This window comes from Gilvimarinus sp. F26214L (assembly GCF_054401055.1).
This window is the reverse complement of record NZ_JBTIYG010000002.1, coordinates 228,338-343,680: the sequence shown is the minus strand read 5'-3', so window position 1 is coordinate 343,680 and position 115,343 is coordinate 228,338. Positions and strand designations below refer to the sequence as shown.

The window sequence follows — 115,343 nt, the reverse complement described above, 5'->3', positions numbered from 1 at the left end:
CAGATCATCGACCACCAGCTCAAGCGGGCCGTGGTGAATCAGGCCGTTCCGCGCCATCGGGCCAGCGCCATCGAACCGGTCGTACAGCGCTTGCTGAACGCCCTGGACAAGGTCTACCGGGACAAGCAGGTGAGCGCGCGGCTCACTGCCAGTCAATGCACCAGCACCGTGGATGAACGGGACTTGTTCGAGTTGCTGGGAAACCTGCTGGAGAACGCGTTCAAATATTGTCGTGGCCAGGTGCTGGTTACCGCCGAGAGCAGCCGCAACGGGGTGACAATACGGATTGAAGACGATGGCCCCGGGGTACCGGCCGCGCAACGCCACACCATCCTGGAGCGGGGTGCCCGGGCGGATACCGCCAATTCCGGCCAGGGCATCGGCCTGGCGGTGGCGGTGGATATCATCAGCAGCTACGGCGGCAGCCTGGCGGTGGAGCGCAGCCCACTGGGCGGCGCCTGCTTCAGCCTGTTACTTCCGGCCTGAGCGGCCCGGGAGCGGACCTAAGCCCGGTCAGGGCATGCGATTGGGCCCGTAAAATCCGATCTCCCGCCCCACCTTGTAATCGGCATAGGGGTCGCCGCTCTCCTTTTCACTTTCCGCCCGATGGACAATGGCGAGCATTTTCTCCCGCAGCCACTGATGTACCGGCGACGCCTCCAGCCGCTTGTGCATCGCCAGCACATAATGGAAGTAATACTCCTCCCGCACGGGTAGACGCATACTGGTCACTCCCACCCCCAGGAGGGGGTGGCGGGTGATCAGCGGCGGCCCGAACAGCACACAGTTGGTCCGCTTGATCACCTCGATGGCCGAGAACATGTGCGAGGTCTCGAATACCACCTCCCCGGGCATGCGCGTGCGGCGGCCGCCGCCCTGCTGATCCAGACCGCGCTGCACGAAGTCCAGCTCTTCCATGTCAGGCACGTACCAACCCACCTGGGGGTAGTTGTCGACCACGTAACGCAGGTCATCGAGAGTTTTTAGTTCGCGCTTGGAGATGCGCAGCGGGTGGCCCTGACGGACCAGCAGCACCGGGGGCATGCTGGCCACAGGGTCAACAGTGAAGTCGGAGCCGTAACTGGCGTGCTTCACGTGGATGGCAAAGTCCAGATCCCCGTGGGCCATCTGTTCCAATTGTTGCTCGATACGGCTGATGGCGACAATCCGGATGTGAGGAGCCTCCTGCTGCAGCTCCTCCAACAACGACGGCAGAATCGCCATCCCGATATATTCCGGAATGGCCACCTTGAATTCGCCGCGGTAGGTCCATGGGTCAAATTGCTGGTCCGCCACCAGTTCCTGCACCCCGTGGAGAAGCACCGTGAGCTTTTTCTGTATGTCCAGCGCGCGGGGCGTGGGAACCATGCCGTGGGAACTGCGGGTGAACAGGGGATCGTCAAAAAGCTCCCGGAGCCGACCCAGAGTTTTGCTCATGGCTGACTGGGTAATGAACAAGCGATCAGCGGCTTTGGAGACGTTGCACTCCTCCACGAGCACCTGCAGGGCTACCAGGAGGTTAAGGTCAATGCGGGAAAGCTGCCGGGTATCCAAAAGTCACCCTCCTCAGAATGGCCTGGTATGAACTCCAATCATAATAGACGACTTTTTGACCTTTATGAAGACTATCAAACGGTTGATCGGCATGGCTGTGTCACCGTTTCCTTAAGCAGTTATCCCCTGCGCCAAGGGTTGCGACGGAGTTCGCAGGGTTTTTGCGCAGGGGCCCGCACACGAGCTGGGGGCAAGGCAATAGATATGAGCACAAATCATGAATTTGATGATTAAGCATCATTTGAAACATATCAGGGGAGTCGCTAAATTACACCTCAACAGCAGCGACATCAGCTGCCCGGAAACGCCAACGGAGACACAGGACATGTTAGTTGCATTCGGAATTTACTTTGCCCTGCTGGGGCTGGTTGCCTGGGAAGATTTCCGCCTGGACAGCCGTGGATATGGTTTCAAAGCTTAGTTTCACTACCGTTAGTTAAGGTCAACTCTCCTCTCTTTTGATCACTTCTAAGTGCTTATGCCCGTCGCCCTGACGGGCTTTTTTTTGTCTCGTGCTTTCTTGCCCCTCTCAGAATATCCAGGCCCGCAGAATATCCAGGCCCGATCGGTCCGTCGGAGTCCGGGTAGTCAGTGCGCTTCCCCATAGGCTGTGCCACGGGAACCGAACGCCAGCCCAGGGGTGGAGGAAGCGCCAGCGTGATATGACACAGGTTCATTCGCCCGATGATTTCTGACCATTTGAAACATATCAAGCCGAACCCTATAGTGAGCACAAGTTAGCAAGTCAGGCAGCAGCCCAAGGAGGTAACAGCCATGGTAGTAGCAACTTCATTCGGTATTTACTTCGCGCTTTTGGGCCTTATCGCATTTGAGGACCTGGTCCTGAACAAAGGCAAGTCCACACTCAAGGCCTGAAAGCCCGCAAACATTTTCATCACCTAGTTAGTCAGACACCTCTCTCTTCTAGCTCCTCGCCCGTCGCCCCCCGACGGGCTTTTTTTTGTCCGTAATTCGTGCCGGCGGGATGTGGAGGTCACGGTCATACCGCACCGCCCTCGGCAGGCGATGCTCCGGGGGTGCGGTATGAAGCCGGACAACGGCGAAGGGGAACTGCTCAGGCGAACGGATGGCGCAGAACGATGGTCTCGACCCGGTCCGGCCCGGTGGAGATGATGTCGATGGGCGTTTGTACCAGCTCTTCCAGGCGCTTGATGTAGGCGACCGCATTGGCCGGGAGCTCTTCGAGAGTCCTGGCGCCCACAGTGGACTCCTGCCAGCCGGGCATTTCCTCGTACACCGGCGTGACTTCCGCCCAGCCTTCCGCGTCGAAGGGAATCGTTAGCGGCCTGCCCTCAGTATCCTGGTAACCAGTACAGATCTTCACGCTATCCATGCCGTCCAGCACATCCAGCTTCGTCAGGCAGATGCCGGAGATGGAGTTGATCTGTGTGGCGTACTTCACCGCTACCGCGTCAAACCAGCCCGTGCGGCGCTCGCGTCCAGTGGTCGCCCCGAACTCGTGCCCTTTCACCCCCAGATGCTTGCCGATTTCGCAGCTCAGCTCAGTGGGAAAGGGGCCGGAGCCGACCCGGGTGGTATAGGCCTTGGTGATGCCGAGGACGTAGTCCAGATAAAGGGGACCGACACCGGAGCCGGTCGCGGTGCCGCCGGCCGTGGTGTTGGAAGAGGTCACAAAGGGATAGGTGCCGTGGTCGATGTCCAGCAGCGAGCCCTGGGCGCCTTCAAACATGATGTTCTCGCCGCGAAGCCGGGCGCTGTGCAACAGGTCCACCACATCGGCCACCATAGGACGCAACTGCTCGCCCCACTCCAGCGCACTGGCGAGGACCTGGTCGTAATCGATCGCGTCCACCTTGTAGAACTCGGTGAGCATGAAATTGTGGTAGCGGAGAATGTCCTTCAGCTTGGCCGCAAATCGATCGGCATTGAGCAGGTCGCCCAAGCGCAGACCGCGACGGGCCGCCTTGTCCTCGTAAGCGGGGCCGATACCGCGCCCGGTTGTGCCAATCTTGCTCGTGCCCAGTGCAGTTTCCCGCGCCTGGTCCAGCGCTACATGGTAAGGAAGGATCAGCGGGCAGGCCGGCGACAGGCGAAGGCGCTCGCGAACGGGCACGCCCTGGGCCTCCAGATCGGCCATCTCCTTGAGGAGCGCTTCGGGTGAAAGCACTACGCCATTGCCGATGAGACAGCTCACATTGTCCCGCAGAATGCCGGAGGGGATCAGGTGCAGAACGGTTTTTTTGCCGTCGATCACCAGCGTATGGCCGGCGTTGTGGCCGCCCTGGAACCGAACCACAGTGGATGCCTGTTCGGTCAGCAGGTCCACGACCTTGCCCTTGCCTTCGTCACCCCACTGGGTTCCGATTACAACAACGTTTCTGCCCATTGCCGCTTAACTCTCTGAATTCAATAGTGGTGGATGCCCGCTGCCAGGCAGGCGCGTGTTTCGATGTCGATCCCGCATCTAACGCCAGGTCTCGACCTGATATTCGCCATCCTTGAGGACCAGCCGGCGGTCGCAATTAAGCTCCTCGCGATCCGGGGTTTCGCCCGGGAATCCGCCGACCACGATCTGCCCCTTGGACCGCAGCTTCCTGACCGCCTCCCACTGGCGCGGGTCCTCGCTGTCGGGGGCGTAGATGCCGGGTGGGCGCGGGGAAGCGGCGTTCAGCAATCGGTTAAGTGCAGTGACGTCGATATGAAAACCGGTGGCCGGACGCGCCCTGCCGAACACCTGCCCCACGTGGTCGTAGCGCCCCCCGCTGGCCAGCGCCCGGCCATATCCCGGCGTGAAGGCCGCAAACCAGAGGCCGGTGTGATAACTGAAGCTGTGCAGCTCACTCAGATCGAAGTAGAGCTGAGCATCGGGATAGCGCTGCACAATGGTGTCCGCGAGGCTTTCCAGTTGATGGACGGCGTCCATGACCGCTGCCGGCGCTTTGGCCAACACGTCCCGCGCCTTGCGCAGGGATTCCCGCCCGCCTGCCAGGCGCGGAAGCTGGCGCAGGATTTCAGCTATGGCGGAATCCTGCACGTGCTCTTCCACCCAGGCTCGCATTTCGGCGGCGGCCTTGCGCTGCAGGAGGTCGAAGAGTGTTTCGCGCTGGTGGTCGTCGAGATCGAGCACCTTGATCAGTTCGCGGCAAATACCCACATGGCCGATCTCCACCGAGGCGCTGTGCAGCCCGACGGCCTGCAGGGATTCCAGCAGCAGGGAAATGACTTCCAGATCCGCCCCCTGCCCCGCTTCGCCATAGAGTTCCACCCCCGCCAGCATGGGCGAACGGGTGGCCAGCGGTGTGCGCGGTCGGGTGTGGAGAACGTGCCCTGCATAGCAGAGCCGATTGGCGCCCTGCCGTTTCAGGCTGTGGGCGTCCATGCGGGCTGTCTGGGGGGTGATGTCCGCCCGAACCCCGAGGGCCCGTCCGGAGAGTTGATCGGTCAATTTGAAGGTGAGCAGGTCCAGATCACGGCCGAGTCCGATCAGTAGCGAGTCCGTAAACTCCACCAGTGGCGGAATCACCAGGTCGTAGCCCCAGCAACGGTACAGGTCCAGAAGGCGGCGGCGAAGCGATTCCAGTTGCCGCGCCTGGTCGGGCAGGAGTTCCTCTACCCCGTCGGGCAGCAGCCAGCGATCTGCGTAAGTCATAGTCCCATCTTCTTCAGCGGCTCAAATACAGGAGGCCGACGCCAATGACCATGGATGCGAAGCCCAGCCAGCGCAGGCTGCCGTCATCGATGGATGCGAGCCTGGCGGCGAGCTGACGCCAGCGCCGGGGATAAAGGAAGGGCGTAATGCCTTCCAGGACCAAAACCAAGCACAGCGCTTGCAGCAGTTCTTTCCACATGGGTGCGATCTGAATCCGGCGACAGCGAACTGTCGGCACAAAAAAACCGGGATGGAAGCCTGTAGGATTCAGGACCCGACGGCCCCTGGACCATGCGCCCCAAATCCTGCAGGCTCCGAGAGCCCGGTTGCAGAATTCTACCATCTTGGGTCGGGGGGGAACAGGTGAAGATGGGGTGGGGAGATTGGTGGCAGGAGCAAAAAAGCGGACCGCTCGAGGCGGCCCGCAAAAGAGTTGAGCAACGAACGCCTGCAGTTACTCGGCAATCATGGAAAAGACTTGCTGGCGCAGGGCGGCATCCTGATCCATGCGCGCGACCAGTTCGTTGTATTGCTGGACGGAAACTCCCGCATCTTCCACGGCGCTGATCATTTTGGCCTGTGCCTCCTGCTGCAGGCTCTGTGCTTTTGCGCGGTCTTCCACTTCCTGCAGACGTACGGTGTATTCTTCCTGAATGGTCTGTACCGAGCCGTAGGCGACCGCAAAGCTTTTCACGGTTTCCTGTGCGACCGGCCGCTGGGGAGCGGCTCCGGACTCGGGGGCCGGCGGCTGCGCGTGGGCAGAGAAAGCGACCATGGACGTGACTGCGAGGGTAAGCATCAGTTTGGGTTTACCGATAAGCATGGATTCTCCTTTGAGTTCGGATTGAGGACACAAACTCGTGTTTGCGTGACCTCATCCTCGCAAGGGGCGTGCCGGCAGGTTGAAAGCCCCGCCAGCCGGGCCCCGGAGGCAAAAACATAGTGCAATTTCGGCTCGCGACCTCCTCGAACGCTGTGCCATCGGGGCACATGCGCCCCATCGAAGTGTGCCCCGATCAGCCCTCCAGGTAGCGGTACAGGGTGCGACGGCCGATACCCAGGAGTTCAGCGGTCCGGCGTTTATTGCCCTGCATGCGCTCGAGTACGTGGCGGACATAGCGGCGCTCCACTTCACGCAGCGGCAGAGGCTCCTGTTCATTCAGGGGATCTGGCGCGCCCTCCCCAACCCCTGAGGCCGTGCTGGCGTGATGCTTTCGAATGCGCTCCGGCAGATCCGCGACCTCGATCTCCTCACCGCGCGCAAACGCGACCGCTCTTTCCATGGCATTGGACAATTCGCGCACGTTCCCGGGGAAAGGGTAGACCCGCAACCGCGCAAGCGCAGCGGCGCTGATTCCCCGCACAGAGCGCCCGGACGCCAGACCAAAGCGGGCAATGAAGTTCGCCGTGAGCAGATCCACGTCGTCGGCCCGCTCCCGAAGCGGAGGCACCTCCAGGGTGAAAGTCTCGAGCCGATAGAACAAGTCCGCTCGGAAATTGCCCTGCTCTATTTCGTCCTCCAGGTTGCGGTTGGTTGCGGCAACCACGCGCACATCCACGCTGCGTTCGCGATCATCGCCTACAGGCCGCACGTGCCCATCTTCGAGTACCCGCAGCAGTTTGCTCTGCATGGCTGGTGGCATCTCGCCGATCTCGTCAAGGAGGATGGTGCCTCCATCTGCCTCGCCAAACAGCCCCTTGCGGGCGCGCTGGGCGCCCGTAAAGGCACCGGCGCGGTGCCCGAAAAGCTCACTCTCCAGCAGTTCAGGTGGAATGCCGGCGCAGTTGACCGCCAGGAACGGCTTTTCCCTGCGCGGACTCTCCGCATGGAGGGCGCGGGCCACCAGTTCCTTGCCCACGCCGCTTTCGCCCATCAGCAGAACAGGACCACTGGCCTGGGCTGCGAGGCGGACGCGTTCGAAGAGCAGGCGCATGGGCCGGCTCTTGCCGATCAAGCCGTGAAACTCCCCTTCCCGCAGCACCTGGCGGTAACGGTTGATTTCCGCCTCCATGGCGCGATGTTCAAGCGCCCGGGCCACGCTCAGGCGCAGGTGCTCCAGATTGAGGGGTTTGGTCAGGAAATTATCGGCTCCCCGCTTGAGGGCGGCGACCGCCTGCTCCACGGTGCCAAATGCCGTAATGGCGATGAAAGCGGGCCTGAATGCCCCCTGGCGGCTTCGATCGAGAAGCTCCATGCCGTTAGCTCCCGGGAGTCGGAGGTCGCTGACAATTACGTCCGGTGGATGGCGCTCCAGGAGCTTGGTGGCGTCCTCAACGTTGGCGGCTTCCTGCACCCGATAGCCGTCATCGGTCAGTTCCTCCCTGATCAGTTGTCTCAGGCCGTGGTCATCCTCCACCAGAAGAATAACAGCGGTTTTACTGCGTCTACTCATTTGCGATCTCGCTGTGTTCGCCACCTTGGGGGGCCGCGAGCGGGAGGCGCACCAGGAACAACGCGCCTCCCAGTTCGGACCTGCCCACTTCGATTTCACCGCCGTGGTCCCGCACCGCTGCGTGTGCCACGGCCAGGCCCAGCCCCGTACCGGACCCGGTTGGCTTGGTGGTAAAAAAGGGCTCGAAAAGATGATCTGCGGCTTCGGGATGGATCCCGGGGCCGTCGTCCTCGATGGTGTAACAGAGTTCCCCGTTCTCCACAGCGCAGCGGATTCGAACCTGACTGCGAGCGGCCTGCACCGCGTTGCGAAGGAGGTTGTTGAGCGCTTGCTCCAGGCGCACCAGATCGACGGCCACGGTTTGACGCTCTGCGGCGGGGTCCACCTGACAGATGAGCCGGGGCCCGTGCTCGCGTCCCAGAGTCTGCAGTGCGCTGCGGAGCGGATATTCCGCCGGAAGTTCGCGCAGGCTGAGAGGGTTGGCGCGCCCGAAATCCAGCAACTGGCGGATGATGCGCTCCATGCGGGACGCTTCCCGCTTGATCACGGCCAGGGCTCGCTGAACCCCTTCTGGGGCATCCTGATGGCGCAAAGCTCGTTGGGTGCTGCCGTCTACCGTGGCGAGAGGGCTGCCAAGCTCGTGAGCAACACCTGCCGCCAATTGGCCCAGGGCGGCGAGTTTTTCCGACTGATGAAGACGGGCGGTCAGCACTTCTTCGCGTGTTTTTTGCCGGGCCAGCTTCCGACGGGACGCCACGATGGCATCCAGCATCTGGTTGACGGCCGCTGACAACAGGGACAGTTCCCGCGGTCCGCGGCGCTCCAGTCGGTGCCCGATCTCGCCGGACCCAATCCGCGCCAGACTCTGCTCCATCCGCCGCAGATGCCGCCCCACCGCCCAGCGGTGCCCCAGCAGAACGATGAGGATCAGGGCCCCCGCGGCGACTGTTACGATGGTCAGGCTCTGGCGCCGCAGTTCTGCAATGTATCGGTCGAAGTCGCTGCCCCGGCGCGTAATTTGCAGCAGGCCGTTAATGCGCTCGCCGGCATCCACAAGCGGCACAAAGTAGGAAAACACCCGCTCTTTGCCGGCCCGCCCGAACTCGCCCTGGCGCTCTCCGCGGCTCGCCAGGCTGGCTGCGCGGTTGTGCGGCATGGAGGCCTCGACGGCGCCGTTGGAGTACACGGGTTGCCCCTCGCGATCATAGAGATAGATTCCATAGACGCGATCGATACTGAACGCGGATTCCAGGGCCCGCTCCACTGTTCGATCATAGCCCCGCTCCATGGCATGACTCAGTGGCAGGCGGATCGCCCGGGCAATAAGCTCTATGTCCTCCTCCATCCGTGCCTGCGTATGGCGCTCGAGCAATGTGATTCCGTACCAGCCAGTCAGGCCAACGGCTCCGAGGAAGGGCAGGAGCACCGCAAGAACGAGTAAGGTTCCGAGGGAGAGCGCGGCGGGTCGCCACAGGTAAGTGCGTGCTTTTTGGCTCATGGGTTAATACGATACACTCGCTTACAGGGCTTTTACAGGGCTGGCTCCCTCATTGCCCGGTACACAGCTTGCTTGCGCACGGAGTAGCACCGGCCTTGCCTGCCACCATTGGCCCCCCCCTCGCAGCAGGGGTCGGCTCTCGATCTCAGGGCGCAAGCAGGCACGAAATATCCCAAATATTCAGGAGTTCTACATGGTCCGTTTTACCGTAGGCGCTTTCTTGCTGGCCGGCGCCATGGGCCTTTCGGCCGCCGAATGCATCGAAGTCACCTCTCAGGATTATGAGCTGGAGAAAAACGACATTGGCAGCGCAATGGTGCATTGGAAAGCCGGCCTCAAGAACAAGTGCAGAACGACAATGGACGCGGACCTCACCATTCAGTTGGTGAACGCCCGAGGCGAGTCGGTCTACGAGTTGGTCGAGAAAACCACCCTTGGAGTGGAAGAAGCTTTGGATTTGGAAAAAGAGGTGTACGTGCCGAGCCGCATCACGGCGGAGGTTGAGGATCTGGAGATCCAGGTCCAGGAGCGACAGCGACAGCCCTGAGGACTGCAAAGGAGGGCACCGGCCTGTTGAAAACCGGGTGCCGAGTTGGCCGGCCGTGCCCAAGGGGCCGCGGCCGGCGCCGCCTCACTGCTGGTCGCTGGTGCCGGTGGGGCTGTTCAGATAACGGAAGAATTCGCTGCTCGGGTCCACCAACAGTACGTCGTTGCGCGAACTGAAAGTCTCCCGGTAGGCGTTCAGACTACGCACAAACTGATAGAACTCCGAATCCTTGTTGTAGGCTTCCGCGTAAATGGCTGCCGCCAGCGCGTCGCCTTCACCACGAATCTGCTCGGCGTCTCGATAGGCTTCCGCTTCGATAATGGTCTTTTGGCGGTCCGCGTCGGCCCGAATGACTTCCGCCTGCTCCTTACCTTTTGAGCGGTGCTCCTGTGCTTCCTGCTGGCGCTCTGCTGTCATGCGCTGAAAGACCGAGTCACTGACATCAGCCGGCAAATCGATGCGCTTCACGCGAACGTCAATGATCTCCACACCCAGTGATTCCTCGCTGAACTGGCTCAGCGTATCGATCAGCGCGCTCATCAACTCGTCGCGTTCCCCGCTGACCACTTCCTGCAAGGTGCGCTCCCCGAACTCGTTTCGCAGCCCGGCGTTTACGCGCTGGGCGATCAGTTGATCCGCCCGGCTTTCATCGCCATTGGTGGCCACGTAGTAGCGACCCACGTCGGCAATGCGCCATTTGGCGAAGTAGTCCACCATCATCCCCTTCTTCTCAACTGTGAGAAAGCGCTGCTCGGTGGTCGCGGAAGTGAGAATCCGGGCATCGAATTTCTGCACCCGGTTCATGATCGGCACCTTCACATGCAGCCCGGGCTTGATGTCCGCCTGGGCCATGCGGCCCCACTCCAGCAACACCGCTTTTTCGGTTTGCTGCACGATGTACAGGGAGTTCACGGCCAGCAGGGCCACGGCGCCCAGCAGGGCCAGCGCAATTACTGATTTGGTATTCATTTAGCGTACCTCCCTGCGCCGTGTGGGCGTGGTCTGTTCACGGCGCAACACGTTCAATACTCGCTGCTCCACTTCGGACGCTATGGCTTCCTGATCGGCCGCGCCGGCTGATTGAGGAGCCTGCTGCATCATTTTGTCCAGCGGCAGATAAAGAAGATTGTTGCCGTTTTCCACGTCCATCAGAATCTTCGAGCTGTTCGCCATGACCGACTGTACTGCATCGAGGTAGAGACGCTCTCGGGTCACCTCCGGCGCCTTGGTGTATTCGGTGAGGAGCTGCTCGAAGCGGCGGGCATCACCCTCCGCGCGAGATACCACCTGCTCGCGGTAGCCCTGGGCCTCTTCGATCATGCGCTGGGCGCGACCGCGGGCTTCGGGAATCACACGATTGACGTAGGCCTGGGCTTCGTTTTTTACCCGCTCCTCGTCTTCGCGAGCACGGTTCACGTCATCGAAGGCGCTTTGCACTTCCCGGGGTGGTGTGGTTTCTTCCACGTTGACCTTTTCCACCAGAATGCCGGTCTGGTAGGCATCCAGGTATTCCTGCAGACGCTCCTGCACCTCGACGGCCACCTCGCTGCGGCCTTCGGTCAGAACCTCGTGCATTTCGGTAGCACCGACCACATGGCGCAGGGCACTGTCCGTTGCTTCACGGAGACTGCTCTCCGGGGAACGCACACGGAGTACGAAATCCTCGGCATTGGATATGCTGTATTGAACTGAAAGGTCCACTTCAACAATATTCAGGTCGCCGGTCAGCATGGAGCTGCCGTTGATACGATGAAGGCGCACGTTGGTAACGTTCACCGGATAAACCCGGTCGATGATGGGCGGCGCCCAGTTGAAACCCGGGCCCAGGGTGCGATCGTAAACCCCGAAGCGCAGCACTACGGCGCGCTCACGTTCATTCACAATCTGGATCCCGGCAAAAAAGTAGACCAGCGCGAGCACCACCAGGACCAGGCCAATCACGGCACCGCTGGCACCGCCGCCGGATCGGCCACCACGTCCGCCGCCGGAACCGCCCCCGAAAATGCCGCTGAGCTTTTGCTGCAGCTTGCGCAGGGCTTCATCAAGATCCGGTGGGCCTCCGTCGTTCCCGCGGTTCCCGCCGCCACCCCAGGGATCGGGCTTGTTGCCACCCGGTTCATTCCAAGCCATAAGTATTCTCCACGACTGCTTTGTTCGTAACGCAGCACTAGTTGTCAGATTGATGTGCTATTAGAGAAGACCCACGGCATCCGTGAGTCGCAATTGTTCTTTTCGTGTCGACCATCCCGGGAGTGGTCACCTCCAGCGCGAACCCGCACGGCACGAGAGCCCAACAGGCCATGTTACCGGCTCGAACCCTCCTTTGCAGCCGAAGCGCCTCAAAACGCTTGTGGACCGCTCTGTCAGCTCGAGGTCCACCCGCCCACGCGATCGCCCGGTGACTGCTGCCAGTGCAGGTCGCGCCAGGCGAGGTTTTCGGCGCTCAGCAAACGCATGAGATCCGCTTTGGGAATCCGCAATTCCAACGCACTGGAACCATCGTCCAGGTGTTGCTCCGAAAGCACCGAGTTGTGCGCGTACAGTTTCGCGCGCAGTCTAGCCTGATCTGGCGCCAAATGCAGCGTCTGCTGGAGAATGTCACCGGCCACCAGTTCGGACATTGCCTGGAAGAGCAACTCCGTTCCACGGCCACTCTGGGCCGAGAGGTAAACAGCCACGGGATGGCCTTCGGCGCTTCTTTCGATGCGTGGACTCATCCCTGCGACCAGGTCAATCTTATTGAACACTTTGAGCTGCAATTGCTCCCCGGCGCCAATCTCTTCCAGCACCGCGTCCACCTGCTGAATCTGATCCGCGGCATTCTCGGCGGCGGTATCCACCACATGGAGAAGCAGATCAGCGCTGGCGACTTCTTCCAGGGTGGCCCGGAATGCTTCCACCAGACGGTGGGGCAGGTGGCTGATAAAGCCCACGGTGTCGGCGAGAATCACCGGGCCCACATCGTCCAGTTCCAGGCGGCGCATGGTGGGATCGAGCGTCGCAAAAAGCTGGTTCTCGGCGTAGACCCCGGCATCCGTAATTCGATTGAAGAGCGTGGACTTGCCCGCATTGGTGTACCCCACCAGGGATACGGTGGGAATGGAAGCGCGCTGCCGACCCCGCCGCCCCTGGGCACGCTGACGACGCACCTTCTCCAGACGCGCTTCAATGGAGCGAATCCGTTCACGCAGCAGCCGGCGGTCGGTCTCCAGCTGGGTTTCACCCGGGCCGCGCAAACCGATACCGCCCTTCTGGCGCTCCAGGTGAGTCCAGCCGCGTACCAGCCGCGTTGAGATGTGGCGCAATTGAGCCAGTTCCACCTGCAACTTGCCCTCGTGGGTACGGGCGCGCTGGGCGAAAATGTCGAGAATGAGACCGACCCGGTCGATCACGCGGCAACCCACCGCCTTTTCCAGGTTGCGTTCCTGACTCGGAGAGAGCACATGATTGAAGATAACCACCGCAGCCTGATGCTCCTGCACCAGCTGCCGCAGCTCTTCGAGTTTTCCTGTGCCGATGAAATATTTGGGGTGAGGAGCGGCCCGCTGCCCCATCAAAAAGGCAACGGGATCGCCATTCGCGGCTAGAACCAGCTCTTCGAGCTCCCGAGGGTCCTCGGGCTCGTCGTAGCGGTTGAAGTCGAAGTGCACCAGAACCGCGGTTTCACCCGAATCGGGGCGTTCAAAAAACAAACAAGCCTTCCTGATCAGTAGAGGATGCCATTAAAGGCCTTCACCCTCCCCACCTTGAGGACTTGTCATGGGGATGCGCACAGCGCGAGAGGGTACGACGGTAGAGATCGCATGCTTGTACACCATCTGGCTCACGGTATTCTTAAGCAATACCACGAACTGGTCGAACGACTCGACCTGTCCCTGCAGCTTGATGCCGTTGACGAGGTAGATGGAGACGGGAATACGTTCTTTTCTCAGCACATTCAGATAAGGGTCTTGTAAGCTGTGCCCTTTTGACATGATATTCTCCTTAGATAATAAAAAAGCGCAAAAACAGACTGATTGGGTCGGCCCAAAACGGGCCATTACTTATAAATCGGAGCTCCTACCGGGATACCTTCAGATCTCGCATTCTGCGGGAGTGGTCACTGTGGGGAATCCACCGCTGGACAGGTGTCGCGCCGTCAGGCCGACTCGGTACGGGGCATCGTCAGATATGACATCAAAATCCCGACGTCGTTTCCATTATATCGTTATCCCTTCGATATAATTCAAGGTCTCCGCGTGAATTTCGGCTATTTGCCTCGCTTTGCCCTCTGGTGTATCAATGTACAGGGTCTTTAACCCTGACCATTTCCGCAGCCAGGTGAGCTGACGCTTGGCCAACTGGCGGCTGGCGGCAATCCCCCGTTCCACCATCTCCTCCCGCGAGCATTCCCCGTTCAGGTAGTCCCAGATCTGTCGATAACCCACCGCACGGATGGCCGGCAAATGGGGGGTCAGGTCACCGCGGCGGTACAGTATGCGGACCTCATCCTCAAAGCCTTGGTTCAACATCGCGAGAAATCGACGCTCAATTCGCTGGTGAAGCATGCTTCGATCCCTCGGCACCAGGCCCAGCTGAATCAGCTCATAGCGCCCGGCAAAAGACTCGCGCGCATCGCCGGCCTGCCGCTCGCGCAGCGCGGTCATGGTCTCCCCGCTCTGGTAGTACACCTCAAGGGCCCGCAGAATGCGCTGGGAATGATTGGGATGCAGTCGCGCGGCTGTGTCCGGGTCAATGGCGGCAAGGCGCCGGTGCAGTTCCGGCCAACCGTGTTTGTCCGCCTCGGCCTCCAGCTCGGCGCGCAGTCGCGGGTTGGCCCCGGGCATTGACGCCATCCCATCGAGCAGTATTTTGAAATACAGCATTGTGCCGCCCACCAGCAGCGGAATGCGCCCTTGCTGATGGATTTCCCCGATCGCCACCAGCGCGTCCTGGCGAAAGTCGGCGGCGGAGTATGGCTCCGCCGGGTCGCGCAGGTTGATCAAACGGTGAGGGGCCCGAGCCAGTTCTTCAGCCGTCGGTTTGGCCGAGCCGATGTCCAGGCCCCGGTAAACCAGTGTGGCGTCCACGCTGATCAGCTCCACGGGCAGAGTTTGCCGAAGGGCGGTCGCCAGGGCGGTTTTGCCGCTGGCAGTGGGTCCCATCAGAAAGATGATCGGAGGTTTGGGAGACAGCGCGGGCATGGGGAATTCAGACAAGCGGCGATCGCCTGATTATCGTCCCCGCAGGAACAGCTTGTCCAACTCATCCAGACCGAGGGCGGTCCAGGTGGGACGGCCGTGGTTGCACTGGCCACTGCGTTCGGTGGCCTCCATGTCCCGCAACAGTGCATTCATCTCAGGGATGGTGAGCTTGCGGTTGGCGCGAACCGAACCGTGGCAGGCCATGGTGCTGAGGATTTCATGCAGGTGCTGGCGGATCCGTTCACTGCTGCCGTGCTCCACAATGTCCGCCAGCACGTCCCGCACTAATTGCTCCACGTTGCTGCGGTCCAGTAGCGCGGGAATCTGCCGCACCAGCAGAGTTTCCGGTCCCGCACGCTGCAGTTCAAAACCAAGCGACTGAAAGATGTTCGGGTGGGCCTCGGCGGCGTCAGCCTCTTTCTGACTGACCGCAATGGACTGGGGAACCAGCAGGGGCTGGGCCCGTATGCCCTCCTCGGAAAATGCGCATTTCATCCGTTCGTAGGTGATCCGCTCGTGGGCCGCGTGCATATCCACGACCACCAGGCCCTGGGCGTTTTCCGCAAGAATGTAGATGCCCTTCAATTGAGCGATCGCGTACCCGAGGGGAGGAATATGCGCGTCCTCTCCAGGGGTTTGCCGAGGCTCCACCTCGGCTGCGGCCACTTGCGGCTGGTGCAGCGCCTCATAGAGCCGCATACCTTCCCGCACCTGCTCCACTGCGGGGTTGGGGCGCGAGAAGAAATTCATGGGCTGCTGTTGGCGCGGGCCCTCCGCAACGCCGGAGGTCGGGGCGCGAACAGGCGCCTCCGTCACAAGCTGGGGAGCTTCGTGATTGCCGGGCCGCAGGTCCGCCAGGGCCCGGTGCAGGCTCCGGTACAGGAAGTCATGGACCAGGCGACCGTCCCGAAAGCGCACCTCGTGCTTGGTGGGATGAACATTCACGTCCACTGTTGCGGGTTCCAGGTCGAGGTTCAGCACATACGCGGGATGGCGCCCGTGATAAAGAACGTCCGCATAAGCCTGGCGCACCGCGTGGCTTACCACCTTGTCGCGGATCGCCCGCCCGTTCACATAGAAATATTGCAGATCCGCCTGGCTACGGGAAAAGGTTGGTTCCGCAACCCACCCCCACAGGCGCAGGCCGCTGTGCTCCACCTCGATCGCCACGGCCTTGTCCATAAAGGCCGGCCCGCAGACCTGGGCGACCCGCCGCTCCTGTTCAGCCTGAGTCCGGGCCGGACGAAACTGGTGAACCACGCGATTGTTGTGCTTGAGCTGAAACAGAACATCGAAATGGGCCAGGGCCAGCTTTTTGACCACATCTTCTATGCGCCCGAATTCCGTTTTCTCCGTACGCATGAACTTGCGACGGGCCGGGGTATTGAAGAACAGGTCCTTCACCTCGACGGTTGTGCCCCGCGGGTGGGCGGTGGGCGCCACTTCAGCCTCCATCTCGCGCCCGGCTGCGAAAACTTGCCAACCCTCGCCCTGGTCCGCCGTGTTGCTGGAGAGCAGCAGACGGGAAACAGAGCTGATGCTCGCCAGGGCCTCTCCGCGGAAACCGAGTGTGGCAACTGCTTCCAGGTCGTCCAGATCCAGAATCTTGCTGGTGGCATGGCGACTGAGGGCAAGAGAGAGATCGTCTCGCGCAATGCCGTGGCCGTTATCGCGAACCCGCATCAATTTCACGCCGCCCTGCTCCACATCGATTTCGATCTGCGTGGCCCCTGCGTCGAGGCTGTTTTCCAGCAGTTCCTTGATGACAGACGCGGGTCGCTCGACCACCTCACCGGCGGCAATCTGGTTGGATAAACGAGGGCTGAGTCGCTGGATTCGCCGGGAAGTAGTCACAAAAATCAGGGCTGCTGTCGATGGAGAATTTCAGGAAGTGGGTATTTTCAGGCGCTGACCCACGCGGATGACGGTATCGTTGAGCTCGTTGGCCGATAAGAGCTCGGACAGGGGCACATTATATTGCTCGGCGATACCGGACAAGGTTTCGCCGCGGGAAATAACATGTTCGCCAAAACCATTGCTCTGCCGCCACGCCAGATAAGTGCCGGGCGGTGGAGTCTGGTTGAAGTAGTTCTGAATGCCGGAGAAGATGGTCCGGGCCAGTTCGCGGCGGTAGGTGGGTGTGCTGAGGCGCTTCGCCTCCCCGGGGTTGGAGATAAATCCGGTCTCCACAAGCAGCGAAGGCATGTCGGGCGAACGGAGGACCGCAAAATCCGCCTGCTCCACATTCCGTTTGTGGAGCTTGGCAATACCGCCCATTGCGCGCAGGATCTGATCACCCACCTGCAAGCTGGAGCTGAGCGTTGCGGTCATCGAGAGGTCGAGCAGCATCCCGGCCAGCACTTCGTCCTTGTCGCTCAGGCTGACAGTGCCAACACCACCGATGAGGTCCGCTTCGTTCTCCCGCTGCGCCAGGTAGCGGGCGGTCTCACTGGTGGCGCGCCGACCGTGGGGGTTCAGCGCAAAAACGGACGCACCTCGGGCGCTTTTGTGCTTGAACGCGTCCGCGTGAATGGACACAAACAGGTCCGCGCGTTTTTTCCTCGCAATGTTGCGTCGCTCCTTGAGAGCGATTGCGTAATCGCCGTCGCGAATCAATTCCGCCCGATAACCGGGCGTAGCATCGACAATCTTTGCCAGCTGACGACTGATATCCAGCACCACGTCCTTTTCGTAAACCCGGTTGCTGCCGATGGCTCCCGGGTCTTCACCGCCGTGCCCCGCATCGATGGCAATCACGATGTCACGGCGCTCGCCGGAATTTGCATCCACCACCTCCATTGCGGGAATGGCGCCCGCATTCAGGTCGTCGAAATCGATAACCAGGCGATCGCTCTTGTCCGCGTGGCGGGCCAGCATAAAGCTATTGGTCTTTACCTTGTCCCCGAGATCGAAAACCACCCGCAAGTCGCCGCCGTTGCGAACGCCCGAACGGATCTTTCGGATGGGGGTTCCGGCGAGCGATACATCCTCGAGTGAGGTGCCGAGCGCGGTGGAACGAATATCCACCACAAGCCTGCGCGGGTTGTCGAGGGAAAACACCGAGTGTTCTACCGGGCCGCTCAGGTCAAAAACAACGCGGGTACTGTCGGGCGCGCGCCACAGGCGCACACTCTCCACCGTCTCGCCGGCAAAACTGATGGAACTCCATGCGGCGATCAGGCAGAGGAAAACCCAATGGCAGACGACCTGCAATCGATTCATCTCATACTCGCATCATGGGGTGATCTGAAAGTTCGGGCCGCAGCCGCGGGTTTGCGCCGAACGAGCCGGCCTGTTGTTGTCCGTATGCTTGAGTTTCTTTCAAGTGTTTTGTTCAATCGTTGTGATGACCACGTTCGAGTTTTGCCCGCAGTTTTCTCAGAATATCTTTGCCCCGGTCGGTGGTGGCCACCAGGTCGGACCGTCGATGCGGCTTGGTGGCCGGTCCGGCAACTGCAACTTTAACCTGTAAGTCGGGGTTGGGCAAAATGCCGGCGCCCCGTTCCGGCCACTCGATCAGACACAGATTTTGCGCAGCGAAGTAATCCCGGATTCCCACGTATTCCAGTTCCTCTGGATCACCCAATCGGTACAGGTCGAAATGATAGACGTGCCGGGGCTCCAGTTCGTACGCTTCCACCAGGGTATAGGTGGGGCTTTTTACCGCGCCCTGGTGCCCAAACGCTCTCAGAACCCCCCGGCACAAGGTTGTTTTACCGGCTCCAAGCGTGCCCTCCAGAAAGATGACACCGCCTTCCGTGACCGCCTCCCCGAGGCTGCGGCCGAGAGCGACAGTGGCGTCCTCGTCCGCCAGATCGATTGACAGCTGGTCGCCTTTTCGGGGCATCATGAGTTCACCAGTTTTCGTAAATGAGGGAGCAAGTCGGTTGCGAGCATGCCTCGCTCGCCGCCCTCCGCAGCCGCGAGGTCCGCGGCGCTGCCGTGCAGCAATACAGCCAGTTCTGCCGCCCGGTCCGGATCAAGGCCCTGGGCCAACAGGGCGCCGGTCACACCGCTGAGAATGTCACCCATCCCGCCACTGGCCATACCCGGATTACCCACATCCGCGACGGCCACGGGGCCATCCGGCTCGGCACTGGCTACCAGACTCCCCGCGCCCTTCAGGACAACAGTGGCCTTGAAGCGGCGACGAAGCCGGTCTACGGCCGCGAAGCGATCCACTTGTATTTGGCCGATGGTGCATTCCAGCAACCGGCCCGCCTCGCCCGGATGAGGCGTGAGCACCCAGCCGGAAGGTCGTCCGGAATACGCAGCGGGGTGTTCAGCAATGATGTTCAGGGCGTCCGCATCGACCACCAGGGGCAGGTTACTGTTCCAGGCCGCCCGCCACAGATCTCTGGACCAGTCCGACTGCCCCAGGCCGGGGCCCGCCACAATGACGCTGGCCCGGTCAAGGAGCGGCTCCAGTTCACCCGCGTTGTTGATTCCCCGAACCATCAGTTCCGGCCGGTGGGCGAGAAACACCGCGCAGTGCTGGGGGCGCGTAGCCACCGAGACCAGCCCGGCCCCGAGCCGGGCGGCAGCTTCCGCGGCCATGAGAGCGGCGCCGCCCATGCCCAGATCACCGCCCAGGACCAGCACGTGGCCGAATCGGCCCTTGTGGGCATCCTGCTCCCGCGGACGAAGCCAACGGCGAGCTTGTTCGAGCTCGGCCAGGTGGGTGCAGGCTGGCACCTGATCGTACACGGTTTGTGGCACCTCCAGCGTGGAGAACTCAAGACGGCCAACCAGTGCCGGCGCACGCCCGGTGAAGAGCCCACGCTTCATGCCGATAAAGGTGGTCGTAAGAGCGGCACGAATACAGGCGCCTGCCGACTGCCCCGTGTCCGGATTGAGTCCGGAGGGCAGATCCACCGCCAGCACCGGCAACCGGCTTGTGTTGATTGCTTCGATGGCCGCCGCGTAATCGCCACGAGGAGCGCCCTGGGCGCCGGTGCCCAGCAGCGCGTCGACAACAACACCACGGTCGAGCTGAAGTTCGCTTCGAAGACGCTCCATGGAAACGCCGGCCTCGTAAGCGAAATCCCGCGCCCGCGCCGCGTCGCCTTTGAGTGTATCGGGGTCGCCTACCTGAATCAGCCGAACCGGAACGTTTTGCTGCGCCGCCAAAGCTGCGACAATATAACCGTCTCCGGCATTGTTACCCGCGCCGCAAAAAACATGCACCTGATCCGGTACCGGCCAGCGTTCGCAGAGGGTCTGCCAGGCAAACCGGGCTGCGCGCTTCATCAGGACGATGCCGGGAATCCCGTGCTCTTCAATGGCAATACGGTCCAGCTCGCGGCATTGCGCTGCGCTGTAAACGGCATTGGATGGGTCGCGGAACGCGGCACGGGGCATGGGAGCGCAGCCTCACTGATTCTCTCGCCGGGCGGAGTGGAGAGCGGTCAGTATAAAGTGAAACTCGTCCGGAATTAACCACCCCGCCCGCATCTCCAGGCATCTGTCATGAAACACGACCTAGACTATGTAGAGCTTGCCGCCCAGATCAAAACCTGGGGGCAGGAACTGGGCTTCCAGCAAGTGGGCATCGCGGACGTTGATCTCACTGTTCACGAGGATCGCCTGAAACAGTGGCTCGCCAAGGGCTACCAGGGAGAAATGGAGTGGATGGGCGAACACGGCAACAAGCGATCCCGACCGCAGGAGCTGCTCCCCGGCACCATGCGGGTCATCTCGGCGCGGATGGATTACCTGCCCGGCGACGACAGGCCGCTGGAAACGCTCGGGGACGGCGGGAAAGCCTACATTTCCCGATACGCCCTGGGCCGCGACTACCACAAGCTGGTTCGCAAGCGTCTCGCCAAACTGGCCACCAGAATCGCGGACGCAGTGGAGGTGGAAACGCACCAGCGGCCGTTTGTGGACAGCGCGCCGGTTCTGGAACGGGCACTCGCCGAAAAGGCCGGACTCGGATGGATCGGCAAGAGCTGCATGCTGATCAACAACAAGGCCGGCACCTGGTTCTTTCTTGGAGAACTGTTCACCAACCTGCCACTACCGGTCGAAGAGGCGGCTGCCAGCAATCACTGCGGCACCTGCCGGGCCTGCCTTGATGTTTGCCCGACCCAGGCCTTTGTCGGTCCCTACGAGCTCGACGCGCGCAAATGCATTTCCTATCTCACGATTGAGCACAAAGGCAGTATCCCGGAGCCGCTCCGTGCCGCCATGGGCAATCGCGTATTCGGGTGCGACGACTGCCAGCTGGTTTGTCCCTGGAACAAATTCGCGCAGCCCACAGACGAGAACGATTTCAAACCGCGGCACAATCTGTCCGCGTCGCACTTGGTTGATTTATTCAATTGGAGCGAGGAGGAATTTCTGCAACGAACGGAAGGCTCTGCGATTCGCCGGATCGGATACGAGCGCTGGCTGAGGAATCTTGCCATCGCTCTCGGCAACGGCCCGTCGACGAAGGATGCGGTCCAGGCCTTACAGGCGCGCGTCGATCACCACTCTCCCGTGGTGCGGGAACACGTGGCGTGGGCCCTGGATCAGCATCGGCAACCGGTTCGGTGGGACGCGCGGTAAATCAGCGGGGGCCGCGCAGATAGCGGTCCATGTACTCCAGGGCGTCGCCCACAGTAGCTGCCCAAACCGACCACTCGTGATCACCGTCGACCACCCGATACTCCACCCGCGCAGGCTGATGCTCGCGCATTACCTGATAGAAGTGAGCCGCGTGGAAGGCAATATCGAAGGTGTCGTGGTCCCCGCTGTTTATGTACAGCGGAACGACCAGGTCCTGGGATTTGTAGGCATCGATGTAGCTGGTCCAGTTGAGCGCCGACCAGACCGCCGGGGAAAGCTTCCCGTCGCGCTGGAAGACTTTATGGCGGTAGGCGGATGAATGCTCAGGCGGGAGCGGCGTGTAGACCGCGGGGCTCAGTGCCGCGCCTGCTGCAAATCGTTCGGGGAACTGCAAAATGAGATTCACGGCACCGAAACCGCCGGCAGACAACCCGGCCACCGCGCGCCCGTCCCGGCGGTCGATGGTGCGGAATTTCTTTTCGATATGGGGGATCAGATCGTCCAGCAAAGCGGTTTGCGCCGCTTCATCTTCGCCATCGGCCCACCAGCTTTCATTGTGGCCCGGCATCACGATGATCAAGGGCTTGATTCGCCCCTGATCGATCAGGTGATCGACCGTAGGCTTGATCCTGCCGGAGTTTGCCCACGACATTTCATTGCCGGTGGATCCATGCAGAAGGTATAGAACCGGGTAGTGCAGGCCGGAGTTCTCGTAATCATCAGGCAGGTAAATGGTGAAAGGGTATTCGCGATCGAGCGTGCTGGAGTCAAACGTGTGTCGGCTTAGGCTCCCCGCAAAAACCATCTGAGATGCAAGGGCGAGAAACAAAATCAGCGAGGCTCGCCCAAGGAGTTTGCGGTTCATCATTGGCTCCGGTTTTTTATTTAGTACTCAGAGGTGAAGGGCGGGAGGTATGCTTCTGTATTCACCCGAATGCGTCCCGACCGTTTACTGCATCTTGAAGAAGTGTTCCCGATAGTGGCGCAGCTCCGCAACGGAATCGCGAATGTCATCCATGGCGAGATGGCTCGAAGACTTCTTTACACCGGAAGCAATGTCAGATCGCCAGTGCTGCGCGAGAATCTTGATGCTGCTTACGTCCAGATTGCGGTAGTGGAAATAGGCTTCGAGCTCCGGCATGTACCGGGCGAGAAACCTTCGATCCTGGCAGATCGTGTTGCCGCACATGGGGGACTTCCCCTTGGGCACCCACTTCTCCAAAAACTGCAGAGTTGAACGTTCAGCGCTGGCAGTGTCGAACTGGCTCTGACGAACTCTCTCGGTCAGCCCCGACTGACCGTGTTGTCGGGTGTTCCACTCATCCATTGCGTCGAGAACCTGATCCGACTGGTGAATGGCCATCACGGGACCTTCCGCGAGAATGTCGAGCTGGGGATTGGTGATCAGGGTCGCGATCTCGATGATGCAGTCGCGCTCGGGGCTCAGGCCCGTCATTTCCAGATCGATCCAGATCAGGTTGTTATCGTCTTGCATGCCGGTGACCTTTTTCTGCAGCCCGTCGTTGATGACTCGCGTTTGCAGGCGAGCGCGCCATATTAGCAATTCTCCAGAGGCCAGCCAAATTGACCCTGGATCTGCTATTCTAGCCGGGATATTGTGGCCCAAACGCTTGTGATCGGCGCGCACATCACAGGCGTAGCGGGCATTCGCTACATCCCCTATCCACGGAGATCGCCATGGCCGCGCTGGAACTTCCGCTGATCGTGGAAACGGAACAGTTGAAGCCCTTGCTGGACAGTGACGACCTGATCATCGTTGATCTGTGCAGCGAACAGAGCTACGAAGATGGACACTTGCCGGGGGCGATGCACGTTTCACCCCGGGAGCTGGTTGCGGGTACACCGCCGGTGCCGGGAAACCTTCCGGAACTGGCTCAGCTCAACCATCTCTTCTCCCGTCTGGGCCTGAGTGATGACAAGCACGTGGTGGCCTACGACGATGAAGGTGGCGGCTGGGCAGGGCGGCTGATCTGGACTCTGGACATGATCGGGCACCCGCACAGCTCCTATCTGAACGGCGGCATCCGGGCCTGGCGGGCCGCGGACGGAATGCTCAGCCGGGACCTTCCCGATCCGCAATCGCGACCGGTGGAGGTCACGGTTGACGGAGATGTGTCCGCGGGCAAGGAGGACATTCTCCGCCAGTTGCGGGAGCCGGAATTTCGTGTATGGGACGCCCGAACCGCGGCGGAATACACTGGCCAGAAGCTGACTGCCGCGAAAAACGGACACATCCCCGGCGCGATTCACTGCGAATGGACCGAACTCATGGATCGATCGGCGAACCTGAAGATTCGCAGCGATGCAGAGGATTACCTGCAGCGCAAGGGCCTGACGAAGGAGCAGACCATCGTCACCCATTGTCATTCCCACCATCGGTCAGGGTTTACCTACCTGGTGGGCAAATCACTGGGCTTTAATATCAAAGCCTACCCCGGCTCCTGGGCCGAATGGGGCAACGATCCGGATACGCCGGTGGAATAATTTAAGAGGTCGCATGGCGAAAGTCTTCAGAGTTCTTTTTGTAACGATTCAACACCTGGTTCCACAACACCTGCTCTCCCGCGCAGTCGGCTGGGCCGCCGAAACAGAGTTTGCGCCGGTTCGAAAACTGTTTATCGCCATATTTATTCGCGCGTTCAAAGTGGACGTGAGTGAAGCGCGGGAAACGGACACAGACAAGTATCCCTCCTTTAATGCGTTCTTCACCCGCGAACTGAAAGATGGGGCCCGCCCCCTGTGCCCGCAGGTGGATGCAATCGCCTGTCCTGCGGACGGGCACCTCAGCGAGTTGGGTGATATCCACGGCGGGCGGCTGATCCAGGCCAAGGGGAAGGACTTCCGTCTGAAGTCGCTGCTCGGCGGGGACGAGGCTATGAGCGCGCTGTTTGCCGGAGGGAAGTTCGCCACCATTTACCTGTCCCCCCAGGACTACCATCGTGTGCACATGCCCCTGGATGCAACACTGCGCAGCATGGTGCATGTGCCCGGTCGTCTTTTTTCCGTGAATGCGGCCACCACCGAACTGGTGGACGAACTTTTTGCCCGCAATGAGCGGGTGGTTTGCCTGTTCGAGACGGAAGCGGGCCCCATGGCCATGATCCTGGTGGGCGCCATGATCTGCGCCAGTGTCGAGACCACCTGGGCAGGGTTGGTGACGCCGATCAAGAGGCAGGTGAGAACCTCACATTACCCCGGCAGCAGCGCGGAAGTAACCCTGCGCAAAGGGGAAGAGATGGGCAGATTCAAATTGGGGTCTACGGTCGTCCTGTTATTTGGTCCCGAGATGGCCCAGTGGTGCGAACACTTCCAGGCCCAGTCCCGGGTTCGCATGGGGGAGCAACTGGGTGCCTTGATTGACAGGGCAGGGGCTGGTGATCAAGAGATGGGCGATTCAGAAGCAACCCATACACAATCAGAACGGGTCAGCGATTGAAGCCCAGGATGGACAACAGCCCCCGCTTGCCGGCCACCTCGGCCACCGCTACCGGAGCATTGCTGAACAGATACTCGTCCCTGATCTGCGCGATATTCACTTCATAGGTTCCGGGTTCCAGATCCTGGGCGATCTCGATGTTTTCCAGTTCGTCCGGTGATTTTTTGCCCCGGTCCACCAGTTCCTGTTTGCGACGTTCGTCTTCCGCCAGATCCAGGAGAAGCGGTTTACGCAGCGGGTTCTTGACCGCATCCAGCACCAGCATGACCTTGGGCTTCAGGCGCCGCTCGAAATTCTGCTCTACAACAACGCCCACTTCACCCGTGTTCAACTCCACCAGGGTGCCGGTTGGATACAGGCCAATGGCCCGGATGAATTCCACAACAAGCTCTTCCTGAAACTCCGTGTTGCGCAATTCGTAGAGCCTGGCCACGGCCTTCGAAGGGGCGATCGGGTGATGGTGCCCACGGGGATTTGTGGTTTCATCGTAGTAGGTGACGATGCCGGCAATCTTGCCGAGCAAGGGAATACGGTCGCCGCTCAGATGCTGAGGGAAACCGCTGCCGTTCAGGCGTTCGCGGTGGGTCTTCACCACCGAAATCACTCTTGGCTCGATGCCTGGGGTTTCCCGCAGGATCTGGGCTCCAAGCTCCACAAAGGTTTCGTATTCCTGCTCCTCCGCCGCGCTTCGCTGAGGCTTGCGCAGGAGTTCCTGGTCGAGCTTTGTCTTTCCCACATCCTTGAGCAGGACGCCCATGGCGAGAATATCAAGTTCGCTCTTGGGCAGACCCGCGTGACGCCCGAAAAGAATGGCCCAAACGGCGGAGCGAACCGCGTGGCTGTAAGTATATTCGTCCACATCGCGGACCCGGGACAGCCAACTGAAGGCGTCGGGATTTCGGAGGATGCTGTCCACCATCTCGCTGGCAAGCCGGCGGGTTTCGGCGACCGGCACGTGTCCGCCGTCGATCTGGGTCATCACCTCACCGATGGCGAGATAGACACGCTGGTGTAGCTGTTTGGCTCTTTTGATTTCCCGCTTCAACGGCTCTTTGTCCGTATAGACATCGCGGCGAATCTTGAGGGGGGCTACGGCGACCTTGGCTGCGGACTGGCGCGCGGTGCGGATGAAAGGCTTGGGCTTCTCCCCGAACGCAGTGGCGGTCGGCTTGGGGGGGGCAGTTACCGGAGGGCGCCCCTTGATCACGTCGATATAAACGTGCCGGCAATGGGACTTCAGCTGGCGGATTTCTTCCAGATCGCGGATGTAGAAGCCTTGCAGGGGGAAGGGTGTCTGGGACCAGGGACGGTCCAGGCCGGAGATGAACATCCCTATCGCCAGTTCATTGACATCCAGTTTGACTTGCTTGATGGCCACCCAAGTGCTCCGTTGCGCGCACCCTCGCGATCGCCTCCAGGGGCCGGCCGGTGCCTGCCGCCCTTGAGCCGGGGCCTTCTCGGCTCCCGGACCAACTAATATAGCCTATGTGCGCCGGCTGCCGCCATGTTCTGGCAGCAACCGGGCATGGGAAGGGTCAGGATTCAGGCCTGTGATAGGCCGGAGACAGCTCCACGACGGCATTGATAAACGCCCCGGCCGCTTCCGGCTCCACCTCCGGGGTGATGCCGTGCCCAAGGTTGAAGATGTGGCCTGGGCCCGAGCCGTAACTGGCCAGGATTGCGGCAACCTCTTCCCGGATTCGAGGGGCATCGCTGTAGAGCACGGCGGGGTCCATGTTGCCCTGCAGTGACACCCGGTCCCCCACGCGGCTGCGCGCCTGGCCGACGTCCGTGGTCCAGTCCAGGCCCAGGCAGTGGGCTCCGCTGTCAACCATGGATTCCAGCCACTGTCCACCGCCCTTGGTGAACAGAATCACGGGGATGGTACGCCCTTCATGCTCCGAGATGAGCCCCTGGATGATGCGCTTCATGGGCGCGAGCGAGAAGCGCTGGTAAGCGGCTGCTGACAGCGCACCGCCCCAGCTATCGAAGATCTGCACCGCCTGGGCCCCAGCGCGAATCTGGGCGTTGAGGTAGTCAATGACCGAGTCGGCCAGCTTGGCCAGCAGCAGATCCATCACCTCGGGCTGGTTGTAGAGCATCCGCTTGGCCTGCCGGAAATCCCGACTGGAGCCGCCTTCGATCATATAGGTCGCCAGGGTCCAGGGGCTGCCGGAGAACCCGATCAGGGGCACGCGCCCATTGAGCTCACGCCGAATGGTACTCACCGCGTCGGTCACATAGCTGAGCTGGCTGGCGGTATCCACCACGTCCAGGGCCTCCACCTCGGCGGCACTGCGGACGGTTTTGCGGAATCGGGGGCCTTCGCCGGTTTCGAAGTAGAGCCCCAGACCCATGGCGTCCGGGATGGTGAGAATATCGGAAAACAGGATTGCCGCATCCAGCGGGTAGCGTTCCAGCGGCTGCAAGGTCACCTCGCAGGCGAGCTGAGGGTTACTGCACAGCGCCATGAAGTCGCCGGCTTTCTCGCGAGTGGCCCGGTATTCCGGGAGGTAGCGCCCGGCCTGGCGCATCATCCAGACCGGTGTGCGGTCCACGGGTTGGCGCAACAATGCGCGGAGAAAACGGTCGTTTTTCAGTTCAGTCATGGCAGCAAACTCTGGTTTATACCTTCAAATAGTCAAGTATACCCTCTGCGGCCTGACGACCCTCCCAAATTGCCGTTACCACCAGATCCGAGCCGCGCACCATGTCCCCACCGGCGAACACTTTGGGGTTGGCGGTCTGAAAGGCATAACGTTGCTGTTCCTCCGCGATGACCCCACCCCATTCGTTGATGGCGATCTGGTGATCGGGGAACCACTCCGCCGGGCTGGGACGGAAGCCGAAGGCAATCAGAACCACATCCGCGTCGAGCACCTGCTCGCTGCCGGGGACGGGTTCGGGGCGGCGCCGGCCGTTGTCATCAGGCTCGCCCAGCTCCGTGGTCACCATCTTCACGCCGCTGACCCCCGCGTCCCCCATGATGGCGATGGGCTGGCGGTTGAAGAGAAACTTGACCCCCTCCTCCCTGGCGTTGGCAACCTCCCGGCGGGACCCGGGCATGTTGTCTTCGTCCCGCCGGTAGGCGCAGGTCACACTGCTCGCTCCCTGGCGAATGGCGGTGCGAACACAGTCCATCGCGGTGTCACCACCGCCGAGAACCACAACCTTCTTGCCGGCGGTGTCGATGAAATCGGCCGGATCTTCTTCAAAGCCCAGATGCCGGTTCACGTTGGCAATCAGGAAGGGCAGCGCGTCGTGAACGCCCGCCAGATCTTCTCCGGGAAAGCCACCCTTCATGTAGGTGTAGGTGCCCATCCCCATGAACACCGCCTCGTATTCTTCAAGCAGTTCGGACATGGCAATGTCCCTGCCGACTTCAACGCCCAACCGGAACTCGATTCCCATTTCGGTGAAGATTTCGCGGCGCTTGCGCATTACCCGTTTCTCGAGCTTGAACTCGGGAATCCCGAAGGTGAGCAGCCCGCCGATTTCCGGGTAGCGGTCGAAGACCACCGGCTTGACGCCGTTACGCACCAGGACGTCCGCGCAGCCCAGGCCCGCCGGACCGGCGCCTATGACCGCCACCTTCTTGTCGGTCCAGACGCGACTGGACAAATCGGGCTTCCAGCCCATGGCGAATGCAGTGTCAGTGATGTACTTTTCCGCGTTGCCGATGGTCACCGCGCCGAAACCGTCGTTGAGCGTACAGGCGCCCTCGCAGAGGCGATCCTGGGGACACACGCGACCACACACTTCGGGCAGCGTGTTGGTCTGGTGGCAGAGCTCCACCGCCTCCATCACGTGACCCTCGGCGATCAGCTTCAACCAGTTGGGAATGTAGTTGTGCACCGGGCACTTCCACTCGCAGTAGGGATTGCCGCACTCCAGGCAACGGTGTGACTGGTCGGAAACCTCCGCGTCGGAGAACGGCTCATAAATTTCGGCGAACCGGGTTGTCCGGAGCTCCATGTCCTTTTTGGGGGGATCTTGCCGCCCCACATCCAGAAACTGAAAATCGTTATTCCGTTGTTTGCTCATAGTCGTCTCGAAATTTGCTGAGGCCCGGAGTTACTCGGCCCGGAACTTGATGGCGGCGATCAGGGTTTCCAGTTCCGCAGCCTTGGGTTTGACCAGCCAGAATTTGCCGATCCAGCCGCCGAAATTGTCCAACAGTTCGCGCCCCCATTCGCTTTCGGTTTCCCGCACGTAGTCGGCGAGAATGTCGCGCAGATGATTCTGATAGTCGGCCAGGGGGGGCGTATCAATGCGGCGGATCTCCACCGACTCACGATTGAGCTTGTCGCCGAAGCTGTTGTCTTCGTCGAGTACAAAGGCGAAACCGCCGGTCATGCCCGCACCGAAGTTGACCCCGGATGCGCCCAAAACGGTGACAATGCCGCCGGTCATGTATTCACAGCAGTGGTCACCGGCGCCTTCCACCACGGCAATGGCCCCGGAGTTGCGCACGGCGAACCGCTCGCCGGCCTGCCCGGCAGCATAGAGGCGCCCGCCCGTGGCACCGTACAGGCAGGTATTGCCCACGATGCTGGTTTTGCGGGTTTCAAACCCGGAGCCCGCAGGGGGGCGAATCATGATCTTGCCGCCGGCCATGCCCTTGCCCACGTAATCATTGGCGTCGCCTTCCAGGTAAATCTCCAGACCGCCGGCATTCCAGACCCCGAGGCTCTGGCCCGCCACCCCACTCAGGTCCAGGCGGATCGGAGCGCCGGCCATTCCCTGGTTGCCGTGCCGACGGGCGATTTCGCCGCTCAGTCGGGCACCGATGGAACGGTCACAGTTGGTGACCGTATAAGCGAAACGCCCACCGGATTTCTGATCGATGGCGGGCAGAATATCGGCCACCATACGTTCAGCCAGCAGACCTTTATCGAAAGGCTCGTTGCCTGGCTGCTTGCAGGTCTGGGGCTTGGAGCGAATCAGCTCATCGGTGTAGATGATCGGGCTCAGATCCAGGCGGTGCTGCTTGGCGGTTTCCCCTTCCAGACGTTCCAGAAGATCCACGCGACCCACCAGATCCTCCAGTTTCGCAACACCCAGGGCCGCCATGATCTCCCGGGTTTCCTCCGCCACGAAGCGAAAGAAATTAATCGCCATCTGCACAGTGCCTCGGTAGTGATCTTCCCGGAGCTTGTCGTTCTGGGTGGCCACCCCGGTCGCACAGTTGTTGAGGTGACAGATACGCAAGTACTTACACCCCAGGGCCACCATGGGAGCCGTGCCGAAACCGAAGCTCTCCGCCCCGAGGCACGCCGCTTTTACTACGTCCAGGCCGGTTTTCAGGCCACCATCGGTCTGCACCAGCACTTTGTCCCGCAGGTCGTTGGCACAGAGGGTCTGGTGGGTTTCGCTCAGACCCAGTTCCCAGGGCGAACCGGCGTAGCGGATGGAGGTCAGCGGGCTGGCTGCGGTGCCGCCGTCATAGCCGGAGATGGTGATCAGGTCCGCGTAGGCCTTGGCCACACCTGCGGCGATGGTGCCCACACCCGGACGCGACACCAGCTTTACGGAGACCAGGGCCTGGGGATTCACCTGCTTCAGGTCGTAGATGAGCTGGGCCAGATCTTCGATGGAGTAAATGTCGTGGTGCGGCGGGGGCGATATCAGAGTGACGCCCGGCACCGAGTAGCGCAGCCGGGCAATCAGTGCATTGACCTTGCCCCCCGGGAGCTGGCCACCTTCGCCCGGCTTGGCGCCCTGGGCGATCTTGATCTGCATGACTTCAGCGTTGATCAGGTATTCGGGGGTAACACCGAAGCGGCCGGACGCCACCTGCTTGATCTTGGAGCTCTTGATAGTGCCGTAGCGAGCCGGATCTTCACCGCCTTCGCCGCTGTTGGAGCGGCCACCGATGGTGTTCATGGCTTCCGCCAGGGCCTCGTGGGCTTCCGGAGACAGTGCCCCGAGGGACATGCCCGCGGAATCGAAGCGCTTGAGGATGCTCTCCACCGGTTCCACTTGTTCCAGTGGGATCGGCTCCGCGTCCGAGCGCAGCACCATCAGATCCCGCAGAGTGGCCACGGGTCGCTCGTTGATCAGGGCCGCGCAGTCTCGCCAGGCGCTGTAGTCGCCCGTGGTGACGGCCTTGTGCAGCGCCTGGACCACATCCGGGTTAAAGGCGTGATACTCCTGACCATGGACAAACTTGAGCAGGCCGCCGGGGCTGATGGGGCGCCGCGCAATCCAGGCCTGCTCCGCAAGGATTTTCTGGTCTTCCTCGAGGGCCGCAAAATCGGCGCCGTGGATACGGCTGGCAGTACCGGAAAAGCACAGGTCGATCACCTCCGGGTCGAGCCCCACGGCTTCGAAAAGCTGAGCACCGCGGTAGGAGGCAACGGTGGAGATCCCCATTTTCGAGAGGATCTTCATGAGCCCCTTGTTCAGGCCCTTGCGGTAGTTCTTGTAGGCGGTCTCCCGATCCAGGATCACCTCATCGCGGGCGATCAGATCGTCGATCATCGCGTAACTCAGATAGGGATAAACGGCGGTCGCACCATAGCCGACCAGCGCTGCAATCTGGTGAGGGTCCCGCGCGGTGGCTGTTTCCACCAGCAGGTTGGATTCGCAGCGCAGGCCCTCGTGAATCAGGCGGTGGTGGGCCGCGCCGGTGGCCAGCAGGGCGTGAACGGGCAGACTCCCCTGCACCAGGTCGCGATCCGAGAGAATGACCGTTACCGCTCCACCGCGAACCGCGGCGACCACTGCGTCGGTCAATTGCTCGATGGTCTCCCGCAGGGTCTGCTGCTGCGGGTCGTAATGCAGGGAGAAACGGGCCGATGTGTAGTCAGGCCGATCCAGGGCTTCAATCGCGGCGAATTTGGCTGGCGTCAGCACCGGCGAGCCGATGATGAGCCGGTTGGCATGGCTCTCCGTTTGCTCGAAGACCGACTCTTCGCGTCCCAGACAGGTTTCCAAAGACATCACGATCGCTTCCCGCAGGGGGTCGATGGGCGGGTTGGTCACCTGTGCAAACTGCTGACGGAAGTAGTCGTAGAGCGGGCGCTGGGTCTGGGAAAGCACGGCCATCGGGGTGTCGTCCCCCATGGAGCCGGTGGCCTCCTGGCCTGCGGACGCGAGCGGTCGCATCACCTGATCGCGCTCCTCGAAAGTGGCCTGGTACATTTTCATGTAGGTGCTGAGCTGAGCAGGTTCCAGAGGGAGCTCGGCCGCCTCCTGGTTGACGGTGTTTTCCAGCCGCAGAGAATTTTTGTCGAGCCACGCCCGGTAGGGGTTTCCGGCGATCAGCAGCTCGTCCACATCCGGTGTGTGCAGCAATTGCCCGGTGGCAGTGTCCACCGACAGGATCTGACCCGGGCCAACGCGACCCTTCGCCACCACGTCTTCCGGCTTGTAGTCGTACACGCCGATCTCGGAAGCGACGGTAATCAGGTCGTCCTTGGTGATGACCCAACGGGAGGGCCGCAGACCGTTTCGGTCCAGAGTACACACGGCGTAACGACCGTCGGTGATCACCAGCCCGGCGGGACCGTCCCAGGGTTCAATATGCTTTGAGTTGAATTCGTAGAACGCGCGCAACTCGGGGTCCATGTGCTCCACGTTCTGCCACGCTGGAGGCACCAGCATTCGGATTGCACGGTACAGCTCCATACCGCCAGTGAGCAGCACCTCGAGCATGTTGTCGAGGCTGGACGAGTCCGACCCGCTGCGATTGACCAGCGGTGCAACCTCGTCCAGATCGGGCAGCAGGTCGGTCACAAACTTGGACCTGCGCGCCTGGGACCAGTTGCGGTTGCCCATGATGGTATTGATTTCGCCATTGTGGGCCAGCATGCGGAAAGGCTGGGCCAGTGGCCACCTGGGCATGGTGTTGGTGGAAAAACGCTGATGGAAAACGCAAATGCCTGTTTCCAGCCGAGGATCGGCAAGATCAGGGAAGAATTTGGGAAGATCCACCGGCATGGTGAGACCTTTGTAGGAGACAACCTTGGCGCTCAGGCTGGACACGTAAAAGTCCGGGTCGTCGGTCAACCGGAGCTCCGCCTTGCGGCGCGCCATGAAAAGTCTGGCGGCCAGCCGCCCCTCGCTGATATCACCGGCATTCACGAATACCTGCACGAATTCCGGCATGGTCGACAAGGCGATGGTGCCGAGGCAGTCGGGATTTGTGGGGACCTTCCGCCAACAGGCGACGCTCAAGTCCTGAGCCTCCAACTCCTCTGTCAGAACGGCCCTGGCCTGCTCGGCTTGCGCACTGTCGCGACTGAGCATGAGGCTGCCCACACCGTAGCGCGGACTGAGTTCTACGCCGCACTCCTGCGCCGCAACAGCGCGGAAGAATCCGTCGGGCTTCTGCAACAGCAAGCCGCAGCCATCTCCGGTTTTCTGATCCGCACCGATCGCGCCGCGGTGCGTCATGCAGGTGAGAGCCTCGATGGCGGTCTTCAACAAGCGGTGGCTGGGTTCGCCTCGAAGGTGGGCAATCAACCCGAAGCCGCAGTTGTCTTTGAATTCGTCGAGATTATAGAGGCCGGTAGTCATGGGCGTGTCTTCCAAGAGTGTGTTGCGTCAGAGGCTGCTCAGCACGACCGAAGCTGGCACGGCGTGGTGCCGGGGCGCGGCCTTCTCTCGGGGTTGAAGTGCCCCTCGAAATGCAAAGAAGAGAGGATGCGGGTTGCATTGCATTGGGATGCGATCACAACCGTCGTGGGCAGCTGTGTCGGGTCGATCGCCGGTCCTTGGAACCGATCGAACCCGGCCCCAGACAAAAAAGCCCCTGAAAGAGGGGCTTGGTTTTAAATGGGCGGGAGATATTACCTGCCGATCCGGACCTTGACAAGAAAAAAATAAAGCTAGGTAAATCAGTAGGTTAGGATGTTTCTTGGTGCACTAAAACAGGGCACGAACCCACAAGTCATTGCATTTTGGGGTGAGTCGTGCGCACGAATCGGGACAGCCCGGACCACAGGAGACGGGCAAATTTACCACCCGGAACGGGCCGGTTTTTCGCTCAATCGCTCCATGCCCGCAGGGTGTTTCTGAGCGCTTCGTCGGGCACATCGGATGTGATGACCGCCTCTCCCAGACCCTTGAGAAGGACCAGGCGAATGGTGCCGTCCAACACTTTTTTGTCACCGGCCATCAAAGCCAGAAATTGCTCCTCGCCAATTCGTGGAGCCCTGATCGGCAATTTCGCGCGTTCCAGGAGGCGAGAGAGCCTGTCCAGTACCGCGGCATCCAGCCAGCCCAGTCGAACCGAAAGGTCGGCCGCCATCACCATTCCGGCGGCAACCGCTTCGCCGTGCAGCCACTGCCCATATCCTTGAGCCGCCTCAATCGCGTGGCCGAAGGTGTGGCCGAGGTTCAGCCAGGCTCGCACCCCCGACTCCCGCTCATCCTGCGCCACCACCTGGGCCTTGATCGTGCAGGAGCGCTCAACCGCATAGCTGATTGCACCCGGGTCACGCTCCAGCAGATTGTCCAGGTTGGCTTCCAGCCAGGCGAAAAAGTCCCGGTCGGCGATCAGGCCGTATTTGATCACTTCCGCCAGCCCCGCAGCGTACTCCCGGGAGGGGAGGGTCCGCAGTACAGCGGTGTCCGCGAGCACTGCCTGGGGTTGGTGGAATGCGCCGATCATGTTCTTGCCCAGCGGGTGATTGACGCCGGTTTTGCCGCCGACGGACGAATCCACCTGGGCCAGCAGGGTGGTGGGGATCTGGATGAAGTTAACGCCTCGCTGGTAGCTCGCGGCCGCGAATCCACACATGTCGCCCACGACTCCGCCGCCCAGCGCCACCAGGGTGGTTGTGCGGTGGTGCTTTGCGCCAAGCAGGACGTCGTAGATCTGGTTCAGCGTGTCGAGGTTCTTGTACTGCTCCCCATCGGGCAGCAGGACCACGTCTACCTGGCGGCCTGCGAGAGCTTCCTTCACCGCGTCGAGATACAGCGGTGCGACGGTGGTGTTGCTGACCACACACACCTGGTTCCCGTGGATGTGGCGGGTCAGGAGAGTGGCGTCCTGGAGAAGGTCAGTACCAATGTAGATGGGATAGCGTCGCTCGCCGAGGTCGACTTCAACTGTGCGCATGAGGAAACTCAGTGGGGGAAACGGCCGCTGATTCTAGCACAGAGAACGGCGACACCCGCCCGGGCCACTCAGAGCTCCCGCAGCTTGCGTGCGATCTCTTCGGCCACCAGCTTGGGCGCGCGTCTGTCGGTACGGACCGTGATGGTAGCGACTTCCCGGTAGAGAGGATCGCGCTGATTGAACAGCTCCACGATCTTTTCCCGCGGATTGTCCACCTGAAGGAGCGGACGCTTCTTGTCTTTCGCCGTCCGCTCCACCAGTTGTTCGATGTCGGCGGTCAGGTAGACCACCGGGCCGTGCTTTTTGAGCATGGCCCGGTTCTCGTCCCGCGTCACCACCCCACCGCCGGTCGCCAGCACCAACTGGTCCTGCTCAAGGGCTTCGCGCAGCACCGCCGCTTCACGAACGCGAAAGCCTTCCTCGCCCTCCACATCGAAGATCCAGGAAATGTCCGCACCGGTGCGTTTTTCGATCGTTTGGTCCGTATCCTGGAAGCGGAAGGCGAGGAGGTGGGCGAGTAAACGGCCAATCGTGGACTTGCCGGCCCCCATGGGGCCGACCAGCACCACTGTGTGAAAGTTTGCGTCGGACACGGTCTATTGTACGAGCGTCTCTGCCATGATCTTCGGCGTAATGAAGATCAACAGTTCACGTTTGTTGGTTCGGTTTACCGTTTGCTTGAAAAGGCGGCCCAGGTAGGGAATGTCCCCGAAAAACGGCACCTTGGTTACGCCATTTTGCTGCTCGGTCTGATAGATACCGCCCAGCACCACGGTTTCACCATCCTTTACCAGCACCTGGGTTTCGATCTGGGTTACATCAATGGTTGGAATACCACTGTCAAGATCGATCTCGCCCACGGAGTCCTGGTTGATGATCAGGTCCATGATGATGTTGTTGTCTGGCGTAATCTGTGGAGTCACGTCCAGTTTCAGTACCGCCTCTTTGAAGGAGGTGGATGTGGCGCCACTGGCGGAGGCCTCCTGGTAGGGAATTTCCGTACCACTCTCGATCGTGGCCTGCTGCTTGTCCCCGGTAATCACCTTGGGCTGGGATACGATCTCAGCCTGGCCGGAATCTTCCAGCGCGGACAGCTCCAGATCCAGCAGCAGATTGTCGGTGATGATGTCGAAGGCGATGGTTGCGGCATTGCTAGCGCCCACACCGAGATCCACCACCATATCCTCTTCCAGATCAGTCTCGCCACCATTGAAGAACTCCGCCGGAGAGCCGGGGTCACCGTCGAGGCTTTCGGTGCTGCCACCGACCTCGACCAGGTTGCCGTTCACCATGCGGGCGCCGATACCGCCCCAGCGAACGCCAAGGTCCTTGCGGAAGTCGGTGTTGGCAATCACGATGCGCGCCTCAATCATGACCTGGCGGATGGGAATGTCGATCTGATCCACCAGGCGGCGGAACTGGGCGATCTTTTCTTCCGTATCGGTCAGGATGATGGAGTTGGTGCGCTCGTCCACAATGGCCTGACCGCGTTCGGAGAGAATGGTCCCGGTGGTGTTGCCGCCGCTGCCGCCGGCGCCGCCACCGCCCTGTCCACCTGAACTATTACCTCCGAACAGGTTGAACAGCTCCCGGGCGTTGGCGTAGCGAACCCGAATATACTCGGTGCGCAGAGGAGCCAGCTCCTCCAGTTGCTTTTCGGTTTCCAGTTCCTGGCGTTCCCGTTCGGCAATTTCGGCTGCGGGAGCCACCATGAGCACGTTACCCACCTGCCGCTTGTCCAGGCCCTTGGTTTTCAGCACCAGATCCAGGGCCTGATCCCAGGGCACATTGTCCAGACGCAGGGCTACATTGCCGCTTACCGAGTCACTGGTCACCAGGTTCAGTCCGGTGAACTCCGCGATGATCTGCAGCACCGCGCGCACTTCGATGTCCTGGAAGTTCAGGGAGATGCGGTCGCCAGTGTAATTGAAGCGACTTTCGCGCTCTTCGATCTCACGCTCGGTGAGGGGCTTGATGCTGATGATGTATTCACCACCGCTCTGGTAGGCGAGGTAGTCGTATTCGCCGCTGGCTTCCACCCGCACCTGGGCGCCTGAAGCCTGGTTGTCGGCGTCGATGTAAGTTACGGGCGTGGCAAAATCCACCACGTCGTAGCGGTTGGCCAGATCTGCCGGGACCCGCGCACCCTCGAAGTTCAACTCGATGGCGCCACCGGATTCCTGCATGTCGATATTGACCTGGGGGCTGGAGAGGCTGACAACCACCCGCCCCTCGCCTGCATCGCCGCGACGGAAATCAATGTTGGTGATTTCGGCTCGTCCGGACGACGCGCGGCGCTGTTGCTGCTCACTGGCGGCGTCCGCATCGGTCACGATGGCCGTGGAAACAGGCGGCGTCGAAGTGGCCTGGTTGTCGGCCACGGCCACTCCCGTATTGCCCACCTGGATAATGTAGGTGTTGTCCCCTTCGGTTCGGGAGCTGTAGCTGGCCAGTTCCGCCAGATTCAGGATCAGCCGGGTGCGGCCTTCGCCTTCCAGTACCATGGCGCTCTTGGCATTACTCATGGACAGCGGGAAGCGATTTTCCTCCAGGCCGTTGTTGACGCCGGGGAAGTCGAGAACGATTCGTGCCGGCTGCTCGATGGTATAGCCGGTCGGCTGGGGTGGAGTGTCGGTGAACTCCATCCGCACTTCGAAGCGGTCCCCAGGCAAGGCGGAAAATTTCAGGTCATCCAGGGTGTTTGCGACTGCATGACCCGTACTCAACCCCAGACATACCAGCCCCAACAAAACTTTTTTCAGAGACGATGCGTTCAGGGAAGAGGCCAATTTGATCTGTTTTTTTGTAATGAACATGACCTGCTTATTCCTTCTCTCTCAACTTCAGTGTCCGGGGCCGTTCAATCCAGCCGTCAAGACCATCAGTCACTATTTCAACAACGTTTAAATGCGTTCGCCCGGCTTCGACTATTTTGCCGTGGTTCTTGCCGAGGAAATTACCTTCCTTGACCGGATGCACCTGCCCCGCTCCATCGTCGATCAGTGCCCAAAGGGTGCCATTCTGCTCGAAGGTGCCCACCATCGTCAGTGACGCAAATGCAAATTCTTCCAACAGCTCCCGCGGTCGGTCGAAATCCGGCTTCACGTCGCTGCCGCCGTTCACGAGAATGCGTTGCTGTTCGGGAACCGGTCGCTCGAAGGGATTACGCAGACGCGACGCGCTGTACTCATAAGCCTGGTAAGCCGCAAATGTCGGCATGGGTTCAATCTGGCCTGCGGGACGGCGTTTGGTCTCGTTGATGAAGTCGACCAGATCCTGCTGGCTCTTGCCTGAAGAGCAAGCCGTAAGAAGCGCCAGCGCAACAGCCGGAAAAAGGGAAACGACTTTCATGGTTATTTTTCCTGCCCCTTGTACCGATAGGTCTTGGCCAAAATGGTCATGTTCAGGCCCCGGGATCCGCCGACGGGGCTGATCTGAAAGTTGTGCAGGGTCACGATACGGGGCATGCCGGCGATGCCGCTGACAAAGCCCCCGAGGTCGTGGTAGCTGTTGCCCTGCACCTTGATTTCGATAGGGAGTTCCACATAGAACTCCGCCGCGCGCTCCTGCTGGAAGGTCGTGCTGTAGATATTGAGCCCGGCGGCCGCGCCCTTCTCCTCGATGTCTTCGATCAGGCCCGGCACTTCGGTATCGCTGGGCAACTGGGACACAAGGCCTTCAAACGTTTCTTCCATGGCGACCATCTGGGCTTTCAGTTCCTCCAGATTGGCGGCCTCAAGGGCTTTCGACTCGAAGTTCTTGCGCAGCTGCTGTTCTTTTTTCTCCGCCGACAGCAGGCGGACATTCATGTCCTTGATGAACAGGAAGTAGGTTCCGGCGAAGATTACTGCAATGGCCGCCAGCCATATGCCCGCGCGTACTGCGATCGGCCAGACGCCGATGCGCTCCACGTCCGATAAATCGACGCTCTGAATTTGCTCGAGGGTATCTGCCAGGGCCATGTTATTTTCCTCCCTCGGCATCGTCTTGTTTGGGTATGGTGGCGCCCACAGTCATGGTGAAGCGCTGGGCCTGCTCACCCGCTCCAGGTGCAGCGGTGATCGTCGCCATGTTCGGGTCGGCAAACCAATCCGACTCATCCAGGTTGCGCATCAAAGCCGAGATGCGGCTGTGAGAATCTGCAATTCCGTCCAGGCTGATCTGGTCACCGTTGCGGACCAACTTGGTCAGATAGACACCATCGGGAACCGCTCTCACGATGCCGTCGAAGTAGCGCACGATAACGGGCCGGGTGCCCTGCAAGTCCTGAATGACTTTCATGCGCTCCAGAAGCTGGGCTCGTCGCTCCTTCAGCTCCTTGATCTCGGCGACCTGTTGCTGCAGTGCGTTGATTTCCTTCTGCAGAAGGTTGTTTCGGCTGTTCTGGTTGTCGATGGCCGCCTGAACGGTGCTGACCCACACGTATCCGCAGAGCACACCCAGGATGCAGAAGCCGCCCAGTACTGTGAAAAACTCTTTCTTCTTCTCCTGGCGCTCTTCGTCGCGCCAGGGCAGCAGGTTAATTCTGGCCATCAGTCAAAGCTCCTCAAGGCCAAGCCCGTCGCAATCATCAGGGAGGGGGCATCGTTGGCAAGTGATGCCGCGTTCACCCTGGGCGAAACCGACATATTCGCAAATGGATTGGCAACGCTGGTCTGAGTCCCCAGTTTTTCTTCAATCAATTGCGGCAGCCCCTCCATGGAGGCCACGCCACCGGCGAGCACGATGTGATCCACGTCGTTGTACTGGCTGGAAGAGAAGAAGAACTGCAGGGAGCGGGTCACCTGCTGCACAACTGCGTCCTTGAACGGCTCCAGCACCTCGCTCTCATAATCGTCCGGGAGCCCGCCCTGTTTTTTCGCCAGGCCGGCTTCTTCGGTGGAGAGCCCGTAGCGACGCTGGATCTCCTCGGTAAGCTGCTTGCCGCCGAAGAGTTGCTCGCGGGTGTAGATGGTTTTGCCATCCACCAGGACGCTGAGGGTGGTCATGGTCGCGCCGATGTCCACCACCGCCACCACCTGATCTTCCTGGTCTTCGAACTGTTCGGCGATCAGAGAGAAGGCCCGCTCCATCGTGTAGGCTTCCACATCCACGATCTTCGCGGTAAGCCCCGCCTGGGCAAGGGCCTCGACTCGCAGGTCCACGTTTTCCCGGCGGCAGGCCGCCAGCAGAACGTCCACCTGGTCCGGGTTGCGCTCGGATACGCCCTGGACCTCGAAATCGATGGCCACCTCTTCCAGCGGGTAGGGGATGTACTGATCGGCTTCCAGGGTAATCTGGGTCTCCATTGCGTCATCGGTGAGACCGGAGGGCATTTCGATCACTTTGGTGATGACCGCAGAGCCCGCCACGGCCGCAGCGGCGCTCTTCAGCTTGCATTTGGAGAGCTGGGTCACAGAACGGATCACGTCGGCTACCGCATCGAGCTCATTAATGTTCTTTTCTACGACGGCGTTGGGCGGGAGCGCCTTGACGCCATAACTCTCGACTCGGTAACGGTCGCCCTGCCGGCTCAGTTCTAACAATTTCACCGAAGTGGAGCTAATATCTAGGCCAACCACCGGCTTTGTTTTTTGTTCGAAGAAATCGAAGATGCCCATTTTTCTATCAAATTCCGAGACTTATAGTTGAATGATGTTATAGCACTTTAATTCTGCCGCGCAACAGCCATACTCGTAGGTAAGCGGTCCGAAACTCCGTATAATGGATCAGACCGCTCGACCCTCAGCTCTAACTCATTAATTAAACTGAAAAAAATGCCACTTAACCGCTCGTCAGTTACATTTTGTCTTTTTGTCGTTTTAGCCGGGATCAGTGGTTCGCTGGCCGGATGGTTCGGCTTGTCTCTTTACCTTAGCCCCAATTTGCCCTCTGTCGAATCGCTGCGACAATATAAATATGAGACGCCGTTAAAAATCTATTCAACGGACGAAAAGCTGATCCAGGAGTACGGGGAGAAGCGCACGATTCCGATACGCTTTGAGGAAGCACCGCCCTTATTAATTAAAGCGTTTCTGGCTGCTGAAGACGATCGTTTCTACTCCCATAATGGGGTGAGCGTCAGGGGTCTGTTGCGAGCTGCGTCACAAATGCTGCTGCAGAGTGAGACCCAGACGGGCGGCAGTACCATCACCCAGCAGGTCGCGAAAAACTTTTTCCTGTCCTTTGAAAAAACCATCATCCGCAAGCTCAAAGAGCTTTTTCTTGCGTTAAAGATCGAAAAAGAATTAGAAAAGGACCAGATCCTCGAACTGTATCTAAACAAGATACCTTTCGGGCACCGGGCCTACGGCGTGCGGGCGGCGGCCCAGGTCTATTACGGCAAGGACCTTGCGGAGCTCAATCTCGCGCAACTGGCAATGATTGCCCACATGCCGCAACGGCCAAGCGATTCCAACCCCATCGACGGTCCCGAGCGCGCTCATAAACGGCGCGACTGGATTCTTGGCCGCATGCTTCGGCTCGGTTACATCGATGAAGCGAGCTATCAGGCTGCGGTTGCGGAGCCTTTGACAGCCAAGTACCACGGGCTTGCCCTCGACGTCTACGCGCCCTATGTGGGAGAGATGGTTCGCCAGGAAATGCTGCAGCGTTTCGGCACCGACGCCTACACAGCGGGTTATCGGGTCTACACCACCATCGACAGCCAGAAGCAGGCCGCCGCGCAACAGGCGGTCATCAACGCTCTGCTGGCTTACGACAGCCGCCACGGCTATCGGGAGCCGGAGCTGACTCTGGACCCTCGATTCCACGACCCCGATCAGGAAGCTGCGGCCGATAACGAGGAGCCGGAAAACCTCTACACACTGGATGGCGCAGAGGGTGAAGATACCGCCGCCCCCCAACGGCAACTCAACCTCGATCCCTGGATGAAGGAGCTGCGCTCCATCCCCACTTACGGCGGACTGGCCGCGGCGGCCGTACTGAAGACCGGAGAGGAGCACCTGGAGGCGCTGCTGGCGGATGGTTCAGTGGTGGAAATCCCCTGGGACAATGCGCCCCGGCGAGCACAAGGCGCTCTGCAACTGGGAGCGGTAGTCCGGGTCCGGGCCGAAGCGGATGAAACCTGGGGGCTGTATCAGATCCCGGAGGCCCAGGGCTCTCTGGTGGCCCTGGATCCAAACAACGGAGCCTTGTTGTCCCTGGTCGGTGGTTTCGATTTTTCATTGAGCAATTTCAACCGCGCCATTCAGGCCAAGCGGCAGCCCGGGTCCAACTTCAAGCCATTCATTTATACGGCAGCACTGCTGAACGGTTTTACCCCGGCCTCGATCATCAATGATGCTCCCATTGTGAAATACGACAACACGCTGGAGACCGTCTGGCGGCCGGAGAATTATGGGGGGAGATACAAAGGCCCCACCCGGTTGCGCCAGGGTTTGTACCAGTCCACCAACTACATCGCCATTCGCCTGCTGGACTCCATGGGGGTGCGCGCTGCAATCCGCGAAATGGACCGCTTCGGCTTCGATGGAGCGGAGCTGCCCAAGGACCTGACCCTCGCCCTGGGCAGCCACGTGCTGACCCCCCTGGAGGTGGCAACCGCTTACACCGTGTTTGCAAACGGTGGTTACAAGGTGGAACCACACTTCATCCAGCGCATCGAGGATTTCGCGGGCGAGGTCATCTACGAAGCCCGCCCTCTTACCGTCTGTCGCGAATGTGAAAACCTAGAGATTCTGGAAGCATTGAAAACCGACACTGTCCTTCCGGCAGTCCAGCCCGAACCCGAGGAGTCGCAACTGCTGTCGCTTGAAGAGCAGCGGGAGGCTGAGTTCGCGGCCCTGCTCGGAGAAGGCGGGATGGACGGGGAACTCGAGACCGAGGAGCCCAAACCGGAACGGCCTCCCGTAGCACCGCGGGTTCTGGACGAGCGCACGGCCTATCTGATGGACAACATCCTCAAAGACGTGGTGAAGGCTGGCTCGGGGCGCCGCGCCCGCGCCCTGGGCCGCAGTGATCTGGCCGGTAAGACGGGAACCACAAACGACAGCGTCGACACCTGGTTTTCCGGATATAACCAGCGCATCGTCGCGACGACCTGGATGGGTTTCGACGACAACACGCCGCTGGGCCGCAGCGAAACGGGGAGCAACGCCTCGCTGCCCATGTGGATGGAGTTCATGCAGACCGCGCTGCGCGGCATGCCCGAAGAGCATCCCGCGCAACCGCCAGGGATCGTGAGCGTACGCATCAACAGCAAGACCGGCCTGCGCACCGACGCCAACGACCCGGACGCCATGTTTGAGTACTTCAGAACGGAGAACGTACCGGAGCGTGGCCGTCGCAACGATTCCTTCACACCGTTGACCAACGGCGGTGAGACGGACCCGGACGACCTGTTCTGACAGGTTCAACCCGCGCGCCGAACCTTTGTGTTCGGCGCGCGGGTTGGAAACGGGTCTTCAGCTACCTCTCAGAGCGGGTAGTTGTCCGGATAAGGTTGACGCGCGGAGCCGGATTCCACCGCGGCGGCGGCAACCGCCGCCGAGACCGTCGGGAGCAACCGCGGATCCGTCGGCTTGGGCAGGATATAGTCCGGCCCGAAGGCGAACTCCACTCCCCCATAGGCTTTCTTCACCTCTCCGGGTACGGCCTGCTTGGCCAGGGCCCTGATTGCTTCCACGGCCGCGAGTTTCATGGCCCGGTTGATCTCCCGCGCGCGCACGTCCAGCGCCCCCCTGAAAAGAAAGGGAAAACACAGTACATTGTTTACCTGGTTGGGGTAGTCCGAGCGGCCAGTGGCCATGATCAGGTCCTGGCGGGTTTCGCGGGCAGTTGCCGGATCGATTTCCGGATCCGGATTCGAGCAGGCAAACACAACCGGACGGGGCGCCATGCGTTTGAGCTGAGCTGCGCTCAACAGATCCGGGCCGGACACTCCGAGGAACACGTCCGCGTCGACGATCGCGTCATCCAGATCGCGCTCCTCGGTCACCATGGCGAACTCGCGCTTGTGGCCGTTCAGATCTGTTCGTTCGGCATGGATTACGCCCTTGCTGTCGAGCATGGTGATATTCGCCATGTTCGCGCCCGCTTCCACCAGCAACTTGCAGCAGGCAATTGCTGCGGCGCCGGCACCGAGACAGACAATTTTCGCTTTGCGAAGGGACTTGCCTTGTATCTCCAGGGCGTTGAGCATGCCCGCCACCGTTACGATTGCGGTCCCGTGCTGGTCGTCGTGGAACACCGGAACGTCGCAACGACGAATCAGTTCCTTCTCGATCTCGAAGCACTCGGGAGCCTTGATGTCCTCCAGGTTGATGCCACCAAACGTGTCGGCAATTCGCTCGACGGTTTCGATGAAAGCCTGGGGGTTTTCCGCGTTCACCTCGATGTCGACCGAGTCGATGTTGGCGAACCGCTTGAACAGAAGGCTCTTGCCTTCCATGACCGGTTTGCTGGCGAGGGGCCCCAGGTTGCCCAGGCCCAGAATGGCCGTGCCATCGGTAATGACCGCCACCAGATTGCCCTTGCCCGTATAGCGATAGGCGTCATCGCGGTTCCGGGCGATGGCTCGCACGGGCTCCGCCACGCCGGGGCTGTAGGCGAGGGAAAGGTCCAGCTGGGTCTGGGCAGGCTTGGTCAGCTCAACGCTGAGTTTTCCAGGGACAGGAAATTCGTGGTAATCCAGTGCTTGCTGCTTGAAATCATTACTCATTGATATTCACTTCGGTGTGGCGCAGCCGGTCTCGACTGCTGCCGGAAATTGGGACGATTGTGAAAAGCGGCGAGCGCTTCGACGGGCCCTACGGGCGTGGGCAGGACTCGGCGGAGGGGTCCTGCCATCGCAATGCAAATGGGGTCCGAGCCTGGACCAGCCACGGCTTTAATCCGCGGCGCATCAGCCTGCGATTGCCGCTGCGGTTCCGCAGCCAGCCGCTCACCTGCAACCAACGACCGGGCCACTGGTCCGCGTCGTCAGGATCGAAATCACTGTCGCGAAAGAAGGGGAAATCCTGGCGGGCAATCCGGATCACGAGGTCACCTTCCAATTCCACCCACAGGTCCGCCTGGCGATCCAGCTTGCTGACTCGCCCGCACACCGGACGAAAGCCTTCCTCCATCTGATCGAGGAGATGTGCCGGTACCGGCCGCCAATAGGCTGTACCCCAGAGCCCCCTGCGCTCTCTCCGCGCCTCCTCCGCCAGAGCCTGAAGGCACGGCGCAAGAGCCACATCCGGAGGGACGGCCAGCGGGACGGCGAAGCCCTGACGAACCAAATAGCTTTCAAGGTTGCGGCCCGATGGATGGGTGACATGGGCCAGGATTCTGCCGTAACGATCAGTCCGGCGAGACTCAAAAGACAAATGCACTGTCTCTGTGTCGGCGAAAAACGCCTCAACCGCCTCCCGTGATGCGCGGGCCAGGGGTTGTTCTGCTTTGCCATCGATTGCCAATTCGGGTGCATTGATTGCGATTAATCGCACCCTGCGCCCGTCGGTGAGACGGAGCGTATCACCATCATGAACTGCGGATAGTCGAACTCGTTCATGAACCGTCAGCTCGGGACACGTCGCGCCCCAAACCAACACCGGAACAATGGATAGGATTATTCCGGCAATGAGAGCACGCAGCGAACCGCGCGCTCCACTCAGGCCGCGGCGGTGGTTGCCGCCCCGGCCAGGTTGTGTCGAAAAGCACTGCACATTAAACGAAAAAACGCCTGAGATTACTACCCCAGGCGTTCTTCGAAAATGGCGCAACTGGGTTGCTGAGTTACTTCTTGGTTCCGCGTGCACCGAAACGCTTCTTGAAGCGGTCAATGCGGCCCCCGGTATCCATCACCTTCTGCTTGCCGGTGTAGAACGGGTGGCACTCGGAGCAAACATCCACCTGGATGTCCTTGGCCAAGGTTGAGCGGGTCTTGATGACGTTGCCGCAACTGCAGGTTGCGGTCATTTCGTCGTACTTGGGATGAATTTCTGCTTGCATCAGAGCTGCCTCATCAATACTGTTCGTGCCGCGGCGCTGTGATCCCGGGGGAAAGCCGACTGGACGTTCGGGACAGCCGGTTCAAATGCTCGGGAGTGAGTCTGGGAAATTAAGACGGCGCATACTACCAGAAACCCAGCGCAAGGCAAGTTCATTTTCTGTACGCAAGCCCGCGGGAGCGTCTGACTCAGACCCAGCGGTGAGAAGCAGGCACCATGGCAATCCAGCACATTCTCAACGTCGCCGTCCCCACGCCGCTTCGTCGCACCTTCGACTACCTGCCGCCGGCGGATGTGCCGGCCTCCGAGTTGGAGACCTGGCAGGCGGGCATGCGCATCCTGGTGCCTTTCGGACCCCAGAAGCTGGTGGGAGTTTTGTTGGGTATCAGCTCCAGCAGCAGCCTCAGCCCGGCACAACTGAAACCGGCCATCCGCAACCTGGACCAGCAAGCCCCCCTGCCCCCGGACGTGATGAACCTGTGCCGCTGGGCGGCAGGCTACTATCAGCACCCGGTGGGCGAAGCCCTCGCGACCGCCCTGCCCACCCTCCTGCGCCAGGGAGAAGCGGCCGCCTTTCCCCGCGAATCGGTCTGGGAGCTCAGCACCGAAGGCAGGGGACTACCGCTGGGTGCCCTGAAACGGGCCCCCCGCCAGTCCGCTGTGCTGGACCTGTTGCACGAACGGGGTCACCTTGCCCGCAGCGAGCTGAAAGATCTGGGCGTGGGCACCGAGGTGCTGCGGCAGCTTCAAACCAAGGGGCTGGTTTCGGTGCGCGAAGCGACGGTCGAGCCCGAAGCCATCAGCGGGGATCTGCTGGCCCAAGCACCCCTGCAACTGAACAGCGAGCAACAGGCCGCCCTCGACCAGGTGCGCTACGAAGGTTATAACACCTACCTGCTGGAAGGAGCGACCGGCAGTGGCAAGACCGAGGTCTACCTGCAGGCCATCGCCCGGGTGCTGGAACAGGGCCGCTCCGCCCTGGTGCTGGTTCCGGAAATCGGCCTCACACCGCAATTGGTGGGGCGATTCCGGCGGCGATTCCGGGTGCGCATTGCCGCGCTGCATTCGGGTCTGAACGACCGCGAGCGACTGCAGGGCTGGTTAGAGGCCCGGCACGGCCATGCCCGGATCGTGATCGGTACCCGTTCCGCGGTCTTCACCCCCATTCCCCGCCTGGGCATGATCATTATCGACGAGGAGCACGACCTCTCGTTCAAGCAGCAGGATGGCTTTCGCTATTCGGCGCGGGACTTGTCCGTAGTGCGCGCCCAACGCAGCCGCATCCCCCTGCTGCTGGGCAGTGCCACCCCTTCTCTGGAAAGCCTGTACAACGCAAGCCACCAGCGCTACCTGCACCTGCGCCTGACCCAGAGAGCCGGCGCGGCCCGCCCCCCCGAGGTGGCGCTGATCGATTTGCGTGGGCAAGCCCTGAGTGAAGGCTTTTCCGCCCAGCTTCTCGCCCAGATCGAAGGCGAGTTGGAAAAGGGCAACCAGGCTCTCGTGTTCATCAACCGGCGCGGATTCGCCCCGGCCCTGATCTGCCACGACTGCGGCTGGATTGCCGACTGCAAGAACTGTTCGGCCAAGCTTACGGTTCACCAGTACCCGCCGCACCTGCATTGCCATCACTGCGATTTTCAGCGACCGGTGCCCCACACCTGCCCGGACTGCTTCAGCAAGGACCTGGAATACCGGGGTCAGGGAACCGAGCGCAGCGAGGCCTTTCTTCAGCAAACCTTCCCGGACTATCCCGTGATTCGGGTGGACCGGGACACCACCCGTCGCAAGCAGGCCCTGCAGGGCATGCTGGCAAAGGTGCAGGAAGGGCAGCCCTGCATTCTGGTGGGCACCCAGATGCTGGCCAAGGGGCACCACTTTCCGGACGTCACTCTGGTCGCCATGATCGACATCGACGGTGCCCTGTTCAGCGGCGACTTTCGCGGTCCCGAACGGATGGGCCAGCTCCTGATCCAGGTGGCGGGTCGGGCCGGGCGCGCCAACAAACCGGGGCGGGTGATCATCCAGAGCCATCACTGCGAACACCCCAATATTCAGAGCCTGATCAAGGAGGGATACCACCGCTATGCGCGCCGCCTGCTGCATGAGCGGCAACTGGCAGGCCTGCCGCCCTATCGCTATCTGGCGCTGATCCGCGCCGAATCCAAGCGCGCGGAAAACGCCAGTGATTTCCTGGCGGCCGCGCGCCAGGTGGCCCAGCGGTTGTTTCCCCCGTCGCGACAACTCAGCTATCTGGGGCCGCTGCCGGCGCTCATGGAACGCAAAAAGGACCGCTATTGTTTTCAGCTCCACATCAACAGCGAAGACCGGCGGCTCCTGCACCAGGTGGTGAAGGCGATCTGCGAACAGATGGAAAACCATGCGCTGAGCCGGCGCAGCCGGTGGTCGGTGGATGTGGACCCTCAGGACATGGCCTGAACGCTCCGCAGCGGGCCTGTATTGGTGGCGGGGTTCTCTGACAGTGCCGGGAAACTCGAGTACAATTCGGGCCCATTCCGCCGACCACCACTGCCTGCACATGACCCGCGACTACGCCAAGAAAAAGCCTCGTCCCCAGGCCCGCCCGCGGCCCCGGACTCAGGTGCCCGCCTGGGTGTGGCTGTTTACCGGCTCGGTGCTGGGCGCCTTTGTCATGTTCCTGATCTACCTGGCGGGCATCCCGCCCCAGCCCGGCACACTGGACGAACGGCTGAGCGAAGCGGTGCAAACGATCGAACCCCAGGAGCCCGCCGAGCCCCAGGAGGATGACGCTCCCAAGCCGCGCTTTGACTTCTATCAGTTGCTGAAGGAAAGCGAGGTGGTGGTCAAGCCGGACCCGCTTCCCCGCAAGGAAGTTGCGGCCCGGAAGGAAAACATCGAGTACGTTCTGCAGGTGGGCTCTTTCAAGAACCCCGAGGATGCGGACCGCCTGCGCGCCCAGTTGATTCTGCTCAACCTGGACGCCACAGTAGAAACAGTCAAGGTCCGCAACGCCGAAACCTGGCACCGTGTTCTGGTCGGCCCCTTCGACACCCACGCCAACATGTCCCGCGCCCGCGGCACGCTGGCCAACAATGAGCTGAGCAGCCTGCTGCTGCAGCGCAAGGCAGACGGCTGACCCCTCCGGGGCGCGGGCCGAATCCTTGCATCTTCTTGAATTTCCGGGGCGACGCCCCCACCTGATACGTTTCTTATGCCTGTTGCGGCGAGCGCCCTCGCGCCCGGCGGCACAGCCATTGACTCAACAAAGGAACGCTTGTGGAACAGTACCGCGGTACCACGATTCTCTCAGTCCGGCGCAACAACCGGGTGGTCATCGGTGGTGATGGCCAGGTTTCCCTGGGCAACACAGTCATGAAGGGCAACGCACGCAAAGTGCGACGGCTCTACCGGGACCAGGTGCTGGCCGGATTCGCCGGCGGTACCGCCGATGCCTTCACCCTCTTCGAACGTTTCGAAGCCAAGCTCGAAGCCCACAGCGGCAATCTCACCCGAGCCGCCGTCGAACTTGCCAAGGACTGGCGCACGGATCGCGCCCTGCGCCGCCTGGAGGCCCTCCTGGCGGTAGCCGACAAGGAAGCGTCCCTGATCGTTACCGGCAACGGGGATGTAATCCAACCCGAAAACGACCTGATCGCCATCGGCTCCGGGGGTCCCTTCGCCCAGTCCGCCGCCCGCGCCCTGCTGGAGAACACCGAGCTGGACGCCCACGCCATTGTGGAAAAAGGCCTCAGCATCGCCGGCGACATCTGTGTCTACACCAACCACAACTTCACCATCGAAGAGCTCAGCTACTAGCTCATCCACAGGATTGCAGTGATATGTCCGAGATTACCCCGCGCGAGATCGTCCACGAGCTGGACCGCCACATCGTCGGCCAGCAGGCCGCAAAGCGGGCCGTCGCCATTGCCCTGCGCAACCGCTGGCGCCGCATGCAACTGGACGAGGATTTTCGCAACGAAATCACCCCCAAGAACATTCTCATGATCGGACCCACGGGTGTGGGCAAGACTGAGATTGCCCGGCGCCTGGCGAAACTGGCGGGCGCTCCCTTCATCAAGGTGGAAGCCACCAAATTCACCGAAGTGGGCTACGTGGGCCGGGACGTGGAATCCATTATTCGCGATCTGGTGGAGGTGTCCATCAAGCAACAGCGCGAGGAAGCCATGCATCGGGTCCACTACCGCGCGGAAATCGCTGCCGAAGAGCGCGTCCTGGATATTCTGCTCCCTTCTGCCCGCAGCAGCGATGTGGAGTCCGGCGATTCCAACACCCGACAGATTTTCCGCAAGAAACTGCGGGAAGGGGAGCTGGATGACAAGGAGATAGAGGTAGAAGTGGCCGCCGTTCCGGTGGGCGTCGAGATCATGGCGCCGCCGGGGATGGAGGACATGACCAGCCAGCTTCAGAACATGTTTTCTTCCATGTCTTCCGGGCGCACCAAGAAGATCAAGACCACCGTAAAACAGGCGGTGAAAAAACTGACGGAAGAAGAAGCGCGCAAGCTGATCAACGAAGAGGAAACGAAGGCCCGGGCCATCGAAGCCGCAGAACAGAACGGGATCGTCTTCCTCGATGAGATCGACAAGGTGGCCAAGCGCAGTGAGGGCACTTCGGGCGGCGACGTTTCCCGGGAAGGTGTGCAGCGGGATCTGCTGCCCCTGATCGAAGGGTCCACCGTGAGCACCAAACACGGAATGATCCGCACCGATCACATCCTGTTTATCGCCTCGGGGGCCTTCCACTTCAGCAAGCCTTCGGACCTGATTCCGGAGTTGCAGGGCCGTCTCCCGATTCGGGTTGAGCTGGAAGCCCTCACTCCCGACGACTTCGAACGCATTCTCACAGAGCCGAATGCCTCGCTGACTGAGCAGCACATTGCCCTGCTCGATACCGAAGGCGTGAACCTGCGCTTCACCCCCGACGGCATTCGCCGCATCGCGGAAACCGCGTTCCAGGTGAACGAAACCACTGAGAACATCGGTGCCCGCCGCCTGCACACGGTGTTGGAAAAACTTCTGGAAGACGTTTCATTCAGCTGCGGTGAGGAAGAGCGCGAGGTGACCATCGATGCCCGGTATGTGGACGATCACCTCCAGCAATTGGCGAAGAACGAAGACCTGAGCCGCTTCATTCTCTAGCCATGACCGCGCCCCGGAAAATCCACCTGCACCGGAAGTCCCGCATCCTCGAAGTGGATTTCGCCAGTGATTGCTTCCAATTCCCGGCGGAGTACCTGCGGGTGTACTCCCCTTCCGCCGAGGTGAAGGGCCACGGGCCCGGGCAGGCGGTCCTGCAAAGCGGCAAGCAGCACGTGAGCCTTACCGGGGTGGAGCGCGCCGGCCAATATGCCGTGCGCCTCATTTTCGACGACGGTCACGGCAGTGGCATCTACACCTGGGACTACCTTTACGAGCTGGGCCGGCATCAGGAGGAGTACTGGCAGGACTACCTGCAGCGCCTGGAACAGGCAGGGAAGTCCCGGGATCCGGACACCAGCGCGGTGAAATTCCTCGATCCCTGAGGGCTTGTTCGCAACCCCGCGCAGGTTTATGCTGAACGCGGTTGTGTAACTGGCGAGAGCAGCGCTCCGCGCCTTGCGGCGGCCTGCGGTGGAACAAACCACAAGGGAGCACAACCCGGGTGCCACTCTGTGTGCATCTGTCCTGCCGTTCGCCTGGGCTTCATCCGTTCACAAGGAGATGGCCCATGCACGCACACTTCACGGATTACCTGTCCCGCCTCGAAACCACGGACCCTCATGTCTATCGCGCGCTCCTGGGCGAGCAACAACGCCAGCGCGATGGTATCGAACTGATTCCATCGGAAAATTACACCGACCCGGAAGTGCTGGCCCTGCTCGGTTCTGTGTTTACCAACAAGTACTCGGAAGGCTACCCCGGAAGGCGCTATTACGGGGGGCAGGAGTTCACCGACACCATCGAGAACTTTGCGCGGAACCGCGCCTGTGAGCTGTTCCGCGGCGAGCATGCCAACGTGCAGCCCTTGTCCGGTTCCGCCATGAACCAGGCGGTGTATCTCGCGCTGCTCGAGCCCGGCGACACGATCCTGGCCATGGACCTCTCGCACGGCGGTCACCTGACTCACGGCGCTCCGGTGTCCCACATGGGCAGCCTGTTCCGGTTTATCCGCTACCGGACGGACCCGGCCAGTGGCGCAATCGATTACGAGGGGGTGCGGGAGTTGGCTTTGCAACACAGACCGAAGCTGCTCCTCTGTGGTTACTCCTCGTATCCGGGTGACATGGACTACCGTAAATTCAAAGCAATTGCCGACGAAGCGGGCGCTCTGACCATGGCGGATATATCCCACATTGGTGGTCTGGTGGCAGGGAAGGTAATGCAAAATCCTCTGGACGCAGGCTTTGATGTCATCACTACCACTACGCACAAGTCTCTGCGCGGCCCCCGGGGCGGTTTGATCGTTTGCAAAGAGGAGTTCGGCCCGAGAATCGACAAGTCCGTGTTCCCCGGCTTACAGGGCGGGCCGCACATGAATCAGGTGGCTGCCACAGCGACCACCTTGTTGCTCGCTTCCCGTCCCGCATTCCGGGACTACTGCCAGCAGGTGCTCGACAATGCAAGAGCGCTCGCAAGCGCCCTGGCTGGCACGGGTGCGAAATTGGTAACCGGTGGAACGAAGAACCACCTCATGGTGGTCGACACCATGAGCAGCTTCGGGCTTACGGGGAAGCAGGCGGAGCATCTTCTGAATCTCGTGGGCATCACCACCAACAAGCAGGTCCTCCCGGACGATCCGCTGCCGCCGCTTACCACCAGCGGCATTCGCCTGGGCACGCCGGCGGCAACGACACGGGGTATGGTGGAGGCAGACATGGAGCAGATTGCCGCCTGGATTTGCGAGACACTTCGGTCCGGGGAGGATGAACGCGCACTGGGGACGATTGCCACTAAGGTCCGCTCCTTCTGCCAATCCTTTCCAGTGCCGGGCCTGTAGGTCAACGCCCGTGGGCTGCGCTCATGTTTTCAGGGAGCGCAGCAGCCCATCAATGGCTTCCAGTGCGGGCGGTTCGTTCAGCAGCGGCGCGTGGCCCCGGTTTGGCACCTCCACCCAGTTCAACTTGTCGCGTCGCCGCTGCATTTCCTTTACGCACTCCGCTCCCAACAGCTCGGACAAGGCTCCGCGCAGGACGAGTAGTGGCACATCGGGCAGGGCGTCGTACACCGCCCACAATGCCGCCGGGTCGGGGTCCGCTTCGCTCTGGTTGAAAGGCTCGGCAATGCGTGCATCGTAGTCCAGCACCAGATTGCCCCCCGGCTCTTGTCGGTAGAGATTTTTGGCGAAGTCCAGCCACTGGCGGTCACTCAGGTCGGGCAGCTCTCTGCCATTGACCGCCCTGCACTGATTGACCGCCGCCTCCCAGTCGGCAACCGGCGCGACGTTGCCTACGTAGGACTTGATCCGTTGCAGATCCTGCTTCCGGAGTTCCGGCCCAAAATCGTTGAGGACCAACGCCGCCGGAAGCCGGGGGCGCGCGGCGGCGATGAGCATGGACACGAGCGCGCCCAGCGAGGTGCCCACAAAGACAACGGAGGCCAGTCCAAGCTCGTCGATCAGCCTGTTGACGTCTTCCACGTAGATCCCCGGGTGGTAGTTGGCCGGATTTTCGTCGCGGTCCGAACGGCCCCGACCGCGCAGGTCCACTGCGATTACTCTGAAGCCGGCCTGAAGGTGCACGCAGAGCTGATGAAAATCGGCAGAGTTGCGGGTCAGCCCCGGAATGCAGACGATGGTCGGGTCGGCACCGCTTCGGCTGCCGGAGTAGTCCCGCGCAAACAGCCGCAGACCGTCCGCGCTTCGGTACCAGAGCTCGTTGTACTCACTCATAGATTACATCTTCAAATTCGTTGCGCAGCTCGCGCTTGAGCAGTTTGCCATTGGGGTTGCGCGGAAGTGTCGATGTGAATTTCAGATCCGCTAAACGCTGCTGCTTGCCTAAACGCTGGTTAGCCCAGTCCAGGAGGACCGCCTCCTCCACCGAATGTCCTTCGGTCCGCACCACAAGGGCGAGGGGCGTTTCGCCCCAGCGACGACTTTTCACACCAATAACTGCCGCGTCGTAGACTGCCGGATGGGTGAGCAGCACCGCTTCGATATCCTGCGGATAAATGTTCTGCCCTCCGGAGAGGATCATGTCCTTCTTGCGGTCCACGATGTAGAGGTAGCCTTCCGGGTCCAGGTAGCCGATGTCACCGGAGCGCAGCCAGGCCCTTCCGTCCGGGTCCGTGTATTGGCTGTCCAGGGTGGCTTCGGGGTTTTGGAAGTAGCCCTGCATGGAAATGCGCCCGCGGGAGATGATTTCCCCGCTGGCGTTGGGCGGAAGAAAGCCGCCCCGGTCATCAATAATGGCGATGTCCGTACCCACCAATGGCTTGCCTACCGAGGCCCACCGTCCTTCTGCCGCTTCCGGCTCCAGGGTGGTGATGATCCCTTCCGTCAACCCATACAGCTCAATCACCCCGCAGGGAAACTGTTTGAATATTGTCTGTTTCAATTGCGGATGCAGGGGCGAGCCGCAACACATCATGGCCTGCATCGATCCCAGATTGCGCGGCAGCCTCTCCTGCTCGTCGGCAACACGCTGGTACTGAACCGGCACCATGGCTGTATGGGTAATGCGATCGCTTTCCACAGTATCGAGGAAGGCGGCGGCATCGAAGCGTTGATGGACTACCAGCGTCCCCCCCGAGAGCAATGTGCACAACATCCCCACCCAGGAGATGTTGGAGTAGAGGCCGATGGTCAGGAGCGTTCTAACTGCACCGTGATAGCGAAGCGCGATGGTCAGATCGTAGGCCCAGTCCCGTCGCGCCCGATGTGTGTGCGCAATGCCCTTGGGCATGCCGGTGGTGCCGGAGCTGTAAATAATGTTGAGCAGGTCATCGTCGGCGAGGCCGACCTCCGGCAAGCTCGTCGGGCGGTCGACACACAATTGCTCAATGGTGGTCCAGCCGTCACCAACTCCTTCGCTGATGAACATCGCGGTGGCCGGTGGCATCTGACGGCGCAAAACGTCGATGCGTGCTTGCTGGTCACCGGTCACCACAATGGCTCTCACTTCAGCGTCGTGCATCATTTTCACCAGTGCCTCGTCCGACACCGAGAGGTTGATGGGCACGGACACAGCGCCGGCCGCCATGGTGCCCAGCAGGGCCTGTACCATGGTCGCGCCGTTGGACATGACCACGCCGATGCGGTCGCCCCGTCGAATGCCGTGGGCAATCAAGCCGTGGGCAAAGCGGTGGCTGGCCTCAATCAGTTCAGCCCAGGTCCATTGGACGTCGTTACACACCAGAGCGGGCTGCCGGGCGCGCCACTTACCGTGGAGGGACAGAATTTCCGGCAGCAAGGGTGGGGAGGTCTTCTGAATGTTCATTGACTGCAACCTTAAAAAAAGGGCGACGGCGCCGCCCCAAGCTCGAGGGATGAACGGGATCAGAACTGATAGCCGACCGACAGCATCACGGTGCGTGGGTCGCCATAGAAGGCGGTGACCGTGTCCTCGCCGCCCAGGCCGGGCTCTGTCACGGTTCCGTCGCTGTCAAAGGAAGCCGGAAAGTTGTATCCGGCGATGCGATATTCCTCGTTGCCGAGGTTTTTGCCGTGCAGGCCGAGTAGCCAGTTGCCGCCGGGGGAGGTAAAGACAAGGTCCGCATTCAGAAGTGTGTAGCTGCCTTCATCCAGGGCCGAGGGCACTTCAAAGATGTGCATGCCGTCCCGATAGACTGCTCCAACGCGCCACTCACTCTGCCAACCGGCAATATCGGCGGAGTAACTCAGGCCCAGATTGGCGGTCCATTCCGGAGTGTTGGAGATCACCCATTCATCGGACACATCCACCACCTTGCGCTGAACCGGGTCATAGGTGTCTACCGTTACGAATTCGGCGTCGATGTAGCCGATCATTGCAGTCAGGTTGAGGCGTTCGGTGAGTGCTGCAACTGCCTCCAGTTCCAGGCCTTTCATTTTCGATTCCCCGGCGTTGATCACCTGGGAGACGTATGTCCCGACGCCTACTGCCCGCTGCACCGTGATCTGCATGTCCGTGTAATCGTTGTAGAACAACGCCGCGTTCAATCGCAGGCGGGAATCCAGCAAGGTGGATTTAAGGCCCACTTCATAGCTGTCGACGATTTCCGGGTCGAAAGGTTCGTGAGCGGAAGGATTCAGCGACTGGTCCGCGCGCATGTCGAAACCCCCGGATTTGAAACCGCTGGTGTAAGAGCCATAGGCCATCACATCGTCGTTGAACCTGTATTGAACTCCTACATGGGGTGAGAACTCGGCCCAGTCTTCTTCTCCGCTGAAGTCGGACTGGATGGCTGCTGGCACAGCATACTGGTTGGGAAGTTTGGTTCCCGCAAAGACGTAGCGGTAGACGTCCGCATCCTTCACGTCGTCCGTGTAACGACCGCCTACTGTTACGGACAACGCATTGCTGAAGTCGTAGCTTGCCTGAGCGTAAGCCGAGTAACTTTCCGTGTGGACGCATCCACCGTTTTCCGCAGTGACGCCCACCAAACCCAGCACTACTCCGAAGGCGCCACATGCGTCCCCTTCGAAGTAGTACAGACCGCCCACCATGCTCAGTTGGTCACCGCTGTAGCTGACCTGGAACTCCTGGGTGAACTGCTCATCGTCATAGACCGCCGGAACGTCGAAACTGGGTTCGGCAGTGGCATCAAAGTCGATGGATGTATAGGTATCGCCTTCCCGGCTGGCAGTTATGGATTTTAATTCCAGTGCGTCGTCGATTTGCCAGGCCAAGCGGAGGGAGGCGCCCTGAGTGGTCACTTCGTTGTCGCCCGAGAGACTGATGTCACTGTCATAGACGTCGTTGTAAGGCTGCTGACCGGTTACAAGGCTGGGTGTCAGTCGGTAACCGCCGCGCGGGTTGCCGTTGTCTTCGGTCTTGTCGCCGCTGAGGGTGACCTGCAAATTGTCAGCCGCGTTCCACTGTACTTTCACATGACCGGTGGTTACATCCTTGTTGTAGTTATCGTCGCCGGTGTTGCGAAACTCACCGAAGCCGTCCCGCTTCAGTGTGGCCGCGCCACCTCCGATGAAGAGCTTGTCTTCGATGAGCGGCAACGATCCGGATACGAGAACGTCGCGCTGGTTGTAGCTGCCCGCTCGGCCCGTGAAATGGAAGCTCGGATCATTGCCGAGGGTGCGGGTCTGATACTTCACTGCCCCGCCGATTGTGTTCTTGCCGTACAGCGTTCCCTGCGGTCCGCGCAGCACTTCGACATTCTCCAGGTCCAGGATGTCCAGCACGGCCCCCTGGGGGCGGGCCACGTAAACGTCATCGATGTAGATCCCGACACCCGGCTCGAAGCCCCACAAGGGATCCTGCTGACCGATACCGCGAATGTAAGCGGTCAAGGTGGTATTGGTGCCGCGACTGACTTGCAGGGTTGTATTCGGAACCTGCTGCTGCAGTTCAGTAATGTCGGTTACACCGCGCCGTTCAAGGGCGTCAGCGGTGAACGCGCTGACCGCAACCGGTACGTCCTGCATGTTTTCCGTGCGACGGCGGGCAGTGACGACCACCTCTTCGATGTAGGCGCCGTCAGCCGGTTGGGCGAAGGAGGGAATTGCGCCCAGGGCCGCGAGGCAGGCAACACTGACGCTGAGGTTTGCTTGGATGCTGGTGATCTTCATTTGAGTGTCCTTGTTATTGTTGTCTGCAGAGTCGGAGGTAGCCGGGACTTGGATTTTGCACGCCCAGGTTTTCAACGTTCGTTGAATTTAAAGCAAAGCCTATTCAACGGTTGTTGAACTGTCAATACCATTCGTCGGGCGGAAATGGTTGACGCAGAACAGAGCCCGACCGGCAGGGCTCTGCGGGAACAAGAGTTTCGATGCCACGACACCTTAGGGAACCAACAGGCGAGATGAGTCTGGCTAGCGATTCCGAACCGTTTGCCCAGAGGGAACCGGTTTTCCGAGCAGCCGGGTCAGAGACAATCCCAGAATCGCGTAGGCGGTTGAGGCCAGAATGGCATAGCTGGAAGACACGGCGGGGTTTTCAATACCGTGAATCAGGTTGAGGTACAGATGACCCACCAGGCCAATGGCCGCCGCGCCCGCCACGACCCACAACGGAATTGGATCCCGGATGAGTACTCCGAAGAGGATGGGCACCAGTGAGGCGGCGGCAAGGCCATACACACCCTTCTGGGCGAACAACCCGATCAGGGGCGGTGGATCCCAGGCCAGAGCGGCTCCGGCGACGCCTATACCGAGCAGTACCAGGCGGGAAAACAACAGGGCGCGGTCGGTCCGGCCCGTGAAGGGAATCACGATATCCTTGACCACCATGGCCGAAAGGGACACAAGAATACCGTCCAGTGTACTCATGCCCGCTGCCAGCAGCGCCAGCATGATGACAACCAGCACGTACCCGCCCCACTCGGAACCGGCGAACTCGTGGAGGAGATACTCATTCACCACAGCGTCCTGTGCAGACACATCGACGCCGGCCAGACGCGCGTAAAAACCCATGAACAGCATCAGGGTGAAAACGGTTCCCACCACCACTGTGGTGCCGATAAACGTGCGCACGTCTTTCTGGCTGCGGAGATACAGGACCTTGGTAAGAATATGCGGCTGTAGCATCAGAGCGAAGGTGATGATGAAGCCGCTGGCAAATACCGAGAAAAAGTCGAAGTACAGATCGCTGGCAGGGTTATAGGCGGCCGCGAATTCGGGACCCACCGATCGCAGCGCGGCGAACACGTTCCCGTCGAAGTGTCGAAAACCGTACACAAACAGGAACAGCACCACCCCCAGCATCATGAAGCCCTGCAAGGTGTTGGTGTAGGCGTGGGCGTAGGTTCCGCCCATGATGACGTAGGAGAAGACGAACAGCAGGGTAAGGATCAAAGCGGTTTTTTCGGGAATGGCGAAAAGACTCGCCATCAACATGCTGCAACCGACCAGGATAAGAACAACGAAAGTAATGGAAAGAAGGTTGATGAGCGCGAAAAACAGACTCAAGCCGCGATGCTGGTAGCGGTGATGTATCCACTCCGGAATGGTCGCCGCGCGCCCGCTCTCGCCCAGCCGGAGAAAGCCCCGGGTCAGGATGCAGAATGCGCACAGCACCCCCAGGGGAGCCGCGAGGCCATAATGAATATAGGCGGACAGCCCGTGGGTGTAGACAAAGCCCGGATTGATTACAAAGGTGGAGGTGGATGCGATGGATGCAGCGAGGGTCATTCCCACCAGATAAGGATTCATGTCCTTGTTACCGATCGAGAATCCCTGGATATCGCCGGTGCGGCGCATACCGACCCAGGACAACCAGAAAACCAGCGATACATAGGCCAGGCTCAGACCATACTTGAAGATTTCCGCACCCATTGCTGCTCTCCGGCGTTATTGTTATTGACTCGCTTACGAGTTCCGAGCGGCGCCAGTGTAATTCAACATGTGTTGAATTCGCAAGCGTGGTATCTTACGACACAGTTTTGAAATCGCCGGTGGCATGGCTCGCGTCTGGCTGACGATCGCCGGCAGGTGGGGAATCAACGGGAGTGAGGATGGCGAAGGCCGGGAATACCAGCAAGCGGGACCGGATACTGGACGTGGCGGAAGAGCTCTTCGCCCGGCACGGCTTCGACGGGGTAACCATGCGACAGATCGCCAGTGGGGCCGGGGTGGACGTGGCTCTGGCGAGCTATCACTTCGGAAAAAAACGGGATGTATTCGACGCGGTGTTCATGCGTCGTGCGGACATGCTCAACAGCACCCGCCGGGAGGTCCTTTACTCGAGTCGCGGCAAGGAACAGACTCTGGAGCAGATTATCGAGGCCTTCCTGCTGCCCCTCAAATTAGCCCAGGAAACCGGAGACCCGGGCTGGCGCAATTATCTGGCACTGCTCGCCCATATCATGGCATCCCCGGTGTGGAGCAAGGAGATGATGCCCCACGTTTACGACACACTGGTGGAGGAATTTGTGGAGGCGCTGCGCCAGGTGCTCCCGAACGCGCGGGACGAGGATATTTACTGGAGCTACCATTATCTGTCCGGTGCCCTGGCGCTCACCCTTGCCCAGACCGGCCGCATCGACAAGCTGTCCGGGGGCACCTGCCGCTCCACTGATTTTGAAGCGGCTTATGAACACATGATTCCCTTCATTGCGGCCGGATTCCGTGCGGTCTGCGGCCACAATGAACGGCCAAAGCGAAGCACTGCCCGCCGCAGCAAAAAAGCCTGAATTACGCCTCAGGAACGTTGCTAGTGATGGTGTCCGCCGGGCCCGTGCACATGCCCGTGCGCAATCTCTTCCGCACTCGCGTCGCGAATGCTTTCGATTTTGATCTCGTAGTCCAGCGCAATTCCGGCCAGCGGATGGTTGGTATCCACGTCCACCGTAAATTTGCCGGCCTTGACCACTACCACGTGGCGCGGACCACGCTCCGTCTGCACAGCCACTACGTCCCCCGCGCGCACTTTGGCGTTCTTGCCCGGCAGGTGAAGATGCTTGACGGGGACGCGCTGGACAGAGTTGGGCTGGCGTACGCCGTAAGCCTGCTCGGGAGCCAGCCCCACCTTGAATTCCTCGCCGAGTGCTTTGCCGGTCATGGCGGCTTCCAGGCCGGGGATGATGTTGCGATGGCCGTGCAGATAGGACACCGGCTCCCGCTCGTGGGATGATTCCAGCAGTTCTCCACGCGTGCCATCGTCTTCCTGGCGGTACATCCGGTAGTGGAAGGCCACAACCTTGTCCTTGCCGATCACTTCTTCACTCATTCTCGTGCCATCCTCCTCGGAGAAGCCGGTCGAAGGACCGGCAAAACGGCGATTTTAACAGGACCCCGGGGCTCAGGAACGCCGGCCAGAGGCTTGGCGCCGCTGCCCCGGCGCAGCCTGGGAACGTCGGTTGCGCCGCGAGTCGGCTCCCTGACCGGGGCGCGATTGGGAGGTTCGCGGCTTGGCGGGCCGGCCCGGATTTGCTCGACGCGCTTTGGGTTGCTGACCCCCCTTGCCGGGCCTGCGCTCCAGATCCGTGGGCGGCAGGCGGAATTCAGGCTCAAAGCCGGATACGGCGTGGCGGGGGAGCTGGCGCTTGAGCAAGCGCTCGATTGCGTGCAGCAGGTTGCGCTCATCTTCCGACACAAAGGAGATTGCCTCGCCGGAGTTCCCGGCTCGTCCGGTCCGCCCGATTCGATGCACATAGTCCTCCGCCACCATGGGCAGATCGTAGTTCACTACGTACGGCAGGTGATCGATATCCAGGCCGCGAGCGGCCACGTCGGTGGCCACCAGCACTCTGGCCTTGCCGTTTTTGAAATCCGCCAAAGCCCGGTTGCGTGCGCCCTGGGCCTTATCCCCGTGGATGGCCGTGGCACTCAGCCCATCCGTATTCAGTTGCCGGGAGAGGCGATCAGCGCCGCGTTTTGTGCGGGTAAACACCAGCACCTGGCGCCAGTTGCCGGAACCGATGAGCTCGGACAAAAGCGCGCGTTTGCGCGGCCCTTCCACCGGGTGCACTCGCTGGGTTACCGTTTCCGCCGCCGTGTTGCGACGGGCCACTTCGATGCTGATGGGTGATTGCAGCAGGTTGTCGGCGAGTTTCTTGATTTCCGGCGAATAGGTGGCGGAGAAGAACAGGGTCTGGCGCTGCTCGGGCAGCAGGCGAACGATGCGACGGATTGCGGGTATAAAACCCATGTCCAGCATACGGTCTGCTTCATCAAGCACGAACATTTCCACGGTGGAAAGATCGATCTCACGCTGATCCACCAGGTCCAGCAACCGGCCCGGGCAGGCCACAACGATATCCACCCCGCGACGCAGCTTGTTGATTTGGGGGCCGATCTTCACGCCGCCGAAGACGGCGGTGGAGAACAGGCGGCTGTACTTGCCGTAGGCCCGCACACTGGCCTCGACCTGGCTGGCCAGTTCGCGGGTGGGGGTCAGAATCAGGGCGCGCACCGGCCGGAACTTGCTGCCTTGGGGTGTCTGGCTCAGTCGCTGGAGCAGGGGCAAGGTGAAGCCCGCTGTCTTGCCGGTCCCTGTCTGAGCGCCAGCGAGGACATCACGGCCTTCCAGTACGGCGGGGATGGCCTGGGCCTGAACAGGGGTTGCTTCCGTGTAGCCTTGTTCCCGGACAGCACGCAGCAGATCGGCCGAAAGGCCGAGACTTTCAAATGACATAGATTTTCTCGATTGTGGACCGGCCAAACAAAGTGACGCAGCGAGTGCGGCAATCGTCGGTCAAGGCAGGAAGGATAAAAGAGGACTAAACAGAGAGGACTACAGACGAGTCAGGGCAATGGTCAGTCAGGCGCAGACCGAGTGCGCGAGCTGCGGCACTATAACAGAAAGCAGCCCCATTCACAGCGCCAATTGCGAATTACGCCCGAACCCAACGAGGCGTCCCCATGGCCCCCCCAAAAAGAAAGCCCCGGCCAATGGCCGGGGCTTTCGGGTGCGGAATCAAATGCCGCAGTCAGTCGCGTGCTCCCACGCTGATGCCGGAGGACATGTCGCCCGGCCGGGGGTTGGCGTAGCGGTACTTGATGTTGCCAAACAGCATCTCGTCAAAGCTCTGCTCGCCCCAGGGTACCTCACGAGTCGGGTCCGGGTTCGCAGGGTTCTGCGCGGAGTTGTCCCAGCTCTGGTTGTAAACGATCACGGTACCGGCCGGCAGCATCTTGGGCTCTTCCAGATGGTAGGTGGTTTGCCAGTTGAAGTCATAGTTGGGTACTGACAGCAGGGTCTCTTCCTTGCCATCCGGGTAACGTGCCACGTAGGTGGCCGCCTTGCCGCGGAAATGAGCGTGCGGCAGCAGGCTGTAGACCAGGATGTCCCGCTCCAGCGGACGGGTTTCTTTTTTCTCCCAATGCTCTTTGGTGTGTGGCGGGATCTTGATCTGGGTATTCAGCATCGTGATCGCGCTCAGCGGATACTTGGGCTTTTCCTTGTGCAGGTAAATACCCATGCGCGACTTGTCCGTTACCGCCTTACCAAAGGTGGTGTAGTGCATCTGGAAATTGAAAACCGCACCCTTGGGCAGGAAGATACCGGTACCCTCGGGGAATTCCTCACCGGGGTTGCCGGGAACATAACCGCCCAGACCGCCCATCAGCTGGAAGCCACCGGGCGCCTTGTCGTTGGGCACACCGAAAGTGGTAATCACGTGGTGGAGCGCTTGCCGGGAACCGGGCTGGATCTCAACAGCGCGAACCCAGGCGTCTTCCGGCAGCGGGTTTTTGGCGCGGGGATTCAGATAATCGATGATTCCGGTAGCCGGTACATCGTAGGCGGGGATTTCCACCACAACGTCAGGCTCACCCAGCTCCCATTCGGGCCAGTCGCCTTCGTAGTTGGCCAGGGTGTCAGGACCGTCCCCGCGGGGAGCGCCCGCTTCGATCCAGTGGACCAGCGTTTTGACCTGCTCGGCGCTCAGGCTGCGGTCGTTGGAGAATTCGCCGATGTGCGGGTCAGCGTGCCAGGGCGGCATGCGCTTGGTGCGAACAACTTCGCGGATCATCGGCGCGAAGCCCTTGATCATGTTGTAGTCGTTCATGGCAAACGGACCGATGCCGCCATCACGGTGACAGTCGACACACTTGTCGATCAGAATGGGGGCGATGTCCTCGGAGTAGGAGATCTGCTTGTGTTCCGCGCGACGCTCCTTCTCCGGCAGTGCAACCAGACAGCCCTTGGCGTCGGTCTGCGCAACTTTGATCTTCTTGTCCGCCAGGACAGCATCCAGGGCGTCGGCCACGTAATTGTTGGAAGCCTTCTGCTTCTGGGTCTCGTATCCCAGACGGTCATCGAGGGAACCACGGTACACCACTTTCCAGGTATCGGGGTCGATGACAAAGGTGTCGGCGGTGCGCTCCACGTCGAGGGACTCGGCGATGAGTTGCGTCTCGTCCACGAGGATGGGCGCTTCGATGCCGAACTCGGCCGCTTCCTTGGCGATGCTGTCGCGATTGTCCTGCAGATTAGCGTTGAGCATCAGGAAGGCGACTCCCTTGTCCTCGTACTCGCTCTGCAGATCGTTGAAGGTGTGATTGGCGTTGCGGACAATCGGGCAGCCATTGCCCTGAACCATGATGACCACGGCTTCCTTGTCCGACATATAGTAGAGTTCGTGCATCTTGCCCTTGTGGTCGAGCAACTTGAAGTTGTCGACCTTGTCGCCTGGCATGACTGCCAGTGACGGGGCAGCAAGGGCCGCCATGGTCAGTAAGCTTGCAATTCGTTTCATTGTACAACCCTCATCGTCCAGCTAGTGTCGTTCTTGTGGTGACGCGTTTGCGTCCCCTCGTTGTTCTCTCGAGATGATTCTCTCTGGTTCTTGTAGTCACTTCCGGAAATTATTGTTATTAGCGCCGGATAGGCGCTGGGCTTGCCGGGCTCGCCCCGGCAGAAAACGCCCACGCTGACCCGCAATCATCGGGTGTTTGCGGTCAGCTTTTCAAGGAAGATCGCGTTAAGAAAGGTTGCAATTTTCGTTGTTTTCATCCAGCTCTAACTGACTGATTAGTCGTAATATTTATTGAGCATTGGAACGTCTAAGGCTGGCGGAGATTACGTCGGCGACTCTCGTCTGGCAGCTTAGATTCGCAAAGCGTAATGGAGCCGATGGACGAGCGCGGGGTTGATTCGCTTGCCGTGATCCGTCGCGAGAATGGCCACACCCGGAAAGTTCTCCACCCAGCGGATAAAGTGCTCCACCAGATCCGGGCTCCGGTCATCCTCTGCGCACCCCCGACAGAACAGCGCCTCGGCTTCGTCGAAGAGAAGCACCTCCGAGTCGGGCTCGGCGAGGTCGAAAACACGTTCGAGTGTGGCGCGCACGAACTCCGCGCTCCGGCCCCGCAACCGGGAAAGCCTGACATGCACCAACTGACGCTCCAGGTCCCGCGCAATCAGGCCCGCAGTACGGGTTTTGCCACCGCCGGAAGGCCCGGATAGCAGCGCCGCAACTGCGCGGCCCGAGGCGGCCCTGCGGGACAGCTCCCGAACGGTTTTCTGGCTGCGGGGAGGCAATGCCAGATCGTCCCAGGTGCATTGCGAAGGCTCCAGAACCGCTGCTCCCGCGATCGTCTCCATGTCCCGGATACGCGCTGATCCGGCCCTCGCATCGACGGTTTGCTTGTTGGTGTCCGCGAAATGCATGTGCATCCCTCGTCAGCGTGCTGTGGGTTCGTTGGTGTGTGTTTACTCCTGGCTCGTTGACGTATCGGCCGTTGCCAAATGAAATAGAACTCGCGGCGGAAGGGCTCCGCCGCCGCGCCCCTGTGATCGGCTAATTGCGCCCGGCGCCCGGGGCTTCCCGCTCTTCCCTGCGCGCGCCGCCCAGTATCCCCGGCAGCCCGTAGTTGCCTTCGTGGCAGGCGTACTCGTAAATCTGCTCGTCCGTCGTAGTGAACGGAAGTTCGCCCGTGAACGGGCGCTCGAAGGCCGCCGGATCCTCCACCGTAAAGCGGTACACAATCTTGTCATCCGCTACCCGGGTGAAACGTTCCGTAACCACCATATCCGGCGACGATCCCCTGAAACTTTGCTCCGGCCGGAAGTTGGTCGTCTCCACCACCAGTGTGTCGCCCTCCCAGTGACCGATGGAGTCGCCCATCCACTTGCGTCGCTGATCGTGTTCGAGGTCTTCGCCAATACGAATAAGGCGGACGTCGTGGACCATTTCCACCAGGATCATCATGTAGCCGGGGGTCTGCACAAACTGATAGTGGCTGTTGTACATGACCGGGAGCATGGGCGGCCCCGAAAGGGAGCCGAAGGAAAGCAGGCAGCGCTCACCCAGCGAGCGGCCTTCGGGGCCGTCGCTGCGCCCTGGCCCGCGCCCCGCCTTTCTGCGCTCCCGAGCAGATTCCGTAAGAGGTGGAATCCGCCCGTCGGGTGGATCGATGATCATGGAGGTGCGGTATTCCCCATTGATTTGCGCGACGCTCATGCCGCGATCCGTCCAGAAAAGATTGTAATTGCCCACTGGGGGAAGAGCTTCCGCCTTGGGTGGCGGCGCGTCGGGGTCGGTGGGCTTTGCGTCTTCATTGACGCGATTCAGTGCCGCGGCACGAATTGCGGCCGCTTCAGCTTCGGAAAACGCCCGGCGATCTCCGAGACTGGGGTCCCGCTCCAGCGGTGTCGCGGTGGAATTGCGCCAAATACCCTGGAAGTCCGGCGTTCCATCCGGGAGACGCGGAACCTGATAGCCTTCCGCGGCTATGGTTCCCGCAGCCAGCAGCAAGCATGCTCCCAGCAAAGTCGTGGCAACTTGGCTCATCGTGTCTACCTTTGTTATTGTAAGTCGTTGGTTTCGGCGTCGGGTCGTTATCGCGCCTTCCGCATCCTACCGGGACACTGCCGATTTTCAACCGGGCGTTATTGGTCCCAGCTGCGCTGCACGATACCCATCAGTTTGTACAGCAACTGGCTGGCCGCGAACTCGTAGGCGTGGAAGTTCGGAATCGGCGCGAACTCCAGCAGGTCCATGCCGATGATTTCCCTCTGCCGCGCCACGGATTCAAACAACCCGAGCGTCTGATACCAACCCAGGCCGCCCGGTACGGGTGTGCCCGTGGACGGGAAGATACTCGGGTCCATGCCGTCGATATCCAGTGTGAAAAAGACCTTTTTGGGGAAATCCGCCGGTAGCTCAATGGCGCTGACATTGCCGGGAACCAGGTCGTCCGCATCCCGGTAGCGCACTCCGTATTCCTTCCGCGCCGCCATCTCCTCTTCGCAGTAGGCCCGGATGCCCAGCTGATAAAGCGGCACACCCGCTTCCACCACGCGCTTCATCACCGAGGCGTGACTGTAAAGATCATCCTCATAGGCGTGGCGCAAATCCGCGTGGGCATCGATCTGGACCACACCAAAATCCTTAATGCCTGCGTCCAGGTAAGCCTTGATGATCCCCCAGGTTACGGTATGTTCCCCTCCAATGCCGACGGGCATGCCACCGGTCGACAGGATGGAAGCGGTGGCCGTGGCGATCCGCTCAATCACCTGTTCAGCGTCACCACTGCAATCCACGTCCGGGTGGGTATAAATGCCGAGGTTGCTCGGGTTGCTCTTCCCATCCCAGACTTCCAGTTGCTGGGAGGCCTCGATAATGGCGGCGGGACCCAGGCCCGTGCCGCCGCCGTAGGAAACCGTGCGCTCGAAGGGGATGGGCAGGATATGGAAGCGTGCGGCTTCGGGGTTCGGCTGCTCGATCTCGGAACCGAGGAAAATCATGGAATCAGCGGACATGGCAGTTCTCGTGGCAGTATTCAGAAAATCAAGTGTTCAGGACAGACGGGTTTTGAAATCCGGATAACCAAACTCCCGCACCACGCGAAGAGCATCGGTTTCTGAATTCCAGAGCACAATCGCGGGAAGTTTGGTGCCGTTGAAGGTGGTGGTTTTGACCATGGTGTAGTGGGCCATGTCTTCGAAGACGAGCCGATCGCCCACCTGTAAGGGTTGCGCAAAGGAGTAATCCCCGATCACGTCGCCGGCCAGGCAGGTCATGCCGCCCAGACGGTAGGTGTTGGGGAGGGCTCCCGCCGGCGCGGCGCCGGTAATGTCGGCGCGGTAGGGCATTTCCAGGGTATCGGGCATGTGGCAGGTGGCAGAGGTGTTGAGGATGGCCTGATCCATCTCGTTCCAGCCCAGGTCCAGAACCTCCGCTACAAGAACGCCGGTGCCAATTGCGATCGCCTCGCCCGGCTCCAGGTAGACCTGCACACCGTAACGCCGGGAGAAGTCCCTGACGGTCTCGATCAGGGCCTCCCTGTCGTAATCCGATCGGGTGATGTGGTGCCCGCCGCCGAAGTTCACCCACTTCATGCGCGGCAGATACTCGCCGAACTTCGCCTCCACAGCAGCCAGAGTGCGCTGCAGGGGCGCAAAGCCCTGTTCGCAGAGAGTGTGAAAGTGCAGCCCGGAAATGCCCTCCAGATCCTGCCCGGCAAACCGGGACGCAGGAATTCCCAGCCGTGAGCCGGGCGCGCAGGGATCGTAGATCGGCACGGCTCCCTCGGAATGTTCGGGATTGATGCGCAGCCCGAAACTCAGGGACGGCCGCTGGTGACGAGCCTGCTCGGCAAGAGAGCGAAACCGCTGCCACTGACCGAAGGAATTGAACACCACCGTATCGGCAATCCGCAGAATCTGCTCCAGATCCTCCAGGGAATAGGCAGCGGAAAACACATGGTTCTCGCCGCCGTAACATTCGTCCGCAAGGGTGGCTTCGTGGAGGCCGCTCGCGCAGGTGCCACTCAGGTATCGGGCGGTCATGGGGCCGAGGGACCACATGGAAAAGGCCTTCAGCGCGGCGAGGATTTTTGCTCCGCTCTGGCGCTGGACATCGGCGAGGATCTCGAGGTTCTGCCGCACCGCCACTTCATCCACCACATAGCAGAGGCCTGGCAGGCGCGATAAGTCCAGCCTGGAAAAATCAGTTCGCATCGGGTTCATCGGCAGGCCTTCCGCTCAATCGAAATCGGCGGCGAAGTCCGGATCTTCAATGACCTGCCAGGGCAGGCCGTAGCGGTTCATGTCCTCCAGGAAGGGATCCGGATCGAGCTGCTCCATGTTCCATACGCCCGGCTCCATCCACTTGCCCTCCAGCATCATCTTGGCGCCGATCATGGCGGGCACTCCGGTGGTGTAGGAAATGGCCTGGGATTGCACCTCACGGTAGCAGTCCTGGTGATCCTTGATGTTGTAGATGAACGCGGACTTTGCTTCGCCGTTCTTCTTTCCTTTCACCAGACAGCCAATGCAGGTTTTGCCCTTGGTGCGCGGACCCAGACTGGCCGGATCCGGGAGCAGGGCCTTGAGAAACTGCAAGGGGATGATCTTCTGTCCCTGGAAGTCCACAGGCTCGATGCCGGTCATGCCCACGTTTTCCAGCACTTCCAGATGCTTGAGGTAATTATCGGAGAAGCTCATCCAGAACTGGGCCTTGTTCAGGGAAGGAAAATGCTTGCTGAGTGATTCCAACTCTTCGTGGTACATGCGATAGATGTTGTAGGTGCCCACAGCATCCGGGCACGTGAAGGCCCTGGAAAGGGACATGGGCGGGGTTTCCCGGAACGCGCCATCTTCCCAGTGACGACTGGGAGCCGACACTTCACGGATATTGATCTCCGGATTGAAGTTGGTGGCAAAGGGGTAGCCGTGATCGCCGCCATTGACGTCGATGATGTTCAGGCTTTCCACCTCATCAATGTAGTGCTTGGCGAGATACGCGGTAAACACGTTGGTGGCCCCCGGGTCGAAACCGGAACCAAGCAGCGCCATCAGCCCCGCCTCCCGGAACCGATCCTGGTAGGCCCACTGCCACTTGTATTCGAATTTCGCCGTTTCCGGAGGTTCGTAGTTGGCCGTGTCCAGGTAGTGAACACCGTACTCCAGGCAGGCATCCATGATCGTGAGATCCTGGTAGGGCAATGCGACATTGATCACCAGATCCGGCTGGTGGGCCCGGAACAAGTCCAGCAGCTCGGGCACGCTGTCCGCGTCGACCGCGGCGGTGACGATGGGCCGGTCCAGCTGGGCGGCAATCTGATCACACTTTTCCTTGGTGCGGCTGGCCAGCACGATGTGGGAAAAAACTTCCGGCACCTGCGCGCACTTGTGAGTAACCACACCGCCGACTCCGCCGGCTCCGATAATGATGACCTTGCTCATAAAACTGTCCCCGTCCGTTCAGACCCAGATGATTTCCGCTGACAAGATCAGCGTTCGAAGTAGGTATAGCCGCGAAGGCTTTCGGAAAATGCATGCAGCATTTCCTTGCGCGCTGCTGGCGAGATCTTGCCACTGCGCACGGCCCGCTCCGCAGTTTTGCGGAATTTCTCCAGCATGTCCTGAGGGTTGTACTCCACGTAGCTGAGTACGTCGGCGATTCGGTCCCCCTGGAACTCTCGGACGAATTCAAAGTGACCGTCCTCTTCGATTCGCACGCTCACCACGTTCGTATCGCCGAACAGGTTATGCAGATCGCCGAGGGTCTCCTGATAGGCACCCACCAGGAACACCGCCAGGTGATACTCCTCGTTTTCGCTCACCTGATGCAGGGGCAGGGTTGTCATCTGGCCGTTGGGATGTGCGAATCGATCGATCTTGCCATCACAATCACAGGTCAGATCCGCAAGAATCGCCTGACGCGTGGGTTTTTCACCCAGCCGCTCGATGGGCATGATGGGGAATAGCTGATCGATGGCCCAGATATCCGGCAGCGACTGGAACACGCTGAAGTTGCCGTAGTAAATGTCACACAGAAGCTCGGGCAAAGCCTCCAGCTCGGGCGAAACACGGCGCGCCTGGGGCAGCAGTTGCGCGATCTTGTAGAGCACGGCCCGGCAGTACTTGTCTGCCAGCGCGCGATGGCGGAGGTTCATCTGGCCGTGCCGGAACAGTTCGTACACTTCATCGCGGTAGTAGAGTGCGTCGTTGAAGCTCTCCTGCAGATTGGCGGGCGACACCGAGTTCAGCACCGACGCGAGATTGGCGATGAGCTCGTGAGCATCCGCAGGCGGCTCGGCAGGAAGATTGGCCGGCTCCGGCTTGCGCACGTCCAGCACGTTGAACAGCAGCACCGAGGAATAGGCAATGGTAGCGCGACCGGATTCGGTAACGATCACCGGGTGGGGAATGTCCTGGGAGTCCAGGGTTTCGCAAACGGCCTCGACAATGTCCACACAGTATTCGTCCAGCCGGTAGTTCATGCTGTGCGTGCTGTTGGAGCGCGTTCCGTCGTAGTCGACGGCCAGTCCGCCGCCCAGATCCAGGTAGCCCATGGGAGCACCCTCTTCCACCAGGCTCACGTAGTAGCGGCAGGCCTCCAGCACACCCAGGCGGATGTTCCGAATATTGGGGATTTGAGAGCCCAGATGGGCATGCAGGAGCTGCAGGCAGTCGAGCATGTCCGCCGCCTTCAACTGATCGATCACATCGATGAGCTGGGAAGGAGTGAGGCCAAAGATACTCTGATCGCCGCTGTCCGCCGCCCAGTGGCCGTCCACCTTTGCCGACAGCTTCATGCGCGCACCGATCAGAGGGCGGATGCCGAGGGCGCGACTGCGTTCGATAATGATGGGTATTTCCGCCGGCGTCTCCGCCACAAAGAAACAGCGCACGCCCATCTGGACGGCGTACAGGCCGAGCTCGACAAATTCCGCGTCCTTGTAGCCATTGCAGATGATCAGGCTGTCCATGTCCTGGAGCTGGGACAGAGCAATAATCAGCTCCGCCTTGCTGCCCGCTTCCAGACCGTGGTGGTAGCGCGCGCCAAAGGAGGCGATCTCCTCGATCACGTGAAACTGCTGATTGACCTTGATCGGGAAGACGCCGCGATATTCGTTCCGGTAGCCCACGGTGGCAATGGCCTTGGCGAAGGCTTCGTTGAGCTGGCTCAGGCGGTGATCGAGCAGATTCTCGATGCGCAGCACCACCGGCATTTCCAGGCCGCGCTCCTTCATGCCCTGCACGATATCCATCAGCGGCACCGATACGGTCTTGTCGCCGAATGGCACCACTACCGACACCTGGCCGTCGTCGCTGACGTTGAAATAATCAGCACCCCATTCGCGAATACCGTACAGCTCGGCGCTGGCCGCCGCCGACCACTCATCCGTATCCAGAAGGCTGGCAAACGGTTCAGAATGGGCCGAAGCTTTGTTTGAGATGGTCATGAAGCCTGGGTACTCCTGCGAGAAACAAGATGTTGAAATTGGGAAGCCTGAAGACCTCAGGTCTGCTCGAGCGGGGGGCGCGCATTGTACTCCCATTTTTGCAGGTGGGTAATCATTGATCGACCCCCGTTTTCGCCAATTGAATGTGCAACTGGGCGCCGGCTGCGGGCGGCGCCCGGGGGCGGGACTCAATCCGGCGCCCCGCCGCCCATGCACCACTGGAGTTAGCTGTCCAGCAGAGTACAATGGCCGCCCAGCCTAGTGACCCGAGACTCCATGTCAATGCCTGATGAAAGTTCCCGGCCGGGTTCCCGCACCACAGGAACCCGCCACGACACCACCGACCCATCCGCCGGAGAAGACGGCACAACCCACTTCGGCTTTGAACGGGTAAGAACCGAGGAAAAGGCCGATAAGGTCGCGGGAGTCTTCCACTCCGTGGCGGCCCGGTACGACCTCATGAATGACCTTATGTCCGGGGGCGTACACCGGCTGTGGAAGCGCTTTACCGTAGAGGTGGCCGCCGTCCGGCCGGGCCAGCGAGTGCTGGACATCGCCGGCGGCACAGGCGATTTGTCCATTGCCTTCTCCCGATTGGTGGGCGCTGAGGGTCAGGTGTTCCTGGCGGACATCAACGAATCCATGCTGCGAGTCGGTCGCGACCGGCTGATTGACAAGGGCGTGGTCGGCAACGTGGAGTTTCTGCAGACTGATGCCCAGGCTCTGCCATTCGCCGACAACAGCCTGGACTGCATCACCATCGCCTTTGGCCTGCGCAACGTAACGGATAAAGACCGTGCACTCGCGTCCATGCAGCGCATCCTCAAACCCGGCGGTCGATTGCTGGTGCTGGAGTTTTCCAAGCCCCGGAGCAAACTGCTGAGCAGCCTTTACGACCGTTATTCCTTCGATGTGTTGCCGGCCATGGGCAAACTGGTAGCCAACGACTCGGAAAGCTATCGCTATCTGGCCGAGTCCATTCGCATGCATCCGGACCAGGACACGCTGAAATCCATGATGGAGAACGCCGGTTTCACCAACTGTGAGTATTTCAATCTCACCGGCGGCATCGTCGCTCTGCACAAGGGGATCAAGCCCTGATGCCCGATCCCACCCTGAGCAGCGCCCTCGCCGCCGCGCTCGAAGCAGCGGTAAACGGGGCTCTGCGTTATGACCCGGCAAGCCGCCTCGCTCTGACGCGTCTGCGCGGCCGGGTCCTAGCAGTGGAAGTAAGTTCCCCGAGACTTCAGCTCTACCTCATGTCGGATACAGAGGGCCTTCGGATTCTCAGCCACCATGAAGGCGAAGTGGAAACACGGCTGGTGGGCAGCCCCGTGGCCCTGGCTTCGCTGCTCGGATCCGAACGCCTCAGCCTGGCCGACTCGAGCGTCGAGGTGTACGGCGGCACCGGACTCCTGCAGGAACTGCAGCGCATTCTGCACAACCTGGACATCGATTGGGAGGACGCAGTGAGCGAAGTGGTCGGTGACCTGGCAGCGCATCGCGGAGCCACTTCCCTGCGATCCCTGGGCGGGTGGGTCCGGGGGCGAAAGAGCAGTTTTGAGCGGCTGCTCGGTGAGTATCTCAGCGAGGAGCTGAACACCACACCCGCCCGTGCGGAACTGGAGCATTTTTACGAGCAGGTGGACCAGGTGCGCCTGGGCACCGATCGGCTGGCGGCGCGCCTGGATGCCCTGATCGCCCGCAGCCAGAACGCGGAGAAGAACAACCGATAATGTCGCTACCTGTTTTCCTGCGCCTGTTCGCCATCATCCGCATCGCCATCAAGCATCGCCTGGACACCTTCTTTACGGCACGCCCGCTCCCCTGGGCGCTGCGTATGCTGTTTCTGCCGGCGCGCCTTCTGCCGGAGCCGCGCCGGCCGCGCGGCCAGCGCCTGCGGGAAGCGTGTGAAGACCTGGGGCCCATCTTCATAAAATTCGGTCAGCTGCTGTCCACCCGGCCCGATCTGGTACCTGCGGACATCGCTGGGGAGTTGGACCGCCTGCAGGACAACGTGCCACCCTTTCCCAGCGAGCAATTCCAGGGAATTGTTGAAGAAGCGCTGGGCGGCCCCGTCGAAACCCTGTTCGCCCACTTCGAACGGGATCCGCTGGCATCCGCCTCTGTGGCTCAGGTCCATGCCGCCGTACTCCCGGACGGGCAGCAAGTGGTGGTCAAGGCCATTCGACCCGGCATCGAAAAGGTCATCAGCAAGGACGTTGCGCTGATGCTCATCCTCGCCCGCTGGTTACAACGGGTGCTGCCCGATGGCCGGCGCCTGCGCCCGGTGGAGGTCGTAGAGGAATATCGCTACACCATCAACAACGAGCTGGACCTGCAGCGGGAAGCCGCCAACGCGTCACAACTGCGCCGCAACTTTTCCCATTCGCCCCTGCTTTACGTACCGGACGTGTACTGGCCCCTGGTACGCAGCAAGGTCATGGTCATGGAGCGGATCAACGGCATACCTGTGACCGATGTGGAAGCCCTGCGAGCCAGGGGCACGGATATGAAGCTGCTGGCCGAGCGCGGGGTGGAAATCTTCTTCTCCCAGGTCTTCGAGCACAACTTCTTCCATGCGGATATGCACCCGGGGAATATTTTCGTGGACGCCAGCGCCCCCGAACGGCCCAGCTATATCGCAGTGGACATGGCCATCGTCGGGTCGCTCACCCGGGAGGATCAGTATTACCTCGCGCGCAATCTGCTCGCCATGTTCCGCCGCGACTATCGCATGGTGGCCGAACTGCACGTAATGAGCGGCTGGGTCCGGGAAGACACCAACGTGAACGAATTCGAGGCCGCGGTGCGCACCGTGTGCGAACCCATCTTCGAACGACCCCTGAAGGACATCTCCTTCGGCCGGGTGGTGTTCAGCCTGTTCCAGACCGCGCGGGAATTCGACATGGAGGTCCAGCCCCAGCTGGTGCTGCTGCAGAAGACGCTGCTCAACATCGAAGGCCTGGGGCGGCAGCTTTACCCGGACCTGGACCTCTGGCGCACGGCTCACCCCTATCTGGAGCGCTGGCTGCACGAGCGCTTTCACCCGCGCGCTCTCGCCGCGCAGTTGCGCCGCTACGGCCCCGAGTGGCTCGAAAAGTTTCCGCAGGTTCCCAACCTGCTGTTTCAGAGCCTGGAGCAGCTCAGCGACCTGGATCAGCGCACCCGGGAGTTAAACCGCCAGGCCATCCTCCGCCAGCAGAGGGAAGAACGCAGCCGCCGGCGGGGCCGCCTGGGGATGCTTGCCCTCGCTGCCGGGCTGGTCCTGTCGGTGCCTCACTGGCTGCCCGCTGACAGCCTGTCTCCCGCCGCTTTGGGGCTGATGGTAATTGGCGCATTGGCCCTGCTATTGCGGTAGAATCTCACGGCATTGGTCCAGGCAGTACAATGCCGGCAGCAAACCGATGCCAGCGCAATAAACTGATGGGAGCCTCGTGAATCAGCAAGCCGGCAACAACGACTTTCTCAACGCCGTTCAGTGGAACGACCAGGGTCTGGTGCCCGCCATCGCCCAGGACGCCGCCAGCGGTCGCATTTTAATGATGGCCTGGATGAACCGTCAGGCGCTGAGCCAGACTGCCGCGGAAGGGCGCGCCGTCTATTGGTCGCGCTCCCGAAACAGGTTGTGGCGCAAGGGCGAAAGCTCCGGCCATGTTCAACAGGTTCACGAGATTCAACTGGATTGCGACGCCGATGCCATCATTCTGCAGGTTGAACAGGTTGGCGGCGTAGCGTGTCATACTGGCCGTAGTTCCTGCTTCTACCGGGTGCTCCGGGACGGGCAATGGGATACGGTTGAGCCAGTGATAAAGGACCCGGCCGAAATCTACTAGCGGGCGGACAACGGCGGCTCTTGCGCCCCGTTCCTTCACCCGCCGCTGAATCCGCCGACAGTGTCGGAAGCCGCAGTTACTCTCGAGGTATACAAGCGACATGAGCGATACGCTGACAGAACTGGCCGCGTTGCTGGAAACCCGCAAGCAGACCGGGGAGGACGGCAGCTCCTACGTGGCCAGTCTGCACCGAAAGGGCCTGAACAAGATCCTCGAAAAGGTTGGGGAAGAGTGCACGGAAACACTGCTTGCCGCCAAGGATGCCGAGCGTAGCGGCGACGGCCGTGAACTGATCGCTGAAACTGCAGACCTGTGGTTTCATTGTATGGTGATGCTCTCTCACCTGGGGGAATCCCACGAGGCCGTTCTGGCGGAATTGCAGCGGCGCTTTGGTCGGTCGGGAATAGAAGAGAAGGCCTCGCGCAGTACCTGAGGGCCGGTTGATTACGAACACGCACACGCGGAGTACACAGTATGGGTTTAGGCGGCATCAGTATCTGGCAATTGCTTATCATCCTCGCGATCGTGGTGCTGATCTTCGGCACCAAGCGCCTGCGCAACATTGGCGGCGATCTGGGGGGGGCCATCAAGAGCTTCAAAAAGGGCCTGAACGAGGACGAGAACGCCTCTTCAACAGAGGACCCGGCGGTGGAGCACAAAACCGCAGACGGAACTCAGGAACGAGTGGTGGACAGCGAAGCAGACAAGGTCAAGCAGGAAAAATAATCCGTGTTTGACGTCGGCTTTACCGAACTGCTTGTTATCGCCACCATCACCCTGCTGGTGCTGGGGCCCGAGCGCATGCCCGAAGCGGTCCGCACCGTGACCTTGTGGATCGGCCGGTTCAAACGCAGCTTGCGGGAAACACGTCGGGAAATCGAACAACAGATCGGTGCCGACGATATTCGCCGGGAGCTGCACAACGAAGAAGTGATGCAGAACCTGGAAAAGCTCCGCGGCGAGGTGGACCGGACTCTGGAAGAAGACATCGCGCTGGAGAGCGAGCTGTATCCTACCAGCGGCAATAGAGCCAAAGCCGACGGAGCCATGGCCGACGCCGACAAACCCGAGGATCCGACAGGGACGGAACCGGGCCGCCCGCAATCACCCGCAACTCCAGAATCAACACCGGCTGATCAACCCGAAGCCGGGGGCGAGAAGAAAACCTGACCCCGATGACCCAATCCGCCGAAAACAAGCAAAGCGACGACGTGGAGTTGCCCCTCGTTGCCCATCTGAAAGAGTTGCGCGATCGCCTGCTGCGCTGTCTGCTGGCGGTTCTGGTCGTGTTTCTGTGCCTGGTCTACTTCGCCCCCGAGATCTACACCTTCGTCGCCACGCCCATGCAGAAGGTGCTTCCGGAAGGGGCCCAGATGATCGCCTTCGAAGTGGCCTCGCCCTTCCTGGCGCCGTTCAAGCTGACGCTCTATGTGTCCTTTTTTCTGGCCATGCCCTTCATTCTTTATCAGGTCTGGGGCTTTATCGCCCCCGCGCTCTACCGGCAGGAAAAACGGGTGGCGATCCCGCTGTTCGTGTCCAGTGTGCTGCTTTTCTACGCGGGCGTGGCCTTCGCCTACTTCGTGGTGTTTCCGCTGATCTTCGGTTTTTTCACCAGCATTGCTCCGGGTGGTATCGAAGTGGCTCCCGACATCAACGCCTACCTCAGCTTTGTGCTGATGATTTCCTTCGCCTTCGGTCTGGCCTTCGAAACACCAGTGGCCACTGTTCTGTTGATCTGGGCAGGCGTTATCAGCCCGGAGGGATTGGCTCGCAAACGACCCTACGTGGTCATTGTCTGCTTTGTGCTGGGCATGTTCCTGACGCCGCCGGATATCATCTCGCAGACGCTGTTGGCGCTGCCCATGTGGCTGTTGTTCGAGGTGGGAATCTTCTTCGGTCGCTGGGTAAAACCCATGGAGCAGCCGGCGGACTAGCTAGTTGACCAGGAAAAGGATCTAGCGACAACCTGCCGGGCCGAACGGGGACGTTCGGCCCGGTGATCGAATACCTGGGTGCTTGGTCAGGCGCAGGGGGTCGCGGTCTGTACGTTATCGAAAGTCCAGGACAGGCTGTTCAACAGATCACTGGTGCCGCTGCTGCGCTAAGGTCTGCGGCACAGGACGTCCCACAGACCAGGAGAAGGTTCTCAGGCGAGAATCAGCAATACGAGGCCAAGCACGGCCGCCAGAATGGGCTCCTTGGCTTTGGACCACTGGAACAGCCCGTACAGGTAGGAGAGGGGCGGCAGGAACAGGGTGCTCAAGCCCCAGGTCATGTCTTCTTTGAATGAAGTAATCAGCATCATGCCCCAGCTGATCAGCAGGATCGCAATGCCGAAGGCGGTCAAAGCGGCGGAAATGGGTTCCATCGAACTCTCCTCAAACTCTTCTAATGCGTCGGGCTTGTGCTATCGGCGGGACGCTCCACCGGTGACCCGGAGCGCTGGCAAGGTACTCGCGCGGCAAAAGTCCGCCCCAGGGGCGCGCATTCTATCACCTATCCAGGGAAATTTAAGCGCAATTTCCGGCGAAGGGGTGGCTCATCCTGAACCATGGACATCAGGCGCTCAGAAGGAAGGTGACGGGGCCGTCGTTGATCAGGGAAACCTGCATGTCCGCCGCAAATCGGCCGCTGGCCACCTGCAGCCCCTGTTCCCGGAGCGCAGCAAGCTTCTCGAGGAAAAGCTCGTAGAGGCGCTCCGCTTCCGCAGGCGGAGCGGCGGATGAAAAGCTGGGTCGCAGGCCGCGGCCGGTGTCGGCCGCAAGGGTGAACTGGGAGACCACCAGTATTCCGCCTTGCACGTCCAGCAGGCTAAGGTTCATCTTGCCTTCGGAATCAGGGAATACCCGGTAGTTCACCAGTTTGTGGAGCAGCTTGTCCGCCTGCTCCTCGCCATCCCCCTTTTCTACACCGAGAAAAACCAGCAGGCCGCGACCGATGGCGCCCACGCTCCGACCCTCAACCTGCACCTCGGCTTGGGATACCCGTTGCAGCAACCCTCTCATTCGTCCCCCTGGCGTTCAAAGCCTGCCATTATAGGGCGAAACGCGGTCCGGGGCCGTGCTCAGTCGAGCCTGCGGCGGAATCCAGCGGTTGAAAAAGAACGAGGCACCGGCTCAAGCGGGCAGTCGCGGAAGCTGACCGACACCGGGCTCGTCAGGCGCGGGTCAGGTAGTCCCCTTCAAAGCGAAACGCCATGTCCCGGGTCGCGCGGACCAGTGCGTCCACGATACTGGGCTCCCGGGAAGCATGGCCGGCGTCCCGGATAATGTGTAACTCCGACTCGTGCCAGACCCGATGGAGAGCAAAGGCGTTATCCAGGGGGCATACGGTGTCATACCGGCCATGGACAATAATGCCGGGAATCCCCTGGAGGCGATCCGCCTGTTTGATGATCTGGCCTTCGTCGATAAATACGTTATTCACAAAGTAATGGGCCTCGATGCACGCCAGGGCGAGAGCCCGGTGCGGGTCGGCGAAGGACTCCACCACTTCATGGCAGGGCCGCAGAGTGGAGCAATGGCCCTCCCAGAGCGACCAGGCCTTGGCCGCCCCCATTTTTGCCAGCTCGTTGGAACCGGTCAGGCGACGGTAGTAGGCAGTGATCATGTCGCCCCGCTCCTCCTCGGGTATGGGGGCCTGGAAGTCCTCCCAATAGTCGGGAAACAGATGGCTGGCCCCACCCTGATAGAACCAGTCCAGATCCCGCCGGCGACAGAGAAAGACCCCCCGCAATATCAGGCCGAGAACCCGTTGGGGATGGGCCTGGGCATAAAGCAGGCTCAGAGTGGAACCCCAGGACCCGCCGAAGAGCAGCCAGCGCTCAAGCTTCAGCTCCTTGCGGATTTTCTCCATGTCCTCGATGAGGGCCTGGGTGGTGTTGTCGCGCAGCTCTGCGTGGGGTGTGGAACGCCCGCTGCCGCGCTGGTCGAAAAGGATGATGTGGTACTTCTCCGGATCGAAGAAGCATCGATCCTGCTTGGAGCAGCCGCCACCCGGGCCGCCGTGCACGAAGAGCACCGGGATGCCTTCGGGGTTGCCGCTTTGTTCGACGTAGAGGGTGTGGACGGGATCGACTTTCAGGCGTCGCGTTCGAAAGGGCTTGATGTCCGGATACAGAATCAGCATGGGTTCAGGCCTGGCAAATGTATGCCGGCGGCCGGGGAACCCAGCCAAAGGATGCACCTGCTCCCCTTTCGCCTGCGAAAAGGACCATGGTAGGTACACCCATGGTGCGATGCAACCGGATCGGGATGCACGTCCCGTTCGCCGGCGTCCCTTACCTTGCCCGGGGCAACGCGGCGATTTACCATCGCCTGAAACCGCCGACCCCCGAAAAGGCAAAAACATGACGACGGACCATTCGCCAGCAAGCCCTCACAATCATCAGCCCGAGCCGGCCCGCGAAGGCGGCGTCCCCTCCGGCGACCCCCGCTGCGGCTGGTGTCACGGGGATGCGCTGTACATCACCTATCACGACACCGAATGGGGCCGGCCATTATTCGACGACCGCACGCTGTTCGAGTTTTTGCTGCTTGAAGGCGCGCAGGCGGGACTCTCATGGATCACGGTGCTGCGCAAGCGGGAAGCCTACCGCCAGGCCTTCGATAACTTCGATCCGGAAAAGATCGCCCGCTACACAGACGAGAACATCGCAGCACTGCTCGAAAATTCCGGGATCATCCGCAACCGTCGGAAGATCGAGAGCGCGATCAGGAATGCCCGGGCCTATCTGGACCTTCGGGAAGGCGGCACTCGCTTCAGCGATTTCCTCTGGCAGTTTGTGGACGGCGTGCCGGTGCAAAACCGCTGGCGCAGTCTCGACCAGGTGCCTGCGTCCACACCCGTCTCCGATGCACTCAGCAAGGAATTGAAGCGAAAAGGTTTCAGTTTTGTGGGCACCACCATCTGCTACGCCCACATGCAGGCAACGGGAATGGTGAACGACCATCTGATCAGCTGCCCCAGCCACAACGAATGCGCGGCAGCGGCCTCTGCTTAGCTCAGGTGTCCACCCGGCTGCCGAGAGAAAGCAGCCGGGCGGTCAATCATCAGTTCTTCGCGCGTTTGCGCTCGTTCTCGGTCAACAGTTTTTTGCGCAGACGAATGTGGTTGGGAGTCACCTCCACCAGTTCATCGGTTTCGATGAACTCCATGGCCTGCTCAAGACTGTGACGCACCGGCGGGGTGAGGATGATGTTCTCATCGCTGCCGGAGGCGCGCACGTTGGTCAACTGCTTGGCCTTGGTGGGATTCACCACCAGGTCGTTGCCGCGGGAATGCAGACCGACGATCTGTCCTTCGTACACGTCCACGCCCGGCCCCACGAACAACCGGCCCCGCTCCTGAAGGTTGAACAAGGCGTAGCCCAGGGTTTTGCCCTTGACCATGGACACCAGCACGCCATTCTGACGCTTGGCGACCTCACCGACTTTGACAGGTCCATAGTGGTCGAACACCGTGGTCATGATGCCGGAGCCTGAAGTCAGGGTCAGGAACAGCGATCGAAAGCCGATCAATCCCCGGGACGGCATGACAAACTCGAGCTTCACCCTTCCCTTGCCGTCCGGCTGCATGTTTCGCAGGTCCGCCTTGCGCTGACCGAGCTCCTCCATCACCGAGCCCTGGTGCTGCTCCTCGATGTCCACCACCACCTCTTCGAAGGGCTCGCACATCTCGCCGTCGATCTCCTTCTGAACCACTTCAGGCCGGGAAATGCCCAGCTCGAAGCCCTCGCGGCGCATGGTTTCGATCAGGACCGACAGATGCAGCTCGCCGCGACCGGACACAATGAACTTGTCGGCCGAGTCCCCTTGTTCCACCCGCAACGCTACGTTGTGCAGGAGCTCCTGTTCCAGGCGGTCCCGGATGTTGCGCGAAGTGATGTATTTGCCGTCCTGGCCTGCGAATGGAGAATCGTTGACCTGAAAGGTGACACTCACGGTGGGTTCGTCGACGCTGAGGGGCGGCAGGGCCTCGGGGTGCTCCGGGTCGCATACGGTATCGGAGATGTGTACATCCTCGATGCCGGTCACACACACGATGTCCCCGGCACGGGCCTTCTCCATTTCGACCCGCTCCAGCCCCAGGTGCCCCATCACTTTCAGCACCCGCGCTTTGCGCTGTTTGCCATCCTTGTCCACCACCGTGACCGGAGAGCTGGGCGCAACTGCGCCGCGCTTGATCCGGCCGATGCCGATGACGCCGACATAGCTGCTGTAATCCAGAGCACTGATCTGCATCTGGAAGGGGCCGTCCACGTCCACGTCGGGAGGCGATACCCGCTCCACGATCATTTCGAACAAGGGGGTCATGTCCGGCTGCATTTCCTCGGCTTCATAACCGGCGATGCCGTTGAGGGCGGAGGCGTAAATTACCGGGAAATCCAGCTGTTCGTCGGTGGCGCCCAGCCGGTCGAACAGATCGAAAACCTGATCCATGACCCAGTGCGGGCGTGCGCCTTCCCGGTCCACCTTGTTGATCACCACAATCGGCTTGAGGCCTTTTTCAAACGCCTTGGCGGTCACGAAACGGGTCTGCGGCATGGGTCCGTCCACCGCGTCCACCAGCAGCAGAACCGAGTCCACCATGGAGAGCACCCGCTCCACTTCACCACCGAAGTCGGCGTGCCCGGGAGTGTCCACAATATTGATGTGGTAGCCGTTCCAGGCGATGGCGGTGTTCTTGGCGAGAATGGTAATCCCCCGCTCTTTCTCCTGGTCGTTGGAGTCCATGATTCGCTCGGAGCTCTGGCTCTTTCGATCCAGGGTACCGGACTGTTGCAGGAGTTTGTCCACCAGGGTGGTTTTGCCATGGTCAACGTGGGCAATGATGGCAATATTGCGGAGCTTCTCGATCACAAAGGGACCTCTAAAGAATGGCGAATTCAGGAACTGCGGGCGGGGGTGAACGCGGCAGGTTTCAAAAAAATGGGGGCGGGATTATACCTGCGGCCGGCCAAAATCTAAACAACTCCTTTTCCGGCCGGCTGACTGGCTTGAGGTCGACCGTTTGCGAAGCCGGTCAGGACAGGGCCAGGTAACTGGGCTTTTCCAGGAAGGCCAGGACTTCATGACTGGGCAGGGGGCGCGAGAACAGGAAGCCCTGCCCCTGATCGCAGCCGTGCTCCATTAGGAACTGGAGCTGTTCCGTGGTCTCGATGCCCTCGGCAATGGTTTTGACGTTCAGCTCCTTGCAGAGTTTGAGAAGGGAGATGACGATGGCCCGCGCCTCGCTGTTCTGAACCACATTGGCGGTAAAACTGCGGTCAATCTTGACGGTATCGATGGGCAGCTTGCGCAGGAAACTCAGGGACGAGTAACCAGTGCCGAAATCGTCGAGACTGATCTCCACCCCCAGGGCGCGCAGATCGCTCAGATGCTGCACGGCCATGGCCTCGTCCTGGAGCACACTGGTTTCGGTCAATTCAATCTCCAGGCGCTGGGGGGAGATGGCGAAGTGCTCGATCATCATGCGCAGTTGATCCACCAGGTCTGTTTGCGCCAGTTGGCGGGCGGAGATATTGATGGCGATGCGCAGATGTCTGGGCAGCAGTCGGTCCCAGAGCTGAATCTGCTGCATGGATTCCGCCAGCACCCAGTTGCCGATGTCGCGAATGAGGTTGCTCTCTTCCGCCACGGGAATGAAATGGCTGGGCAGAATCACTCCCTGCTCGGGGTGCTGCCAGCGCACTAGCGCCTCGAAGCCCACCGGACTCATGTCCACCAGGCTCACCTTGGGTTGGTAGTACAGGCGGAACTGGCTGTGCACCATGGCCGCCTGGAGGGAGTTTTCCAGGGCGAGCCGCTGATGAACCTGGTCATTTATCGCGGAAGTGAAGATGTGGTAATTGTTCTTGCCCTTGGCCTTGGCTTCATACATGGCCAGGTCCGCGTTGCGCAGCAGCGTATCGGCGTCAGTGCCGTCATCGGGGAACAGTGCGATGCCAACGCTGGCCCCCACGTGGATTTCGCTTTGGTGAACCACGAAGGGTTCGTTGAGATCCTGGATGATTCGCTCGGCCACCACTGCCGCGTCGTGGGCAGCCCGGATGCAGGTCAGGATCGCGTTGAATTCATCGCCGCCCCTGCGGCTGATGAGTTGATCCACCGAGACCACCCCGGCGTGTCCAAACAACAGATCCGCCTGCCGAAGGCGGTCCTTCAGCCGCTGGGAAATCTGAATCAGCAGCTCGTCACCGGCCTCGTGGCCCAGCCGGTCGTTCACCTTCTTGAAATCATCCAGATCGATGAACAGGACAGCGATTTTCCAGTTCGCCCGATCGCTCTGGGCCAGCAGACGACTCAGGGTCTCCCGCAAGGTGGTGCGATTCGGCAACTGGGTCAGGGAATCGAAATAGGCAAGCTGACGGATACGGCGGCTGGTGTGGTAGAGCTGCCGGCCCATTTGCCGAAAGGACAGGGCCAGCTCGCCCAGCTCGTCGTCGCTGCGGATATCCAGCTCCGGATTCAGATCGCCCTTGGCTATCTGCCGTGTGGCGCGAATGAGTTTCTGCACGGGCTTGATGGCGATGTCATCCACCACCAGAGTGAAAACAGCTCCCGAAAGGATGAGCGTCAATCCGAGCGCAGTCACGAAGATGACGATGTACGGCCGCTTGTTGGCGAATATTTCCGCCTTGTCCGTCAGGGAGACCAGCCAGAAGTCATCACTCAGGCGGTTCATGGCCAGCAGATATTGCTTGCCACGGAGGCGGAAATTATCGGCGACCCGGCCCCGGACCTCCTCGCCAGGAACCAGTTGGGCAAAGTCCGGCAGGCGGGGGAAATCGATGGCGTCGCGCTGGGTGAGCACGTTGCCGCCCCGGTCCACCAGCAGCAGCTGGGCCTCCCGTGTCGGTCGGGATGCCACCAGCCGTTCCAGCGCAGCATACGAGGCAAAAACGGCCAGGAAGGCGGGCCGGCCCTCGGCTGACCCTCCGGGAATCGGCGCGACTGAAACCATGTAACCACCGGCTTCACCCGCCGCGGGGAGGAACTGGATGTGGGGCTGGTCACCCTGGGGGCGGGCCAGGGCTTCGGGACTCACCGGAAGGCTGAGCCCGGAGCGTCCAACGGTCAGCAGGGCCTGGTCCCCCTTGAGCACCCAATAGGCCTGGGCTGCCGGATTGCGATCCAGTTGCCGGCGCAGAATCGCGGTAGCCGTCTGTCCATCCCCGGGACTGCCGCTGACGAAGGCGCTCAGCTCGGAGCGGGCTGCGGTGCGGCGACTGCCCTCCCGCAGGAGGGTGAAATAGATTCCGGCAACGGATGAAACGGAGTGAAGAAGATCGGTCTGGTAATCCAGCGCATCCTGGCGCAGTTGGGCGTCGATGTAGACGTAACCGATACTGCCGAGAATCGCCAGAGGCGATAGCAGCAGGACAAACCACAGCAGCAGTAGTTTTTTCCGTAGACCCATGCCGAGCAGCGCGCAGAAACGTCCAAATGTTGTTATTGCACTGGTTCGCAGCGCGGTCGGGCAAACCGGTGCGGCGAGTCGTGCGGCGTCAGACCGGGGCCCGCAGGCCGCCAATCATTACTGAGCAAGAGTGTACCTGCTCCCGGGAACTCCGGCACCCGCTGATTTCCCAACGGGTGCGTCGGCGGGCGAGTGGTCCCCGGGCACCGTCGCCGTAGGGCGGTCGGAAACCGCAATCAGCCTGCGGGACGATAAACGCCCACATTGCTGTAACCGGCGTCCTGCAGATGAGCGGCGTGCAATTGGCTCATCACGCCCTTGTCGCAGTAAAGCAGGTAGCAGACCGACCCATCCAGGCCCGGGAATCGGCTAGTGAGCTCGTAGAACGGAATCTTCATGACGTCCGCAATGTCCAGCGGCTGTTGCTCCTGCTCGTTCGGATGCCGGATGTCGATGACCACCGACCCGCTATCCACAGTGTCCACCACCGGCACCTCCTTGTCCTCCACCATACTCTGCTGCGCGACTGCAGAGATGGGCAACGATTGCCGCTGCTGGAAGGCCGACTCGAGCTTGTCCCAGTCGAAGTTCGCCTCTTCCCGTTCGACCCGCGCCAGCGTGGCCCGGGTGGTGGGCTTCTGGGAAATGACCCCGCAGTACTCGGGCATGCTGGCGGCAAATTCCTCGGTTCCGATCTTGCGGGAGAGAGTGATGATGTCGCTCTTGTCCATGGTAACCAGCGGGCGCAGCACCAGGGTATCGGTGACCGCGTCAATGACGCTCAGGTTGGCCAGTGTCTGGCTGGACACCTGGGCCACGCTTTCCCCGGTGACCAGGGCCTGAATGCTCATCTCCTCGGCAACCCGGCTGGCCACCCGCAGCATCATGCGCTTGAGGATGACGCCCATCTGGGAGTGGTGGATGGTGGACATGATTTCACTCACCACCCCCTCGAAAGGTACGGTGACGAACTTTACGTCGTGGGACGCGCCGTATTTCTGCCACAGGTAGTAACTCACCTCTTTCACCCCAAGCTCGTGGGCGCGCCCGCCCAGGTTGAAGAAACAGAAGTGGGTGAGCAGACCCCGTTTGGCGGTCATATAACTGGCCACCGTGGAATCGAAGCCGCCGGACACCAGGGAAAGCACTGCATCCTGGGTACCCAGAGGGAAGCCGCCCAGCCCGGGGCGATGGTTCAGCAGCACGTAGCAGTGCTCGTCCACCACCTCCACCCGGACGGTCACTTGCGGGTCCTTGAGCTGGACCCGGGCGCTGTCCACGCCCCGGTTCAGAGCGGCACCCACGTGCCGCTCCACATCCATGGAGTTGAAGTCGTGCTTGCCGGAGCGTTTGGCGCGAACGCAGAAAGACTTGCCGTCCAGCTCCGCGCCGCGGATGGCGAGCACCTTCGCGCCCAGGTCTTCCAGATCCGTAAATTCCACCAGTCGAGCTTCAGCGAAATAGGCGATGCCCGGGGTATTGGCGAGAACTTCGCTGACGCGGGCGACCGTCGCGGGGCGGTCGTCGGGAACTCCGATATCCATCCGGTCCCAGGTTCGGCGTACCTTCAGCTCCCGGTCCACCTCGCCGAGCAGGCGCGACAGGTTGCGCTGCAGCTGCTTGATGAGCCGTTTGCGCACCGGAGGACTTTTAATGGTAATTTCAGGGAAGTACTTAACAACGAAATGCATGAAGCGTTGGAACCTGTGTGGAGCAATGTGGGGCCCGAATTATAGAGATATCCCCGCCCGGGCGCAGCCCGGACCGTCTCGGGCGCCAAAAGCGCAGCAGATAGGCTCCGTATCCGGATGGACGCACCATAATGACGCCGTGGCGCCGCAAATGCTTCATTTTGGTGCACGATGTAGGTCGCGGCCCCTGCTGTATAAGTGGAAATCCCTTGCTGCGCGCGAGCTCTGGCTGATACGCGGCTTTGGCAAACATTTTGCAAATGGTGATTTAGGCGTCTCGCACAGGTGATCACGCTTCTCGCTCGAATGGAAGACGGAGCGCCCGGGCGGCATCCGTCAGTGACACACCAAATCAAGTCAAATCTGTGGCCGCGGCCATCCTGGAGGATCCATGTCAGAGAAAACTCTGCAACTAATCAACGACAACGACGTACAGTGGGTGGATCTGCGGTTCACCGACACGAAGGGGAAGGAGCAGCATGTATCCATGCCTGCCACTGTGGTGGATGACAGCTTCTTCGAAGACGGCAAAATGTTCGACGGCTCCTCTATCGCCGGCTGGAAGGGCATTCAGGAGTCCGACATGATCCTGATGCCGGATGACAGCAGCGCGGTACTCGATCCATTCACCGACGAGCCCACTGTTATCGTCCGCTGCAACATCGTCGACCCCGCCACCATGCAGGGTTATGAACGCGACCCGCGTTCAATCGCCCAGCGCGCCGAGAACTACCTCGCCGCATCCGGCCTCGGCGACAAGGCTCTTTTCGGCCCGGAGAACGAATTCTTCGTGTTCGACGACATCAAGTGGGGCGCAACCATGGCCGGGGCCTTCTACAAGATCATGTCTGAAGAGGCGGCCTGGGCCTCCGAGCACAACTATGAGGAAGGCAACATGGGTCACCGCCCGGGAGTCAAGGGCGGCTACTTCCCGGTGCCGCCCGTGGACTCGCTCCATGACCTGCGCGCGGCCATGTGTAACGCCCTGGAGCAAATGGGCCTGGTGGTGGAAGTGCATCACCACGAAGTGGGCACCGCCGGCCAGTGTGAAATCGGCGTTGGCGCCAACACCCTGGTGAAGAAGGCGGACGAGGTGCAGATCCTTAAATACTGTATTCACAACGTCGCTCACGCCTACGGCAAGACCGCGACCTTCATGCCCAAGCCGCTGGTGGGCGATAATGGCAGCGGTATGCACGTGCACATGTCCTTCAGTAAGGACGGCGTCAACCAGTTTGCAGGCGACGCCTACCACGGCATGTCCGAGCTGGCCCTGTACTACATCGGTGGCATCATCAAGCACGCCAAGGCCCTGAACGCCTTCAGCAATGCGTCCACCAACTCCTACAAGCGACTGGTTCCCGGCTTCGAAGCGCCGGTAATGCTGGCGTACTCCGCCCGCAACCGCTCTGCCTCGATTCGCATCCCCTATGTATCCAGCCCCAAGGGCAAGCGCATCGAAGTGCGCTTCGGCGACAACACCGCCAACCCCTACCTGTGCTTTGCCGCCTATTTGATGGCGGGTCTGGACGGCATCAAGAACAAGATTCACCCCGGCGATCCGGCGGACAAGGATCTTTACGACCTGCCGCCGGAAGAGGCGCGGGAAATTCCCACCGTGTGCACCAGCCTGGACGAGGCTTTGCGCTCCCTGGACGCGGACCGGGAGTTCCTGAAGGAAGGCGGAGTCTTCACGGACGACGTGATCGATGCCTACATCAAGCTCAAGCAGAGCGAAGTGGAACGACTGCAAATGACCACTCACCCCGTGGAGTTCGACCTTTACTACAGCGTTTAAACCGCTCGAGTGACTCCATGAAGCCCGGCTGCCGGCAGCCGGGCTTTTTTGTGCTTCTGATTTGTACGGGTCCACAGCAGCGGCGCTCTGTGCTCGCTCACGGAAGGCGCAACCGCTAAACTAGGGAACGGCATCCATGCTGAGTAAGAGGTGATCAGTGAGACACTATCGGTTCGGAACCTTATCCAGACTCTCTGGCGTACTGCTGCTCCTGCTCGCCATCTCCGCGTGGAGCGCAGAGGTGTACCGGGTGGTGGATGAACAGGGCCGGGTCACGTTTACGGACTCACCGCCAAGAGGGAAGCAGGCCGACAAGGTAGAGGTGAAGGAATCGAACCGGCTTCCGGCCGCACCGACCGTGGACCGCCCACCCCGCGAGGAAGAGCCTGCGCCCACCGATTACCAACTGCGCATAACCTACCCCCCCAATGATTTCCACGTGAATCCCGGTGTCCGGAGCGTTGAGGTCCAGGTCGCGGTGGAACCCGCGCTCAAACCCAACCACAACCTGCAGATCACGGACAATGGCGCGCCCCTTCCTGGCACCCGCCTCGAGAACATCGTGGTGCGCGGTACCCACCTGGTTCAGGCCCGCGTCGTGAGCCGGGAGGGCGAAATCCTGGCTGAGTCGGAGCCGGTGCAGATCCACGTGCACCGTCCAAGCGTCGCTCGCTGACCTGAGCGCACCGCTTCAACGCCCCAACGTCTCGCACACGCACCAAGAGGGCGCCTAAATGCACCACTTTGGTGCACCCCTCCGGTTGGTCTGCTAGACTTTCTTTCCCACCTCCCCGCCATTACTGGGCTCCCGGCCCTGCTGAGTTTTGGTTTGCTTCTTGCAAATGTGGAAATACACGCAGTAGGACGAGCCCATGCGCCCGGAAATCGATTTCAGATTGCTCTTCGAAAACCTCACCAGCGCCGTATTGCTGGTCGATGAGAAACTGCTGGTCCATTACATCAATCCGGCGGCCGAAGCCCTGCTCGGCGTCAGTTGTGAGCAGGCCAGCGGCTCGCCTCTGGTGGATTGCTTCTTTGAGAGCGAACGCGCTCTGGAAGCCATGCGCGACGCGGCGCAGTTTCAGCACATCTATACCAAGCGGCAGGTCCGCTGGCATCTGCCAACGGGTCAGAGCCTGACAGTGGACTATTCCGTGAGCCCCCTGGGGCACGGCGCCGGCCTGCTGGTCGAAGCGCAACACCTGGACCGCCTGCTCCGCATCAGCCGGGAGGAGGCGACCACCGCCGCCCAGGAGACCACCCGCAACCTGGTGCGGGGGATGGCGCACGAGATCAAGAACCCCTTGGGCGGAATCCGCGGCGCGGCCCAGTTGCTGGCCCGCGAACTGCCGGACCGCACCCTGGAAGAATATACCCAGATCATCATTCAGGAAGCGGACCGGCTGCGTAAGCTGGTGGACAAGATGCTCGGCCCCCATCAGCCGGCGGAACTGGAAGAGATCAATATCCATGAGGTCACCGAACGGGTTGCTGCGGTGATACGCGCGGAATCCGGGGGGTTACTGAAAGTGGACCGCGACTACGATCCCAGCATTCCATTGCTGCCCGGCGATAAGGAGCAGCTGATTCAGGCCATTCTGAACGTGGCCCGCAACGCCTGGGAGGCGCTGGAAGACGCGGGCATGGTGTCGCAGGGCGAGATCCGCATCCGCACCCGCGTCCAGCGCCAATTTACCATCGGCCGCTTCCACCATCCGCTGGTGTGCCGGGTGGATGTGATCGACAACGGGCCGGGAATACCCGCCGAGATTGTGGAGGAGATCTTCTACCCCATGATCTCCGGCCGCGCCAAAGGAACCGGGCTCGGGCTGGCGATCTCCCAGCAGCTCATCAGTCAGCACCTGGGGCTGATCGCCTGCCGCAGCGAACCCGGACGCACCGAATTCTCCATTTACATCCCCATCCAGGCGCAGCCCATTCACCCACAGCCCGGCAAGCAACAGCCCAATCGATCAACAGTCCGCCGCCGGGCGGGCTGAAGGACGGAAGCCAGCTATGCAGAAACTGAATCAACTGTGGATCATCGACGACGACCGCTCCATTCGCTGGGTGCTCGAAAAAGCACTGAACCAGGCGGGCATCCAAACCCGGAGTTTCGAAAGCGGGGATCGCGCGCGCCTGCAGTTGCGCAGCCAGGCTCCCGGCGCCGTCATCTGCGACATCCGCATGCCGGGAATGGACGGCCTGGAGTTTCTCCAGCTCCTGCATCGCGACCACCCCGGCATTCCGGTCATTATCATGACGGCCCATTCGGATCTGGACAGCGCGGTAGCGGCCTACCAGGGCGGTGCCTTCGAATACCTGCCGAAGCCCTTCGACGTGGATGAGGCCCTGGCCGTCGCCCACCGCGCCCTTGCCCACGCGCGGGAACAGCGCTACGGCAGCATTCCCGACGAGCCGGATGTGGGCGGTGAAATCATCGGGGAAGCACCGGCCATGCAGGAGGTGTTTCGCGCGATCGGCCGCCTGTCTCAATCCAACATCACTGTACTGATCAACGGCGAGTCCGGCACGGGAAAGGAACTGGTCGCGCGCGCCCTGCACAACCACAGCCCCCGCCGGCACAATCCTTTCATTGCCCTGAACATGGCGGCGATCCCCCGGGATCTGATTGAATCCGAGCTCTTTGGCCACGAAAAAGGCGCGTTCACCGGTGCCGGTGCCCAGCGCACCGGGCGCTTTGAACAGGCCAACGGGGGCACGCTGTTTCTGGACGAGATCGGCGACATGCCCGCGGAGACTCAGACCCGGTTGCTGCGGGTACTGGCCGATGGGGAGTTCTACCGGGTGGGCGGCCACACCCCCATCAAGGTGGACGTACGCATCATTGCCGCGACCCACCAGAACCTGGAACGGCTGGTGGATGACAATCGTTTCCGGGAGGATCTGTTCCACCGGCTGAACGTGATTCGCATCCACATTCCCAGGCTTGCGGACCGGGCGGAGGACATCCCCAAGCTGGCGAAGCATTTCTTTCACCTGGCCGCCGCCGAATTGAGCGTGGAGCCGAAGGTCCTGCTTCCCGCCACGGAAAACTATCTGTGCAGTCTGGCCTGGCCCGGCAACGTGCGCCAGCTGGAGAACACCTGCCGCTGGCTGACCGTAATGGCCGCGGGGCGTGAAGTGCATCTGGAAGACCTGCCGCCGGAGTTGCTGGAAAGAGGGGAAATCACCAGCAACGGCAGCGAATGGGACAATGCGCTGCGAATGTGGGCGGATCAGGCCCTGGCCCGCGGGCAGCAGGATATCCTGTCCGAGGCAGTACCCACCTTCGAGCGCTCGTTGATCGAAACCGCACTGAAGCACACAGCGGGTCGCAAGCGCGACGCCGCCAACCTGCTCGGCTGGGGGCGCAACACGCTCACACGCAAGCTGAAAGAGTTGGGGATGGCGGACGCCGGCGAGGACTGACGACGGAGCACGGAACATCAGTGCGGGTATAGTGGCAGTGCAGGTATACTGGCGCGCCGCAGTTCACAACCCCGAGTTCCCTCATGAGCGACGACTTCGCCCGCCTTAGCCTGAAGCAGAAAATCTTTCTTACCACCGACGGTACCGTCACCGACCTGATCGCGCTCTTCTCCGGCGAAACCATTCGGATCAGCAAGCTGAACCAGGAGGTCCTGCTGAGCGATCAACCGCGCCGACTGGCGCTGCCGGCGCCTGCCCGCCTGCTCAAGCGGGTCGTCCTTCTCAGCGGCGCGGCCAGACACTATCTGTACGCTGAATCCTTTTTCGTGATTGAGCGCATGTCCGCCGAACTGCAACAACAACTGTTGCACACCGACACCCCGATAGGGCTGCTTTGGAAAGAAGCGCGCCTGGAAATGTTCCGGGAGCTGATCGATCGCGGTGTGGAGAGCCGGCCCGACCTGGTGCGGTACTTTCCCGACGCCGACGATGACCTGTTTCTTTCCCGGTGTTACCTGGTCCATCACGGCCAAAAGCCGGTGGGCATGATTACCGAGAAGATGCCGCTCAGTTACTTTCGCGACAATTAACCGCATCAACGACCCCGCTCGATCCAAACAACGCGAACCTGTGCACTTTGCACCGCCTCGACGGCCCCGATAAAAATGCTTACCATTGCGGGAAATTACGGAAGGAGCCTTGTAATGAAAGCCGCTAAAGTAATCGGAATTCTGGTTCTCATCGTGGTCGTCGGGGTCATTGGCCTGGTGTACTACGGCATCAGCAACCTGGACGGTCTTGTGAAAACCGCGGTGGAACGCTTTGGCAGCGATGTCACCCAGACCGCGGTGACACTGGACGAGGTGAACATCGACCTGCAAGAGGGCCGCGCTCAACTGAGCGGCTTTGTGGTTGCCAACCCAAGCGGATACACCAGCGATTACGCCTTCTCCCTCTCGGACATCATCGTTCAGATCCAGCCCTCCTCCATCGGCACCGGAACGGACGACGTAATCGTGATCAATGAAGTCACCGTGGACGGCGCCAGCATCATTGCCGAGCTACAGAGCCTGCGCAAGAACAACCTGCAGGACATTATGGGCAATGTCCAGAGCGAGCTCCCGGAAGGCGCGGAAGAGCCCGAGCCGACCCCCAGTGAACCCTATTCCGGTCCCAATTTCCGTGTGGAACGCTTTGTCTTCAGCAATGCGGACATCTCGGTAACCAGCGCAGAGTTCGGCGATCGGACCCTCCAAATGCCTGCCGTCAACGCAACCGATCTCGGCGGGGAGGCCGGCCTGCCTCCGAAGGAACTGGCGGCCGCGTTGATGAATCAGGTGCTTGCGCAAGCCACCCGGACCGTTCGCAGTGAAGTGGAAGGTGCAGCAAAGGAAGAAGTCCGTAGCCGCGTTCAGGAAGAGGTGCAGGAGAACCTCAGCGAAGAGGAGCGAGAGAAGCTTCAGGATCTTCGCGACCGCTTGGGTCGGTGACAGGGGCAAGGCTTCACGCAACAACAACACTGGAGAAAGAAATGCGCAACATCATCGCGGCCTTGTTTTTATGTGTAGTGAGCCTGGTCGGCTGTGACTCGGCGAACCAGCAGTCCGCGCAAGAGCAGACCAGCGCCCGGGAGCCCACCGGAGCCGCCGAAACAGAGTCCGGGAATGCGGACATCCGCGGCGAGGAAGTGAGCTACCAGGTGGGCGACACCACCTTCAAAGGCTATATCGCCTATGACGCCAATCAGGAAGGACAGCGCCCGGGCGTGCTGGTGGTACACGAGTGGTGGGGGCACAACGAGTATGTGCGCACCCGCGCCCACATGCTCGCGCGCATGGGCTACACGGCCATGGCGCTCGACATGTATGGCGATGGCAAGCAAGCCGCCCACCCCGAGGATGCCCAGAAGTTCATGAGCGAAGTGATGGGCAACATGGAGCTGATGCAGCGGCGCTTCACCGCGGCACAGGAACAACTTGAACAGCATCCGACCACCAGCCCGGCACAGATCGCCGCCATTGGCTACTGCATGGGTGGCGCGGTGGTCCTGACCATGGCCCGAGAGGGCGCGGACCTGGCAGGCGTGGCCAGCTTCCACGGCAACCTGGGCACGGAGGATCCGGCACAGCCCGGCGAAATCACGGCCGACATCCTCGTCCTGCATGGGGCCGATGACCCCTTTGTCCCCCAGGAGCAGGTGGAGGCCTTCAAAGCGGAGATGGAAGCGGCCGGCGCGAACTACGAGTTTATTGGCTATCCGGGGGCTGTTCACGGGTTTACCAATCCGGGGGCGACCGCTCTGGGCGAGGAATTTGACCTGCCGCTGGCCTACGACGAATCAGCCGACGAGCAAAGCTGGGCGGAACTGGAGCAGTTTCTTCAGGATGTTTTTTCCGAGCAGCAAATCGCTCAGTAGTTCGACCTGTCTTTCAATGTGCATTCGCTGCTTGAGCTCCGCCGGGAGTTCGAGCAGCCCAGTCCGGATACCCTCGCCTTTCCTGCAGTTTCCTCAACCATCCTTTTCCTGCCCGTTGAACAACAGCCTGACCGTTTAATCACTGCCTGTTGAGCACCGGCCTGCTGAACAAATGGCGGTCGATCCGAAGCAAATTTCCGGTGACCACCGCGTCTCATTTGGATTTTCCCATGATCCTCGTATACTCGTGTCTGGCCCCACGGGATAACAATAACGCTCCACACTGATAACAAAAAAGGCCGGCTCCTATGCGCAAGATATTTCTGGCGGTGATCCTCGTTGGTGCGGTTTTCGGCATCTACTTTCTTTCCATTCTCAGCGACGACCTGCGCTCCCGCGACGCGGTGGCGGACGGCGGCGGACAGGCGACGGCGGCCGATCGTCCGGGTGCTGCAAGCCTCGACATCAACGGACAACGAATCGAGAATGCCGATTCGGAGCCCGGCAACTGGCTGAGCCACGGGCGCACCTACGACGAGGCCCGCTTCAGCCCTCTCGACCAGATCAACCACAGCAATGTGCAGGACCTCGGACTGGCCTGGTACTTCGATACGGAAACCAGCCGTGGCCTGGAAGCGACCCCCCTGGTGGTGGACGGAGTCATGTTCTCCACGGCGGCGTGGAGCGTGGTTTTCGCCCACGATGCGAAAACCGGCAACCTCCTCTGGAAGTACGACCCCCAGGTGCCAAAGGAATGGGGAGCCTATGCCTGCTGCGACGTGGTCAACCGCGGGGTTGCGCTTTGGGAAGGCACACTCTACGCGGGAACGCTGGACGGATACCTGGTGGCGATCGATGCAACCACGGGTGAAGAACTGTGGAAGGTGAACACCATCGACCGCGACAAGCCCTACACAATCACCGGCGCTCCGCGTGTGATCGATGGGAAGGTCATCATTGGTAATGGCGGAGCGGAATACGGGGTCCGCGGCTACGTCAGCGCCTTCGATGCCGAAACCGGTGAACAGCTCTGGCGCTTTTACACTGTACCGGGAGACCCCGCCGACGGCTTCGAATCTCCGGCACTGGAGCGGGCCGCGGAAACCTGGAACGGACAGTGGTGGCAGTACGGTGGCGGCGGCACCGTGTGGGACTCCATGGCCTACGACCCCGAACTGAACCTGCTGTACATTGGCACCGGCAACGGCTCGGTCTGGAACCGGGAAGTGCGCAGCCCCGGGGGCGGCGATAATCTTTACCTGTCCTCCATCGTTGCATTGAACCCCGATACGGGTGAATACGTTTGGCATTACCAGACCACTCCCGGGGACAGTTGGGACTACACGGCGACCCAGCATCTGATTCTCGCCGACCTTGAAATCGACGGCCGCTTGCGCCAGGTCATCATGCAGGCACCCAAGAACGGCTTCTTCTACGTCATCGACCGAGTCACCGGGGAGTTCATCTCGGCGGAGAACTATGTGCCGGTCACCTGGGCCACTCACGTGGATCCGCAAACCGGACGACCGGTGGAAACCGCCAATGCGCGCTATCAGGCCGCAAACCCGCTGGCGGAGCTTTCAGCCGAGCAGCAAGTGGCCGCCCTGAAGTCCCTGTCCGACGAAGAGCTCGCGGGCGCGTTTCATCTGCCCGGCCCCCTCGGTGGTCATAACTGGCACCCCATGAGTTACAGCTCCGAGACGGGCCTCGTCTACATTCCTGCCCTGGAAATTCCCTTTGCCTATGGCAACGAACCCGCCTTCAGTTACAACGAAGGCCGCTGGAACCTAGCGGTGGACCCCCTGGCCAACATGCCGACGGAAGATCCCGCGCTGGACGACCGCATCGACGGTCTGTTGCGCGGCCACATCAGCGCCTGGGACCCTGTCCGGCAGAAGGAAGTGTGGCGTGTGCAGCACGCGGGCTCCTGGAATGGCGGCATTCTGTCGACCGCGGGCAATCTCGTGTTTCAGGGCACCTCACATGGGCAATTGGTTGCCTATCGCGCGGATACCGGCGAGGAGCTCTGGTCGGCCCCGGCCCAGACCGGCGTGGTGGCTCCGCCTGTAACCTACACCATCGACGGAGAGCAGTACGTTACCGTTGTTGCAGGCTGGGGCGGTGCCTTCCCCCTGACCGCCGGCGGCGCGGCGGAGAAAATCGGGCAAAAGCACCGCGGCAGGATTCTGACCTTCAAACTGGGAGGGCAGGCCCAACTGCCCCCGCTGGCTCCGGACGACACCCTCCCGCCGCTCCCCGATTTCGAGCAGCCGGAGCAGGAACAGGTTCTTGCCGGCAAGGCCGCCTATCACCGATTCTGCGGCGTCTGCCACGGGCCCGGTTTGCATGGGGGCGGCGTCATTGCAGATCTGCGGCACATGGGCGTGGAGAAACATGCATTGTTTGAGGACATTGTGCTCGGAGGCATTTACAAGAGCGTCGGCATGGTCAGTTTTGCCGACGTACTGAACGAGCAGGAGGTTGAAGCCATTCAGGCCTACGTGCTCACGGAGGCCCGGGAACTCAGAAGTATCGAAACGGAATAAGGCCTATCGGGGGCCGGACAGGCAGGAGTAATCGCCTGCCCGGTCATCACAAAACTTAGCACTTGTCGCCCGGGCCCCGATGCCGGGGCCTGTTAAGATTCCGGTACACAACAACAATAATCGACAACCATTCCGCTCGCGCTGTCGATTTCCAGAAAACAGAAAAACATAACGAGGCTTTTCATGCGATTAGCGAATACGCGAACTCTTGTGATGGCGGTCCTGCTGGCCGCCACGTCCGCAACGGCCATGGCGAAGGATCTGAGCTTTGCCAAGCCCGAAAAAGTCGGCATGTCCTCCGAGGCTCTGGAATCCATCGATGCCATGATGGAACGGTACGTGGACAGCGGCCAGCTGCAGGGCATCGTCACCATGGTCTCTCGCCGCGGCAAAGTCGTGTACTACGACAAGTACGGCCAACTGGATGTTGAACAGGAAAAACCCCTGGAGCTCGACAGCCTGTTCCGGATCTATTCCATGACCAAGCCCATCACCACCGTAGCGGCGATGATGCTCTACGAAGAAGGCCGTTTCCAACTCACCGATCCGGTGGCCAAGCACATCCCGGAGTTCGAAGGCAGCAAGGTCCTGGTGGACGGGAAGCTGGTGGAACAGGCAAGCCCCTTCACGATCCAGCAGCTGATGAGCCACACTTCGGGCCTGACCTACGGCGTGTTCGGCAACAGCGATGTGGACAAGATGTACCGCGAAGCGGGCATTCTCAGTGAAAAGAATCTGGAAGAATTCGTGGAGGATCTCAGCGAGATTCCGCTGGCCTTCCAACCGGGCGATCGCTGGCACTACAGTGTTTCCGTGGATGTACTCGGCCGACTGGTGGAGGTGCTCTCCGGGCAGTCGCTCGACCAGTTCATGAAGGAACGCATCTTCGACCCCCTGGAGATGGACGACACCTTCTTCCAGGTGCCCGCTGACAAGGTCGAACGCTTCGGTACCAACCACATGTTTACCCCGGATGGAGAACTACAGGTGATCGATCGACCCGAAGGCGGCGAGTTCACCCGGGAGGTCACCTTCTACTCCGGTGGCGGCGGACTGGTGTCCACGGCCGAAGACTATATGCGCTTCGCGCAAATGATGCTGAACGGGGGCGAGTTGCACGGCAAGCGCATCCTCGGCCGCAAAACCGTGGACTACATGACCCGCAACCACCTGAACGGAATCTTTGCCACCATGGATGGCAATGGCACCACCAATCGCGGCCCCGGCTTCGGTTTCGGGCTCGGTTTCGCGGTCACCCTCGATCCAGCCGCAAGCGGTACCATCAGCTCCCAGGGTGAGTACTATTGGGCGGGCCTGGCCGGCACCCTGTTCTGGATCGACCCGGTGGAGGAACTGATTACCATCGCCATGATCCAGCAGCAGGGTTCCCAGATACCCTTGCGCAATGTGCTGAAGGCGATCACCTACGGCGCCATTACGCACTAGCAGAGTTGAAAACTCTTTCTCGACGGCCAGCCGGGCGGTTCGGCTCGAGGTCAACAAAAACGGGGCCCGGGTTACTCAACCGGGCCCCTTTTTTTTGGCTGGACACTTCCATTCGGTCCGGCACAACCCGGCGGCGTCGGCGGTCTGGTGTTTCGCGGAACATTCAGCTTCCCGAGGTTTCTTCAACTTCATGTTTACCCGTCGTGGAGGGTATTGACCGCGCGCTGCAAGGCAGCCGGCATAAGACCACCACTGACGATTTCAACAATCTGTGTGCGAACTTCCGGGCCATGAATTAATGAGTGCTTTTGCGCCGGATACATCACAGCGGGACCTGGGCCGGTTGGGCACCCGCCTGGATGGTGTTCATGCTCAGCGTCGCCTCGACCTCGAACGACGGCATCATCAGCGGGTGGTCGCGTGGCATCGCCGCTTCTTCCACATCGAGAATTGGTATTCCATCCACGGCTTCATCCGAAATTGCCTGCGGGCCGCGGGGCTGCATCGAAGAGGGCAGGAAAACGCCCGCAAGGTGCAGCTTCGGGAGAACAGTTTTATTCTGCCGCGGCTTCCCGACGCGTTTGCGGAATTTCGGATTCTGCACCTGAGTGATCTGCACCTGGACATGGACCTGGCCACAACCGCTGCCATTGCGGATCGGGTTCAGGATCTCAACTACGACATCTGCGTGCTGACCGGCGATTACCGCGCCAACACCTTTGGAGACAGCAGTCGCGCCATGGCGTTGATGACCAGCCTGCGCGCGGAGCTGAGAGAACCGGTGTACGCCGTGCTGGGTAATCACGACAGCATACACATGGTGCCGCGCATGGAGGATCTGGGGATCCGGGTGCTGATGAATGAAGGCATTCGCCTGATTCAGAACGGCGAATCGATCGGCCTGGCCGGGATTGATGACGCCCACTATTTCCATCTGGACGATATCCCGACCGCCGCGCGTTCAATCGCCCAGGAGCCGGTAAAGATTCTGCTCTCCCATACTCCCGAGGTGTTCGATCGCGCAGCGGAGCCGGGCTTTGATGTCTTCCTCTGCGGTCACACCCACGGCGGCCAGATTTGTCTGCCGGGTGGCATTCCCCTGACTCTGGAAGCCAGTTGCCCCCGCTTTCTCGGCAAGGGCCCCTGGCAGTACGGGCAAATGCAGGGCTACACCTCCGCCGGGGCCAGCACCTCGGTGGTCAATGTGCGCCTGAACTGCCCGCCGGAAGTCACCATTCACACCCTGGAAAAGGCTCCGGAGCGGGCGCCTGATGAATATTGAGCAGCTACAGGAACTGGAGCAGCGCCTGGATCAGATCCGCCGCGAGCTCATTGAGCGGGACGAGCACTCCAGGGCGGCGGCGAAGCGCGGCAAGGTCGACAAATGCGCCGTTGATCGGCTGTCGCGCATGGACCTGGTGCAGGCTCGGGAAATGGCTGTTGAAGCGGAACGGCGGCGGCAGGAGCGCCTGCGGGAGGTCGCGGGAGCCCTCGAGCGGCTGAAACAGGGCAACTACGGGCACTGCTTCGGCTGCGGCCAGGAAATCGACATTCGCCGCCTGAAATCGGACCCCGCAACCACCCACTGCATGGCCTGCGCGCAGGTCCATTAGCGTCCGGGGGAAAGCGCGGTGGCTCAGTGCGGAGCTCTGCGCAAGCCCCATCGAAACAACAGCGGGGAGAGAGCCACATCCGCCACTCCAAATAACACCACCGCCCCGATCAAGGGCGGCCAACCGTAGTCGAACGCGATGTGCAGAAACAGTGCGGGGATCAGGGACTCGGGCAATTGATCCAAGCCGACGGCCCGGGCGCTCGATGCCATTCCCAGGCGGCGTTTGGAATAACTGGATAAAAGATCGCCGATCATTGCGCCGGCACCGACCACCACGCCAACGGTCCAGGGCACACCCACAGCAAGCGCCGACAAGGGTGTGAGGCAAAGGGCTGCCACTATCCCGCGCCAGGTTTTGGTCGCCCCGAACAGACGCGCTCCATCCGCCAGTACCCTGCCTCGGTCGACCGGCCAGTTCGCGACGGAACCGAGCAGCCGGGCGGTCAGCACCGGCGCTCCGTTGGCGACGATCAGGAGTACTGTGATTGCAATGACCTGCATTCAACCCTCCGCTTGAGCAGGGGCATCAGCTCCGCTCAGCGCAGCCGTCGAATCAGGTGCGCCTCGACTGGGGGCCAGATGACGGCTGCTACGCCAAAGGCCACAGCAACTCCCAGGCCATTGGCGAGCAAGTCCTCAACGCTGAAGCTCCTCTCGGGCACGAGATGCTGCAAGCTCTCCACCAGAACGGAGTAAAGGAAAAGGCCGAGCGCCGCCCACCAGGGGAATCGGGGGACGGGCCAGGCGATTCGAAGGGAAAACGTGAGGACGGACCAGGCAAGAACATGGAGGAGTTTGTCCCAGACGGTGGTGAACACCTCGCCGGGGCTCGGAACCAGGGACAAGTAGGTGGCCCAGCCCGTCAGGATGACGAACTGGTGCCATGCGGCGATTTGATAGAGCTGAAAGCCGCGTCGATACCGACCCACAAAGCCGCCTAGTTGACGCTCTGGTCGCTGCCCTCGCCTTCACCGGACTCGGCGTTTTCCTGGGAACGGGCGACCGCTTGCGCGAACAGGGCATCGAAGTTGATGGGCGGCAACATGAGAGCGGGGAAACTGCCCTTGGTCACCAGACTGTCGACCGTCTCACGCGCGTAGGGAAAGAGGATTTGCAGGCACATGGTGTTGAGCACCTGGGTGAGCTGCCGGTCCTCGAGACCCGCGATGCCAAACAGGCCCGCATGCTGGATTTCCACCAGGAAAGCGACCTTATCGTCCAGCTTGACCGTGATGGTGAGGGACAGGACCACTTCGTACTGGTTTTCAGCCACACGCTGGTTCTTGGAGTTGATCTCCTGGTTCACCTGGGGCTTCCATGCCTGACCGAAGGCGTTCACCCCCAGGGGCGCCTCGAAGGACACGTCTTTTACATAGATTCGCTGAACCGCAAATTGCTGACCGTTGCCCGCCTGGGCATTGTTCTCAGTCGCGTCTGTGGACTGTTGGTTCTCGTCTGCCATGGGTACTCACTCCAGAATTTAAACGATTGTTATTGTGACGACAGTGATCTTCGTTCACTTCACCAGCGGCAGGTTCTGATTCTGCCACTCTGTCATGCCGCCTTGCAGGCGGCCGACCTTGAATTCCTTCTTGCGCAGGGTGTTGCCGACAGTTCCCGCGTGCTGCCCCATCTTGTCCGCCAGAACGATCAGCTTGTCCTTGTGGGGCAGCAGCTCCTCCCAGCGATCATTGACCTTGTTGAAGGGAAGATGGATGGCGTTGACGATGTGACCGGCGTTGAAATCGGCCGACTCACGGATGTCTACCAGCACCGCCTCATCGTTGTTCATCAGCCGGGTCAATTCATGGGACGTCAGGGTTCTGCCACCGCGACGCTTTTCGTTCCAGAAAAAAATGTAGAGCAATACGAGGAATGCGGCGATCAGCCAGAACTGCTCGCTGATAAAAATGAAAAAATCCACGGTCTTTCGTATCCGCCTTTGCTGAATCCACTGGGGACAGGATTGTCGTAGGCAGGACGCACCCGCCGGCGTAGGGGGCTGGAGTATACACCATCAAATGCGGGAGACCGAGACCGGCCGCCAGCATCCCGCCCCCCGGCGGCGTGGAGTTCCCGGGGGGATGCCAGTAGAATGCGGCATCTTCAAACGTCCACTTACTCACAGGCAGCAGTGAATTCAATGACTGAAGCGAAGCGACCTCTGGTATTGATCGTCATCGACGGCTTCGGCTACTCGGCCGAGTCCAAGTACAACGCCATTGCGGCGGCAAAAACTCCGGTTTGGGACGCCCTGTGGCAGAACGGGCCCAAGACGCTGATCAATACCTCGGGGATGGCCGTGGGTTTGCCGGAAGGGCAGATGGGCAACTCAGAGGTGGGCCACATGACCCTGGGAGCGGGTCGCGTGGTCTACCAAAGCTACACGCGCATTAACAAAGCCATTGAAGATGGCAGCTTCGCCACCAACCCGGTCTATCTGGACGCCATCGACAAGGCTGCCAGTCAGGGCAAGGCGGTGCATATCCTGGGTCTGCTTTCGCCGGGCGGGGTGCACAGCCACGAAGATCACCTGGTGGCCATGATCAAACTGGCCGCCGCGCGCAAGGCGCAGCACATATACCTGCACGCTTTCCTGGACGGCCGGGATACACCGCCGCGCAGCGCCGCGGCATCGCTCCAGAAGGCGGAGGAGGCCTTCGCGGAGGCAGGCCACGGCCGCATCGCCAGCATTACCGGGCGCTTCTATGCCATGGACCGGGACAACCGCTGGGATCGAGTACAGGCGGCCTACGATCTGCTGGTGGACGGCAAGGCCGATTACCGGGCTGATTCGGCCGGGCAGGGGCTTGCGGCCGGCTATGATCGCGGGGAGAACGACGAGTTTCTCAAACCCACTGCCATTGCCGGGTCGGACGACCGGGAAGCAACCGTGCAGGACGGTGACGCGGTAATCTTCATGAACTTCCGTCCCGATCGGGCCCGCCAGCTCACGCGGGCATTCACGGAAAAAGGGTTCGCGGAATTCCCCGCCCGTCAGCCGCAGCTTGCGGCCTTTGTGCAGACCACAGAGTACAGTGCCGACATCGACGCTCCCGTTGCCTTTCCGCCCCAGGACCTGGCGAACTCCATGGGCGAGTATCTGGCCCGCAACGGCAAAACCCAGTTGCGCATCGCTGAAACCGAGAAATACGCCCACGTGACCTTCTTCTTCAGCGGCGGGCAGGAGGAACTCTACGAAGGGGAAGACCGTATTCTGGTGCCCTCCCCCAAGGTGGCCACCTATGACCTGCAACCGGAGATGAGCGCACCGGAAGTGACCGACAAACTGGTGGCCGCAATCGAGTCGCGCAAATACGACACCATTATCTGCAACTACGCAAACTGCGACCAGGTGGGGCACACGGGCATTTTCGAGGCCGCAGTCCAGGCGGTGGAGGCGGTCGACCAAAGCCTTGACCGCGTACTGACGGCCATCTCCGCCGTGGGCGGGGAAGCCCTGATCACGGCTGATCACGGTAATGTGGAAGTGATGTTCGACGATGCCTCAGGCCAGGCAATGACCCAGCACACAACTTTGCCGGTCCCGCTTGTGTATGCGGGGGAACGGGAACTATCCTTGGCGGAGGGAGGCAGTCTGGCGGACATCGCTCCCACCATGCTGGCCTTGATGGGCCTGCCCCAGCCAGCAGAAATGACCGGCCGCAACCTCGCCAGCTTCGATAACTGATAACTCGGACGGTGACCGGCGGCCTCCGGGACCACCCAGTCCTCAACAGGCTCTTATTAGGTGAAGCCGTGCGCAATTCATTCACACTTCTGGTCGCGCTGACCGGCATTGCGTTGTGCATGCCCGTGTCCGCCGAGAACGTGTCCGAGGCGGAATACCAGGCCCGGCTGGAAGCGCTGCAAAAAAACATTGGAGAGCTGCAGCAGGAGCTCAATGCGGTCAAAGGCAACCGCGACCAGCTCCTGACGGACCTCCAGGAAAACGAAACCAGCATCGGCGAATTGCTGGAGAAGATCGAAAGCATCAAGCGGGAACTCAAGGAGGACGAGCAGGCACTGCTCCAGCTTCACAGGGAAAGGAAGCAGCTGGCTGGGGAGCAATCCAGCCAAAAAAAGCACGTAGCCCAGCAGGTGCGCGCCGCGTACCAGCTGGGCGGACAGAGCACTCTTAAACTGCTGCTGAATCAGCACGACCCTCAGTCCATTTCGCGCCTGCTCAAATATCACGATTACGTACTCACCGCCCAGAGCGCGAAGATTGCCGCCTACGTGGAGGGTATCGAGCGCCTGAACACCATTGAGCCCCGTATTGTGGAGAATACCCGTCGTCTGAAGCGCAACCGGACCCGGTTGCAGCGGCGCCACGATGAACTGCAGAACCGGCAGCGAGAGCGTCAGCAGATGCTGGCGAGGCTGGAAGCCACCATAAAGACCAAGGATGAAGAGCTTCAGAAGCTCAACCGCGACCGCCGGCAGGTGGAAGAGCTGATGTCCAGGATCGTGGCGAAGATCGGGACCGGGTCCACCTTCAATCAGGACGCCCCCTTCGCGGACCTGCACGGCAAACTGCCCTGGCCCGCGAACGGCCGCCTCGCCCATCAGTTTGGCAGCGAACGGATTGCCGGGAAGATGAAATGGAGCGGCGTGATGATCCGCGCCCCCGAAGGCAGCCCCGTGCGGGCCATTCACCACGGCCGGGTCGTTTTTGCGGACTACCTGCGCGGCCACGGGCTGCTGATCATCGTGGACCATGGCGCGGGCTATATGAGCCTGTATGCGCACAACCAGAGCCTCAAGAAGAATGTCGGCAACTGGGTGGAAGCAGGCGAAGTCATTGCCAGCGTGGGGAGCAGTGGCGGGCAGCCGCAGGCTGGGCTATATTTTGAGATCCGCCAGAACGGCCGTCCCACCAACCCCAACCGCTGGTGTGGCTAGCGGCCGGGCTCCTCCGCCTGCCCCGTTTCTACCGGCAAATTTGCGCAGCTTTACCACACGGTCCGGATAGACCTGCTAAAGTCTGTAGGCAGGCCGGCGCGCCGTGGCGGCGTTTACTAGGGTACTGACGAATTTTTGTACCTGATGCGGGTCTAGAAGATAAAACTGAATCTCATCAAATTCCTGGGGATTTCACCAACCGCCTGCGAACCAACTGAAGTCGCCTCGGCGTGACTTCCGGAGATTAGCATCCCATGACCAAATTTCGCTCCATCGTTTCCTTTGCAGCCCTTCTTGCGGCCCTGAACTTCGCCAGCCCCGCGCTCGCGCAAACTGCGGCGGGCGCTGATGCCGACCGGCAGGAGGAAGGCGTACTGCCCCTGAACGACCTGCGCATGTTCACAAAGGTCTACAACCACATCCGTCAGGGCTACGTGAAGGACATCAGCGACCAGGAGCTTCTGGAGTACGCCATCAAGGGCATGCTTGCCGAACTGGACCCCCATTCCTCCTACCTCGATACCGCAGCCTTCGAAAAGCTGCAGGTGAATACCGCCGGTGAGTTTGGCGGTCTCGGGATCGAAGTGGGCATGGAGAACGGGTTTGTAAAAGTCATCAGCCCGATGGACGGAACTCCCGCTCACGCGGCGGGTGTTGAAGCCGGCGACCTGATCATCAAGCTGGGCGGCAAGGCGGTGAAAGGGATGGGCCTGAGCGAGGCGGTTGACCTCATGCGCGGACCGAAGGGCAGCGAGATCGTCCTTACGATTGTGCGCGATGGCGTGGAACAGCCCTTTGAGCTCACCCTCACCCGCGACACCATCAAAGTAGCGAGCGTGCGCTCGCGCGTTCTCGAGCCCGGCTACGGCTATCTGCGGATCGCCCAGTTTCAGGCCAACACCGGGGCGGATGTGGTATCCGAAATCCGCAAGCTCAAGGACCAGGAGCAGAACCTCAAAGGGCTCATTCTCGACCTGCGCAACAACCCCGGGGGTGTACTGCGCGCCTCAGTGGATGTGGCCGACGCTTTTCTCGAAGAGGGTCTGATCGTCTACACGGAAGGCCGGATTCGCGGTGGCGATCAGCAGTATTCCGCCGAGCCCGGTGACGAAATCAACGAATTGCCGCTGGTGGTACTCATCAACGAAGGCTCAGCCTCGGCCTCTGAAATCGTGGCGGGTGCACTGCAGGACCACCGGCGCGCGGTCATCGTCGGCACCGACAGTTTCGGCAAAGGCTCCGTGCAGACAGTGATCCCCATCAGCGACGACAAGGCTATCAAGCTGACGACCGCCTTGTACTTCACTCCGGGCGGGCGCTCCATCCAGGCCCAGGGCATCAGCCCCGACATTTTTGTGGAGCGCGCCAAGGTAACCGCCATCAAATCACGGCTGCGCACCACCGAGGCGGATCTCGACCGCCATCTGGGCAATGGCAATGGCGGAGAGGAGAGCGGATCGGATGACCGCGTCGGCGCCGGGGGCAACCTGCTGGAGAAGGACAACCAGTTGGCCGAAGCTCTCAATCTGCTCAAGGGGCTCAACGTTTTCGGTCAGCGCACTTCGCCCAAACCGTCCGTGGAAGACACCGCGGAGCGATTGGCGAGGGCGGAAGACGAGCACTGATTTCCCCACGGCGCCCTACGGGAATCAGCCGCGTCTGATTAACAATAATGGACCAAAGACAGCCGGCGAAAGCCGGCTTCGTCATATCAGGGGATGGGATGCGAAAACGGACTCCCATTGCACTGCCCGGCTTGTGCTTTCGTGCTCTTTTTCTATGGGGCTTGTGTTCCTGGCCAGCAGGTGCCGCACAACTCGCCGAGCCTGTCGACAAGGTCCACTCCCCTGTTTTTGATTTCCCTGCCTCGTATTGTGGCCAAAGGGCGCAGCAAGCGCTCGCCTATCTGGAAAACTCCACTGCGGAGCTGTCAGGCCAAGCCCCACGAATCTCGATCGTGATGGACGACCTGGGCTACAGCCTTCCGCTCGGTCGCAGAGCGATCGAAATGCCCGGCGCCCTCACCTTAGCGGTTCTGCCCCGCAGCCCTCACGCATCGGCGCTTGCGGACTTCGCTCAGGCGCAGGGGAAGGAACTGATGGTCCATTTGCCCATGAGTAATCTGTCGGGCCAGGCCCTGGATGAGGGCGCCCTCACTGCCGCCATGGACGAGGATGCTTTCCGGGCGGTACTGACTGACAATCTGAGCGCGTTGCCAGGGGCCCTCGGAGTCAATAACCACATGGGAAGCCTGCTTACCCAGCAGAGCCAGGCCATGGGCTGGCTCATGGAAGAACTGGCCCAGCGCCAACTCTACTTCGTGGACAGTCGCACCACCGCCGCCAGTGTCGCCCACGGACAAGCCAGGGCTATGGGGGTCCCCAGCCTTGAGCGAAAGGTATTTCTCGACCATGAGCGCGGCTGCGAACACATGGGCCGGGCCTTCAGGCACCTCCTCGCCGTAGCCGCGGGTGAAGGGCAGGCATTGGCCATCGCGCACCCCTATCCAGAGAGCCTGGAGTTTCTGGAGGCGATCGTACCTCTCCTCCCCGCCCACGGGATCGAGTTGGTCTTCGCGTCCGCTCTGTTGCCAGGACGTGACCCTGCTCACAGGCTTGAGCCGCCGCCGGAACCTCCCGGTGCAACCCAAACTCTACCTTTTGGGCATGAGAGTACGAAATAACTATGATTAAATCGTATATCGCGCGCCAAAAAAACCGTTTATCATATTGGGTTATGATCGAATGATTCGATCATGGCATTTTTATTAACTTCGGTTATTAGCAGTATGCCGCGTATACCCGCAGACGGAACCTCACAGGGGTGGTCATCGGGCCGTGATGGATGCGCGGCGAGATGTACAGATTGCCTGGCAATCACAACTACAGGATGAGTATCATGAAGTTTAATCGCACCGGCGAACAAGGAAACGTCCCCGCTCGAACCGATCGGTTCTTCACGAGCAATGATTACTGGTATTACACCACTCGCGAAGGCGTGGACATCGGTCCCTTCGACAGTTTCGAAGACGCGGCCAATGGCGCAAACGAATTTATCGATTTCATCTGCGGGGCAGAACCGTCTTTCAGCGAAACGCTGGAGCTATACAGCCGCCGCAACGTAGCCTAGGGCCCAGGCCCACAGCCGCAACGGCGCTCCGACGAGCGCCGTGCACCGCTTCCCGCTCCAGTTCCCCAGCCTGAGTATTCTCCGCCCCGCTCAAAGGCGTACTTCGATCCCCTGCTCGCGCATGTAGGCCTTGGCTTCCGGAACCGTGGCCTCCCGGAAGTGAAAGATGCTGGCCGCAAGCACCGCATCGGCCCTGCCTTCCACGATTCCATCCACCAGGTGCTGAAGATTGCCCACACCGCCTGATGCAATTACCGGAATATCCACCGCTTCACTCACCGCGCGGGTCAGCGCAAGATCGAAACCGTCCTTGGTACCGTCCCGGTCCATGCTGGTCAGCAGAATCTCGCCGGCGCCCCGGGCAGCCATTTGCCTCGCCCACTCCACCGCATCAATTCCGGTGGGCTTGCGACCGCCATGGGTGAAGATTTCCCAGCGAGGCGCTGTCCCATCGCTGCTCACCTGCTTCGCATCGATGCCCACAACGATGCATTGGGCACCAAAGCGCTCGGACGCAGCACGAACAAAATCCGGATCCCTGACGGCTGCCGAGTTAATGCTGACCTTGTCGGCGCCGGCGTTCAGCAAGCTGCGGATATCCTCGAGCGTACGGATTCCACCCCCTACCGTAAGAGGAATGAATACCTCGCCCGCCATGCGCTCCACGGTTTGTACCATGGTGTCCCGGCCTTCGTGGCTGGCGGTAATGTCGAGAAAGACCAGTTCGTCGGCGCCCTCCTCGTTGTAACGCTTTGCCACCTCCACCGGATCGCCCGCATCGCGAATGTCCACGAACTTAACGCCCTTCACGACCCGGCCCTGATCCACGTCGAGACAGGGAATAATGCGTTTAGCAAGACTCACAGCACTTTTACCTCATTGATCAGGGACAGGGTGTGCATCGCACCAGGCCTGGGCTTCAGCCACGTCCAGGGTCCCTTCGTAGATGGCGCGGCCGGTGATGGCCCCTAGAATGCCGTGACTGGCCTGCGCCTGCAGCGCCTGGATGTCTTCCAGCTTTGCAATACCGCCAGAGGCGATGACGGGGATCGGCGACGCCTGAGCCATTTCCACCGTGGCTTCCACATTGACCCCGCCCATCATTCCGTCCCGGGCGATGTCGGTGTAGACGATTGCGTCCACCCCAACGTCGGCAAACCGGGCCGCAAGATCGGTGGCACGAACGCCGGACACCTCTGCCCAGCCTTCCGTTGCAACCATGCCTTCTTTTGCATCCAGTCCCACGATGATATGGCCGGGGAAACGCCGGCACGCTTCGGTAACAAACTCCGGCTCGTTCACGGCCTTGGTCCCGATGATGGCGTAGGTAACGCCTGCGGCGAGGTACTGCTCGATGGTGTCGAGGGTGCGAATGCCTCCGCCGATCTGAATGGGCAGCTCGGGAAAACGCGCGGCAATGGCCCGGATCACTTCGCCGTTGACCGGTTTACCTTCGAAGGCGCCGTCCAGGTCCACCAGATGCAGGCGCCGCGCGCCCTTGTCGACCCACTGACCGGCCATGGCCACCGGATCGTCGGAAAAGACCGTGGATTGATCCATGAGGCCCTGTCGCAAACGCACGCACTGGCCGTTTTTCAAATCGATAGCGGGAATGATTAACATCGGTTTTCCTGAATGGTGGAGAGGGGCTGAAACGAGCGGCGGCTATGGCCTGCCGTCCCAGGCAACAAAGTTTTTCAGCAGTTGCAGCCCGTCCGTGTGGCTCTTCTCCGGGTGAAACTGCACGGCAAAAAGGTTTTCATGCTGCAGGGCGGCATCGAATGGGACTCCGTATTCACCGCGACCGGCAACCAGGGCGCGATCCCCGGCCTCCACGTAATAACTGTGAACGAAGTAGAAGCGGCTGTTCTGGCCGATACCCTCCCACAGAGGATGGTCGGCGGTTTGCTCCACCTGGTTCCAGCCCATGTGCGGCACTTTGAGTCGCTGGTCCCCTTCCTTGTGGCCTCCGGAGGGGAAGCGTTTCACCTGCCCCGGTAAGAGGCCCAGGCTTTTGACTCCGTTGTTTTCCTCGCTGAATTCCATCAGCGCCTGCATGCCCACACAAATGGCCAGCACCGGCTTCCCGGCGTCGAGGGCTTCCCGGACCTTTCGATCCACTCCCAGTCGCAGTATTTCGGCCATGCAATCGCGAATAGCGCCCACACCGGGAAATATCACATGATCCGCTGCCTGGATTCGTTCGCCGTCGCCAGTAACGTCCACTTGCACCTGAGGCGCAACACGGGCGATGGCACTGGCCACCGAATGCAGGTTGCCCATGCCGTAGTCGATGATGGCCACGCGTTTGGCTGACATAATCTTACCGCTCTGTGATTCGGGGCCTGGAATGGCGCGTTACAACTTGCCTTTGGTGGACGGCAGCATGCCGCCCATGCGCGGGTCCGCCGCAAGGGCCATGCGTAACGCCCGGCCGAAGGCCTTGAACACCGTTTCGATCTGATGGTGGGCGTTGGCTCCTTTCAGGCAGTCGATGTGCAGGGTGACTTGCGCATGATTCACGAAACCCTGAAAGAATTCCCGAAACAGTTCCGTATCGAAGGTGCCGATACGATTCTGGGTGAAGGGCACGTTCATGAACAGGCCCGGTCGCCCGGAAAAGTCCACCACCACACGTGACAGCGCTTCATCCAGCGGCACATAGGAATGTCCGTAACGGGTGATGCCCTTCTTGTCTCCCACCGCCTGAGCCACGGCCTGACCGAGGGTAATACCGATGTCTTCAACCGTGTGATGGTCGTCGATATGGGTGTCACCTTTGCAGACCACATCCAGATCCATAAGGCCGTGGCGGGCGATCTGGTCCATCATGTGGTTCAGAAACGGTACGCCCGTATCGAAGGTGGCTTTGCCATCGCCGTCCAGGTTCAGCTTGACGGAGATGCGGGTTTCCAGGGTATCGCGTTGGACTGTGGCCGTTCGCGCGGTCATCAGCTCTTCCTCGTGTTTGGTATCCCGTAATCGGGAGCGAGTGGAATCAGGTCTCTGGAAAATCGCCGGGCGTGGTGGCCGACATCGGAGGGCGCGCAGTGTACACAGAGTGTTCCCCTGTGTCTGCCCGATGGACAGTGTGAGCGCGTCAGTACTTCAGCGGATTTTCGACAATGACGGCGCAGATTATACCCTTTTCCCGGGCCGCAATTCACGGTTGAGGCCCATGGCTTCCCGGGCCAGCAAGCGCTTCAGGGGCGGGATTCTGTCCACCTGGCTCATACCCAGGTTGCGGATGACGTGCAGGGCGGGCGCCTTGCTGCCAAACAGCCGCTTGAACGCCTCCATGGCCAACATCATGCTCAGGTTCGCGCCCTTCCGGGCGCGGGCATAACGACGCAAAATCGAATGGTCCGCGAGTGGCAGCCCGCGCTGAAGCGCTCGCTCGAGTTCAACGAGCAGCGCCTGTGCGTCCTGCAATCCCAGGTTGACGCCCTGCCCCGCGAGGGGGTGGATGGTATGGGCGGCGTCGCCCAACAGCGCAAAGCCGGGCACCACGTAATCGACCGCGTGCCGCTGGCGCAACGGAAAGCTGTAGCGTTTGGCCACCGAAGCGATTTCCCCCAGCCGATGCTCAAAAGCCCACCCCAGCCGGCTTGCGAACGCCTCGTCACTCAAGCCCATGAGTTCCCCGGCCTCGTCCCGGTCCGCGGACCAGACGATTGAACTGAAGTGGCTGTCTCCCTCGGCCGTTTGCAAGGGCAGGAAGGCCAGCGGACCGCTAGACATGAAGCGTTGCCAGGCGGTGTAGCCATGAGAGTTCTCGGTGCGCACGGTGGTGACGATGGCGTCCTGTCCATAATCCCACTCGCGAGTGGGGGTGGCCAGGAGTTCGCGGATCTTCGAGTTGCCGCCATCCGCCGCCAGAACCAGTGTGCCCCGCACCGTGTCGCCATTGTCCAGGACCAGCACGGAATGGGGGACCCCGTGTACGAAGCCATCGTCGAGCTGGGTGACACGGGGCCCGCGGATGACCGTCAGCCGCTCGTCTCCCTTGAGGACGTCCAGCAGACTCTTGAGAGCCACCGAGTTCTCCACGATGTAGCCCAGGTTGTCCTCCCCGTAATCGCGGGCGGCAAAGGAGATGGACGCAGTGCCCTCGCCATCCCACACCACCATCCGTGTGTAGGGGCACAGGCGGCGTTTCGCGATGCCGGCCCAGGCGCCGAATGACGACAGGAAGCGTTCCGATTGGCGTGTGAGGGCGACCACCCGGGGATCAAACTCATCGCCCGTTCGCAGGGTCGGCGGCGGGCCCGCGTCGATCAGGGCGATTCGCAGATTGCGGCAGACCGGGGAGTTGAGAATGCCACAGGCGAGGCTGGCTCCCACCAGGCCGCCGCCCACAATCACCACATCGTAGATTTCGTTCGCAGCACTCATTGCCGGATCAGCCCCATGGTCTGTCGCGCCAGCGCTGCTTTGACGGGTGGCAGCACGCCCAGGGCACCGAGCCCGATATTGCGCAGGATGCTTCTGGCCGCATCGCTGCTGGAAAACCAGCGCACAAAATGATCGCTCATTTGAATGGTGGTCCACTGATCAGTCGCCTGCCGAGCCTGGTACTGCTCCAGCAGTTTGAGGTCGCCCGGGGAGACACCGGCCTGGGCACCCTGGGCGAGACACTCGCTGAGGGCCTGGCAGTCGCGCAGTGCCAGGTTGAAACCCTGCCCCGCCACCGGGTGCAGAAAATGGGCGGCGTTGCCCATGAGCACCAAAGCGCGCCGAACCTGCTCCCGGGCGAGCAGTAGCTGCAGCGGATACAGGTGCCGGGTGCTCACCTGCAGGAACCGGCCCTGCCGGTGACCGAAGGCCTGTTGCAGGCGCCCCAGAAACTCTTCGTCGCTGCAATCGCGCAATTGAGCGGCGTCGTGCCCGGGGCGGGTCCAGACCAGAGCCATGGTGTCGCCGTGGTCGGACTCTCCAAGCGGAAGCAGGGCAATGGGGCCCGCCGCGGTAAAACGTTCGTAGGCCACACCCCGGTGAGGCCGATCGCAGCGCACATTAGCGATGATGGCCGATTGCCGGTAATCGTGCCGGTCCACGCCGATGCCCAGCTGAGCGCGCAAACCGGAGTCGGCGCCGTCGGCCAGTACCAGCAGCCGGCAGGCAAGCTGCTCCTCGCTATCCAGAGTCAGGCGATAACCCTCGGAAGTCGCGTCTGCGCTGAGAACGGAAACGGGGGCGCAACAGCGCACGGTGGGCTGTTGCTGCAACTGCCCCATCAGCACGCGGCCGAGCCAGGCGTTTTCCGCCACATAACCCACAGCGTCCAGGCCGTGCTCTGCACCGAAGATAGTACTGCCGCCGAGGTGGCCGCGGTCCGATACGTGAACCTTTCGTATCGGAGTCAGGTGCTCACTGAGCGCGGGCCAGATGCCGCAGGATTCGAGGATGTTCCGGGAGCCCGCCGAAAGCGCCGTTGAACGCGCGTCAAAGCTGCTTTGAAAGGGCCGCTTCGCATCCACATCGAGGGGGAAGGATTCCAGCAGAACCACATCCCATTCCGGATTCGCGCGGGCCAGCAGCAAGGCGAGGCTGATGCCCACCATGCCGCCGCCAACTATTGCGATGTCCGCGTGCGCTGGAATGGCGATGTCCGCGTGCGCTGGAGAAGTGTTTCTGTTCACACCATCGTTTTCAGCAGGTTCATTGAACGGTTACGGAGGACGCCATGAGCGCTTCGATCTCATCCACTTCTTTGGGAACGCCTTCGCTGAGCTCCTCACAGCCGTCCTTGGTAATTACCACATCGTCTTCAATACGAATGCCAATCCCGCGCCACTTCTTGGCAACAGTCTCGTCGTCAGGGGCGACGTAAATTCCCGGCTCTACGGTCATCACCATGCCCGGCTCCAGAACCCGCCATTGGCCGCCCACCTTGTAGTCGCCCACGTCGTGTACATCCATGCCCAGCCAGTGGCCGATGCGGTGCATGTAGAAGCGCTTGTAGTCTTCACCTTCGATCAGGGCATCCACATCGCCGCTCAGCAGACCCAGCTCTACCAGGCCTTCGGTAATCACACGCACGGATACTTCGTGGGGATCGTTCCAGTGGTTGCCGGGCTTGATGACTGCCATGGCTTCTTTCTGCGCCTTAAGCACCACTTCATAAAGCGCTTTCTGCTCTGGAGAAAACTTGCCGCCCACCGGAAACGTCCGAGTGATGTCCGCCGCGTACATGTCCAGCTCACAGCCGGCGTCGATCAACAGCAGCTCCCCGTCCTTCAGTTTGTTGTTGTTTTCCACGTAGTGCAGGATGCAGGCGTTGTTGCCCCCGCCCACAATGGGGTTGTAGGCCACGGCCTGGGCGCCATTGAAACCGAATTCATGGCGCAACTCGGCCTCGATCTGGTATTCGTTCATGCCCGGCCGGCACACCCGCATGGCCCGGGCGTGGGCCTGGGCAGAGATTTCTCCGGCACGCTTCATGATGCGCAACTCCGCGGCGCTCTTGAACAGACGCATATCGTGGAGATGGTGATCCAGATCCAGGAATTCACCCGGCGGCGTTGCGCCCGCGCGGACCTTGGCGCGAATGGTGTTGACCCACTCCATCACCTGACGGTCGAAGTCCGGGTTCTTGCCCATGGCATAGTAAACCCGTTCCGTCCCCTCGATCAGGCCGGGCAGAATATCGTCGATATCGTCAATGGGGAACGCGTCATCGGCCCCGTGGTCCGCGCACGCTCCTTCGGGCCCGGCGATGTATCCGTCCCAGATTTCCTTCGTCTTATCCCGCTCCCGGCAGAACATGACGGTCTCGCCATGCTCCCGCCCCGGAATCAGAACGAGAACCGCCTGCGGCTCGTTGAAACCCGAGAGGTAGTAGAAGTCGCTGTCCTGCCGGAACGGAAAATCCGCGTCGCGATTGCGTACCTGGAGACTCGCAGAGGGCACGATTGCGATGCTGTTCGGCTCCATATGCTCCATCAGAGTCTTGCGGCGCCGGGCAAATTCCTGCTTGGTAATTGTCATTGGCTAGCTCGTTTAGTGAACAGTGGGTGAGTCGTCGGATTCGCCGGCATTGTCGACACCAAACTCCAGAAAAATACTGAGCGTCGCGAGGCGCACGTACTCTACAATCTCCATGTAATCGGTCTCGCTATCGTCGTCATCGCCGGTGTCCGGACTGATTTGTACGAAGGACGCGAAATCCCGCAGCGTATCCGCAGTATCGCCGGACAGGGGCGTCTCGGCGGAGATGCCGGATGTGCCAAACCCCGTCAGAAAGCCCTGGCACCACTGACTCAGGGCCATGATTCGCTGGGCCATTTCCACATCGTCGCCGGGCAGGAGCAACTGCATGCCCAGTTCGTCGTCCTGCAACTGATCCAGGGTGCTGTGATAGACCCTTGTCAGGGTCGCCTCCGCATCTGGCCCCGGCTCGGTGGAGACATCGAGGAATTCCAGGGCAGAGCGCAGCCATTCCCGGTCCGAGTAACGACCTCCCCCGCACAACCGGCCACAGGCCATCCCGTGAAGTTCAGCCGGACTGCCGAGCGCGCCCAGCGAGACGAAAACGTCCGCCATGGAATCGAATGACGGTAAAGTTTCTGTATTGCT

The 115,343-nt window shown here is 60.9% G+C and carries 102 protein-coding genes and 1 riboswitch (2 of these 103 running past the window's edge); of the genes, 39 read left to right on the top strand and 63 right to left on the bottom strand.

Translation table 11 applies throughout. The features are described from left to right. Window positions 1–486, top strand: partial view of an ATP-binding protein gene (locus tag ACURWW_RS03790; protein ID WP_445615694.1) — the 3' end only. It extends 843 nt beyond the left edge of the window; the window shows 486 of its 1,329 coding nt (coding positions 844–1,329); the start codon falls outside the window, past its left edge; the stop codon is at window positions 484–486. Window positions 487–513: 27 nt separating this feature from the next. On the opposite strand, the gene ACURWW_RS03785 is transcribed toward ACURWW_RS03790, so the two are convergent. Continuing rightward, entirely contained in the window at window positions 514–1,554 is a 1,041-nt protein-coding gene (locus ACURWW_RS03785; protein WP_445615693.1) for a LysR family transcriptional regulator, read from the bottom strand. A gap of 217 nt (window positions 1,555–1,771) precedes the next feature. Between ACURWW_RS03785 and ACURWW_RS03780 the strand changes: the two genes are divergently transcribed. Beyond that, window positions 1,772–1,975, top strand: a complete 204-nt coding sequence (locus ACURWW_RS03780) for a hypothetical protein (protein ID WP_445615692.1) — start codon at window positions 1,772–1,774, stop codon at window positions 1,973–1,975. Between the two features lie 654 nt (window positions 1,976–2,629). Here ACURWW_RS03780 and ACURWW_RS03775 read toward each other — a convergent pair. The 6 genes from ACURWW_RS03775 to ACURWW_RS03750 form a co-directional block, all read right to left on the bottom strand. Beyond that, entirely contained in the window at window positions 2,630–3,922 is a 1,293-nt protein-coding gene (locus tag ACURWW_RS03775) for an adenylosuccinate synthase (RefSeq protein WP_445615691.1), read from the bottom strand. 78 nt (window positions 3,923–4,000) lie between these two features. Further along, a complete protein-coding gene (locus ACURWW_RS03770) occupies window positions 4,001–5,185 on the bottom strand; it encodes an ATP phosphoribosyltransferase regulatory subunit (RefSeq protein ID WP_445615690.1) in 1,185 nt (394 codons plus the stop codon). 13 nt (window positions 5,186–5,198) lie between these two features. Beyond that, on the bottom strand, window positions 5,199–5,384 hold the full coding sequence (locus tag ACURWW_RS03765) for a DUF2065 domain-containing protein (RefSeq protein WP_445615689.1): 186 nt from the start codon (window positions 5,382–5,384) through the stop codon (window positions 5,199–5,201). Between the two features lie 255 nt (window positions 5,385–5,639). Continuing rightward, window positions 5,640–6,008 carry a DUF4168 domain-containing protein gene (locus tag ACURWW_RS03760; protein WP_445615688.1) on the bottom strand — a complete coding sequence of 123 codons (369 nt, stop codon included), beginning with the start codon at window positions 6,006–6,008 and terminating at the stop codon, window positions 5,640–5,642. A gap of 193 nt (window positions 6,009–6,201) precedes the next feature. Beyond that, a complete protein-coding gene (locus ACURWW_RS03755; RefSeq protein WP_445615687.1) occupies window positions 6,202–7,578 on the bottom strand; it encodes a sigma-54-dependent transcriptional regulator in 1,377 nt (458 codons plus the stop codon). Next, window positions 7,571–9,076: an ATP-binding protein gene (locus tag ACURWW_RS03750; RefSeq protein ID WP_445615686.1), complete on the bottom strand. Its 1,506-nt coding sequence runs from the start codon at window positions 9,074–9,076 to the stop codon at window positions 7,571–7,573. The genes ACURWW_RS03755 and ACURWW_RS03750 overlap by 8 nt, the downstream gene beginning before the upstream one ends. A 193-nt stretch (window positions 9,077–9,269) precedes the next feature. Between ACURWW_RS03750 and ACURWW_RS03745 the strand changes: the two genes are divergently transcribed. Beyond that, entirely contained in the window at window positions 9,270–9,623 is a 354-nt protein-coding gene (locus tag ACURWW_RS03745; protein ID WP_445615685.1) for a hypothetical protein, read from the top strand. 84 nt (window positions 9,624–9,707) lie between these two features. Here ACURWW_RS03745 and hflC read toward each other — a convergent pair whose 3' ends face one another. From hflC to ACURWW_RS03700, 9 genes are all read right to left on the bottom strand, one after another. Then, window positions 9,708–10,592 (bottom strand): protease modulator HflC, encoded by an 885-nt coding sequence (gene hflC / locus ACURWW_RS03740; protein ID WP_445615684.1) that lies wholly within the window; start codon window positions 10,590–10,592, stop codon window positions 9,708–9,710. Beyond that, entirely contained in the window at window positions 10,593–11,753 is a 1,161-nt protein-coding gene (gene hflK, locus ACURWW_RS03735; protein ID WP_445615683.1) for an FtsH protease activity modulator HflK, read from the bottom strand. A gap of 233 nt (window positions 11,754–11,986) precedes the next feature. Continuing rightward, window positions 11,987–13,315 (bottom strand): ribosome rescue GTPase HflX, encoded by a 1,329-nt coding sequence (gene hflX / locus ACURWW_RS03730; protein ID WP_445615682.1) that lies wholly within the window; start codon window positions 13,313–13,315, stop codon window positions 11,987–11,989. 30 nt (window positions 13,316–13,345) lie between these two features. Then, the gene (gene hfq, locus ACURWW_RS03725) at window positions 13,346–13,597 is read right to left on the bottom strand and encodes an RNA chaperone Hfq (RefSeq protein WP_445615681.1); all 252 of its coding nucleotides are present in this window, start codon (window positions 13,595–13,597) and stop codon (window positions 13,346–13,348) included. Window positions 13,598–13,822: 225 nt separating this feature from the next. Further along, window positions 13,823–14,806: a tRNA (adenosine(37)-N6)-dimethylallyltransferase MiaA gene (miaA, locus tag ACURWW_RS03720; protein ID WP_445615736.1), complete on the bottom strand. Its 984-nt coding sequence runs from the start codon at window positions 14,804–14,806 to the stop codon at window positions 13,823–13,825. Between the two features lie 30 nt (window positions 14,807–14,836). Then, window positions 14,837–16,660, bottom strand: coding sequence for a DNA mismatch repair endonuclease MutL (gene mutL / locus ACURWW_RS03715; RefSeq protein WP_445615680.1), 1,824 nt, complete (start codon window positions 16,658–16,660; stop codon window positions 14,837–14,839). A gap of 30 nt (window positions 16,661–16,690) precedes the next feature. Further along, window positions 16,691–18,028 carry an N-acetylmuramoyl-L-alanine amidase gene (locus ACURWW_RS03710; protein ID WP_445615679.1) on the bottom strand — a complete coding sequence of 446 codons (1,338 nt, stop codon included), beginning with the start codon at window positions 18,026–18,028 and terminating at the stop codon, window positions 16,691–16,693. Window positions 18,029–18,140: 112 nt separating this feature from the next. Then, window positions 18,141–18,656: a tRNA (adenosine(37)-N6)-threonylcarbamoyltransferase complex ATPase subunit type 1 TsaE gene (tsaE, locus tag ACURWW_RS03705; RefSeq protein WP_445615678.1), complete on the bottom strand. Its 516-nt coding sequence runs from the start codon at window positions 18,654–18,656 to the stop codon at window positions 18,141–18,143. Continuing rightward, window positions 18,653–20,167 (bottom strand): NAD(P)H-hydrate dehydratase, encoded by a 1,515-nt coding sequence (locus ACURWW_RS03700; protein WP_445615677.1) that lies wholly within the window; start codon window positions 20,165–20,167, stop codon window positions 18,653–18,655. The genes tsaE and ACURWW_RS03700 overlap by 4 nt, the downstream gene beginning before the upstream one ends. A 108-nt stretch (window positions 20,168–20,275) precedes the next feature. On the opposite strand from ACURWW_RS03700, the gene queG reads away from it, so the two are divergent. Then, the gene (gene queG / locus ACURWW_RS03695; protein ID WP_445615676.1) at window positions 20,276–21,358 is read left to right on the top strand and encodes a tRNA epoxyqueuosine(34) reductase QueG; all 1,083 of its coding nucleotides are present in this window, start codon (window positions 20,276–20,278) and stop codon (window positions 21,356–21,358) included. Between the two features lies 1 nt (window position 21,359). On the opposite strand, the gene ACURWW_RS03690 is transcribed toward queG, so the two are convergent. Then, window positions 21,360–22,223, bottom strand: a complete 864-nt coding sequence (locus ACURWW_RS03690) for an alpha/beta hydrolase (RefSeq protein WP_445615675.1) — start codon at window positions 22,221–22,223, stop codon at window positions 21,360–21,362. A gap of 84 nt (window positions 22,224–22,307) precedes the next feature. Continuing rightward, on the bottom strand, window positions 22,308–22,853 hold the full coding sequence (gene orn / locus ACURWW_RS03685) for an oligoribonuclease (RefSeq protein WP_445615674.1): 546 nt from the start codon (window positions 22,851–22,853) through the stop codon (window positions 22,308–22,310). Window positions 22,854–23,056: 203 nt separating this feature from the next. Here orn and ACURWW_RS03680 point away from each other — a divergent pair, with 203 nt between their 5' ends. Together ACURWW_RS03680 and asd are read left to right on the top strand one after the other, a co-directional pair. Further along, window positions 23,057–23,863 carry a rhodanese-like domain-containing protein gene (locus ACURWW_RS03680; protein ID WP_445615673.1) on the top strand — a complete coding sequence of 269 codons (807 nt, stop codon included), beginning with the start codon at window positions 23,057–23,059 and terminating at the stop codon, window positions 23,861–23,863. Between the two features lie 13 nt (window positions 23,864–23,876). After that, window positions 23,877–24,815 (top strand): archaetidylserine decarboxylase, encoded by a 939-nt coding sequence (gene asd, locus ACURWW_RS03675; protein ID WP_445615672.1) that lies wholly within the window; start codon window positions 23,877–23,879, stop codon window positions 24,813–24,815. On the opposite strand, the gene ACURWW_RS03670 is transcribed toward asd, so the two are convergent. The 11 genes from ACURWW_RS03670 to ACURWW_RS03620 all read right to left on the bottom strand — a co-directional run bounded on the left by ACURWW_RS03670 (window position 24,805) and on the right by ACURWW_RS03620 (window position 40,484). Further along, on the bottom strand, window positions 24,805–26,193 hold the full coding sequence (locus ACURWW_RS03670) for an HD-GYP domain-containing protein (protein ID WP_445615671.1): 1,389 nt from the start codon (window positions 26,191–26,193) through the stop codon (window positions 24,805–24,807). The genes asd and ACURWW_RS03670 overlap by 11 nt on opposite strands. A 157-nt stretch (window positions 26,194–26,350) precedes the next feature. Next, window positions 26,351–27,424 carry a uroporphyrinogen decarboxylase gene (gene hemE / locus ACURWW_RS03665; RefSeq protein ID WP_445615670.1) on the bottom strand — a complete coding sequence of 358 codons (1,074 nt, stop codon included), beginning with the start codon at window positions 27,422–27,424 and terminating at the stop codon, window positions 26,351–26,353. A gap of 16 nt (window positions 27,425–27,440) precedes the next feature. Beyond that, complete coding sequence (locus ACURWW_RS03660; protein WP_445615669.1) at window positions 27,441–28,859, bottom strand: FAD-dependent oxidoreductase; 1,419 nt, start codon at window positions 28,857–28,859, stop codon at window positions 27,441–27,443. 30 nt (window positions 28,860–28,889) lie between these two features. Further along, complete coding sequence (gene gltB / locus ACURWW_RS03655) at window positions 28,890–33,338, bottom strand: glutamate synthase large subunit (RefSeq protein WP_445615668.1); 4,449 nt, start codon at window positions 33,336–33,338, stop codon at window positions 28,890–28,892. A gap of 469 nt (window positions 33,339–33,807) precedes the next feature. Beyond that, window positions 33,808–34,884, bottom strand: a complete 1,077-nt coding sequence (gene aroB / locus ACURWW_RS03650) for a 3-dehydroquinate synthase (RefSeq protein WP_445615667.1) — start codon at window positions 34,882–34,884, stop codon at window positions 33,808–33,810. A gap of 68 nt (window positions 34,885–34,952) precedes the next feature. Then, entirely contained in the window at window positions 34,953–35,477 is a 525-nt protein-coding gene (gene aroK, locus ACURWW_RS03645) for a shikimate kinase AroK (protein ID WP_445615666.1), read from the bottom strand. Window positions 35,478–35,480: 3 nt separating this feature from the next. Further along, complete coding sequence (gene pilQ, locus ACURWW_RS03640) at window positions 35,481–37,700, bottom strand: type IV pilus secretin PilQ (RefSeq protein WP_445615665.1); 2,220 nt, start codon at window positions 37,698–37,700, stop codon at window positions 35,481–35,483. Window positions 37,701–37,707: 7 nt separating this feature from the next. Beyond that, the gene (locus ACURWW_RS03635; protein ID WP_445615664.1) at window positions 37,708–38,235 is read right to left on the bottom strand and encodes a pilus assembly protein PilP; all 528 of its coding nucleotides are present in this window, start codon (window positions 38,233–38,235) and stop codon (window positions 37,708–37,710) included. A 2-nt stretch (window positions 38,236–38,237) separates the two neighbouring features. Next, window positions 38,238–38,846, bottom strand: coding sequence for a type 4a pilus biogenesis protein PilO (locus tag ACURWW_RS03630; protein ID WP_445615663.1), 609 nt, complete (start codon window positions 38,844–38,846; stop codon window positions 38,238–38,240). Window position 38,847: 1 nt separating this feature from the next. Continuing rightward, on the bottom strand, window positions 38,848–39,417 hold the full coding sequence (locus ACURWW_RS03625; RefSeq protein WP_445615662.1) for a PilN domain-containing protein: 570 nt from the start codon (window positions 39,415–39,417) through the stop codon (window positions 38,848–38,850). Further along, window positions 39,417–40,484: a pilus assembly protein PilM gene (locus tag ACURWW_RS03620; RefSeq protein WP_445615661.1), complete on the bottom strand. Its 1,068-nt coding sequence runs from the start codon at window positions 40,482–40,484 to the stop codon at window positions 39,417–39,419. Before ACURWW_RS03620 ends, ACURWW_RS03625 begins: the two co-directional genes overlap by 1 nt. Window positions 40,485–40,640: 156 nt before the next feature. On the opposite strand from ACURWW_RS03620, the gene ACURWW_RS03615 reads away from it, so the two are divergent. Next, the gene (locus ACURWW_RS03615) at window positions 40,641–43,232 is read left to right on the top strand and encodes a penicillin-binding protein 1A (protein WP_445615660.1); all 2,592 of its coding nucleotides are present in this window, start codon (window positions 40,641–40,643) and stop codon (window positions 43,230–43,232) included. Window positions 43,233–43,300: 68 nt separating this feature from the next. On the opposite strand, the gene ACURWW_RS03610 is transcribed toward ACURWW_RS03615, so the two are convergent. The 3 genes from ACURWW_RS03610 to rpmE all read right to left on the bottom strand — a co-directional run bounded on the left by ACURWW_RS03610 (window position 43,301) and on the right by rpmE (window position 45,819). Then, window positions 43,301–44,545 (bottom strand): malic enzyme-like NAD(P)-binding protein, encoded by a 1,245-nt coding sequence (locus ACURWW_RS03610; protein WP_445615659.1) that lies wholly within the window; start codon window positions 44,543–44,545, stop codon window positions 43,301–43,303. Between the two features lie 88 nt (window positions 44,546–44,633). Next, window positions 44,634–45,314 (bottom strand): thermonuclease family protein, encoded by a 681-nt coding sequence (locus ACURWW_RS03605; protein WP_445615658.1) that lies wholly within the window; start codon window positions 45,312–45,314, stop codon window positions 44,634–44,636. 289 nt (window positions 45,315–45,603) lie between these two features. Further along, window positions 45,604–45,819, bottom strand: coding sequence for a 50S ribosomal protein L31 (rpmE, locus tag ACURWW_RS03600; RefSeq protein ID WP_445615657.1), 216 nt, complete (start codon window positions 45,817–45,819; stop codon window positions 45,604–45,606). Between the two features lie 215 nt (window positions 45,820–46,034). On the opposite strand from rpmE, the gene ACURWW_RS03595 reads away from it, so the two are divergent. From ACURWW_RS03595 to ACURWW_RS03570, 6 genes are all read left to right on the top strand, one after another. Next, the gene (locus ACURWW_RS03595; RefSeq protein ID WP_445615656.1) at window positions 46,035–48,254 is read left to right on the top strand and encodes a primosomal protein N'; all 2,220 of its coding nucleotides are present in this window, start codon (window positions 46,035–46,037) and stop codon (window positions 48,252–48,254) included. A gap of 100 nt (window positions 48,255–48,354) precedes the next feature. Next, window positions 48,355–48,933 carry an SPOR domain-containing protein gene (locus ACURWW_RS03590; protein WP_445615655.1) on the top strand — a complete coding sequence of 193 codons (579 nt, stop codon included), beginning with the start codon at window positions 48,355–48,357 and terminating at the stop codon, window positions 48,931–48,933. A 140-nt stretch (window positions 48,934–49,073) separates the two neighbouring features. Beyond that, entirely contained in the window at window positions 49,074–49,613 is a 540-nt protein-coding gene (gene hslV / locus ACURWW_RS03585) for an ATP-dependent protease subunit HslV (protein ID WP_445615654.1), read from the top strand. A gap of 23 nt (window positions 49,614–49,636) precedes the next feature. Next, complete coding sequence (hslU, locus tag ACURWW_RS03580) at window positions 49,637–50,956, top strand: ATP-dependent protease ATPase subunit HslU (protein WP_445615653.1); 1,320 nt, start codon at window positions 49,637–49,639, stop codon at window positions 50,954–50,956. A gap of 2 nt (window positions 50,957–50,958) precedes the next feature. After that, the gene (locus ACURWW_RS03575) at window positions 50,959–51,339 is read left to right on the top strand and encodes a gamma-butyrobetaine hydroxylase-like domain-containing protein (protein WP_445615652.1); all 381 of its coding nucleotides are present in this window, start codon (window positions 50,959–50,961) and stop codon (window positions 51,337–51,339) included. A gap of 35 nt (window positions 51,340–51,374) precedes the next feature. Beyond that, window positions 51,375–51,505: riboswitch (ZMP/ZTP riboswitch) on the top strand. A 19-nt stretch (window positions 51,506–51,524) separates the two neighbouring features. After that, entirely contained in the window at window positions 51,525–52,793 is a 1,269-nt protein-coding gene (locus tag ACURWW_RS03570; protein WP_445615651.1) for a serine hydroxymethyltransferase, read from the top strand. Window positions 52,794–52,814: 21 nt separating this feature from the next. On the opposite strand, the gene ACURWW_RS03565 is transcribed toward ACURWW_RS03570, so the two are convergent. The 4 genes from ACURWW_RS03565 to ACURWW_RS03550 all read right to left on the bottom strand — a co-directional run bounded on the left by ACURWW_RS03565 (window position 52,815) and on the right by ACURWW_RS03550 (window position 59,225). Next, entirely contained in the window at window positions 52,815–53,684 is an 870-nt protein-coding gene (locus ACURWW_RS03565; RefSeq protein WP_445615650.1) for an alpha/beta fold hydrolase, read from the bottom strand. Beyond that, entirely contained in the window at window positions 53,677–55,233 is a 1,557-nt protein-coding gene (locus ACURWW_RS03560; RefSeq protein WP_445615649.1) for a class I adenylate-forming enzyme family protein, read from the bottom strand. The genes ACURWW_RS03565 and ACURWW_RS03560 overlap by 8 nt, the downstream gene beginning before the upstream one ends. A 59-nt stretch (window positions 55,234–55,292) precedes the next feature. Beyond that, entirely contained in the window at window positions 55,293–57,521 is a 2,229-nt protein-coding gene (locus ACURWW_RS03555) for a TonB-dependent receptor (protein ID WP_445615648.1), read from the bottom strand. A gap of 243 nt (window positions 57,522–57,764) precedes the next feature. After that, window positions 57,765–59,225, bottom strand: coding sequence for a sodium:solute symporter family transporter (locus tag ACURWW_RS03550; protein ID WP_445615647.1), 1,461 nt, complete (start codon window positions 59,223–59,225; stop codon window positions 57,765–57,767). Window positions 59,226–59,404: 179 nt separating this feature from the next. On the opposite strand from ACURWW_RS03550, the gene ACURWW_RS03545 reads away from it, so the two are divergent. Continuing rightward, entirely contained in the window at window positions 59,405–60,082 is a 678-nt protein-coding gene (locus tag ACURWW_RS03545; RefSeq protein ID WP_445615646.1) for a TetR/AcrR family transcriptional regulator, read from the top strand. A gap of 20 nt (window positions 60,083–60,102) precedes the next feature. Here ACURWW_RS03545 and ACURWW_RS03540 read toward each other — a convergent pair whose 3' ends face one another. The 9 genes from ACURWW_RS03540 to speA form a co-directional block, all read right to left on the bottom strand. After that, window positions 60,103–60,618 (bottom strand): FKBP-type peptidyl-prolyl cis-trans isomerase, encoded by a 516-nt coding sequence (locus tag ACURWW_RS03540; protein ID WP_445615645.1) that lies wholly within the window; start codon window positions 60,616–60,618, stop codon window positions 60,103–60,105. 72 nt (window positions 60,619–60,690) lie between these two features. Further along, window positions 60,691–62,025 carry a DEAD/DEAH box helicase gene (locus ACURWW_RS03535; RefSeq protein WP_445615644.1) on the bottom strand — a complete coding sequence of 445 codons (1,335 nt, stop codon included), beginning with the start codon at window positions 62,023–62,025 and terminating at the stop codon, window positions 60,691–60,693. A gap of 295 nt (window positions 62,026–62,320) precedes the next feature. After that, window positions 62,321–64,090, bottom strand: a complete 1,770-nt coding sequence (locus tag ACURWW_RS03530) for a redoxin domain-containing protein (protein ID WP_445615643.1) — start codon at window positions 64,088–64,090, stop codon at window positions 62,321–62,323. 350 nt (window positions 64,091–64,440) lie between these two features. Then, the gene (locus ACURWW_RS03525) at window positions 64,441–65,004 is read right to left on the bottom strand and encodes an AAA family ATPase (protein ID WP_445615642.1); all 564 of its coding nucleotides are present in this window, start codon (window positions 65,002–65,004) and stop codon (window positions 64,441–64,443) included. Window positions 65,005–65,134: 130 nt separating this feature from the next. Next, the gene (locus tag ACURWW_RS03520) at window positions 65,135–66,127 is read right to left on the bottom strand and encodes a hypothetical protein (protein ID WP_445615641.1); all 993 of its coding nucleotides are present in this window, start codon (window positions 66,125–66,127) and stop codon (window positions 65,135–65,137) included. Window positions 66,128–66,225: 98 nt separating this feature from the next. Beyond that, complete coding sequence (gene speB, locus ACURWW_RS03515; protein WP_445615640.1) at window positions 66,226–67,098, bottom strand: agmatinase; 873 nt, start codon at window positions 67,096–67,098, stop codon at window positions 66,226–66,228. A gap of 36 nt (window positions 67,099–67,134) precedes the next feature. Beyond that, window positions 67,135–68,298: a carboxynorspermidine decarboxylase gene (nspC, locus tag ACURWW_RS03510; RefSeq protein WP_445615735.1), complete on the bottom strand. Its 1,164-nt coding sequence runs from the start codon at window positions 68,296–68,298 to the stop codon at window positions 67,135–67,137. Window positions 68,299–68,322: 24 nt separating this feature from the next. Continuing rightward, window positions 68,323–69,525, bottom strand: coding sequence for a saccharopine dehydrogenase family protein (locus tag ACURWW_RS03505; protein ID WP_445615639.1), 1,203 nt, complete (start codon window positions 69,523–69,525; stop codon window positions 68,323–68,325). A 47-nt stretch (window positions 69,526–69,572) separates the two neighbouring features. After that, window positions 69,573–71,531, bottom strand: coding sequence for a biosynthetic arginine decarboxylase (gene speA, locus ACURWW_RS03500; RefSeq protein WP_445615638.1), 1,959 nt, complete (start codon window positions 71,529–71,531; stop codon window positions 69,573–69,575). Between the two features lie 282 nt (window positions 71,532–71,813). Here speA and ubiE point away from each other — a divergent pair, with 282 nt between their 5' ends. The 8 genes from ubiE (at window position 71,814) to tatC (ending at window position 77,301) form a co-directional block, all read left to right on the top strand. After that, on the top strand, window positions 71,814–72,632 hold the full coding sequence (gene ubiE, locus ACURWW_RS03495) for a bifunctional demethylmenaquinone methyltransferase/2-methoxy-6-polyprenyl-1,4-benzoquinol methylase UbiE (protein WP_445615637.1): 819 nt from the start codon (window positions 71,814–71,816) through the stop codon (window positions 72,630–72,632). Continuing rightward, window positions 72,632–73,267 (top strand): ubiquinone biosynthesis accessory factor UbiJ, encoded by a 636-nt coding sequence (locus ACURWW_RS03490; RefSeq protein ID WP_445615636.1) that lies wholly within the window; start codon window positions 72,632–72,634, stop codon window positions 73,265–73,267. Before ubiE ends, ACURWW_RS03490 begins: the two co-directional genes overlap by 1 nt. Next, on the top strand, window positions 73,267–74,892 hold the full coding sequence (ubiB, locus tag ACURWW_RS03485; protein ID WP_445615635.1) for a ubiquinone biosynthesis regulatory protein kinase UbiB: 1,626 nt from the start codon (window positions 73,267–73,269) through the stop codon (window positions 74,890–74,892). Before ACURWW_RS03490 ends, ubiB begins: the two co-directional genes overlap by 1 nt. Before the next feature lie 76 nt (window positions 74,893–74,968). Further along, entirely contained in the window at window positions 74,969–75,367 is a 399-nt protein-coding gene (hisI, locus tag ACURWW_RS03480; protein WP_445615634.1) for a phosphoribosyl-AMP cyclohydrolase, read from the top strand. Between the two features lie 100 nt (window positions 75,368–75,467). Beyond that, window positions 75,468–75,800 (top strand): phosphoribosyl-ATP diphosphatase, encoded by a 333-nt coding sequence (locus ACURWW_RS03475; protein WP_445615633.1) that lies wholly within the window; start codon window positions 75,468–75,470, stop codon window positions 75,798–75,800. Window positions 75,801–75,841: 41 nt separating this feature from the next. Beyond that, window positions 75,842–76,093 (top strand): Sec-independent protein translocase subunit TatA, encoded by a 252-nt coding sequence (gene tatA / locus ACURWW_RS03470; RefSeq protein WP_445615632.1) that lies wholly within the window; start codon window positions 75,842–75,844, stop codon window positions 76,091–76,093. A gap of 3 nt (window positions 76,094–76,096) precedes the next feature. After that, on the top strand, window positions 76,097–76,537 hold the full coding sequence (gene tatB / locus ACURWW_RS03465) for a Sec-independent protein translocase protein TatB (RefSeq protein WP_445615631.1): 441 nt from the start codon (window positions 76,097–76,099) through the stop codon (window positions 76,535–76,537). Between the two features lie 5 nt (window positions 76,538–76,542). Continuing rightward, window positions 76,543–77,301 carry a twin-arginine translocase subunit TatC gene (gene tatC / locus ACURWW_RS03460; protein WP_445615630.1) on the top strand — a complete coding sequence of 253 codons (759 nt, stop codon included), beginning with the start codon at window positions 76,543–76,545 and terminating at the stop codon, window positions 77,299–77,301. A 212-nt stretch (window positions 77,302–77,513) separates the two neighbouring features. On the opposite strand, the gene ACURWW_RS03455 is transcribed toward tatC, so the two are convergent. The 3 genes from ACURWW_RS03455 to pip all read right to left on the bottom strand — a co-directional run bounded on the left by ACURWW_RS03455 (window position 77,514) and on the right by pip (window position 79,495). After that, a complete protein-coding gene (locus ACURWW_RS03455) occupies window positions 77,514–77,735 on the bottom strand; it encodes a hypothetical protein (protein WP_445615629.1) in 222 nt (73 codons plus the stop codon). Between the two features lie 190 nt (window positions 77,736–77,925). Then, a complete protein-coding gene (gene dtd, locus ACURWW_RS03450) occupies window positions 77,926–78,372 on the bottom strand; it encodes a D-aminoacyl-tRNA deacylase (protein ID WP_445615628.1) in 447 nt (148 codons plus the stop codon). Between the two features lie 151 nt (window positions 78,373–78,523). Next, on the bottom strand, window positions 78,524–79,495 hold the full coding sequence (gene pip, locus ACURWW_RS03445) for a prolyl aminopeptidase (RefSeq protein ID WP_445615627.1): 972 nt from the start codon (window positions 79,493–79,495) through the stop codon (window positions 78,524–78,526). Window positions 79,496–79,715: 220 nt separating this feature from the next. Between pip and ACURWW_RS03440 the strand changes: the two genes are divergently transcribed. Then, window positions 79,716–80,369, top strand: coding sequence for a DNA-3-methyladenine glycosylase I (locus ACURWW_RS03440; RefSeq protein WP_445615626.1), 654 nt, complete (start codon window positions 79,716–79,718; stop codon window positions 80,367–80,369). Between the two features lie 49 nt (window positions 80,370–80,418). Here the strand turns inward: ACURWW_RS03440 and typA are convergent, their stop codons facing one another. The 3 genes from typA to thiI all read right to left on the bottom strand — a co-directional run bounded on the left by typA (window position 80,419) and on the right by thiI (window position 86,478). Continuing rightward, complete coding sequence (typA, locus tag ACURWW_RS03435) at window positions 80,419–82,227, bottom strand: translational GTPase TypA (RefSeq protein ID WP_445615625.1); 1,809 nt, start codon at window positions 82,225–82,227, stop codon at window positions 80,419–80,421. A gap of 163 nt (window positions 82,228–82,390) precedes the next feature. Then, window positions 82,391–84,787, bottom strand: a complete 2,397-nt coding sequence (locus tag ACURWW_RS03430) for a putative bifunctional diguanylate cyclase/phosphodiesterase (protein ID WP_445615624.1) — start codon at window positions 84,785–84,787, stop codon at window positions 82,391–82,393. A 236-nt stretch (window positions 84,788–85,023) separates the two neighbouring features. Continuing rightward, window positions 85,024–86,478 (bottom strand): tRNA uracil 4-sulfurtransferase ThiI, encoded by a 1,455-nt coding sequence (gene thiI / locus ACURWW_RS03425; RefSeq protein WP_445615623.1) that lies wholly within the window; start codon window positions 86,476–86,478, stop codon window positions 85,024–85,026. 391 nt (window positions 86,479–86,869) lie between these two features. Here thiI and glnA point away from each other — a divergent pair, with 391 nt between their 5' ends. The 11 genes from glnA (at window position 86,870) to ACURWW_RS03370 (ending at window position 99,729) form a co-directional block, all read left to right on the top strand. After that, window positions 86,870–88,276 carry a glutamate--ammonia ligase gene (glnA, locus tag ACURWW_RS03420; RefSeq protein WP_445615622.1) on the top strand — a complete coding sequence of 469 codons (1,407 nt, stop codon included), beginning with the start codon at window positions 86,870–86,872 and terminating at the stop codon, window positions 88,274–88,276. 157 nt (window positions 88,277–88,433) lie between these two features. Further along, the gene (locus tag ACURWW_RS03415; protein ID WP_445615621.1) at window positions 88,434–88,952 is read left to right on the top strand and encodes a DUF4124 domain-containing protein; all 519 of its coding nucleotides are present in this window, start codon (window positions 88,434–88,436) and stop codon (window positions 88,950–88,952) included. 196 nt (window positions 88,953–89,148) lie between these two features. Continuing rightward, a complete protein-coding gene (gene glnL / locus ACURWW_RS03410) occupies window positions 89,149–90,276 on the top strand; it encodes a nitrogen regulation protein NR(II) (RefSeq protein WP_445615620.1) in 1,128 nt (375 codons plus the stop codon). A gap of 16 nt (window positions 90,277–90,292) precedes the next feature. Continuing rightward, on the top strand, window positions 90,293–91,708 hold the full coding sequence (glnG, locus tag ACURWW_RS03405; RefSeq protein WP_445615619.1) for a nitrogen regulation protein NR(I): 1,416 nt from the start codon (window positions 90,293–90,295) through the stop codon (window positions 91,706–91,708). A gap of 83 nt (window positions 91,709–91,791) precedes the next feature. Next, complete coding sequence (locus ACURWW_RS03400) at window positions 91,792–92,298, top strand: chorismate--pyruvate lyase family protein (protein WP_445615618.1); 507 nt, start codon at window positions 91,792–91,794, stop codon at window positions 92,296–92,298. Between the two features lie 114 nt (window positions 92,299–92,412). Then, complete coding sequence (locus ACURWW_RS03395) at window positions 92,413–93,198, top strand: hypothetical protein (protein ID WP_445615617.1); 786 nt, start codon at window positions 92,413–92,415, stop codon at window positions 93,196–93,198. Between the two features lie 41 nt (window positions 93,199–93,239). Next, on the top strand, window positions 93,240–94,124 hold the full coding sequence (locus ACURWW_RS03390) for a dienelactone hydrolase family protein (RefSeq protein WP_445615616.1): 885 nt from the start codon (window positions 93,240–93,242) through the stop codon (window positions 94,122–94,124). A 308-nt stretch (window positions 94,125–94,432) separates the two neighbouring features. Beyond that, on the top strand, window positions 94,433–96,670 hold the full coding sequence (locus tag ACURWW_RS03385) for a PQQ-dependent dehydrogenase, methanol/ethanol family (RefSeq protein ID WP_445615615.1): 2,238 nt from the start codon (window positions 94,433–94,435) through the stop codon (window positions 96,668–96,670). A gap of 183 nt (window positions 96,671–96,853) precedes the next feature. After that, the gene (locus ACURWW_RS03380) at window positions 96,854–98,116 is read left to right on the top strand and encodes a serine hydrolase domain-containing protein (protein WP_445615614.1); all 1,263 of its coding nucleotides are present in this window, start codon (window positions 96,854–96,856) and stop codon (window positions 98,114–98,116) included. Window positions 98,117–98,414: 298 nt separating this feature from the next. Continuing rightward, window positions 98,415–99,398: a metallophosphoesterase gene (locus ACURWW_RS03375; RefSeq protein WP_445615613.1), complete on the top strand. Its 984-nt coding sequence runs from the start codon at window positions 98,415–98,417 to the stop codon at window positions 99,396–99,398. Further along, window positions 99,388–99,729: a TraR/DksA family transcriptional regulator gene (locus ACURWW_RS03370; RefSeq protein ID WP_445615612.1), complete on the top strand. Its 342-nt coding sequence runs from the start codon at window positions 99,388–99,390 to the stop codon at window positions 99,727–99,729. The genes ACURWW_RS03375 and ACURWW_RS03370 overlap by 11 nt, the downstream gene beginning before the upstream one ends. Before the next feature lie 23 nt (window positions 99,730–99,752). Here ACURWW_RS03370 and ACURWW_RS03365 read toward each other — a convergent pair whose 3' ends face one another. From ACURWW_RS03365 to ACURWW_RS03350, 4 genes are read right to left on the bottom strand one after another with little or no spacing between them, the layout of a single operon-like run. Beyond that, window positions 99,753–100,232: a CDP-archaeol synthase gene (locus tag ACURWW_RS03365; protein WP_445615611.1), complete on the bottom strand. Its 480-nt coding sequence runs from the start codon at window positions 100,230–100,232 to the stop codon at window positions 99,753–99,755. Between the two features lie 35 nt (window positions 100,233–100,267). Beyond that, the gene (locus ACURWW_RS03360; protein WP_445615610.1) at window positions 100,268–100,660 is read right to left on the bottom strand and encodes a VanZ family protein; all 393 of its coding nucleotides are present in this window, start codon (window positions 100,658–100,660) and stop codon (window positions 100,268–100,270) included. Between the two features lie 8 nt (window positions 100,661–100,668). Beyond that, a complete protein-coding gene (gene secB, locus ACURWW_RS03355; protein ID WP_445615609.1) occupies window positions 100,669–101,193 on the bottom strand; it encodes a protein-export chaperone SecB in 525 nt (174 codons plus the stop codon). A gap of 54 nt (window positions 101,194–101,247) precedes the next feature. Beyond that, window positions 101,248–101,655, bottom strand: coding sequence for a rhodanese-like domain-containing protein (locus ACURWW_RS03350; protein WP_445615608.1), 408 nt, complete (start codon window positions 101,653–101,655; stop codon window positions 101,248–101,250). Window positions 101,656–101,874: 219 nt separating this feature from the next. On the opposite strand from ACURWW_RS03350, the gene gpmI reads away from it, so the two are divergent. From gpmI to ACURWW_RS03325, 5 genes are all read left to right on the top strand, one after another. After that, window positions 101,875–103,422 carry a 2,3-bisphosphoglycerate-independent phosphoglycerate mutase gene (gene gpmI, locus ACURWW_RS03345; RefSeq protein ID WP_445615607.1) on the top strand — a complete coding sequence of 516 codons (1,548 nt, stop codon included), beginning with the start codon at window positions 101,875–101,877 and terminating at the stop codon, window positions 103,420–103,422. Between the two features lie 68 nt (window positions 103,423–103,490). Beyond that, window positions 103,491–104,636: a murein hydrolase activator EnvC family protein gene (locus tag ACURWW_RS03340; protein WP_445615606.1), complete on the top strand. Its 1,146-nt coding sequence runs from the start codon at window positions 103,491–103,493 to the stop codon at window positions 104,634–104,636. Window positions 104,637–104,890: 254 nt separating this feature from the next. Beyond that, a complete protein-coding gene (locus ACURWW_RS03335) occupies window positions 104,891–106,261 on the top strand; it encodes a S41 family peptidase (RefSeq protein ID WP_445615605.1) in 1,371 nt (456 codons plus the stop codon). Window positions 106,262–106,359: 98 nt separating this feature from the next. Beyond that, a complete protein-coding gene (locus ACURWW_RS03330; RefSeq protein ID WP_445615604.1) occupies window positions 106,360–107,319 on the top strand; it encodes a divergent polysaccharide deacetylase family protein in 960 nt (319 codons plus the stop codon). A 215-nt stretch (window positions 107,320–107,534) separates the two neighbouring features. Beyond that, complete coding sequence (locus ACURWW_RS03325) at window positions 107,535–107,765, top strand: DUF6316 family protein (protein ID WP_445615603.1); 231 nt, start codon at window positions 107,535–107,537, stop codon at window positions 107,763–107,765. Between the two features lie 90 nt (window positions 107,766–107,855). Here the strand turns inward: ACURWW_RS03325 and hisF are convergent, their stop codons facing one another. The 8 genes from hisF to ACURWW_RS03285 form a co-directional block, all read right to left on the bottom strand. Next, window positions 107,856–108,629, bottom strand: a complete 774-nt coding sequence (hisF, locus tag ACURWW_RS03320; protein ID WP_445615602.1) for an imidazole glycerol phosphate synthase subunit HisF — start codon at window positions 108,627–108,629, stop codon at window positions 107,856–107,858. A 12-nt stretch (window positions 108,630–108,641) separates the two neighbouring features. Next, window positions 108,642–109,388 carry a 1-(5-phosphoribosyl)-5-[(5-phosphoribosylamino)methylideneamino]imidazole-4-carboxamide isomerase gene (gene hisA, locus ACURWW_RS03315; RefSeq protein WP_445615601.1) on the bottom strand — a complete coding sequence of 249 codons (747 nt, stop codon included), beginning with the start codon at window positions 109,386–109,388 and terminating at the stop codon, window positions 108,642–108,644. 42 nt (window positions 109,389–109,430) lie between these two features. Beyond that, on the bottom strand, window positions 109,431–110,084 hold the full coding sequence (gene hisH / locus ACURWW_RS03310) for an imidazole glycerol phosphate synthase subunit HisH (protein WP_445615600.1): 654 nt from the start codon (window positions 110,082–110,084) through the stop codon (window positions 109,431–109,433). 39 nt (window positions 110,085–110,123) lie between these two features. Next, window positions 110,124–110,717, bottom strand: a complete 594-nt coding sequence (hisB, locus tag ACURWW_RS03305) for an imidazoleglycerol-phosphate dehydratase HisB (protein WP_445615599.1) — start codon at window positions 110,715–110,717, stop codon at window positions 110,124–110,126. A 186-nt stretch (window positions 110,718–110,903) separates the two neighbouring features. Further along, a complete protein-coding gene (locus tag ACURWW_RS03300) occupies window positions 110,904–112,160 on the bottom strand; it encodes a UbiH/UbiF/VisC/COQ6 family ubiquinone biosynthesis hydroxylase (protein WP_445615598.1) in 1,257 nt (418 codons plus the stop codon). Beyond that, window positions 112,157–113,407 (bottom strand): 2-octaprenyl-6-methoxyphenyl hydroxylase, encoded by a 1,251-nt coding sequence (gene ubiH / locus ACURWW_RS03295; RefSeq protein WP_445615597.1) that lies wholly within the window; start codon window positions 113,405–113,407, stop codon window positions 112,157–112,159. Before ubiH ends, ACURWW_RS03300 begins: the two co-directional genes overlap by 4 nt. Window positions 113,408–113,426: 19 nt before the next feature. After that, a complete protein-coding gene (gene pepP / locus ACURWW_RS03290; RefSeq protein ID WP_445615596.1) occupies window positions 113,427–114,755 on the bottom strand; it encodes a Xaa-Pro aminopeptidase in 1,329 nt (442 codons plus the stop codon). A gap of 12 nt (window positions 114,756–114,767) precedes the next feature. Next, window positions 114,768–115,343, bottom strand: the 3' portion of a protein-coding gene (locus tag ACURWW_RS03285; RefSeq protein ID WP_445615595.1) for a UPF0149 family protein. It continues 6 nt past the right edge of the window; the window shows 576 of its 582 coding nt (coding positions 7–582); its start codon lies beyond the right edge, outside the window — the gene reads right to left on this strand; it ends in the stop codon at window positions 114,768–114,770.

Excerpts from the sequence above, each read along its gene's own strand:
- ACURWW_RS03780 (WP_445615692.1), top strand. The coding sequence starts at position 1,772 with ATGAATTTGATGATTAAGCATCATTTGAAACATATCAGGGGAGTCGCT.
- ACURWW_RS03775 (WP_445615691.1), bottom strand. The coding sequence starts at position 3,922 with ATGGGCAGAAACGTTGTTGTAATCGGAACCCAGTGGGGTGACGAAGGC.
- ACURWW_RS03770 (WP_445615690.1), bottom strand. The coding sequence starts at position 5,185 with ATGACTTACGCAGATCGCTGGCTGCTGCCCGACGGGGTAGAGGAACTC.
- ACURWW_RS03765 (WP_445615689.1), bottom strand. The coding sequence starts at position 5,384 with ATGTGGAAAGAACTGCTGCAAGCGCTGTGCTTGGTTTTGGTCCTGGAA.
- ACURWW_RS03760 (WP_445615688.1), bottom strand. The coding sequence starts at position 6,008 with ATGCTTATCGGTAAACCCAAACTGATGCTTACCCTCGCAGTCACGTCC.
- ACURWW_RS03755 (WP_445615687.1), bottom strand. The coding sequence starts at position 7,578 with ATGAGTAGACGCAGTAAAACCGCTGTTATTCTTCTGGTGGAGGATGAC.
- ACURWW_RS03750 (WP_445615686.1), bottom strand. The coding sequence starts at position 9,076 with ATGAGCCAAAAAGCACGCACTTACCTGTGGCGACCCGCCGCGCTCTCC.
- ACURWW_RS03745 (WP_445615685.1), top strand. The coding sequence starts at position 9,270 with ATGGTCCGTTTTACCGTAGGCGCTTTCTTGCTGGCCGGCGCCATGGGC.
- hflC (WP_445615684.1), bottom strand. The coding sequence starts at position 10,592 with ATGAATACCAAATCAGTAATTGCGCTGGCCCTGCTGGGCGCCGTGGCC.
- hflK (WP_445615683.1), bottom strand. The coding sequence starts at position 11,753 with ATGGCTTGGAATGAACCGGGTGGCAACAAGCCCGATCCCTGGGGTGGC.
- hfq (WP_445615681.1), bottom strand. The coding sequence starts at position 13,597 with ATGTCAAAAGGGCACAGCTTACAAGACCCTTATCTGAATGTGCTGAGA.
- miaA (WP_445615736.1), bottom strand. The coding sequence starts at position 14,806 with ATGCCCGCGCTGTCTCCCAAACCTCCGATCATCTTTCTGATGGGACCC.
- ACURWW_RS03710 (WP_445615679.1), bottom strand. The coding sequence starts at position 18,028 with ATGAATCGATTGCAGGTCGTCTGCCATTGGGTTTTCCTCTGCCTGATC.
- tsaE (WP_445615678.1), bottom strand. The coding sequence starts at position 18,656 with ATGATGCCCCGAAAAGGCGACCAGCTGTCAATCGATCTGGCGGACGAG.
- ACURWW_RS03700 (WP_445615677.1), bottom strand. The coding sequence starts at position 20,167 with ATGCCCCGTGCCGCGTTCCGCGACCCATCCAATGCCGTTTACAGCGCA.
- queG (WP_445615676.1), top strand. The coding sequence starts at position 20,276 with ATGAAACACGACCTAGACTATGTAGAGCTTGCCGCCCAGATCAAAACC.
- ACURWW_RS03690 (WP_445615675.1), bottom strand. The coding sequence starts at position 22,223 with ATGAACCGCAAACTCCTTGGGCGAGCCTCGCTGATTTTGTTTCTCGCC.
- orn (WP_445615674.1), bottom strand. The coding sequence starts at position 22,853 with ATGCAAGACGATAACAACCTGATCTGGATCGATCTGGAAATGACGGGC.
- ACURWW_RS03680 (WP_445615673.1), top strand. The coding sequence starts at position 23,057 with ATGGCCGCGCTGGAACTTCCGCTGATCGTGGAAACGGAACAGTTGAAG.
- asd (WP_445615672.1), top strand. The coding sequence starts at position 23,877 with ATGGCGAAAGTCTTCAGAGTTCTTTTTGTAACGATTCAACACCTGGTT.
- hemE (WP_445615670.1), bottom strand. The coding sequence starts at position 27,424 with ATGACTGAACTGAAAAACGACCGTTTTCTCCGCGCATTGTTGCGCCAA.
- ACURWW_RS03660 (WP_445615669.1), bottom strand. The coding sequence starts at position 28,859 with ATGAGCAAACAACGGAATAACGATTTTCAGTTTCTGGATGTGGGGCGG.
- gltB (WP_445615668.1), bottom strand. The coding sequence starts at position 33,338 with ATGACTACCGGCCTCTATAATCTCGACGAATTCAAAGACAACTGCGGC.
- aroB (WP_445615667.1), bottom strand. The coding sequence starts at position 34,884 with ATGCGCACAGTTGAAGTCGACCTCGGCGAGCGACGCTATCCCATCTAC.
- pilQ (WP_445615665.1), bottom strand. The coding sequence starts at position 37,700 with ATGTTCATTACAAAAAAACAGATCAAATTGGCCTCTTCCCTGAACGCA.
- ACURWW_RS03635 (WP_445615664.1), bottom strand. The coding sequence starts at position 38,235 with ATGAAAGTCGTTTCCCTTTTTCCGGCTGTTGCGCTGGCGCTTCTTACG.
- ACURWW_RS03630 (WP_445615663.1), bottom strand. The coding sequence starts at position 38,846 with ATGGCCCTGGCAGATACCCTCGAGCAAATTCAGAGCGTCGATTTATCG.
- ACURWW_RS03625 (WP_445615662.1), bottom strand. The coding sequence starts at position 39,417 with ATGGCCAGAATTAACCTGCTGCCCTGGCGCGACGAAGAGCGCCAGGAG.
- ACURWW_RS03620 (WP_445615661.1), bottom strand. The coding sequence starts at position 40,484 with ATGGGCATCTTCGATTTCTTCGAACAAAAAACAAAGCCGGTGGTTGGC.
- ACURWW_RS03615 (WP_445615660.1), top strand. The coding sequence starts at position 40,641 with ATGCCACTTAACCGCTCGTCAGTTACATTTTGTCTTTTTGTCGTTTTA.
- ACURWW_RS03610 (WP_445615659.1), bottom strand. The coding sequence starts at position 44,545 with ATGAGTAATGATTTCAAGCAGCAAGCACTGGATTACCACGAATTTCCT.
- rpmE (WP_445615657.1), bottom strand. The coding sequence starts at position 45,819 with ATGCAAGCAGAAATTCATCCCAAGTACGACGAAATGACCGCAACCTGC.
- ACURWW_RS03595 (WP_445615656.1), top strand. The coding sequence starts at position 46,035 with ATGGCAATCCAGCACATTCTCAACGTCGCCGTCCCCACGCCGCTTCGT.
- ACURWW_RS03590 (WP_445615655.1), top strand. The coding sequence starts at position 48,355 with ATGACCCGCGACTACGCCAAGAAAAAGCCTCGTCCCCAGGCCCGCCCG.
- hslU (WP_445615653.1), top strand. The coding sequence starts at position 49,637 with ATGTCCGAGATTACCCCGCGCGAGATCGTCCACGAGCTGGACCGCCAC.
- ACURWW_RS03575 (WP_445615652.1), top strand. The coding sequence starts at position 50,959 with ATGACCGCGCCCCGGAAAATCCACCTGCACCGGAAGTCCCGCATCCTC.
- ACURWW_RS03570 (WP_445615651.1), top strand. The coding sequence starts at position 51,525 with ATGCACGCACACTTCACGGATTACCTGTCCCGCCTCGAAACCACGGAC.
- ACURWW_RS03565 (WP_445615650.1), bottom strand. The coding sequence starts at position 53,684 with ATGAGTGAGTACAACGAGCTCTGGTACCGAAGCGCGGACGGTCTGCGG.
- ACURWW_RS03560 (WP_445615649.1), bottom strand. The coding sequence starts at position 55,233 with ATGAACATTCAGAAGACCTCCCCACCCTTGCTGCCGGAAATTCTGTCC.
- ACURWW_RS03555 (WP_445615648.1), bottom strand. The coding sequence starts at position 57,521 with ATGAAGATCACCAGCATCCAAGCAAACCTCAGCGTCAGTGTTGCCTGC.
- ACURWW_RS03550 (WP_445615647.1), bottom strand. The coding sequence starts at position 59,225 with ATGGGTGCGGAAATCTTCAAGTATGGTCTGAGCCTGGCCTATGTATCG.
- ACURWW_RS03545 (WP_445615646.1), top strand. The coding sequence starts at position 59,405 with ATGGCGAAGGCCGGGAATACCAGCAAGCGGGACCGGATACTGGACGTG.
- ACURWW_RS03540 (WP_445615645.1), bottom strand. The coding sequence starts at position 60,618 with ATGAGTGAAGAAGTGATCGGCAAGGACAAGGTTGTGGCCTTCCACTAC.
- ACURWW_RS03535 (WP_445615644.1), bottom strand. The coding sequence starts at position 62,025 with ATGTCATTTGAAAGTCTCGGCCTTTCGGCCGATCTGCTGCGTGCTGTC.
- ACURWW_RS03530 (WP_445615643.1), bottom strand. The coding sequence starts at position 64,090 with ATGAAACGAATTGCAAGCTTACTGACCATGGCGGCCCTTGCTGCCCCG.
- ACURWW_RS03525 (WP_445615642.1), bottom strand. The coding sequence starts at position 65,004 with ATGCATTTCGCGGACACCAACAAGCAAACCGTCGATGCGAGGGCCGGA.
- ACURWW_RS03520 (WP_445615641.1), bottom strand. The coding sequence starts at position 66,127 with ATGAGCCAAGTTGCCACGACTTTGCTGGGAGCATGCTTGCTGCTGGCT.
- speB (WP_445615640.1), bottom strand. The coding sequence starts at position 67,098 with ATGTCCGCTGATTCCATGATTTTCCTCGGTTCCGAGATCGAGCAGCCG.
- nspC (WP_445615735.1), bottom strand. The coding sequence starts at position 68,298 with ATGCGAACTGATTTTTCCAGGCTGGACTTATCGCGCCTGCCAGGCCTC.
- ACURWW_RS03505 (WP_445615639.1), bottom strand. The coding sequence starts at position 69,525 with ATGAGCAAGGTCATCATTATCGGAGCCGGCGGAGTCGGCGGTGTGGTT.
- speA (WP_445615638.1), bottom strand. The coding sequence starts at position 71,531 with ATGACCATCTCAAACAAAGCTTCGGCCCATTCTGAACCGTTTGCCAGC.
- ubiE (WP_445615637.1), top strand. The coding sequence starts at position 71,814 with ATGCCTGATGAAAGTTCCCGGCCGGGTTCCCGCACCACAGGAACCCGC.
- ACURWW_RS03490 (WP_445615636.1), top strand. The coding sequence starts at position 72,632 with ATGCCCGATCCCACCCTGAGCAGCGCCCTCGCCGCCGCGCTCGAAGCA.
- ubiB (WP_445615635.1), top strand. The coding sequence starts at position 73,267 with ATGTCGCTACCTGTTTTCCTGCGCCTGTTCGCCATCATCCGCATCGCC.
- ACURWW_RS03475 (WP_445615633.1), top strand. The coding sequence starts at position 75,468 with ATGAGCGATACGCTGACAGAACTGGCCGCGTTGCTGGAAACCCGCAAG.
- tatA (WP_445615632.1), top strand. The coding sequence starts at position 75,842 with ATGGGTTTAGGCGGCATCAGTATCTGGCAATTGCTTATCATCCTCGCG.
- tatC (WP_445615630.1), top strand. The coding sequence starts at position 76,543 with ATGACCCAATCCGCCGAAAACAAGCAAAGCGACGACGTGGAGTTGCCC.
- ACURWW_RS03455 (WP_445615629.1), bottom strand. The coding sequence starts at position 77,735 with ATGGAACCCATTTCCGCCGCTTTGACCGCCTTCGGCATTGCGATCCTG.
- dtd (WP_445615628.1), bottom strand. The coding sequence starts at position 78,372 with ATGAGAGGGTTGCTGCAACGGGTATCCCAAGCCGAGGTGCAGGTTGAG.
- pip (WP_445615627.1), bottom strand. The coding sequence starts at position 79,495 with ATGCTGATTCTGTATCCGGACATCAAGCCCTTTCGAACGCGACGCCTG.
- ACURWW_RS03440 (WP_445615626.1), top strand. The coding sequence starts at position 79,716 with ATGACGACGGACCATTCGCCAGCAAGCCCTCACAATCATCAGCCCGAG.
- ACURWW_RS03430 (WP_445615624.1), bottom strand. The coding sequence starts at position 84,787 with ATGGGTCTACGGAAAAAACTACTGCTGCTGTGGTTTGTCCTGCTGCTA.
- thiI (WP_445615623.1), bottom strand. The coding sequence starts at position 86,478 with ATGCATTTCGTTGTTAAGTACTTCCCTGAAATTACCATTAAAAGTCCT.
- glnA (WP_445615622.1), top strand. The coding sequence starts at position 86,870 with ATGTCAGAGAAAACTCTGCAACTAATCAACGACAACGACGTACAGTGG.
- glnL (WP_445615620.1), top strand. The coding sequence starts at position 89,149 with ATGCGCCCGGAAATCGATTTCAGATTGCTCTTCGAAAACCTCACCAGC.
- glnG (WP_445615619.1), top strand. The coding sequence starts at position 90,293 with ATGCAGAAACTGAATCAACTGTGGATCATCGACGACGACCGCTCCATT.
- ACURWW_RS03400 (WP_445615618.1), top strand. The coding sequence starts at position 91,792 with ATGAGCGACGACTTCGCCCGCCTTAGCCTGAAGCAGAAAATCTTTCTT.
- ACURWW_RS03395 (WP_445615617.1), top strand. The coding sequence starts at position 92,413 with ATGAAAGCCGCTAAAGTAATCGGAATTCTGGTTCTCATCGTGGTCGTC.
- ACURWW_RS03390 (WP_445615616.1), top strand. The coding sequence starts at position 93,240 with ATGCGCAACATCATCGCGGCCTTGTTTTTATGTGTAGTGAGCCTGGTC.
- ACURWW_RS03385 (WP_445615615.1), top strand. The coding sequence starts at position 94,433 with ATGCGCAAGATATTTCTGGCGGTGATCCTCGTTGGTGCGGTTTTCGGC.
- ACURWW_RS03380 (WP_445615614.1), top strand. The coding sequence starts at position 96,854 with ATGCGATTAGCGAATACGCGAACTCTTGTGATGGCGGTCCTGCTGGCC.
- ACURWW_RS03375 (WP_445615613.1), top strand. The coding sequence starts at position 98,415 with ATGAGTGCTTTTGCGCCGGATACATCACAGCGGGACCTGGGCCGGTTG.
- ACURWW_RS03370 (WP_445615612.1), top strand. The coding sequence starts at position 99,388 with ATGAATATTGAGCAGCTACAGGAACTGGAGCAGCGCCTGGATCAGATC.
- ACURWW_RS03365 (WP_445615611.1), bottom strand. The coding sequence starts at position 100,232 with ATGCAGGTCATTGCAATCACAGTACTCCTGATCGTCGCCAACGGAGCG.
- secB (WP_445615609.1), bottom strand. The coding sequence starts at position 101,193 with ATGGCAGACGAGAACCAACAGTCCACAGACGCGACTGAGAACAATGCC.
- gpmI (WP_445615607.1), top strand. The coding sequence starts at position 101,875 with ATGACTGAAGCGAAGCGACCTCTGGTATTGATCGTCATCGACGGCTTC.
- ACURWW_RS03335 (WP_445615605.1), top strand. The coding sequence starts at position 104,891 with ATGACCAAATTTCGCTCCATCGTTTCCTTTGCAGCCCTTCTTGCGGCC.
- ACURWW_RS03330 (WP_445615604.1), top strand. The coding sequence starts at position 106,360 with ATGCGAAAACGGACTCCCATTGCACTGCCCGGCTTGTGCTTTCGTGCT.
- ACURWW_RS03325 (WP_445615603.1), top strand. The coding sequence starts at position 107,535 with ATGAAGTTTAATCGCACCGGCGAACAAGGAAACGTCCCCGCTCGAACC.
- hisA (WP_445615601.1), bottom strand. The coding sequence starts at position 109,388 with ATGTTAATCATTCCCGCTATCGATTTGAAAAACGGCCAGTGCGTGCGT.
- hisH (WP_445615600.1), bottom strand. The coding sequence starts at position 110,084 with ATGTCAGCCAAACGCGTGGCCATCATCGACTACGGCATGGGCAACCTG.
- hisB (WP_445615599.1), bottom strand. The coding sequence starts at position 110,717 with ATGACCGCGCGAACGGCCACAGTCCAACGCGATACCCTGGAAACCCGC.
- ACURWW_RS03300 (WP_445615598.1), bottom strand. The coding sequence starts at position 112,160 with ATGAGTGCTGCGAACGAAATCTACGATGTGGTGATTGTGGGCGGCGGC.
- pepP (WP_445615596.1), bottom strand. The coding sequence starts at position 114,755 with ATGACAATTACCAAGCAGGAATTTGCCCGGCGCCGCAAGACTCTGATG.